99 protein-coding genes, 2 tRNA genes, 1 pseudogene and 1 riboswitch (1 of these 103 only partly in view) are annotated in these 110823 nt (G+C 69.0%); of the genes and pseudogenes, 49 read left to right on the top strand and 53 right to left on the bottom strand.

The genetic code is table 11. From position 1 onward, the window contains the following. Positions 1–245: 245 nt before the first annotated feature. The 6 genes from Pth03_RS19970 to Pth03_RS19945 all read right to left on the bottom strand — a co-directional run bounded on the left by Pth03_RS19970 (position 246) and on the right by Pth03_RS19945 (position 8499). On the bottom strand, positions 246–2825 hold the full coding sequence (locus Pth03_RS19970; RefSeq protein ID WP_203945833.1) for a valine--tRNA ligase: 2580 nt from the start codon (positions 2823–2825) through the stop codon (positions 246–248). An 82-nt stretch (positions 2826–2907) separates the two neighbouring features. After that, entirely contained in the window at positions 2908–4191 is a 1284-nt protein-coding gene (gene clpX / locus Pth03_RS19965; protein ID WP_203945832.1) for an ATP-dependent Clp protease ATP-binding subunit ClpX, read from the bottom strand. 195 nt (positions 4192–4386) lie between these two features. Next, entirely contained in the window at positions 4387–5049 is a 663-nt protein-coding gene (locus Pth03_RS19960) for an ATP-dependent Clp protease proteolytic subunit (RefSeq protein ID WP_203945831.1), read from the bottom strand. Beyond that, the gene (locus Pth03_RS19955) at positions 5046–5690 is read right to left on the bottom strand and encodes a ClpP family protease (protein ID WP_275413147.1); all 645 of its coding nucleotides are present in this window, start codon (positions 5688–5690) and stop codon (positions 5046–5048) included. Before Pth03_RS19955 ends, Pth03_RS19960 begins: the two co-directional genes overlap by 4 nt. A 373-nt stretch (positions 5691–6063) precedes the next feature. Next, the gene (gene tig / locus Pth03_RS19950) at positions 6064–7434 is read right to left on the bottom strand and encodes a trigger factor (protein ID WP_203945829.1); all 1371 of its coding nucleotides are present in this window, start codon (positions 7432–7434) and stop codon (positions 6064–6066) included. A gap of 198 nt (positions 7435–7632) precedes the next feature. Further along, positions 7633–8499 (bottom strand): Sco1979 family transcriptional regulator, encoded by an 867-nt coding sequence (locus Pth03_RS19945; protein WP_203945828.1) that lies wholly within the window; start codon positions 8497–8499, stop codon positions 7633–7635. Positions 8500–8771: 272 nt separating this feature from the next. On the opposite strand from Pth03_RS19945, the gene Pth03_RS19940 reads away from it, so the two are divergent. Further along, positions 8772–9257 carry an ATP-binding protein gene (locus Pth03_RS19940; RefSeq protein WP_203945827.1) on the top strand — a complete coding sequence of 162 codons (486 nt, stop codon included), beginning with the start codon at positions 8772–8774 and terminating at the stop codon, positions 9255–9257. A 4-nt stretch (positions 9258–9261) separates the two neighbouring features. Here the strand turns inward: Pth03_RS19940 and Pth03_RS19935 are convergent, their stop codons facing one another. Then, positions 9262–9417: a hypothetical protein gene (locus Pth03_RS19935; RefSeq protein ID WP_239119192.1), complete on the bottom strand. Its 156-nt coding sequence runs from the start codon at positions 9415–9417 to the stop codon at positions 9262–9264. Positions 9418–9518: 101 nt separating this feature from the next. Here Pth03_RS19935 and Pth03_RS19930 point away from each other — a divergent pair, with 101 nt between their 5' ends. Next, entirely contained in the window at positions 9519–9911 is a 393-nt protein-coding gene (locus Pth03_RS19930; protein ID WP_203945826.1) for a MerR family transcriptional regulator, read from the top strand. Positions 9912–9921: 10 nt separating this feature from the next. Here Pth03_RS19930 and Pth03_RS19925 read toward each other — a convergent pair whose 3' ends face one another. After that, positions 9922–10395: a hypothetical protein gene (locus Pth03_RS19925; protein ID WP_203945825.1), complete on the bottom strand. Its 474-nt coding sequence runs from the start codon at positions 10393–10395 to the stop codon at positions 9922–9924. A gap of 145 nt (positions 10396–10540) precedes the next feature. Between Pth03_RS19925 and Pth03_RS19920 the strand changes: the two genes are divergently transcribed. Further along, entirely contained in the window at positions 10541–12376 is a 1836-nt protein-coding gene (locus Pth03_RS19920; protein ID WP_203945824.1) for a multicopper oxidase family protein, read from the top strand. A gap of 15 nt (positions 12377–12391) precedes the next feature. Here the strand turns inward: Pth03_RS19920 and Pth03_RS19915 are convergent, their stop codons facing one another. The 3 genes from Pth03_RS19915 to Pth03_RS19905 all read right to left on the bottom strand — a co-directional run bounded on the left by Pth03_RS19915 (position 12392) and on the right by Pth03_RS19905 (position 14390). Next, positions 12392–12916, bottom strand: coding sequence for a flavoprotein (locus Pth03_RS19915; protein ID WP_203945823.1), 525 nt, complete (start codon positions 12914–12916; stop codon positions 12392–12394). Positions 12917–13030: 114 nt separating this feature from the next. Next, positions 13031–13591 (bottom strand): GNAT family N-acetyltransferase, encoded by a 561-nt coding sequence (locus tag Pth03_RS19910; RefSeq protein WP_203945822.1) that lies wholly within the window; start codon positions 13589–13591, stop codon positions 13031–13033. A gap of 79 nt (positions 13592–13670) precedes the next feature. After that, positions 13671–14390: an MBL fold metallo-hydrolase gene (locus Pth03_RS19905; protein ID WP_203945821.1), complete on the bottom strand. Its 720-nt coding sequence runs from the start codon at positions 14388–14390 to the stop codon at positions 13671–13673. Between the two features lie 220 nt (positions 14391–14610). Here Pth03_RS19905 and Pth03_RS19900 point away from each other — a divergent pair, with 220 nt between their 5' ends. The 3 genes from Pth03_RS19900 (at position 14611) to Pth03_RS19890 (ending at position 17834) form a co-directional block, all read left to right on the top strand. Beyond that, a complete protein-coding gene (locus Pth03_RS19900; protein WP_203945820.1) occupies positions 14611–15252 on the top strand; it encodes a hypothetical protein in 642 nt (213 codons plus the stop codon). Positions 15253–15755: 503 nt separating this feature from the next. Continuing rightward, entirely contained in the window at positions 15756–17042 is a 1287-nt protein-coding gene (gene aspS / locus Pth03_RS19895) for an aspartate--tRNA(Asn) ligase (protein WP_203945819.1), read from the top strand. A gap of 228 nt (positions 17043–17270) precedes the next feature. Next, positions 17271–17834, top strand: a complete 564-nt coding sequence (locus tag Pth03_RS19890; RefSeq protein ID WP_308442364.1) for an SMI1/KNR4 family protein — start codon at positions 17271–17273, stop codon at positions 17832–17834. A gap of 24 nt (positions 17835–17858) precedes the next feature. Here Pth03_RS19890 and Pth03_RS19885 read toward each other — a convergent pair whose 3' ends face one another. Beyond that, a complete protein-coding gene (locus Pth03_RS19885; protein ID WP_203945817.1) occupies positions 17859–18989 on the bottom strand; it encodes an FAD-dependent monooxygenase in 1131 nt (376 codons plus the stop codon). 92 nt (positions 18990–19081) lie between these two features. On the opposite strand from Pth03_RS19885, the gene Pth03_RS19880 reads away from it, so the two are divergent. Further along, positions 19082–19720, top strand: coding sequence for a TetR/AcrR family transcriptional regulator (locus tag Pth03_RS19880; protein WP_203945816.1), 639 nt, complete (start codon positions 19082–19084; stop codon positions 19718–19720). Between the two features lie 618 nt (positions 19721–20338). Here the strand turns inward: Pth03_RS19880 and Pth03_RS19875 are convergent. Next, positions 20339–20608, bottom strand: coding sequence for a hypothetical protein (locus tag Pth03_RS19875; protein ID WP_203945815.1), 270 nt, complete (start codon positions 20606–20608; stop codon positions 20339–20341). Positions 20609–21336: 728 nt separating this feature from the next. Between Pth03_RS19875 and Pth03_RS42540 the strand changes: the two genes are divergently transcribed. After that, positions 21337–21828, top strand: a complete 492-nt coding sequence (locus Pth03_RS42540; protein ID WP_373318565.1) for a tyrosine-type recombinase/integrase — start codon at positions 21337–21339, stop codon at positions 21826–21828. Positions 21829–21920: 92 nt separating this feature from the next. On the opposite strand, the gene Pth03_RS19870 is transcribed toward Pth03_RS42540, so the two are convergent. After that, positions 21921–21994 (bottom strand) — tRNA-Gly (locus Pth03_RS19870). An 89-nt stretch (positions 21995–22083) separates the two neighbouring features. Between Pth03_RS19870 and Pth03_RS19865 the strand changes: the two genes are divergently transcribed. Then, positions 22084–22157 (top strand) — tRNA-Pro (locus Pth03_RS19865). A gap of 66 nt (positions 22158–22223) precedes the next feature. On the opposite strand, the gene Pth03_RS19860 is transcribed toward Pth03_RS19865, so the two are convergent. From Pth03_RS19860 to Pth03_RS19840, 5 genes and pseudogenes are all read right to left on the bottom strand, one after another. After that, a complete protein-coding gene (locus tag Pth03_RS19860) occupies positions 22224–22436 on the bottom strand; it encodes a tyrosine-type recombinase/integrase (RefSeq protein WP_203945814.1) in 213 nt (70 codons plus the stop codon). Positions 22437–22476: 40 nt separating this feature from the next. Next, positions 22477–23667: pseudogene (locus Pth03_RS19855) on the bottom strand (IS3 family transposase). A gap of 426 nt (positions 23668–24093) precedes the next feature. Beyond that, entirely contained in the window at positions 24094–24513 is a 420-nt protein-coding gene (locus tag Pth03_RS19850) for a VOC family protein (protein WP_203945813.1), read from the bottom strand. Between the two features lie 416 nt (positions 24514–24929). Next, a complete protein-coding gene (locus tag Pth03_RS19845) occupies positions 24930–25910 on the bottom strand; it encodes an aldo/keto reductase (protein ID WP_203945812.1) in 981 nt (326 codons plus the stop codon). 61 nt (positions 25911–25971) lie between these two features. After that, positions 25972–26949 (bottom strand): aldo/keto reductase, encoded by a 978-nt coding sequence (locus Pth03_RS19840; RefSeq protein WP_203945811.1) that lies wholly within the window; start codon positions 26947–26949, stop codon positions 25972–25974. A 210-nt stretch (positions 26950–27159) separates the two neighbouring features. On the opposite strand from Pth03_RS19840, the gene Pth03_RS19835 reads away from it, so the two are divergent. Then, the gene (locus Pth03_RS19835) at positions 27160–28083 is read left to right on the top strand and encodes a helix-turn-helix transcriptional regulator (protein ID WP_203945810.1); all 924 of its coding nucleotides are present in this window, start codon (positions 27160–27162) and stop codon (positions 28081–28083) included. An 85-nt stretch (positions 28084–28168) separates the two neighbouring features. Here the strand turns inward: Pth03_RS19835 and Pth03_RS41600 are convergent, their stop codons facing one another. Further along, positions 28169–28447 carry a hypothetical protein gene (locus Pth03_RS41600; RefSeq protein WP_239119196.1) on the bottom strand — a complete coding sequence of 93 codons (279 nt, stop codon included), beginning with the start codon at positions 28445–28447 and terminating at the stop codon, positions 28169–28171. On the opposite strand from Pth03_RS41600, the gene Pth03_RS41595 reads away from it, so the two are divergent. Together Pth03_RS41595 and Pth03_RS19820 are read left to right on the top strand one after the other, a co-directional pair. Continuing rightward, positions 28364–29344, top strand: a complete 981-nt coding sequence (locus Pth03_RS41595) for an IS630 family transposase (protein WP_308442365.1) — start codon at positions 28364–28366, stop codon at positions 29342–29344. The two genes, Pth03_RS41600 and Pth03_RS41595, sit on opposite strands and share 84 nt — an antisense overlap. Positions 29345–29535: 191 nt before the next feature. Next, a complete protein-coding gene (locus Pth03_RS19820; RefSeq protein WP_203945809.1) occupies positions 29536–29730 on the top strand; it encodes a DUF1737 domain-containing protein in 195 nt (64 codons plus the stop codon). A 120-nt stretch (positions 29731–29850) separates the two neighbouring features. On the opposite strand, the gene Pth03_RS19815 is transcribed toward Pth03_RS19820, so the two are convergent. Then, positions 29851–30249 carry a VOC family protein gene (locus Pth03_RS19815; RefSeq protein WP_203945808.1) on the bottom strand — a complete coding sequence of 133 codons (399 nt, stop codon included), beginning with the start codon at positions 30247–30249 and terminating at the stop codon, positions 29851–29853. Between the two features lie 131 nt (positions 30250–30380). Here Pth03_RS19815 and Pth03_RS19810 point away from each other — a divergent pair, with 131 nt between their 5' ends. The 3 genes from Pth03_RS19810 (at position 30381) to Pth03_RS19800 (ending at position 33503) form a co-directional block, all read left to right on the top strand. Further along, positions 30381–30878 (top strand): DUF2087 domain-containing protein, encoded by a 498-nt coding sequence (locus Pth03_RS19810; RefSeq protein WP_203945807.1) that lies wholly within the window; start codon positions 30381–30383, stop codon positions 30876–30878. A gap of 232 nt (positions 30879–31110) precedes the next feature. Next, on the top strand, positions 31111–32850 hold the full coding sequence (locus Pth03_RS19805) for an ATP-binding SpoIIE family protein phosphatase (RefSeq protein ID WP_203945806.1): 1740 nt from the start codon (positions 31111–31113) through the stop codon (positions 32848–32850). A gap of 83 nt (positions 32851–32933) precedes the next feature. After that, positions 32934–33503 (top strand): TIGR03086 family metal-binding protein, encoded by a 570-nt coding sequence (locus Pth03_RS19800; RefSeq protein ID WP_203945805.1) that lies wholly within the window; start codon positions 32934–32936, stop codon positions 33501–33503. A 79-nt stretch (positions 33504–33582) separates the two neighbouring features. On the opposite strand, the gene Pth03_RS42535 is transcribed toward Pth03_RS19800, so the two are convergent. Beyond that, entirely contained in the window at positions 33583–33660 is a 78-nt protein-coding gene (locus tag Pth03_RS42535; RefSeq protein WP_370027834.1) for a 50S ribosomal protein bL37, read from the bottom strand. A gap of 146 nt (positions 33661–33806) precedes the next feature. Between Pth03_RS42535 and Pth03_RS19795 the strand changes: the two genes are divergently transcribed. The 3 genes from Pth03_RS19795 to Pth03_RS19785 all read left to right on the top strand — a co-directional run bounded on the left by Pth03_RS19795 (position 33807) and on the right by Pth03_RS19785 (position 36917). Then, positions 33807–34625: a DeoR/GlpR family DNA-binding transcription regulator gene (locus Pth03_RS19795; protein WP_203945804.1), complete on the top strand. Its 819-nt coding sequence runs from the start codon at positions 33807–33809 to the stop codon at positions 34623–34625. Between the two features lie 76 nt (positions 34626–34701). Next, positions 34702–35763, top strand: a complete 1062-nt coding sequence (gene galT / locus Pth03_RS19790) for a galactose-1-phosphate uridylyltransferase (RefSeq protein ID WP_203945843.1) — start codon at positions 34702–34704, stop codon at positions 35761–35763. A gap of 71 nt (positions 35764–35834) precedes the next feature. Then, positions 35835–35971: riboswitch (cyclic di-AMP (ydaO/yuaA leader) on the top strand. A gap of 34 nt (positions 35972–36005) precedes the next feature. Further along, positions 36006–36917 carry a coiled-coil domain-containing protein gene (locus Pth03_RS19785; RefSeq protein ID WP_203945803.1) on the top strand — a complete coding sequence of 304 codons (912 nt, stop codon included), beginning with the start codon at positions 36006–36008 and terminating at the stop codon, positions 36915–36917. 354 nt (positions 36918–37271) lie between these two features. Here the strand turns inward: Pth03_RS19785 and Pth03_RS19780 are convergent, their stop codons facing one another. After that, entirely contained in the window at positions 37272–37904 is a 633-nt protein-coding gene (locus Pth03_RS19780) for a hypothetical protein (RefSeq protein ID WP_203945802.1), read from the bottom strand. Further along, the gene (locus tag Pth03_RS19775) at positions 37901–38518 is read right to left on the bottom strand and encodes a SigE family RNA polymerase sigma factor (protein ID WP_203945801.1); all 618 of its coding nucleotides are present in this window, start codon (positions 38516–38518) and stop codon (positions 37901–37903) included. The genes Pth03_RS19780 and Pth03_RS19775 overlap by 4 nt, the downstream gene beginning before the upstream one ends. A 706-nt stretch (positions 38519–39224) precedes the next feature. Here Pth03_RS19775 and Pth03_RS19770 point away from each other — a divergent pair. Beyond that, entirely contained in the window at positions 39225–40163 is a 939-nt protein-coding gene (locus Pth03_RS19770) for a rhomboid family intramembrane serine protease (protein WP_203945800.1), read from the top strand. Between the two features lie 51 nt (positions 40164–40214). Continuing rightward, positions 40215–40724 (top strand): DinB family protein, encoded by a 510-nt coding sequence (locus Pth03_RS19765; protein WP_203945799.1) that lies wholly within the window; start codon positions 40215–40217, stop codon positions 40722–40724. Between the two features lie 20 nt (positions 40725–40744). Here the strand turns inward: Pth03_RS19765 and Pth03_RS19760 are convergent, their stop codons facing one another. Next, on the bottom strand, positions 40745–42049 hold the full coding sequence (locus Pth03_RS19760) for a M50 family metallopeptidase (RefSeq protein WP_203945798.1): 1305 nt from the start codon (positions 42047–42049) through the stop codon (positions 40745–40747). Between the two features lie 190 nt (positions 42050–42239). Between Pth03_RS19760 and Pth03_RS19755 the strand changes: the two genes are divergently transcribed. Next, positions 42240–42845 carry a response regulator transcription factor gene (locus Pth03_RS19755; RefSeq protein WP_203945797.1) on the top strand — a complete coding sequence of 202 codons (606 nt, stop codon included), beginning with the start codon at positions 42240–42242 and terminating at the stop codon, positions 42843–42845. A 23-nt stretch (positions 42846–42868) separates the two neighbouring features. Here the strand turns inward: Pth03_RS19755 and lanKC are convergent, their stop codons facing one another. Next, complete coding sequence (lanKC, locus tag Pth03_RS19750) at positions 42869–45433, bottom strand: class III lanthionine synthetase LanKC (RefSeq protein WP_203945796.1); 2565 nt, start codon at positions 45431–45433, stop codon at positions 42869–42871. Between the two features lie 143 nt (positions 45434–45576). After that, positions 45577–46689, bottom strand: coding sequence for a PP2C family protein-serine/threonine phosphatase (locus Pth03_RS19745; protein ID WP_203945795.1), 1113 nt, complete (start codon positions 46687–46689; stop codon positions 45577–45579). A gap of 118 nt (positions 46690–46807) precedes the next feature. Between Pth03_RS19745 and Pth03_RS19740 the strand changes: the two genes are divergently transcribed. Together Pth03_RS19740 and Pth03_RS19735 are read left to right on the top strand one after the other, a co-directional pair. Beyond that, positions 46808–48034, top strand: coding sequence for a GNAT family N-acetyltransferase (locus tag Pth03_RS19740; RefSeq protein ID WP_203945794.1), 1227 nt, complete (start codon positions 46808–46810; stop codon positions 48032–48034). A gap of 9 nt (positions 48035–48043) precedes the next feature. After that, entirely contained in the window at positions 48044–48226 is a 183-nt protein-coding gene (locus Pth03_RS19735; protein WP_203945793.1) for a hypothetical protein, read from the top strand. A 24-nt stretch (positions 48227–48250) separates the two neighbouring features. On the opposite strand, the gene Pth03_RS19730 is transcribed toward Pth03_RS19735, so the two are convergent. After that, positions 48251–48718 (bottom strand): ribose-5-phosphate isomerase, encoded by a 468-nt coding sequence (locus Pth03_RS19730; RefSeq protein WP_203945792.1) that lies wholly within the window; start codon positions 48716–48718, stop codon positions 48251–48253. Positions 48719–48850: 132 nt separating this feature from the next. Between Pth03_RS19730 and def the strand changes: the two genes are divergently transcribed. Continuing rightward, complete coding sequence (gene def / locus Pth03_RS19725; RefSeq protein ID WP_203945791.1) at positions 48851–49339, top strand: peptide deformylase; 489 nt, start codon at positions 48851–48853, stop codon at positions 49337–49339. A gap of 3 nt (positions 49340–49342) precedes the next feature. On the opposite strand, the gene Pth03_RS19720 is transcribed toward def, so the two are convergent. After that, a complete protein-coding gene (locus Pth03_RS19720) occupies positions 49343–50749 on the bottom strand; it encodes an aldehyde dehydrogenase family protein (RefSeq protein ID WP_203945790.1) in 1407 nt (468 codons plus the stop codon). A 288-nt stretch (positions 50750–51037) separates the two neighbouring features. Between Pth03_RS19720 and pepN the strand changes: the two genes are divergently transcribed. The 4 genes from pepN to Pth03_RS19700 all read left to right on the top strand — a co-directional run bounded on the left by pepN (position 51038) and on the right by Pth03_RS19700 (position 57263). Next, positions 51038–53605 carry an aminopeptidase N gene (gene pepN / locus Pth03_RS19715; protein ID WP_203945789.1) on the top strand — a complete coding sequence of 856 codons (2568 nt, stop codon included), beginning with the start codon at positions 51038–51040 and terminating at the stop codon, positions 53603–53605. 252 nt (positions 53606–53857) lie between these two features. Next, positions 53858–54409, top strand: a complete 552-nt coding sequence (locus Pth03_RS19710; protein WP_203945788.1) for a LemA family protein — start codon at positions 53858–53860, stop codon at positions 54407–54409. Positions 54410–54411: 2 nt separating this feature from the next. Beyond that, positions 54412–56283: a DUF2207 family protein gene (locus tag Pth03_RS19705; RefSeq protein ID WP_203945787.1), complete on the top strand. Its 1872-nt coding sequence runs from the start codon at positions 54412–54414 to the stop codon at positions 56281–56283. Then, on the top strand, positions 56280–57263 hold the full coding sequence (locus Pth03_RS19700; RefSeq protein WP_239119190.1) for a hypothetical protein: 984 nt from the start codon (positions 56280–56282) through the stop codon (positions 57261–57263). Before Pth03_RS19705 ends, Pth03_RS19700 begins: the two co-directional genes overlap by 4 nt. 6 nt (positions 57264–57269) lie before the next feature. Here Pth03_RS19700 and Pth03_RS19695 read toward each other — a convergent pair whose 3' ends face one another. After that, the gene (locus tag Pth03_RS19695) at positions 57270–58697 is read right to left on the bottom strand and encodes an amidase (protein ID WP_203945786.1); all 1428 of its coding nucleotides are present in this window, start codon (positions 58695–58697) and stop codon (positions 57270–57272) included. Positions 58698–58891: 194 nt separating this feature from the next. Between Pth03_RS19695 and Pth03_RS19690 the strand changes: the two genes are divergently transcribed. From Pth03_RS19690 to Pth03_RS19680, 3 genes are all read left to right on the top strand, one after another. Next, positions 58892–59659: a nuclease-related domain-containing protein gene (locus tag Pth03_RS19690; RefSeq protein ID WP_239119189.1), complete on the top strand. Its 768-nt coding sequence runs from the start codon at positions 58892–58894 to the stop codon at positions 59657–59659. A 75-nt stretch (positions 59660–59734) separates the two neighbouring features. Continuing rightward, positions 59735–61573, top strand: a complete 1839-nt coding sequence (gene ilvD / locus Pth03_RS19685) for a dihydroxy-acid dehydratase (protein WP_203945784.1) — start codon at positions 59735–59737, stop codon at positions 61571–61573. A gap of 56 nt (positions 61574–61629) precedes the next feature. Then, positions 61630–62112 carry a helix-turn-helix transcriptional regulator gene (locus Pth03_RS19680; RefSeq protein ID WP_203945783.1) on the top strand — a complete coding sequence of 161 codons (483 nt, stop codon included), beginning with the start codon at positions 61630–61632 and terminating at the stop codon, positions 62110–62112. A gap of 9 nt (positions 62113–62121) precedes the next feature. Here Pth03_RS19680 and Pth03_RS19675 read toward each other — a convergent pair whose 3' ends face one another. The 3 genes from Pth03_RS19675 to Pth03_RS19665 are packed head-to-tail and all read right to left on the bottom strand — an operon-like array spanning position 62122 to position 63686. After that, entirely contained in the window at positions 62122–62334 is a 213-nt protein-coding gene (locus tag Pth03_RS19675; RefSeq protein WP_203945782.1) for an FmdB family zinc ribbon protein, read from the bottom strand. Between the two features lie 16 nt (positions 62335–62350). Continuing rightward, entirely contained in the window at positions 62351–63166 is an 816-nt protein-coding gene (locus Pth03_RS19670; protein ID WP_203945781.1) for a GNAT family N-acetyltransferase, read from the bottom strand. Between the two features lie 10 nt (positions 63167–63176). Then, positions 63177–63686 (bottom strand): HNH endonuclease, encoded by a 510-nt coding sequence (locus Pth03_RS19665; protein WP_203945780.1) that lies wholly within the window; start codon positions 63684–63686, stop codon positions 63177–63179. Positions 63687–64064: 378 nt separating this feature from the next. Here Pth03_RS19665 and Pth03_RS19660 point away from each other — a divergent pair, with 378 nt between their 5' ends. Further along, positions 64065–66137 (top strand): prolyl oligopeptidase family serine peptidase, encoded by a 2073-nt coding sequence (locus tag Pth03_RS19660; protein WP_203945779.1) that lies wholly within the window; start codon positions 64065–64067, stop codon positions 66135–66137. Here Pth03_RS19660 and purU read toward each other — a convergent pair. From purU to Pth03_RS19640, 4 genes are all read right to left on the bottom strand, one after another. After that, positions 66121–66969: a formyltetrahydrofolate deformylase gene (gene purU, locus Pth03_RS19655; protein ID WP_203945778.1), complete on the bottom strand. Its 849-nt coding sequence runs from the start codon at positions 66967–66969 to the stop codon at positions 66121–66123. The genes Pth03_RS19660 and purU overlap by 17 nt on opposite strands. Before the next feature lie 83 nt (positions 66970–67052). Beyond that, positions 67053–68993 (bottom strand): tetratricopeptide repeat protein, encoded by a 1941-nt coding sequence (locus Pth03_RS19650; RefSeq protein ID WP_203945777.1) that lies wholly within the window; start codon positions 68991–68993, stop codon positions 67053–67055. 207 nt (positions 68994–69200) lie between these two features. Then, positions 69201–69704: a GNAT family N-acetyltransferase gene (locus tag Pth03_RS19645; RefSeq protein WP_203945776.1), complete on the bottom strand. Its 504-nt coding sequence runs from the start codon at positions 69702–69704 to the stop codon at positions 69201–69203. Positions 69705–69726: 22 nt separating this feature from the next. Continuing rightward, positions 69727–71322 carry an NsdA family TPR-like regulatory protein gene (locus Pth03_RS19640; protein ID WP_203945775.1) on the bottom strand — a complete coding sequence of 532 codons (1596 nt, stop codon included), beginning with the start codon at positions 71320–71322 and terminating at the stop codon, positions 69727–69729. Between the two features lie 336 nt (positions 71323–71658). Here Pth03_RS19640 and Pth03_RS19635 point away from each other — a divergent pair, with 336 nt between their 5' ends. The 4 genes from Pth03_RS19635 (at position 71659) to Pth03_RS19620 (ending at position 75424) form a co-directional block, all read left to right on the top strand. Beyond that, positions 71659–71919 carry a hypothetical protein gene (locus tag Pth03_RS19635; protein WP_203945774.1) on the top strand — a complete coding sequence of 87 codons (261 nt, stop codon included), beginning with the start codon at positions 71659–71661 and terminating at the stop codon, positions 71917–71919. Between the two features lie 558 nt (positions 71920–72477). Beyond that, the gene (locus Pth03_RS19630) at positions 72478–73422 is read left to right on the top strand and encodes a mechanosensitive ion channel family protein (protein WP_203945773.1); all 945 of its coding nucleotides are present in this window, start codon (positions 72478–72480) and stop codon (positions 73420–73422) included. Between the two features lie 34 nt (positions 73423–73456). Then, on the top strand, positions 73457–73840 hold the full coding sequence (locus Pth03_RS19625) for a globin (RefSeq protein WP_203945772.1): 384 nt from the start codon (positions 73457–73459) through the stop codon (positions 73838–73840). Positions 73841–73870: 30 nt separating this feature from the next. After that, positions 73871–75424 carry a glycoside hydrolase family 13 protein gene (locus tag Pth03_RS19620; RefSeq protein WP_203945771.1) on the top strand — a complete coding sequence of 518 codons (1554 nt, stop codon included), beginning with the start codon at positions 73871–73873 and terminating at the stop codon, positions 75422–75424. A 103-nt stretch (positions 75425–75527) separates the two neighbouring features. Here the strand turns inward: Pth03_RS19620 and ettA are convergent, their stop codons facing one another. From ettA to Pth03_RS19605, 3 genes are all read right to left on the bottom strand, one after another. Then, positions 75528–77192, bottom strand: coding sequence for an energy-dependent translational throttle protein EttA (gene ettA / locus Pth03_RS19615; protein WP_203945770.1), 1665 nt, complete (start codon positions 77190–77192; stop codon positions 75528–75530). 10 nt (positions 77193–77202) lie between these two features. Further along, a complete protein-coding gene (locus Pth03_RS19610; protein ID WP_203945769.1) occupies positions 77203–78504 on the bottom strand; it encodes a GGDEF domain-containing protein in 1302 nt (433 codons plus the stop codon). A gap of 388 nt (positions 78505–78892) precedes the next feature. After that, complete coding sequence (locus tag Pth03_RS19605) at positions 78893–79477, bottom strand: single-stranded DNA-binding protein (protein ID WP_203945768.1); 585 nt, start codon at positions 79475–79477, stop codon at positions 78893–78895. A gap of 205 nt (positions 79478–79682) precedes the next feature. On the opposite strand from Pth03_RS19605, the gene Pth03_RS19600 reads away from it, so the two are divergent. Together Pth03_RS19600 and Pth03_RS19595 are read left to right on the top strand one after the other, a co-directional pair. Beyond that, the gene (locus tag Pth03_RS19600) at positions 79683–80261 is read left to right on the top strand and encodes an RNA polymerase sigma factor (RefSeq protein ID WP_203945767.1); all 579 of its coding nucleotides are present in this window, start codon (positions 79683–79685) and stop codon (positions 80259–80261) included. 1 nt (position 80262) lies between these two features. Next, a complete protein-coding gene (locus tag Pth03_RS19595; protein WP_203945766.1) occupies positions 80263–81300 on the top strand; it encodes an LCP family protein in 1038 nt (345 codons plus the stop codon). Between the two features lie 301 nt (positions 81301–81601). Here Pth03_RS19595 and Pth03_RS42145 read toward each other — a convergent pair whose 3' ends face one another. The 6 genes from Pth03_RS42145 to Pth03_RS19565 form a co-directional block, all read right to left on the bottom strand. Then, positions 81602–83233: a P-loop NTPase family protein gene (locus Pth03_RS42145; protein WP_203945765.1), complete on the bottom strand. Its 1632-nt coding sequence runs from the start codon at positions 83231–83233 to the stop codon at positions 81602–81604. 49 nt (positions 83234–83282) lie between these two features. Beyond that, the gene (locus tag Pth03_RS19585) at positions 83283–85391 is read right to left on the bottom strand and encodes a dynamin family protein (protein ID WP_239119188.1); all 2109 of its coding nucleotides are present in this window, start codon (positions 85389–85391) and stop codon (positions 83283–83285) included. After that, positions 85388–86620, bottom strand: coding sequence for a uroporphyrinogen-III C-methyltransferase (gene cobA / locus Pth03_RS19580; protein ID WP_203945764.1), 1233 nt, complete (start codon positions 86618–86620; stop codon positions 85388–85390). Before cobA ends, Pth03_RS19585 begins: the two co-directional genes overlap by 4 nt. Positions 86621–86745: 125 nt before the next feature. Continuing rightward, entirely contained in the window at positions 86746–87831 is a 1086-nt protein-coding gene (gene cobT / locus Pth03_RS19575) for a nicotinate-nucleotide--dimethylbenzimidazole phosphoribosyltransferase (protein ID WP_203945763.1), read from the bottom strand. A 10-nt stretch (positions 87832–87841) separates the two neighbouring features. Continuing rightward, positions 87842–88912: a sirohydrochlorin chelatase gene (locus Pth03_RS19570; protein ID WP_203945762.1), complete on the bottom strand. Its 1071-nt coding sequence runs from the start codon at positions 88910–88912 to the stop codon at positions 87842–87844. Positions 88913–89037: 125 nt separating this feature from the next. Continuing rightward, a complete protein-coding gene (locus tag Pth03_RS19565) occupies positions 89038–90114 on the bottom strand; it encodes a GNAT family N-acetyltransferase (RefSeq protein ID WP_203945761.1) in 1077 nt (358 codons plus the stop codon). 135 nt (positions 90115–90249) lie between these two features. Here Pth03_RS19565 and Pth03_RS19560 point away from each other — a divergent pair, with 135 nt between their 5' ends. Further along, a complete protein-coding gene (locus tag Pth03_RS19560) occupies positions 90250–90666 on the top strand; it encodes a DUF2795 domain-containing protein (protein WP_203945760.1) in 417 nt (138 codons plus the stop codon). A 4-nt stretch (positions 90667–90670) separates the two neighbouring features. Here the strand turns inward: Pth03_RS19560 and Pth03_RS19555 are convergent, their stop codons facing one another. The 3 genes from Pth03_RS19555 to Pth03_RS19545 are packed head-to-tail and all read right to left on the bottom strand — an operon-like array spanning position 90671 to position 93473. Further along, positions 90671–91297: a LutC/YkgG family protein gene (locus Pth03_RS19555; protein WP_203945759.1), complete on the bottom strand. Its 627-nt coding sequence runs from the start codon at positions 91295–91297 to the stop codon at positions 90671–90673. Further along, a complete protein-coding gene (locus Pth03_RS19550; RefSeq protein WP_373318564.1) occupies positions 91294–92736 on the bottom strand; it encodes a lactate utilization protein B in 1443 nt (480 codons plus the stop codon). The genes Pth03_RS19555 and Pth03_RS19550 overlap by 4 nt, the downstream gene beginning before the upstream one ends. Then, the gene (locus Pth03_RS19545) at positions 92733–93473 is read right to left on the bottom strand and encodes a (Fe-S)-binding protein (RefSeq protein WP_203945758.1); all 741 of its coding nucleotides are present in this window, start codon (positions 93471–93473) and stop codon (positions 92733–92735) included. The genes Pth03_RS19550 and Pth03_RS19545 overlap by 4 nt, the downstream gene beginning before the upstream one ends. Positions 93474–93561: 88 nt before the next feature. Here Pth03_RS19545 and Pth03_RS19540 point away from each other — a divergent pair, with 88 nt between their 5' ends. Together Pth03_RS19540 and Pth03_RS19535 are read left to right on the top strand one after the other, a co-directional pair. Further along, complete coding sequence (locus Pth03_RS19540) at positions 93562–94263, top strand: FadR/GntR family transcriptional regulator (RefSeq protein ID WP_203945757.1); 702 nt, start codon at positions 93562–93564, stop codon at positions 94261–94263. Between the two features lie 19 nt (positions 94264–94282). Beyond that, positions 94283–95296 carry an LLM class F420-dependent oxidoreductase gene (locus Pth03_RS19535; protein WP_203945756.1) on the top strand — a complete coding sequence of 338 codons (1014 nt, stop codon included), beginning with the start codon at positions 94283–94285 and terminating at the stop codon, positions 95294–95296. A gap of 13 nt (positions 95297–95309) precedes the next feature. On the opposite strand, the gene Pth03_RS19530 is transcribed toward Pth03_RS19535, so the two are convergent. The 3 genes from Pth03_RS19530 to Pth03_RS19520 all read right to left on the bottom strand — a co-directional run bounded on the left by Pth03_RS19530 (position 95310) and on the right by Pth03_RS19520 (position 102269). Further along, positions 95310–97529 carry an acyltransferase family protein gene (locus Pth03_RS19530; RefSeq protein WP_203945755.1) on the bottom strand — a complete coding sequence of 740 codons (2220 nt, stop codon included), beginning with the start codon at positions 97527–97529 and terminating at the stop codon, positions 95310–95312. Between the two features lie 962 nt (positions 97530–98491). Next, positions 98492–101965 (bottom strand): DNA polymerase III subunit alpha, encoded by a 3474-nt coding sequence (locus Pth03_RS19525; protein WP_203945754.1) that lies wholly within the window; start codon positions 101963–101965, stop codon positions 98492–98494. Between the two features lie 37 nt (positions 101966–102002). Further along, positions 102003–102269 (bottom strand): DUF6504 family protein, encoded by a 267-nt coding sequence (locus tag Pth03_RS19520; protein ID WP_203945753.1) that lies wholly within the window; start codon positions 102267–102269, stop codon positions 102003–102005. A 487-nt stretch (positions 102270–102756) separates the two neighbouring features. Between Pth03_RS19520 and Pth03_RS19515 the strand changes: the two genes are divergently transcribed. The 4 genes from Pth03_RS19515 to Pth03_RS19500 all read left to right on the top strand — a co-directional run bounded on the left by Pth03_RS19515 (position 102757) and on the right by Pth03_RS19500 (position 106332). Next, complete coding sequence (locus Pth03_RS19515; protein ID WP_203945752.1) at positions 102757–103134, top strand: hypothetical protein; 378 nt, start codon at positions 102757–102759, stop codon at positions 103132–103134. Positions 103135–103383: 249 nt separating this feature from the next. Then, positions 103384–103593 carry a hypothetical protein gene (locus Pth03_RS19510; protein ID WP_203945751.1) on the top strand — a complete coding sequence of 70 codons (210 nt, stop codon included), beginning with the start codon at positions 103384–103386 and terminating at the stop codon, positions 103591–103593. Positions 103594–103624: 31 nt separating this feature from the next. Continuing rightward, complete coding sequence (locus tag Pth03_RS19505) at positions 103625–104587, top strand: ATP-grasp domain-containing protein (RefSeq protein ID WP_203945750.1); 963 nt, start codon at positions 103625–103627, stop codon at positions 104585–104587. After that, positions 104584–106332 carry an ABC transporter ATP-binding protein gene (locus Pth03_RS19500; RefSeq protein WP_203945749.1) on the top strand — a complete coding sequence of 583 codons (1749 nt, stop codon included), beginning with the start codon at positions 104584–104586 and terminating at the stop codon, positions 106330–106332. Before Pth03_RS19505 ends, Pth03_RS19500 begins: the two co-directional genes overlap by 4 nt. A 14-nt stretch (positions 106333–106346) precedes the next feature. On the opposite strand, the gene Pth03_RS19495 is transcribed toward Pth03_RS19500, so the two are convergent. Beyond that, complete coding sequence (locus tag Pth03_RS19495) at positions 106347–107084, bottom strand: GntR family transcriptional regulator (RefSeq protein ID WP_203945748.1); 738 nt, start codon at positions 107082–107084, stop codon at positions 106347–106349. A 135-nt stretch (positions 107085–107219) separates the two neighbouring features. Between Pth03_RS19495 and Pth03_RS19490 the strand changes: the two genes are divergently transcribed. The 4 genes in view from Pth03_RS19490 to Pth03_RS19475 are tightly spaced (each overlapping or abutting the next) and all read left to right on the top strand, a layout consistent with a single transcriptional unit that may run on beyond the window. Further along, complete coding sequence (locus tag Pth03_RS19490; RefSeq protein ID WP_203945747.1) at positions 107220–108344, top strand: ABC transporter substrate-binding protein; 1125 nt, start codon at positions 107220–107222, stop codon at positions 108342–108344. Then, positions 108344–109213, top strand: a complete 870-nt coding sequence (locus Pth03_RS19485; RefSeq protein WP_203945746.1) for an ABC transporter permease — start codon at positions 108344–108346, stop codon at positions 109211–109213. The genes Pth03_RS19490 and Pth03_RS19485 overlap by 1 nt, the downstream gene beginning before the upstream one ends. Next, positions 109201–110103, top strand: a complete 903-nt coding sequence (locus tag Pth03_RS19480) for an ABC transporter permease (protein WP_239119187.1) — start codon at positions 109201–109203, stop codon at positions 110101–110103. Before Pth03_RS19485 ends, Pth03_RS19480 begins: the two co-directional genes overlap by 13 nt. Next, positions 110100–110823, top strand: the 5' portion of a protein-coding gene (locus Pth03_RS19475) for an ABC transporter ATP-binding protein (RefSeq protein WP_203945745.1). It continues 368 nt past the right edge of the window; the window shows 724 of its 1092 coding nt (coding positions 1–724); its start codon is at positions 110100–110102; its stop codon lies beyond the right edge, outside the window. Before Pth03_RS19480 ends, Pth03_RS19475 begins: the two co-directional genes overlap by 4 nt.

Here is a 110823-nt window from a genome sequence, read left to right as displayed (position 1 = left end):
CTCCCCTACCTTACCCGACATTTGGACCACCACCGAACATTCGGCAGCGCATCCCAAAGAAGGATGAAGAGAGAGGGGTTAGCAGGAAGACTAGCGTGTGTTTCTCTCTGGAGAGATGAGACGCGCCGTGCTTTCTGCGTACATGAAGATTAGCACCCCTCGCGGGGTGCCGATGACACTTCCGCAACTTCCGAAGCCTTCCCTGCCAGCCGACCTCCCAAACCTCAATGGTTCGGACAAGTCGGCTACGCCGGCAGCGCGGCCAGGTGAGCCTCCAGACGCGCGATGTCCGCCTCCGCCTGCGCGGCACGTCCTCGCACCTTGGCCACGACGTCGTCAGGCGCCTTGGCCATGAACTGCTCGTTGCCGAGCTTGCCGGTGACCTGTGCGTGCTCCTTGCGCGCGGCCGCCAGGTCCTTCTCAAGCCGCTTCCGCTCGGCCACCACGTCGATGGCTCCCGCGGTGTCGATCTCGACCGTCGACGCACCCACCGTGAGGCGAGCCGTCGGGTTGAAAGTGTCCGAGGCCGGGTCGAGCCGCAGAAGCACGCGAATCGCGCCCTCGTGGGCGGCCAGAGCCGTACCGGACAGGCCGAGACTGGCGGCGACCCGCTGCCCCGGCTTGAGTCCCTGATCGTTCCGGAACCTCCGGACCTCCGTCACGAGCTCCTGGAGCGACTCCAGCTCTGCCTCGGCAGCGGGGTCGGCCAGCTCGGGTGACACGACGGGCCATGAGGCGACCGCAAGAGAGTCCTTGCCCGTCAACGCCCGCCACAGTTCCTCGGTGACGAACGGGGTGAGCGGGTGCAGCAGCCGCAGCACGGCGTCGAAGACGTGCCCGAGGACGCGCTTGGTGTTCTCCGCGACCTCGCCGCCCTGAGCGATCTGCACCTTGGCCAGCTCGACGTACCAGTCGCACACCTCATCCCAGGCGAAGTGGTACAGCTGGTCGGAGATCTTGGCGAACTCGAAGTCCTCGAAGGCCGCGTCGACCGACGAGATCACCTGCTGCAACCGCGACAGGATCCAGCGGTCAGCCGTGGTCAGCTCGGACGGCAGCCCGTCGGACCTCGCGCCGTTCATGAGTGCGAACCGCGTGGCGTTCCAGATCTTGTTGCAGAAGTTCCGCGAGCCGGCCGCCCAGTCCTCGCTGATGGCCACGTCCGAGCCGGGGTTGGCACCCCGGAGCAGGGTGAACCGGGTCGCGTCGGCGCCGTAGCGCTCGATCCAGTCCAATGGGTCGACGACGTTGCCGAACGACTTCGACATCTTCTTGCCGAACTGGTCACGCACCATGCCGTGCAGCGCCACCGTGCGGAACGGCGGTTCGCCGTCCATGGCGTACAGGCCGAACATCATCATCCTGGCGACCCAGAAGAAGAGGATGTCGTACCCCGTGACCAGAACACTCGTCGGGTAGAACCGCGCCAGGTCCGGCGTCGCCTCCGGCCAGCCGAGTGTCGAGAAGGGCCACAGGCCCGAGGAGAACCAGGTGTCCAGGACATCCGGGTCCTGTTCCCAGCCGGCGGGCGGCTCCTCGTCGGGTCCCACGCACACGATCTCGCCGTCCGGGCCGTACCAGACCGGGATCCGGTGGCCCCACCACAGCTGCCGGGAGATGCACCAGTCGTGCATGTCGTCGACCCAGTCGAAGTAACGCTTGGCCAGCTCCGGCGGGTGGATGCGCGTGCGGCCGTCACGCACCGCGTCACCGGCCGCCTTGGCGAGCGGTGAGACGTTGACGAACCACTGCAGCGACAACCGGGGTTCGACCACGGTCTTGCACCGGGAACAGTGGCCGACGGAGTGCGCGTAAGGGCGCTTCTCGGCGACGATCCGGCCCTGCTGCCGCAGCGCCGCCACGACGGCGGGGCGTGCCTCGAACCGGTCTAGTCCCTGGAAGGGGCCGTGCGCGGTGATGATCCCGCGCTCATCCATGATCACAAGGGACTCGAGGGAGTGCCGGCGCCCGATCTCGAAGTCGTTCGGGTCGTGGGCGGGTGTCACCTTCACCGCGCCGGTGCCGAAAGAGGGGTCGACATGCTCGTCGGCCACGATCGGGATCCGCCGGCCGGTGAGCGGCACCTCCACGAACTCGCCGATCAGATGGGCGTACCGCTCGTCGGACGGGTGGACCGCGACAGCGGTGTCACCCAGCATGGTCTCCGCCCGAGTGGTGGCCACGACGATCTGCACGTCGCCCTCGCCGTACCGGATCGAGACGAGCTCGCCGTCGTCTTCGCTGTGCTCCACCTCGATGTCCGACAGCGCGGTCAGGCACCGCGGGCACCAGTTGATGATCCGCTCGGCACGGTAGATGAGGCCGTCGTCGAAGAGCCGCTTGAAGATCGTCTGGACGGCCCGGGACAGTCCCTCGTCCATCGTGAAGCGCTCGCGTGACCAGTCGACGCTGTCGCCGAGCTTCTTCATCTGGCCGAGGATCCGGCCGCCGGACTCCTCTTTCCACTGCCACACGCGCTCGACGAAAGCCTCCCGGCCGAAGTCGTGCCGGGAAAGGCCCTCCTTGGCGATCTCACGCTCGACGACGTTCTGGGTCGCGATGCCGGCGTGGTCCATGCCGGGCAGCCACAGCGTCTCGAACCCGCGCATACGGGCCCGGCGGCTCAGCGCGTCCTGGATGGAGTGGTCCAGCGCGTGGCCGACGTGCAAAGACCCCGTCACGTTGGGCGGCGGGAGCACGAGGCTGTACGGCTCACGCCCGCTGCCCGGGTCGGGAGTGAAATACCCGTTCGATACCCAGCGCTCGTAATTGCGGGTCTCGACTTCGGTGGGCGCGTACTGGGTAGGCAGCTCAGGCGTCGTCATGATGGCCAATTCTAAGGACGTCGGCGTGCCTCACGTGCCGTCCGAACGTGTGAACCGCCCTAAGGCCCCGCCTGGGTTGGTGTCAGGCCGACTTCTCGCGCGGGGTGCGCTGCTGCTTGGCCTGAAGCTGGTCCCTCGGCACCAGCGTGGGGTTGACGTGCTCCAGCACGGCTTCGCGAGTGATCACTACTCGGGCGACGTCCTGGCGTGACGGCACTTCGTACATCACCGAGAGGAGGACCTCCTCCAGGATGGCCCGCAGGCCGCGGGCGCCGGTGCCGCGCAGAATCGCCTGGTCGGCGATCGCCTCCAGGGCGTCCTCGGAGAACTCCAGCTCGACGTTGTCCAGCTCGAAAAGCCGGCGGTACTGCTTCACGAGCGCGTTGCGCGGCTCGGTGAGGATCTGGATCAGTGCTTCCCTGTCGAGGTTGTGCACCGACGTGATCACCGGAAGCCGGCCGACGAACTCGGGGATCATGCCGAACTTCAGCAGGTCCTCCGGCATGACGTCGGAGAAGATGTCCGAGGTGTCGGCTTCTTCCTTGGAGTGGATGATGGCGTTGAAGCCGATCCCCTTCTTGCCGACCCTCGACTCGATGATCTTCTCGAGGCCGGCGAAGGCCCCGCCGCAGATGAACAGCACGTTGGTGGTGTCGATCTGGATGAACTCCTGGTGCGGATGCTTGCGCCCGCCCTGCGGCGGCACACTCGCCGTCGTCCCCTCCAGGATCTTCAGCAACGCCTGCTGCACACCCTCGCCCGAGACGTCCCGCGTGATCGACGGGTTCTCGCTCTTACGGGCGATCTTGTCGACCTCGTCGATGTAGATGATCCCCGTCTCAGCCTTCTTGACGTCGTAGTCGGCGGCCTGGATCAACTTCAGCAGGATGTTCTCGACATCCTCACCGACATAACCCGCCTCCGTCAGCGCGGTGGCATCGGCGATCGCAAAGGGCACATTCAGCATCTTGGCGAGCGTCTGCGCGAGGAGGGTCTTGCCGGAGCCCGTGGGGCCGAGCAGCAGGATGTTGGACTTGGCCAGCTCCAGGCCGTCGTCACGACCGTGCTCCCCGGACTGCACCCGCTTGTAGTGGTTGTACACCGCTACCGACAGGGCCTTCTTGGCCTTGTCCTGGCCGATGACGTAGGCGTCGAGGAATTCGTAGATCTCACGCGGCTTGGGGAGGTTGTCCCACTTGAGCTCGGAGGACTCGGAGAGCTCCTCCTCGATGATCTCGTTGCAGAGATCGATGCACTCATCGCAGATGTAGACGCCTGGTCCGGCGATGAGCTTCTTGACCTGCTTCTGGCTCTTGCCACAGAACGAGCACTTCAGCAGGTCTCCCCCGTCGCCGATGCGTGCCACCCCAGATACTCCTTTGCGTGGGACCGCCCTGCTGCCGCGGTCGCGTCCGTCCGCGTCCTGTTCTTGCTCCGGCGCGAAAACGTCATCCCGCTCAGGTTTCGACGTTACCGTCTTCTGAGCCCTCAGTGAGCCCCCAAGCGGTGAGTCGCACCGGAAGGTGCCAAATTGGGCACCATTCCGGTGCGGCAACCCCCCTCAGGAAGCGATCGCCGCCGCGCGCTTCTTCCGCGACGGGATGATGTCGTCCACCAGCCCGTACGCCTTCGCCTCGTCGGCGCTGAGAATCTTGTCGCGTTCGATGTCCCTGCGGACCTCCTCGGGCGACTTGCCCGAGTGCTTGGCCACGATCTCCTCGAGGAGGGACCGCATACGCAGGATCTCACGCGCCTGGATCTCGATGTCGCTGCCCTGGCCGCCGCCCTCGGTGGAGGGCTGGTGGATCAGGACACGCGCGTTGGGCAGCGCGAACCGCTTACCCGGCGTCCCTCCGGCCAGCAGGACCGCGGCAGCGGAGGCCGCCTGGCCCAGGCAGACCGTCTGGATCTCCGGACGGACGAACTGCATGGTGTCGTAGATCGCCGTCATGGCGGTGAACGACCCGCCGGGCGAGTTGATGTAGATGTTGATGTCGCGATCGGGGTCAAGGGACTCCAGCGTCAGCAGCTGGGCCATGACGTCGTTCGCGGACGCGTCGTCGATCTGCACGCCGAGGAAGATGATGCGGTCCTCGAACAGCTTGTTGTACGGGTTCATCTCCTTGACGCCGTACGAGGTGCGCTCGACGAACGAAGGGAGAACGTAGCGGCCGTTGATGTCTCCCGGCCGGATCAGCTCACTCACTTGGGAAGCTCCACTCATGAGACGGCGCCCTCAGAGGGCACCTGCCGGGCGCTGCGCACGACGTGATCGATGAAGCCGTAGTCCTTGGCCTCTTCGGCCGTGAACCAGCGGTCGCGGTCGGAGTCGCTCTCGATCTGCTCAAGCGGCTGACCCGTGTGGAACGCGATGCGCTCCGCAAGGGTCTTCTTCACGTAAAGCATCTGCTCGGCCTGGATGGCGATGTCGGCAGCGGTGCCACCGATGCCGCCGGACGGCTGGTGCATCATGATCCGCGCGTTCGGCAGCGCGTACCGCTTACCGGGCGCGCCGGCGCAGAGCAGGAACTGCCCCATGGACGCGGCCAGGCCCATCGCGACCGTGCAGACGTCGTTGGGGACGTACTCCATCATGTCGTAGATCGCCATGCCGGACGTCACGGAGCCGCCCGGGGAGTTGATGTACAGCCAGATGTCCCTGTTGGGGTCGTCGGCGGCCAGGAGCAGCAGCTCGGCACAGAGCCTGTTGGCCACCTCGTCGGAGACCTGGGTGCCGAGGACCACGATGCGCTCGCGCAGCAACCGCTGGTAGAGCTGGTCCTCAAGGCGGAACGAGCCGTCCTCACGGCCACGCGCCTCGAAGCCGGAGGTGGCGTGCGGGAAGAAGGTCGGCGGGCTGGTCACAGCGTCACCTTCCGATGCGTCGTAATCGATTGGCTTTGCTTGTGACCTTAACGCGCGCCGCAGACAGCTCATGCCTCCTCGCGCGACTGTTCGCTGACGGCGCATGCTCGCGGAACCGATCACCCGGATGCGGCATCCTCGGCCTGCCGCGGGCGATGGGCCGCATCCCCGCCCGAACATCCCTCTCGTACGGCTGAGCAGGCGAAAGCCGTACCTTGAGGAATTTGCATGGATTTTCCCCGCACTAGGCGGATTTCCGCGAAGAAAGAAGCCCCCGGCGCGTGCAAGACACGCCGGGGGCCGGTCGCATAGCCGTACGGCCGGCCGGGCGCGGGAAGCGCTCCGGCCGGCACGTGCGATCGCGGAGCCGTGATCAGCTCTCGGCGGACTCGTCCTCGAGCTCCTCGCCCTGCTGGGCGTTGTCGAGCTCGGCGTAGATGGCCTTGAGGTCGATCGTGTTGCCCGCCTCATCGGTCACCTTGGCGGCGTCGCCGACGATGGTCTTGGCCTTGTCCCGGACGATCTCCATCATGGCCAGCGTGAGCTGGTCGTTGTCGGCCAGGTGCTGCGCCAGCGTGTTCGGGGCGACCCCGAGCTGCATGGCCCGACGGACGACGAAGTCGGTGAGCTCCTGCTCGTTGACGTTGATGTCCTCGGCCTTGACGATCTTGTCGAGGACGAAACCGGTCTTGAGCGCCTTCGCGGAGATCTCCTCGAACTCCGCGAACTGCTCGTCTTCCGTGGTCTGGTAGAGCCGGAAGTACGCCTCGCGGCTGAGGCCGCTGTCGGCGATCTGGTGCTCGAGGTTGTGCTTGCGGGCGTCGATCTCGGACTTGAGCGCGCTCTCGGGGATCGGGATGTCGATCTTCTCCAGGAGCGCCTCGAGGGCCTTCTCGCGGCTCTGCACGACCTGCTCGATGAGCTTGTTGCGGCGGGCCTGCTCGCTGATGCTGGCCTTCAGTTCGTCCAGCGTGTCGAACTCGCTGGCCAGCTGGGCGAACTCGTCGTCGAGCTCGGGCAGGACCTTCTCCTTGACCGACTTGACGTTGATGATCACGTCGGCCTCCTCGCCGGCGTTCTCACCGCCGACCAGGGTGGTCCGGAAGGTCTTCTCCTCGTCGGCCGACATGCCCTCGAGGGCCTCGTCGAGGCCCTGGAGCACCGAGCCCGCGCCCACCTCGTAGGAGACGTCTGCGGCCTGCTGCTCCTCGAGGTTCTCACCGTCGATCTCGGCGCGCAGATCCATCGAGACGTAGTCGCCGTTGGCGGCGGGCCGCTCGACGCCGGTCAGCGTGGCGAAGCGCTGGCGCAGGGCGTCCAGCTGGGTGTCGACGTCCTCGTCGGTCACCTCGGCGACGTCGACGACGATCTCGGCGCCCTCGTAGTCGGGCACGTCGAACGACGGGCGCACGTCCACCTCGGCGGTGAACTCGACCTGCTCGCCGTCTTCGATCTTGGTGACCTCGATCTCAGGCTGGGCCACCGGGAAGACGTCGCTCTCGTCGACGGCCTGGCTGTACAGCTTGGGCAGGGCGTCGTTCAGGGTCTCCTCGAGAACCACCGCGCGGCCGAAGCGCTGCTCGATGATCCGGGCCGGCACCTTGCCGGGGCGGAAGCCGGGCACGCGGACCTGCTGCGCGACCTTCTTGTAGGCGGCCTGCAGGCTCGGCTCGAGCTCCTTGAACGGCACCTCGACGGTGAGCTTGACCCGAGTAGGGCTGAGCTCCTCGACAGCGGTCTTCACGGGGTGGTCTCCTTGATCCAGCATCTGGTGATCGCAGGCGCGTCGTGCACGGCAACCGCGGCACATTAACGCGCGCCGCGCCCACGTGAGCGGCGCAGAGACACCCCCGCCACCGCGTGCACCGTAGGCATGCTGCATTGTGGCGGCTGTCCAGCGCCAAGGGCAGTCTAGAACAGTCGAATGCCAACCAGCGACTGATCAGAGATCCGTCATGATCTGCCGGAGCAGGTCGACCGTCTCCGCGGGAGTCGTGCTGACCGCGCAGAGCCGCTCCATGACCTCGCTGTAGCGATCGACTTCTTCGCGTTTGTCGAGATAGAGGGCGCTCGCGAGCTGTTCCACGTACACGATGTCGGGGAGTTCGGGGTCGCCGAACCGCAGGATGCTGAAGGCGCCGCCCTCCGCCGCGTGTCCCCCGTAGCTGAAGGGCATGACCTGGATCGTGATGTTGGGCTGGTTCATGAGGTCGATGAGGTGCTGAATCTGCCCCCGCATGACCTCGACGCCGCCGATGGGCCGGCGCAGGGCCGCCTCGTCGATCACCGCCCAGAACCTCGGGCTGGCGTCGCCGTCCAGCACGCGCTGGCGCTCGAGCCTCAGGTCGACACGCCGGGCGATCTCCTCGGGCGCCGCGCCGACCGCGCCGGCCATGATGACCGCCCGCGCGTATTCCTTCGTCTGGAGCAGACCCGGGACGAACTGGACCTCATAGGTGCGGATGCGCTGGGCCGCCTCTTCCAGGCCGACGTACGCCTGGAACCAGGTAGGGAGCAGATCGTTGAACCTGTGCCACCAGCCGGGTTCGTTGGCGCGCTCGACGAGGTCCATCACGACCGTGCGCGTCTCCTCGTCCTCCACTCCGTAGAGGCTCATAAGGTCTGACACGTCACGCCCCTTGAAGCCGACCCGGCCGAGCTCCATCCGGCTGATCTTCGACTCGGAGCAGCGAATCGTCTGCCCCGCCTCTTCTCGCGTGATGCCCTTGTTCTCGCGGAGGCGCCGAAGTTGTGAGCCGAGGAGGATGCGGAGCGCCGTCGGTCCGGATCCAGGCTGGATCTGTATCACGGCGCCTCCCTCTCGACTTCGGCCTTTTCTCTAAAGGGAAGTCCCGCGCGACACCCCCAGCCCACACAGTGTCACCACTTCTGGCCACGATGACAAGGGCTGATCTCCGTGTCCCATTTACTCGCGGGTCAGGAAGGCGTGCACATGCACGCGCCAACTGCACGTGCATTTGGGTCTTGCAGGCAGGCTCATGAGTGATCCATGATGACTTGGTGCATAGTGGGCCAAACATGCACTATCCCCGAAACTGATCAGCTGGAGGTACGGGCAGCATGTCGGACAAGCCCGATTCCCCCGGCCAGTTGACTCACGAGATCGGGTTCGGACGGTTCTTCCAGTCGGGGAACGACTCCGAGACGACCACCTGCCTTCTCCGTCCCCAGGCCGACTCCGTGAAGACCGCACGGGACGTGACGAGGTCGACCCTCCGCGAGTGGGGCCTGCCGGAGCTCAGTGACGACGCCGCGCTGGTCGTGTCCGAACTGGTGACCAACGCCGTCCGTTACTCTCTGTGGCCGACACGCGATTCCAGCGACCGCGACCACCCGATAACCCTCCTGCTGGTACGGATCGCCCCGCACGTGCTGCTGGCGGTGTCCGACCCGAGCGACGAGGTGCCCGCCCCCAAGGAGCCCGACTTCATCTCGGAGAACGGCCGGGGCCTCTACATCGTCGAGACCTACAGCCAGGCGTGGGGCTGGGACGCGCTCGACCACGGCGGGAAGGCCGTCTGGGCCCTCTTCCGCGCCGAGGGCTGAAATCTCAGCCGCGCGGCGTCTCCGAGCGGTAGCTGTACCCGAGTTCCCGCCCGAGCCCGAAGTAGTGACGGAAGTTGTAGATCAAAGGGCTCCATTTCGCGGGGTCGATGTGCTGGGTGCCGGGCACGACGATCCGCGGGTCCGCGTGGACCTTCAGCACATGCGCCTGGCGAGGCGAGCCTCTCCACCTGCGGCCACTGTGCCGGATGCGGCAGGTCGTCTGTTTGCCTGGAGCGTGCTCCAGCTTCTAGCGTGATGCGCATGACCGAAACGCAGCCGCTGCTTGCGGAAACGCTCGCGATCTCGGAAGTGGCCACGTTGACGGGTTTGTCGCAGGACACCCTGCGCTACTACGAGAAGAGTGGCCTGATCAGCCCTGTCGGCCGGTCGGCGGGCGGGCAGCGCCGCTACTCCCGCGCCGACATCTCGTGGATCGAGCTGCTGCTCCGGTTGCGCGACACGGGCATGTCGGTGGCCGACATGCAACGCTTCGCGGAGATGCACCACCACGGAGACACGACGATCCCCGAACGGCTCGACCTGCTGCGCCGGCATCGTGATCGACTGGCCGAGCGCATCCGCGGGCTGCAACTCAACGGCCAGGCCCTGGACGCGAAGATCGCCTACTACGAGGACTTCCTGGAAGAGTCCTGAAACGACGTGATCACGTTCGCCGCTTCAGGCGCCTCCACCATGGGGGCCGGACCTCGCGAGCCGTCGTGCCGTACGGGGCCTCTCCGGTCGCGGCGAATTTGAAGAACGCCTCGAGGTCGTGCTCGCCTCCGAGGCGAATTCGCTTGGACACCTTGTGGAGCGGATAACCGCGGAGCCCTTGGGGGCTTGTGACGGCGGGGGCGTTCTGCAAAGGGCAGTAGACCCATTTCCACCCGCAGCTGCGAACGATCATTTCCCCGAGATAGGCGCCCGCCCCCATGATCACGCTGTCGACGATCTCTCCTGGAGGGCGGGCGGCGGCCAACTCGTTGCAGAAGTTGTCCAGGTGGTGGATGAGCGCCGGATTCCAGTCGAAGGAGTAGCCGTCCTCGCGGGTGTGCTCGACGAAGAGCTCGGCCAGGCGGCGCATGCGCTCGGCCGTCTCGGCATCGCTCGGCGGCTGTGGCCTGGTCCTGCTCGGCATCACGCGCTCCAGTGCTGATTTCGCCTGCCGTACGACCCGGAATCGCAGCAGATTTTACGGAATCAGATATCGGACATCGATATTGCCCGCAATATCCGGGCACGGTGGCCAGAACGGCGACCCCGGGATCTGTGGGAACGAACCGATGGAGCTGACCAGGCGGGAATTCTTACTCCTCGCGGCGGTGTCCGGTGCCGCCGCGTCCACCGTGAAGACGCCGGATCGGCCGCCGCCACCCGTACGGCTGGCGAAGTACGTCGACCCGATGCCGCGGCTGCCGGTGGCCGTGCCGCACACGGCGGCATACCCGGGCGCCGACTACTACGAGCTGACCATGCGGCAGAGCCCCTGGCGGTTTCACCGGGACCTGCCGGAGGCGCATGCCTGGGGCTTTTGGGCGTCCGGCCCGTCCGCCGCGGGCGGGCTGATCGGCCTCGGCTATCTGGGGCCGACGATCGTCGCGCACCGGGACCGGCCTGTGGTGGTCAAATACCGCAACGACCTGCCCACGACCCACCTGTTGCAGTCGGCGGTCGACGTGACGCTCTGGAAGAACGTCCCCGGCGTGCCGCCCGATCCGCCCGGCGGGCGAATGCCCCAGGACTTCCCCGCAGTGCCCGATGTCTGGACGGTCACCCACCTGCACGGCGGCTTCGACGCTCCCCAGTTCGACGGCGGCCCGGAGGCCTGGTTCACCCCCGGCGGCATCCACGGGCCGGGCTACGCGACCATGGGTGGCGCCGCGGCGAACGAGGCTCTGTACGGCTACACGAGCCGCCAGCCGGCGACCATGTTGTGGTACCACGACCATGCCATGGCGATCACCCGGCTGAACAACTACGCCGGGCTTTCGGGCGCCTACCTGATCCGAGACCGACTGGAGGAGAGCCTGGCGCTGCCGCGGGGCGACTTCGAGGTGCCGCTGATCCTGCAGGACCGGTCCTTCACGCCCGGCGGGGCCCTTTTCTACCCCGACAAGGGGCCGAGCCCCTACCACCCCAAGTGGAATCCCAACGTCTTCGGCGAGATCCCGGTGGTGAACGGCAAGGCGTACCCGTACCTCGCGGTCGAACCACGGCGCTACCGGCTGCGGGTTCTGAACGCCTCCAACCAACGCTTCTTCCACATGTGGTTCCAGGAGGGCGGCACCCTCCGGCCGTTCTGGGTGATCGGAACCGACGGCGGCTTCCGGGCCTCGCCGTTGCGGCTGACGAGCGTCCTGCTCCCGCCCGCCGCGCGGCTGGACCTGATCCTCGACCTCACCGGAACGCCGCCCGGCACGACGATCACGTTGAGGAACGACGCGCCCACGCCGTACCCCCAGGGCGGCAAGGGCACCCCGATGCCCGAGATCATGCGGTTCAATGTGACCCCCGGCCTGTCGAGTCCGGACCGTACGGCGACGCCCGACAGGCTCCGGCTGCCGTCGGTCCCGCCGCTGCGGCCCACACCCGGGCTGCCCAGCCGCGAGTTCGTCCTCATCGCGAACAAGGACGCCGCGGGAAAGTCGACACATCTGGCCATCAACCAGCGGTTCTTCACCGACCCCGTCGAGGAGTTCCCCCGGGCGGGCACCACGGAGGTGTGGGAGTACGTCAACGCCTCCGACGACGCCCATCCCATGCACGTTCATCTCGTGCAGTTCCAGATCCTCAACCGGCAGAGGTTCGACGCGAAGCCCTACCGGAGGGCCTTCGAGAAATGGATCGCCGCCGGGCGCGACCCTGCCGCCAAGCCGGTGCTGCGGCACTACCTCCGCGGCGAGGTGATCGGCCCCATGCCGGAGGAGATGGGCTGGAAGGACATCGCCGTCGCCTTTCCCGACATGGTGACCAGGATCGTTCTCCGATTTGACCTGCCTCCGGAGATCGCCGGCGTCCCGGGCACCCGGAGCGTTACCCCCGCCGAGTACGTCCAGCACTGCCACATGGTGGAACACGAGGACAACGAGATGATGCGGCCCTGGCAGGTGATCGTGTAGCGCCCGGGCCGTACATCACCGGTCTTCGAGCTCGGCCAGAGCGGAGCGCCAGGGAAACACGTCGGCTGCTCCGGTGTCGGCGATGTGTGGCTTGGCCTGACCGGTGAGCATGCACACGCCTTCGGCGCGGAGTTGCTCGACCGACCGTAGGAACGGGGCGCGGACAGCCAGGGCGTCGTTGACGTACGGAACCATGACGACGGGAATGCCGAGTCCGGGCGCCTCCGCGAGGAGGCCGAGGGCGTAGGTGTCGGCGATTCCGTGGGCGAACTTGTTGATGGTGTTGTACGTCGCGGGGGCCACGATGATCGCATCGGCCCGCGGCGGCTTGGGCTCGACGGGCTTGCGATACCGGCTGCGGACGGACCGGCCGGTCTGCACCTCCAACGCCTGCGCGTCGACGAAATCGAGCGCCGCCGGAGTGGCGACGACCTGGACGGCCCATCCGTCGTCCTGGGCCATGGCGACGAGGCGGCCGACATCACCGGCGGGTCCGGCGGCACAGACGATCACGTAGAGGAGACTGCCGGTCGCGGCCACGTGGGTCCTCCCAGGGATGGCTGGACGGCCGCGATCACGGCCTCACTTCCCTATGTTCGTCCACGCGACCCCATCGCGGCGGGACAGCGGACGACGGGATCGTGCCGCTGATGCCTATTGAGATCGCTGCCACTCGGCCCGGGTGAGTTCGTATTCGACCTCACCGTGCTCGGAGCCCGCGATCGCGTCCGGCCAGTCCTCGGTGAAGTTCCGTACGAATGACAGGCCCGACTTCTCCATGACACGACGAGACCCGATGTTGACGGCCATGGTGTTCGCGGTCACCCGCTCGACGCCGAGCTCCGTGAACCCCTTGCGTATCAGGGCAGAAGATCCCTCGGTGGCGTAGCCGCGCCCCCACGCCGCCTTGTTCAGCCGGTAGCCGAGCTCGACCACGGCAGGGTCATGGTCGTCCAACGGCCGGAATTCGAACCAGCCCAGGAAGGTGCCGGTGCTCTTCTCCTCCGCTGCCCAGTAGCCGCGCGTCCCGAAACAGGGGTGGTCGTGCAGAAGCCGCGGCAGGGTCTGCGCCTGGATCGCCTCACGGCTGGTCGGCCGGCCGCCGTTGATGAAGCGCATGACGTCGGGGTCGTTGTCCAAGGCGAGCAGGTGGTCGGCGTCGGCGACCGTGAACGCGCGCAGGACCAGCCGGTCGGTCTCCAGGAAGATGTCCATGCCGCGATCCTGGCCACGACCGGGCGGGCTCGCCACTGGATATCAGGCCGTGGCGATCTCCCGGCGAGGGGGAGGAGGTCTATATCCAGTCCTTTTCTGGTGTGGCCGCTCGCAGCAGGTCGCCCGCGCCTTCCGTGACCGGCTCGCCATGCGGCACGCACAGAATCTCCACCTCCAACGCCGCCAGCCGCCGGAAGGAGGCGATGGCCTGCTCCCTGGCGACGTTGAACGGGCCGAGTATCACGCGGCCTTCCGCAGTGGCGACGATGTCGCCGGAGAACAACACGCCGCCGGCCGGGAGATGGAGTGCGATGCTCCCCGGGGTGTGGCCTGGCACGTGCAGAACATGAACAGGCTCACCCCAGTCGTCGAGCGTGTCCCCGTCATGCAGGTCCGCGTCCACCTCCAGGCGCCGCAGGGGCGGGAGGTCCGCATCCGCGAACCTCGCCATGACCTGCTCATGGAGTGCGCGTTCCGAGGGGGTGTGCACCGGTTCGGGTTCAGGAGCCGCGCCACGTATGAACGGGGCGTCTACGGCTCCGGCCAGTACCCGGGCACCGGTGGCTGCGACGAGATCCGCGGCCGATCCCATGTGGTCGACATGCGAGTGGGTCAGCACGATCTGCCGGACGTCTGCGGGACGGCCACCCAACTGTGCCAGGGCGTCGAGGATCGCGGGGGCGGAACCAGGCATGCCGGTGTCGATCAGGGCGTACCCGTCCGGCAGGCGCACCACGTGAACGTGCCCGACCGGGAAGCGCAACTGCCAGACCGTGCGGGTGATCGGAATGGGTTCCATGCCGCGACGCTAAACGGCTGCCGCGCAGTGGACGCCTGCATTGTGCCGAGGGCGTATCGAAGGGGCCCGGCCCGTGTCCGGACTCAGCCCGCGAAGTTACGATCTTGATCTTCCCATGTGCGACGGGGCCGAGTATGAAAGAGACCGTCTACTCCCCCAGGATCCGAGTCTCGGCCTTCTGGGGTTCGACGAGGCGAGCGAAACCGGTGGACGGGGCGAGATGGGTGCTGACGATCGAATCGAGCAGGCCAGGCTGCTTTACGAACAGGCGGTCTTCGGGGGCGACACCGATGCTGTGACGGCGGCCGAGCGGGAACTGGACGCGGTGGAGGCGGACCTCGCCCTCTCCCGAGGCCGTGTCGTACACGCGTGGTTCCTGCAGAGCGGACACGAGAACCCTGAGGAATTGAGTCTGTTCGAGCGCGCAGCCGACCTCTACCGGAGACTCGGCAACGTGAGTGGCGAGGCCGAGGCGTTGTTCTGGATCGGAGCCTTCCACCAGGTCGTACGGAGCGACGACGCCGCAGCGATTCCGGTGCTCGAACAGTCCTGCCAGAAGGCGATGGGCATCGGCGACTCGTTGACCGCGTCCTACGCGCTCAGGCACCTGGGCATCGCCGACCAGAGGGCCGGCCACTTGAAGTCGGCACGGGAACGCCTGGAGGAATCGACACGGCTACGACGTGAGGTCGGATTCCTTCCCGGTGTCGCGGCGAACCTGGTCGGGCTGGCCTACGTGACCGCCGAGGAAGGCCGTCGCGACGAGGCGCTGGGACTTCTTGACGAGGCCCGCTCCATCGCCGAGGCGGCAGGCGCTTACGGCATCCTGCGCCACGTCCAGGAAGCACAGGCTCGGCTGTAAGCGGCTGTCTTTCCCGCGAGTCACTCAAAGGCCTGATCTCATAGCCGCGTCGCAGGTCCGACCGTGCCGTGGTCTGCCCGAAAGACTCACCTGTTACTCATCGTCCTGAAGGCACCTGCCGGCGTTCTTTCAGTAGACCGGCGATTCACGCTTCGGCACGTCGCTGAGCTGGCGATACAGCCCTCTTCCGCTCTGATAATGGAGCGCACGAGCTCGCTGATCATCCTAGGATGAGGCGCAACGCGATGACGGAGACAAGTAGTTCCGGGATCACGCGAGTCAGAGAGCCGCCGGAAGCTGCGAAGGCGGTCTCGCGTTCCCGAGACGAAGACCCTCCCGAGTGCGGGGAGGAACGGCGAAGTCGCCCAATGCCCCGCCGGTCGGCCCCCGTAATCGGGCCAGGATGAGGCCGCCGCTGAGGCGGCGGCGAAAGTGCGGTGGCACCGGGAGTTCCCTTCTCCCCCGCACTCCCAAGGGATCGCTCATATTCCTCAAGGATTGTGATGATCTCTCGTATCCTCGCTGCCGACCTGCCCACGCACGTCGGCAGCCACGTCCGTCTCGCCGGCTGGCTGCACCGCCGCCGCGAACTCAAGTCGGTGTCCTTCCTTGTGATGAGGGACCGCTCCGGACTGGCCCAGATCGTGCTGCGCGAACCGGTCCAGCTCGCAGAGGAGACCGTCGTCGAGGTCACCGGCACTGTCGCCGCCAACCCTCAGGCGCCCGGTGGGGCCGAGTTGGTCGACCCGGTGATCGAAGTACTCTCCTCGCCGGTCGAGTCGCCGCCGTTCGACCTGTACCGGCCCGTCGTCGCCGGCGCACTGCCCACAGTCCTCGACCATGCGCCCGTGGCGTTGCGGCACCCCCGGCTACGGGCACCGTTCGAAATCGCCGCCGCAGGGGTCGCTGGATTCCGAGCCGCCCTGGACGGCCTCGGCTTCGTCGAGACCTCCACGCCCAAGATCGTGGCCTCGGCGACGGAGTCGGGCGCCAACGTGTTCGGCATCGACTACTTCGGCAAGCCCGCCTTTCTCGCCCAGTCTCCTCAGTTCTTCAAGCAAGCCCTGGTCGGGGTGTTCGAGCGGGTGTACGAGGTCGGGCCGGTCTTCCGAGCCGAGCCACATGACACCGCAAGGCACCTGGCGCAGTACACCAGCCTCGACGCCGAACTGGGCTTCATCCACGACCACCGCGACATCATGGCGGTCCTCACCCACGCCCTCACCGGTATGCATGCCGCCGTCACCGAACGCGCCGGGACTGCGACCGCCCTCCTGGAAATAGATGTACCGAAGGTCCCGGAGGAGATCCCAGCGATTCACTTCACCGACGCGCAGGAACTTCTCGCCCGGCACACCAGCGAGGACCCGCGCGGCGAGCCCGACCTGGCTCCCGCACACGAACGCTGGCTCGGCGAGTGGGCACTGCGCGAACACGGCTCGGAGTTCCTGTTCGTCACGGGCTATCCGATGGCCAAGCGCCCCTTCTACACTCACCCCGACCCCGCCAGGCCGGAGTACTCGCGCAGCTTCGACTTGCTCTTCCGCGGGCTGGAGCTGGTGACGGGAGGCCAGCGGCTGCACCTTCACGCCGACTATGTGACGGCGCTCGCCGGCCGGGGCGAGGACCCAGAGGCGTACCGGGGTTATCTCAAGGCCTTCGCCCACGGCATGCCGCCACACGGCGGCTTCGCCATCGGCCTGGAACGCTGGACCTCCCGCCTGACGGGCGCCGCGAACATTCGCCAGACCACCCTCTTCCCTCGCGACCTGCACCGCCTCAGCCCGTGACAGCCCGTGCGGACCACACGCTATGCGCCAACCCCCCGCCTGCTCCCGTTAGGTCGTGAGGAGGCGATCGACTGAGCGCTGGGACACCCTCCCAGCAGGCGACTAACGTGCACGAGGAAGGCACAAAAGGCCGGGTCTCCTGTACGGGATGACCTGGCCTTTCGTGATTGGAGCGGACGACATCTGGCACGCGCCTGAACCGCCTGGGCGCTCGCCCTGCCTTCTGCCATGGTTCACTGTCGTCCGCCGGCGTCCACGGCAGTCCGTGTGTCGCCACGCGAGTTCGTCACACAAAGAGGTTGTACCGAAATGACTTCTCCATTCGAAGAAAGCCCCTCGCCATGGATTGGACCACCTCTGACCGAGGACATGGTTCGGCGGGCCGAGGAAACACTCGGAGTTCGGTTGCCGCGGAGTTACGTGGACCTCATGTATCGGCAGAACGGCGGTGTACTGAAGAACAGCTGCCATCCAACGAGCTTTCGGACGTCCTGGGCTGCTGACCACTTCCAGATAGACATCATCGTGGGCATCGGATATGAGCACGGCCTCGACGCCGAGTCCGCTTACCTGATCTCCGAGTGGGAGTACCCGGAGGTCGGGGTGGTGTTGGGCGTCACCCCTGCGGCAGGCCATGACACGGTCATGCTGGACTATTCCGAATCCGGACCGGACGGGGAGCCGGCGGTCGTTTACGTCGACGAAGACAGAATTCCCCGGCGCATCGCCGGCTCGTTCGGGGAGTTCATGAATGGCCTGGTCTCGTGCGAGGCCTATGAAGATGAGGATTAGCGACTGCGGCGAACCCGAGGCACATCATCCATTAGAACCGCGGCGGTTCAGCCAGACCCGCGCGGCGAGGTTTCGGGCGGCGATTCCCATCCGTGTCTTGGGGATGAGCAGCGCTGTGGCCCGGCCGATGTTGCGTTGCTTCGGGTCGACCAGGGTGCGGTGCTCGATCTCGTAGCGGCGGAAGGCGGCCGCGTGGTCGGCCGTTCGCGCGAGGGACTCGGCGAGGGTGTGGGCGCCGGCCATGGCGAGGCTGGAGCCGTCGCCGAACAGCGACACGCACGAGGCCGCGTCGCCGAGCAGTGCGATTCGGTCCTGCGCCCACGTGGGCAGACGCACCTGACTGACCGAGTCGAAATACAGGTCCTCCGTCTTCTGGAGCCGCTCGAGCAGTTCCGGCACTCGCCAGCCGGCGTCGGCGTAGGCCTCGGTGACGATCCGCTTGTGTTGCTCGGTGTCGCGGTAGTCGAAGCCGGTGATCGCCGGGCTGTGGAAGATGAAGGCGGCGAGGGCACGGCCCCGTGACGGGTGGATGGAGACCAGCCTGCCAGGGGTGTTGTACATGAGCACGTCGTGCGGGTGGTCGACAGGGCCGTCGAGGGGCATGGTCGCGACGTAGACACCCATGTGCCGCACGAAGTCGGCCTCCGGGCCGAAGGCCAGTCGCCGGACCGTGGAGTGGAGACCGTCGGCGCCGACGACAAGGTCGAAGCGACGTGGTGCGGCCTGATCGAAGGTGACGTCGACCCCGTGCTCGTCCTGCCGCATCGTGACGATCGTGTCGTCGAACAGGAACTCGGTGTCGTCGCGGGCGGCCTCGTAGAGGACGGCGGCCAGGTCGCCGCGCGGGAGTTCGACCTCCTGATTGCCGGCGGCGCTACGAATGGCGGGCATGGCCACGCGGGCTACCTGCCGTCCAGAGGCGTTGACGACGCGCATGTCGGTCACCTGGGTGGCGACCTCGCGCAGGCGGGGCATGATGCCCATTCCTTCGGCCACGGGCAGGGCAGGGCCGCGCACGTCGACGGGGTTGCCGCTGGAGCGCAGGCCCTGCGACCGCTCCACGACGGTGGGCTCGAACCCGTGACGGGCCAGCCAGTAGGACAGGGTGGGGCCGGCGACGCCGGCACCGGAGATGAGCACGCTGCGAGGGGACATGCCGACACGATAACCGCACTCGATGCAGGTTTGCAATGAGTGCCGATACGCGTTGGATGCGGGCCTGCGTCGAGTGCCATATGCTGGGTCGCGTGTCTCTTCGCGACCGCAAGCGGGCCCGCATCCGCCAAACCCTCGTCGACGCCGCGACGGAGCTGTTCGAGAGCAACGGCTACGACGAGACGACCATCGCCGACATCGCCGCCGAGGCCGACATCGGCACACGCACGTTCTTCAGCTACTTCGCCAGCAAGGAGGAGTTGCTGTTCCCGGAGAGTGACGCGCGGGTGCAGGCGGCGGTCGAGGCCATCGCGTCACGCGGCCCAGGCGAAGGGCCGGCCGAAGTGCTACTGCGGGCGCTGCACAAGGTCGGCGATGACAGCGACGAGATGACAAGCCGGCTCGCCGCGCTGAGGCTGCGGTTGGTGCGGAGCGTGCCGGTGGTACGCGGGCGCGCACTGCAGATCCAGCTCGACGCGCAGCGCGAAATCGCCAGACATCTGGCCGCGGCGTTCCCCGAGCGGCTCGATGAAGTAAGCGCGGCAGCGCTGACCGGGGCGTTCGTCGGCGCGGTCACGGGCGCGCTGCAGGTGCTGCTCGACGACCTCGACGGGCTCGGAGACCCGGCCGCGATACAGGAGGCCGTCCGGCGGGCGACTGACGTGGCGCTCACCCCATGGCTGCAGGCGTCGGCTTGGACGGCCGAACCGCCCAGGCACGGTACGGCTTGAGCCGTACACGAGCGTCTTGGCGATGCCCATTGACCGCCGTCGCGGTCTTCGAACTCTGAACCTACAGATTAAGAGTTGGTTCGGTGGATCCGTGTTCGTAGTGCATCCGGACACGGATCCACCGGACGGTTAGTTGACGCAGCCCGGGATGGTGTAGACAACACGGCTGACGGCCTCAGGGACGAACCGTCACCAACCGCCGCTTAGGTTCTCGTTCGTCCACCAGGGCAGGAGTTCCTCCCAGCATTCGGTCTCCTCGGCCACAGTGCAGGTTCGGCTCCAGGCCGTAGATCTCAGCGGCCGGCGGCCCGCGTCGAACTGGACGTGATGGCCTTTCAGCAGGCGATGAACGGGCACGACGAAACCGCATCGGGTACGGAAGATCCCTCAGCTCGTGTGGAAATCATGAAGGCCAGGCTTCCGGGTGGGGTGACCTGGCCTTTCATGATTGGAGCGGACGACGGGAATCGAACCCGCGTAGCCAGTTTGGAAGACTTCGGGCCATCCTCTGCTGACCCGCTGGTGTGCAGGCCAGTCGGCGTATTCCGTTGTCCGTGAGTCCCCGCAAGTCCCCCTCATTTACTGCCTCGTCTGGGACGTCTGTGGCACGGCCTTCGATCATGCGCGTTCCACGAATGAGCGCGCCTCTTCTTCACTGAAACCGGTTTCGCCTCGAACGAGGAACATGGCCTGTTCAAACCGTCCCTGAGCCTTCAGCCCGCGAACCTTCGTTGCGAGATCAAGGGAGCCGTTCGAGCCAGCCCCGCCGAACGGTCCGCGCGCTCTTACAACCCTCGCCCCCACGAAAATGATGAAGCCGACAAAACAGACGGCCAACACAAGGAGCAAACCAAGGACTATGAGCTCAATCGGACCTATAGACGCCACGCGGTGATCGTACTGGTAACCCCCGCCCCGTCCGCCCACCCCCCTACAAACCCTCACGTAAAGCGCGGCTCGTCACGCATTTGACCTCCACATGAGGGGTTTGACGAATCGTTGCGGTGGTGCTGGATCGACGGGGCAAGATCAGTTTGGGGTGCAATTACACTGGCCCGCCAATTCGGGAGGGGCACCGCCCCTGCCCGCGATTCTCCTCCCATGCCCCCCAAGCTGATCTTGGAGGGGCCCCCGTCGATTTGGCTCCGAAACGATTCGGTGAACCCCGACCCCCTTACTCCTCCCCCCTGCCCCTCTCCTCTTCTTCCCCTTCGCTCATCGGCGCCTGTCGGTTTCCGGGTCTCATCGACTCTGCGCGTGCCCATGGCTATGACCGTCCACCAATCGGGAGACCTTCATCCGCACAAGCCGTAATGCCGTCAATCTGATGCTCACGCCGCTTGTCGGCGTGGTGCGCGCCGCCGCTGGCGCAAGGAGCGCCTACGGGTTGTCGGCCAATCCACGGTCGCAAAGGCGTACACGCCGCTCAAAGTCATCCTGAACACGGCGGTTGAGGACGAGGAGATCAGGCGCAACCCTTGCCAGATCAAGGGCGCGAGCACGCCGGACACTCCGGAACGGGAATTGATCCCTCTTACGAAGGTTCTCGAGTTCCTCGACGTGGTGCCTGGGCGCTATCGCGCGCTCGTGCCCTTGGCGACCTTCACGACCTTGAGGTGGGGGGAGTTGGCGGGCCTTCGCCGTACCCACCTCGACCTAGAAGCCGGGGTGGTGCGGGTCGTCGGCGCGCTGGTCGAACTCGACGGTGGCACCCTTCTCGTCGACACGCCCAAGTCCCGCGCCAGCCGTCGGGGGTCGCAATTCCTCCGGAGCTCATCCCTCACCTTCGCGAGCACCTGGAGCTCTACTCCGAACAGGCGGCGGACGGCTGGGTGTTTGTCGGCCCAAAGGGTGCCCGCCTGCGGCGCTCCAGCTTCCGACGGATCTGGAACAAGGCTCGTACGGCTGTCGGCCTACCTGACGTTCGCTTCCACGATCTACGCCACGTGGGAAACACCCTGGCAGCAGCCAATGGCGCGAATGGGTCACTCGTCCCCTCGGGCAGCGCTGATCTACCTGCACGCCTCCCAGGACCGCGATCAGGCCATCGCCAAGGCACTCGGCCAGGCGTTCACGGACGCAACAAGCTCAAGATCAAAGAAACTTAATGTGGCACGTGTGTGGCACGGAAGATCCAAAACAGCAGACGAAGATCACAAAGGCCAGGTTCCCCGGGTGGGGTGACCTGGCCTTTCGTGCTTGGAGCGGACGACGGGAATCGAACCCGCGTAGCCAGTTTGGAAGACTGGGGCTCTACCATTGAGCTACGTCCGCGCGCGCCGGTCTTCATCTGGTTTAGACTTCATCCGGTCGTCAGGGCGTAAGCGTACCGGAGTCTCGGAGCGTGCGCGTACCTGACGAGACGGGGCGTGGCGCAGCTTGGTAGCGCGCTTGCTTTGGGAGCAAGAAGTCGCAGGTTCAAATCCTGTCGCCCCGACTCTCTAACCAGCAAGAAGGCCATCCCCAAGATCGGGGGTGGCCTTCTGCGTGACAAACTGAGTGACTACGGTTCCGGATCTTCCCTGAAGATGCGGTCCATGGCCACCGCTCCCCCTTGCAGCACTGGCCGGATCTGCTTCCGGTACACCGCTTCCGTAACGGCCGTACTGCTGTGCCCCACGAGGCGGGAGATCTCCTCCAGAGGGATGCCGCTGTCGGAGAGCAGAGAAACGAAGCTGTGCCGGAGCTCGCGGGGCGTCCACGCGGCGGAGTCCAATCCATCAACGTGAACCGCGCCCAGATTGTTGGAGGCCGGATTAGCTGGCTGCGGTGAGGATAGTCGGGTTGATCTTTGTGCGGTAGAGGGCTTCGAATTCTGCTGGTGGTAGGTCGTTGCAGGCGCTGTGGAGGCGCCGGTTGTTGTACCAGTCCACCCATTCCATGGTGGCGATCCCGACGTCGTCGAGGCCCTTCCACGGGCCGCGCCGATGAATGAGTTCGGTCTTGTACAGGCCGATGGTGCTCTCGGCCAGGGCGTTGTCGTAGGAATCACCACGTGAGCCCACCGAGCAGACTGCGCCGGCGTCGTGACAGGTATTGACATCCCCGATCGGAGTGATGAACCAGCCCGTCGACCTGGCCACCGCGCCGCCACAGCGCGATCTCCAGCGCGTCCAAAGGCAGGTCGGTGCGCAAGTGGTCAGTCAGTCGCCAGCCCACGATCATCCGCGAGTACACATCGATGACGAACGCGGCGTAGACGAACCCGGACCAGGTGTGGATGTAGGTCAGGTCGGCGACCCACAGCTGGTTGGGTGCGGTCGCACTGAAGTCGCGTTCGACCAGATCGGCAGGCCGCGCGGCCTGCGTCTCGGCGATGGTGGTCCGCATCTTGTGATCACCGCGAACCGCACCGGTCAGGCCGAGCTGCCTCATCAGCCGTCCGACGGTGCACCGGGCCACGGTGATGCCCTCACGGGCCAGCTCCTTCCACATTTTGCGCACGCCGTACACCTCGAAGTTGCTGTTCCAGATGCGGATGATGTCGGCCTTCAGTTGCTCGTCACGTACCGCTCGCGCCGAGGGCGGCCGGGTGGTGGCCGCGTAGAAGGTCGAGGGAGCGAACTCGATCACGTGGCAGATCGGCTCGACTCCGAACTGGTCTCGGTGGGCCTGGATGAAATCGACTACCTGGGCGGTCGAGGGTCGAGTTCCTTGGCGAAAAAAGTGGCCGCGGCCTTGAGGATGTCATTGGCGCGGCGCAGCTCACGGACCTCCCGTTCCAGCTCTGCGATCCGCTGGGCATCGGCGGTGGAGGTGCCAGGCCGCTGTTGGGCATCGATCTCGGCCTGGCGCACCCAGCCGCGTAACGCTTCGCAATGCACACCGAGCTGATCGGCGACGCGGGCGATCGTGCCGGTTGCCTGCCCGGTCTGCTGACGGACCTCAAAGACCATCCGCACCGCGCGCTCACGCAGTTCGTCGGGGTACTTCCTGGGGGCTGGCATCGTGCGTCATTCTCCCTTCCGCCAGCAAGATCATGCTGGCTTCAGGGCCTCCAGGGAACCCAGCGCGATTCAGGAACGGCCGTGCCGACTTCGGTCGTAGCTGGCTGAGCTGGAAGGGTGCGGGGTCCCCCGCCCCCGCTGCCCGAGTATTCGCGGCACCCGGAACCTGTCAACCGGCGCTGTGCAGGTAGGGCGACCAGCGCGCGTGGAAGGTCACCGGGAACATGGACACGCGAAGCACCAGTTGACAGAACCCGGGCGGCAGTCGCGAATCCGGCAGCTATCGGGGGCGGAGTGAGTCCAGCCGGGGCGATAGCCCCGTGCCCGCCAGTAGGTGGTCCCCTTGCCTACATCTCGCCTTCGCTGTTCTCGATCAATCCAGCGCGACAGCGCTCGACCTCTGTACCTCCACCAACCCGTGACCAGTCAGCCGTTCCGGATGTCGTGTTTCCTGAGCGGGGATCTGTCGCCGACAAGCCACAGATGGCCGAACGGGTCGATGAAGCCGCCCTGCCGGTGAACGCCCCATGGCGCCTCGTGGTCGCGAATCTCGTCAACACTGCCGTCCGCTCCGGCCGCAACGGCGCGCTCGATGAAGCTGTCGGGATCATCCACGAAGACCTCGACGCGTACCGTTCTGGAGCCGAGGACGGCAGGGGTGTCCCATTTGTTGTTCGTAGGTTCACCGAGAAAGAATGGGGCGCCCTCGACGGTCAGTCCCACCACGCCGCCAAGGTTCCACAACTCGTTGGCCCCAAGCGCCTGGGCATACCATCGCGCCGCGGCTGAGGCGTCAGGCACGGCGAGCATCAGCGAAATCACGGGAGGGTGGGCGTCGGCTGCCATCGGGTGTCCTGCCTTTTGTCTGTAAGGCGCCCTGATCACGCCAGTTGAGTCTGACACGGTTCGATCGACCCGTGCATAAGAATGCCGAGTCCGACGAGCTGGCGACCGCATGATATGACCCCGCACTCATTTTCGGGGGCGACGGGCGCTGCTTGCCCGTGCCCGTCGCGTGCCCGTCAGTGCGGTGACTCACGGCAAGCCACGGTAAGCCATGAGCGAGACGATTAGGCGCGTGACCTGCGTCGCAGCAGGCTAGACGATCGCGTACCGAAACCTTAAAACTGGCTGCCTGGTTGGGCATACATGTTCGATGTGGCTTCTACAGGCGGCCAGGGTGGACGGGGCAAGACGCGGGGCATTCGGCGTGCTGGTTTCCAGCCAGTACCGCGGCGGCCGGGCTCTGGCGGTGAAGCCCGTCAGAACCAGGTGGGCATGCGGGGCACGTAGGGCTCCTCCAGGGAGTGGGTCTCCTCGTCGGTGAGCTGGAGGTCGAGTGCGGCGGCGGCGTCGGCCAGGTGGTGGGGTTTGGTGGCGCCCACGATCGGTGCCGAGACGACAGGGTTCTTGAGGACCCAGGCCATCGCGACCTGCGCCATGGGCACGCCGCGGGCCTCCGCGATCCGCTGCACAGTGTCGACGATGGCCTGGTCGCTGTCGAGGAACAGAGGCCGCCCCTTGGGGTCGGTGACGGGATAGTTCTGCGAACGGCGCGTGGAGGACTCTCCCCATGGACGCGCGACCCACCCTGCCGCCAGGGGGCTCCAGGGGATGCTTCCGACGCCTTGGGCGGCGAGCAGGCCGAACATCTCGCGCTCCTCTTCGCGGTGGATCAGGCTGTACTGGTCCTGCATGGACACGAACCGGGTCCATCCGCCCGCCTGCGCGGTGTGCTGCATAGTGGCGAACTGCCAGGCCCACATCGATGAGGCCCCGATGTAGCGGGCTTTGCCGGCCTTGACCACGTCGTGCAGGGCCTCCATCGTCTCCTCGACCGGTGTCTCGGGGTCGAAGCGGTGGATCTGGTAGAGATCGATGTAGTCGGTGTCCAGGCGCTTAAGGGAGGCGTCGATCTGTTCCATGACTGCTTTGCGGGACAGGCCTGACCCGCCCGGGCCCTGGTGCATCGGCTGGAACAGCTTGGTGGCCAGCACGACGTCGTCGCGCTGGACGTACTTCTTGAGAGCACGCCCGACGATCTCCTCCGACGTGCCCAGGCCGTAGATGTTCGCAGTGTCCCAGAACGTGATGCCCAGGTCGACGGCCTGCCGGAAGATCGGGTCGGCCTCGTGGTCGTCGAGCACCCATGGCATTCGCTTGCCGGGGTCGCCAAAGCTCATGCACCCCAGGGCGATGCGGCTGACCTTCAGTCCCGACGTTCCAAGGCGGGTGTAGTCCACGGTGTGTCCTTTCTCAGCGTGCGGGCCCTTCGGGCCCGTCGTGCGGTGCTGCGGGTGCTGGTCAGCGTTCGAGGAGGCGCATGCCGGCCTCGTCGTGGGTGTCGCCGCATGCAGGGGTGAGATTGTTCAGCTGCTCGATCTGCTCGAGGGTCAGTTTCACGGCGTCGGCTGCGGTGTTCTCCTCGACGCGTGCGACGCGCTTGGTGCCGGGAATCGGGGCGATGTCCTCGCCCCGAGTGAGCAGCCAGGCCAAGGCGACCTGGGCGGGGGTGACGCCTGCTTCGATGGCGACGGCTTGGACCTCATCGGCGATGCGCAGGTTGCGCTGGAAGTTCTCGCCAGTGAAGCGGGGGTTGTTCTTGCGCCAGTCGGTGTCGTCGAAGTCGTCGGTGGACCTGATCTTCCCGGTGAGGAATCCATGACCCAACGGGGAGTACGGCACGAAGCCGATGTTCAGCTCCCGCAGCACAGGCAACACCCGTGCCTCCGGGTCCCTGGTCCACAGGGAGTATTCCGTCTGAACCGCGGCGACCGGGTGGACGGCATGGGCCCGGCGGATCGTCTCCGGGCTGGCCTCTGAAAGGCCGATGTGGCGGATCTTGCCCTCGGTTACGAGCTCGGCCAGGGTCCCGACCGTGTCCTCGATCGGCACCTGCGGGTCGACACGGTGCTGGTAGTACAAGTCGATGTAGTCGGTGCCCAGCCGCTTCAGAGAGCCCTCGACGGCGGTGCGGATGCTGGCCGGACTGCTGTCGAGCTGCCCGGACGGCCGGCCAGCGTGGGACAGAAAACCGAACTTCGTCGCCAGCACCACCTCCCCGCGGCGACCCTTCAATGCCTGACCGACCAGCTCCTCGTTGGTATACGGGCCGTAGACCTCCGCGGTGTCGAGGAACGTGACACCCAGCTCCAGGGCCCGGTGGATGGTGCGGATCGACTCAGCATCGTCCATGCCAGCTCCGGTATACCCGTGGGACATCCCCATCGTCCCTAGGCCGATACGAGAAACATAAAGGTCACCGAGCGTTACATGCTTCACAGCGCTACTCCATCTCCACTTCAGGTCACGATCGGTTCGGGCACTGAGCTGCTCGCTCCTTCGCCGCGAGCTAGGGGGACAGCTTCAAGGTTGCCGTGATCCCACCCTCGCCCCTATACGGCGCAGGTGGCAGGCCGGGCCGTTCGGGGGTAATGACAGGGCCCCCCAACGGTGCTGCCCGGCAGGTCAGCGGGATGTGACACTGGAACCATGTCAGCTCAGCGCACCCCCAGCAGCGGCGAAAGCGGGGGCACGGAGCTGGGACGATTCCTCCGCGCCCGCCGCACCCAGACGAGCCCGGAACAGGTCGGCCTCACCACCGGCCCCGGACTGCGCCGCACCCCGGGACTGCGACGGGAGGAGCTGGCCACCCTGGCCGGAATCAGCATCGACTACTACGTACGCCTAGAGCGCGGCAAGGAGACCCGCCCCAGCCCTTCCGTCCTGGACGCCCTCTCCCGAGCTCTGCACCTGAACGACCAGGAACATCACCATCTGCGGGAGCTGGCCGCCCGCGCCGCTCGCTACGCGCCCGAGCCACCGCCCGCACCCAGCCGAACTGTGCGCCCCCACCTGAAGCTGCTGCTGGACTCAGTACGCCCGAATCCGGCCTACATCATCAGCCGCAGCATGGACCTCCTCGCCTGGAACCCCGGCGGTCTCGCCCTGTACGCAGGACTGGACGACTGGCCCACCAGACAGCGCAACCTTGCCCGCTACCTCTTCCTCCACCCCACCGCCCACACGCTGTTCCCCGACTGGGACAACCAGGTCCGCGCCTGCGTCTCCCGGCTGCGCGCCGTCGCCGGCACCGCGCCCGACGCCCCCGACCTGACCAGCCTCGTCGGCGAACTCCTTCTCAAGAGCCCCGACTTCGCCAAGCTCTGGGAACGCTACGACGTCACAGGCCGCAAACCCGCACACAAGACCTTCCATCACCCCCACGTCGGCACGATCACTCTCTCCGCCCAGTCCATGCATCTGGAGGACACCCCAGGCCAGCGCCTCGGCGTGTACGTCGCCGAACCCGGCACCCCCGACCATGACGCGCTGCACCTGCTCGACCTGACCGCATCTCCACCGGCCTCACACGCACCGGCGACGAACCCAGAGCAGACACGCAAGCAGCTTTGAACCGCGGCTACGAGCACCAGACGGTCGCCGAGCCTCCGCCGAGTGAGTGTCAAACTGAGTGACTTCCGGGATGCCTAGTGGCCCGTCACTGAACGTTGGCCGGGTAATTGATCTCGTGCGGTGAACCCGTCAGGCTGGCTGCTTCCGCAACATGGAGGTGGTCGTGGCTCGCCGACCGGAAGTGTTCGTCCGGCCGTTGACGATGGAGGAAGGCCGCAAGCTGCAGCGGATCACGCGGACTGCGAAGGATCCGATCAAGCTGCGGCGGGCGATTGTGGTGATGATGTCCGGCCAGGGCCAAAGCGTCCGGGACATCACCTCGTTGATGCAGGTCAGTGACGATTACGTGCGTGATGTCATCCATGCTTTCAACGAGATGGGGTTCGAGGCGCTGGACCCAAAATGGAGCGGGGGCCGTCCACCGGCGATCAGTCCTGAGGTGCGTGAGCACATCTGCCTGATCGCCAAGACGGTCCCCGCCGAGTGGGGCATCACCGGGATGTCCACCTGGAGCCTGAAGACGCTGGCCGAGCACCTGATCGCCCGCGGCGTGGTCGCAGCGATCAGCCGCGAGCATCTACGCCGAATTCTCCGCAAGGGCGGGGTGAGCTGGCAGACCACCACAACGTGGAAGGCCTCCACCGACCCGAACTTCATCGCCAAGATGCAGCGCGTGCTGGAGTTATACGATCACCCGCCCGACGGCGGACGGGTGATCTGCGTCGATGAGTTCGGCCCGCTGAACCTGATGCCGCGCAAGGGCAAACGCTGGCGGCCGGTCGGGTCCCCGGCTCGGCTGCGGGCCACCTACAACCGCTACCACGGTGTCATGCACATGATCGCCGCCTTGGATCTGGCCACCGGCAAGCTGTACTACCGGATCCGCAGACGCAAGCGATGGCGCGAGTACCTGTCCTTCCTCAAAACGCTCCGCGCCCGCTGGCCCGGCCAGACGTTGTACGTGATCGCCGACAACTACTCTCCGCACAAACATCCCGAGGTCAGGGCCTGGGCCGCCGCCAACGACATCGAGTTGGTGTTCCTGCCGACCTACGGCTCCTGGCTGAACTGGATCGAATCGGAGTTCGCCGCGCTGCGCTACTACGCCCTCAACGGCACCGACCACCGCACCCACGACGAACAGAACGCCGCCATCGCCGGCTACGTCCGCTGGCGCAACGCCCGGACCGCCCCCAAGACCAACTTCGCCGCCAGCTCACCCATCCGAAGCTGGACCAGTTACCCGGCCAAGGTTGCGTGACGGGCCACTAGCCCAGCCTTCCACTGCACATCCATGCACTGAACATGTGCCTTCACCTGGATAAACGCCAGGTCCAAAGCGTCATGACCAGTGCTTTGGGAGCAAGAAGTCGCAGGTTCAAATCCTGTCGCCCCGACCACCATCGCAGCAGGTCAACGGCTGCCCGCTCCGCCCGACTCTAGGATCGCGGCATGACCTCCACCGAAGATCTCCCGAGATACCGCGTCCTCACCGGTCCCGACGACGCTGCTTTCTGCCGGAGAATCAGCGAAATGCTGGATCTCGGCTACGAGTTGCACGGGTCGCCTTCCCTGACGTTCAACGGTGAACGCGTGATCGTCGGTCAGGCGCTCATCCGGCCGGCAACCACGGTGATCCCTGATTGACGGGCGACCTGATCGCACCAGATCAACGGCCACCGCGATCATCGGACGGCGGCCTTCGCCGACGGCTGAGTGCAGCCGATCACAAGGCGATCATGTGAACGCGCCGGGCCACCATCGGAGTCAGCCCGTGCCGTCCATGACGTAGGTGTGGGTGAGGAACTCGATGGCGTGCCCATCGGGGTCGTCGACGTAGACCCCTCGCCCGTGATGGCGATGGTTGATCTGCTGGGAGCCCTTGTGGGCGGGTTCGGCCCAATAGGGCAGCCTCCGCTCGACGATCCGGGCGAAGATCTCGTCGAACTCCTCCTCAGACACGAGCAGAGCCAGGTGCTGCATCACGAGCCGGTCGGGCTTGACGATGGAATCGGCGTAGTCCACGGTCACACCGTTGGCGAGCGGGACCGCGGCGAACGGTCCGTACGCCTTGGGCTCGGGAGCGCCGATCAGGTCGGTCAGGAAGTGGGCCGAGGTGAATCTGTCGCTGCTGTGGACGATGGTGTGGTCGAGTTTCGCGGGCACGGGAACCTCCGGGGTCAGAACCGGCCGTACATTCCCGACGGTACAAAATCGCTGGTCACCGCCGCCTCCCAGGCCGCTCAACCGACGTAAAGGGAAGGCGTGGCACGACCCGTGGAAAGTACGGTGGAGCGATGATCGAAAGGGACATTCACCGCGTCCTCGGCCTCCTCGGGCAGGACGACACGTTGCAGGTCTTCGCCGGTCTCGTGCTGCGGCCAGGTGACCCGCCCGCCGAGGTCACCGGCTTGAAAGACGAGGCGGCCGAGCGGGCGCTGGAACGGCTGGCCCGGGCCGGCCTGGCCGTACGGGAGGGGGACGGCTGGCGGGCCGAGCCGGAGGCCTTCCGAAGCCTGCTCAGGGCGGCGCCCAAGGAGCGGACGACCATGCTCGACACCTTCCTCGTCGACGGGAGGCTGGCGTCGATCCCGACCAAGCGTGCCAAGCGGCTCGTGGTGCTGGACTACGTGGCGCAGGTCTTCGAGCCAGGCATCCGATATCCCGAAAAAGAAGTAAATGTCGCGCTTCGTGCTTTTCATGATGACTACGCGGCCCTGCGGCGCTATCTGGTGGAGGAGGAGTTCCTGAGCCGCGAGAACAACGTGTACTGGCGCTCCGGGGGCAGCTCCTGATTTCGGACCGGCCGGACAGGGGCCGCTCGGTGAGTCGTATGATCGTCCGTACGGCGCGGGGTCGGGGGATCTGCCGCCAAGAGTCTCGGCCGCCACGCCGAGCGATCTCGGGGTTGATTTCGGAAATTTCGTCATTTCTTGGCAATCTCGGACCGACTTCCGGGATCGCTGAACTGTGACCTGTCTCCTTCATACGATTCTGGGACACCGTCTGTTTCCGCCGGAGTAGCGATTGAACCGGAACTGCGTCGTCAAGGACCCCTCTCCTGACAACCGGGCCGAGTGGCGCCGGAGCAGCGCCGCGTCCGCGCACCAAAGGCTGGCGTTCCTCAACGAGGCCAGCCGCAGGATCGGCAGCACTCTCGACCTGGCGGAGACGAGCCGCGAGCTCATGGACGTGGCGGTCCCGCGTTTCGCCGACACCGCGGCGATCATGGTGCAGGAACGGCTGATGATCGACGGGGAGCTGCCGTCCCGGCCGATCGACACCGCTACGCTGTTCCGCCGGGTCGCGCTCGGACTGGCCGGGGAGAACCCGGACGCCTGGCTGCACGCCTTCCCGCTCGACGAGGTGACGGCCTACCCCGCGACCCTCCCCCACGCCCTGTGCATGGCGACCGGCAAGCCGCTGATGTACCCGGTGCTCGACAAGGAAAGCGCCCGGCTGATCGGCGCCGGCGACCAGCCCGGCCGGGAGGACGCGGTCGCCGATCTCCTCACCGAGTCCTCGTTCCTCGCCGTACCGCTGAAGGCCCGCGGACGGGTGCTGGGCTGCGCGGTGTTCAGCCGCAGGCCGGCCAGCCGGCCGTTCGACGAGCAGGACGTCGCGGTGGCCGAGGAGCTCGCCGCCCGAACCGCCGTGTGCATCGACAACGCCAGGCTGTACACCCGCGAACGGCGCACCGCGCTGACCTTGCAGAGCAGCCTGCTGCCCGCCGAGTTGCCGCAGCCGCTCGGCATGGAGGTCGCCTCCCGCTACCTGCCCGCCAGCGACCTGATGGGCGTCGGCGGCGACTGGTACGACGTGATCCCGCTGCCGGGCTGCCGATCCGCGCTGGTCGTGGGCGACGTCATGGGCCACGGCACCCGGGCCGCCGCCACCATGGGCCAGCTTCGTACGGCGGCGCGCACGCTGGCGAGCCTCGACCTGCCGCCCGACGAGGTGCTCTTCCGGCTCAACCTGATGAGCCAGGACCTCGACCCGACCCAGATCGCCACCTGCGTCTACGCGGTCTACGACCCGGTCACGCGCACGTGCGCCTTCGCCAGGGCGGGGCACGTCCCTCCGGTGCTGATCCATCCCGACCGCTCCACCGAGATCATCGAGCTGCCCTCGGGACTGCCGCTGGGCATCGGCAGCGATCCCCTGGAGACACGCGAACTCGTGCTGCCCGCGGGCAGCATCCTCGCCCTCTACACCGACGGCCTGGTCGAAAGCAGAGACCGCGACATCGACGCGGGAATCATGGCGCTGCGCCGGCTCCTGGCGGGACCCGTCGAGGACCTGGAGGACAAGTGCGACCTGACGATCAGCAGTCAGCGGCCCGGCCACGAGCGTGACGACATCGCGCTGCTGCTCGCCCGGGTGAGGGATCTCGACCCGGACGAGGTCGCGAGTTGCCCGCTGCCCGCCGATCCGAGGTTCGTGGCGCACGCCCGCCGATTCGTGCGGGCCACCTTGTCGTCCTGGGGTCTCGGCAGCCTCCTCGACAGCACCGAGCTCATCGTCAGCGAGCTGGTCACCAACGCGCTCAAGCACGGCTGGCCGCCGATCGAACTGCGCCTGCTGCGTGGCCGCACGCTCGTTTGCGAGGTCGCCGACGGGTCGCCCGCAACCCCCGCTCCCCGATCGGCCACGTCCGACGAGGACACCGGCCGCGGGCTGCAGCTCGTCAAGCGCTTCGCCTACCGCTGGGGCACCCGCCCAACCGTGTACGGAAAGATCGTCTGGGTCGAACAGCGCATTCATTGACCCGTTCGCCCCACAAAGACCGGTATGACCTGATCGTTCGGAAGAGTTACGGTCGAAGGACAGCTCCTGGGCGAGGAGGGGACATGATGATCGACATCCGTGATGCGTACCGCAGGGCGTTGGACGGTTTCGGCAGCCGACTCCACCTCGTGATGGACGACCAGTGGGAGCTCACGACCCCCTGCGTGGACTGGAGCGTGCGTGTGCTGGTCAATCACCTGGTGAACGAGAACCTCTGGGCGCCGGAGCTCCTCGCCGGCCGTACGGTCACCGAGGTGAGCGACACCTACGAGCGCGACGTCCTCGGCGACGACGCGATCAAGGCGTTCGAGGTGTCGTCCCAGGCCGCGGTCCAGGCGGTGTACGCCGAGGGCGCCCTGACCAGCGTGGCCCACCTGCCCTTCGGCGACGTGCTCGGCGAGGAGTACGTCACGGAGCTCTTCGCGGACGCCTTGATCCACACCTGGGACCTGGCCCGCGCGATCGGCGCCGTTGACAGGCTCGATCCCGAGCTGGTCGCCGCGTGCGCCGAATGGTTCGCCGCCGCGAAGGAGGGCTACCACCAGGCCGGCGTCATCGCCGACCACCGGAACGTCCCCGACGACGCGGACCAGCAGACCAGGTTGCTCGCGGCCTGGGGCAGGAGGGGCTGAGCACAGGGGGCTGAACCGGGCCGTGCAGGCACTCCACCTCACGGCCCGCCCCCAGGCCTCCCTCGCCGGCTGACGCGCCCTAACGGCCCGTCGGCCTCTTGCCGTGGTTGGCCTTCTTCTTCTTGCGTGCCTTGGACTTGCGCGCTCGCTTGCCCATCACGCATCGCCTCCCGGTTCGGTACGGGTACGGCCTTCCACTGTCTCCCGAGTTCGCCTGCCGTACAAGTGGCCGGTCCCGGCATATCACCAGGAACCAACATCCATATGTCATAATTTGGTGGAATCTGTTTGATAGGAGCGGTGATGCTGGCCCAGCAGCGGCAACAGGCCATCCTGGACAAGGTCCGCAGGACCGGTGGAGCCCGGGTCGCCGAGCTGGTGCGCGACCTCGGCGTCTCCGACATGACGATCCGCCGCGATCTGGAGGCCCTCGCCGAGCGGGGGCTCATCGAGAAGGTCCACGGCGGCGCGACCGCCACCGGCGCGGGCTCCACCGAGGAGCCGGGTTTTGCGGCCAAGTCCGCTCGCCAGCAGGCCGAGAAGGAGGCCATCGCCCGCCGGGCCGCCCAGCTCGTACGGCCAGGCAGCGCGGTGGCCCTGTCGGCGGGCACCACGACCTGGACGCTCGCCCATCACCTGATCGACGTGCCTGACCTGACCGTCATCACCAACTCGGTGCGGGTGGCCGACGTCTTCCACAGGGGGGGCCGCGGCGACCAGACGATCGTGCTGACGGGCGGGGTGCGCACGCCGTCCGACGCCCTGGTCGGGCCGGTCGCCGTGGCGGCCATCCGGTCGTTGCACGTGGACGTCCTCATGCTGGGCGTGCACGGGATGGACGCCAGAGCCGGGTTCACCACGCCTAACCTCCTGGAGGCCGAGACCGACCGCGAACTGGTCGCTGCCGCGCACCGGCTGGTCGTGCTGGCCGACCACACCAAGTGGGGCACGGTCGGCATCAGCACGATCGCACCACTGGCCCGGGCGCACACGGTGGTCAGCGACACGGGCCTGCCCGAGGACGCACGGGCGGAGCTGGCCCGGCACGCCGGTGAACTGGTCCTCGCACGGATTCACGGCGAGGCGGTTCACGACGGCCAGGCCGCGGCGGACGGTGCCTGATGGATCGGGTGGCCGGCGAGCACATCAATGAACGCATGACGAGTGGAAACATGGGGGGCATCACATGGCCGTCACGGTGAAGCGCACGATCGGCCATCTGGCCGACGGCCGGGAGCTGATCTATTTCGACCGGCGCGACGACGCCGACCACAGCGCCCTCGACCGGCGTGATCTCCCGCCTCGGCCGCTGGCGTCCGAACTGCGGTACGACCCGCTGCTGGACGAGTGGGTGGCCGTCGCGCGGCACCGGCAGACCCGGACGCATCTCCCCCCGGCCGACGAGTGCCCACTGTGCCCCGCCCGGCCGTGGTCGGAGATCCCCTCCCCCTACGACGTGGCGGTGTTCGAGAACCGCTTCCCGTCCTTCAGCTTCAACACCGGCGACTACGAGCAGGTGGGCGGCCTCAGCCAGGTACGGCCGGGCGTGGGGCGCTGCGAGGTGGTCTGCTTCACCTCCGACCACGACGCCTCGTTCAAGTCGCTGAGCGACGAGCAGGTCGAGCTCGTGATGGAGGCCTGGGCGGACCGCACGGCGGAGCTGTCCGCGCTTCCCGGCGTCGAGCAGGTCTTCTGCTTCGAGAACCGGGGGGCGGAGATCGGCATCACCCTGCCGCATCCCCACGGGCAGATCTACGCCTACCCGTACGTGACCCCCCGGACGCGGCGCATGCTCGACGTGGCCGCCCGGCACCAGGGCGGGAACCTGTTCGCCGACGTGCTGGCCGCCGAGCGCTCAGGCCCGCGGGTGGTCGAGGCCAACGAGCACTGGACGGCCTTCGTGCCCGCCGCCGCCCGCTACCCGTTCGAGGTGCACGTCTACCCGCACCGGCATGTGCCCGACATCCCCGCGCTGTCTGCGGAGGAGCGGGCGGCCTTCGGTCCGCTGTACACGCGGGTGCTGCGCCGCCTCGACGGCCTGTTCGGGGTGGCCATGCCGTACATCGCGGCCTGGCACCAGGCGCCCGTGTCCCAGGGGCGGGACCTCGCCTATCTGCACCTCCAGCTGTTCAGCATCCGGCGTGCGCCCAACAAGCTGAAGTACCTCGCGGGCTCGGAGTCGGCGATGGGCGGTTTCGTCAACGACATCCTTCCGGAAGAAGCAGCTCATATGCTCCGCGATGCGGACATAACGAGTTGATCACTGATTTATTTCGACTTTAACTGGCAAAGGGCCGTTCTTTACCACTACTATCCATCGCACCGGCTGACGCAGCCGGTACGCCTAATCCCGGGCGCCTCGCCCGGGAACCGGGGACCCAACTCGCACATGGGGTGAAGGCACGTCGTGCCCGGGCAGCTCCAGCCCGAACCCGTCAGCTAACCCGGTCGGCATGTGGAGAGGAGTGGGCTCTGCCCCGCCTACTGCCCCTGGTCGCCGGGGTGCTGGTGCCTGCCGTGCTCGTGTTCGGGACGACGACGGCGAGCCAGGCCGCCCCCAAGCCCACGGAAAGCCAGCTGAAGAAGCAGCTGGCCTCCCTGGGCAAGCAGGTCGACCGCCTGATCGCCGACTACAACGCCACCCGCGTCGAGCTCGCCAAGGCGAAGACGGCCGAAAAGGACGCCCGTGACCGGCTCGCCTCGACCGAAGGCGACTACGAGACCGCGCAGCGGGAGGTCGGCCATCTCGCCGCCGCGCAGTACCAGACCAGCAACGCCATTGTGATGCCGGACCCGTCGGGGTCGGCCGTGCTGGCTCAGCTCCAGGCCGAACAGGTCGCCCTCATCGAGCGGTTCTCCCAGATCCGGGAGGACCGCCGGAAGGCGGCCGACGCCGCCAAGGCGATGACGGCCCAGCTCACCGCCAAGTCGGCCAAGGTGGCCGAGCAGCGCGCGGATGCCCAGAAGCTCATCGGCCAGATCAAGAACAAGCTCGACGCGCTCATCCCCCTCGCCCCCGGCAGGCTCGCCAACGGCTCCTGGGCCCCTGAGCTGCCCGGCGGCGCCGACAACATCACTCCCCGCATGCGCCTGATGAAGAGCGAGGTCGAGAAGCACTTCTCCCTGCGCTACACCGTCGGGTGCTACCGCGCCGAAGACAGCGGCGAGCATCCGCTCGGGCGGGCCTGCGACTTCATGATGAGCTCCGGCGGAGCGATGCCGACCGCCGACATGAAGGCCATGGGCGACGACGTGGCCGCCTGGGCCATCAAGAACGGGCCTAAGCTCGGCGTCATGTACGTGATCTGGCGGCAGCGCATCTACAACCTCGGCAGTCCGGGCTGGCGGACCATGGAGGACCGCGGCGGGACGACCGCCAACCACTACGACCACGTGCACATCTCGATGTACTGAGCCATCTGTCCCACCCCCACGGTCATGCGGGTGTGCGAGTTTTTGCCCCCGCGACTCGCACACCCGCGTGACCAGCACATTCAGCGAGTGCGTCACTCCGGCGTGAGCGGCGCGCCCAGGGGTCATCGGGCGGCTCAGGGCACATCCAGGGCACTTGAGCCGCCCGCCGGCGTCTTGGACCACGCGCTCTCGATGGCCGCGCGCATACGGTCCGCGCTGGAAGGCATGAGGTGCGTGTACGTCCGCAGGGTGAACCCGTGGCCGCGGCCTGGACCGTGAGCCCGCTGGCATGGGGTTCACGGTTCAGGCCGTCGTGTGGTTGGCCGTCCTGGCTTGCGGCCAGTGGGATGGGAGCTACTTGGTGGCTGCTTTGGGCTTTCCGCAGTTCAGCGGAGACCCCTTCTTTTGCAGGCCGAACGCCGCAGCAGGCCCTTGCTGGGACCCGATCCGGAGGGTGCCGATCCCGATCACCAGTTCCGTTCCGGCTGGCATCGCCTTCGGGTTGATGGTGATCAAAAGGCCGCCGGGCCCGGGCAGCTTGCGGACCACGCGGGAGATCTGCAGCTGGTCGTCGGATGTGCACACGGGGCCGGACGTCAGCACCACGGGGACGCCGGCGTCGGCCAGGGCCTTGCTCAGCCCTGCTGGGTCCTTCAGCTCGCGGATCGTGACGTTCACCAGGCCGGCCGGCGACGTATTGACCGACCATGCGGCTAGGTTCACGTGGACCCCCTGGGCGTCACGTGCGCCGGACGCAGTCGGCGAGCCGCTGGGACCGGCAGGGTGACCGCCGGGCAAGAACAGCGCCAGGCCAAGCCCGAGCGCCAGTGCGCCCGCGCCCACTCCCGGCAGGCCACGGCGCAGCCGGCGGCCGCGGGCCCGCGCGATGATCGTTTCGGGCCGCTGGTCCATGTGCACGTGGGTGAGGGCATCTTTGGTGCTGGTGAGGGAGCTTCGCATTGCCGCCAGCATGTCGTCGTCGTTCATGAGGTGACCTCCTGGTCGCTGAAGGATTGTGTTTGCGTGCGGAGCGTGGCCAGCGCCCGGTGCAGGTGCGCGCCAACGGTCCCCGGTGAGATGCCGAGCAGCTTCGCCGTGGCATCGGTATCCAGGTCGAAGAAGACCCTTAGCGTGATCACTTCGCGCTGCCTGAGCGGAAGCAACCGGAGCGCCGCAACCAGCGCCTGGTCGAGGCTCAGGTCCGCCGAACCCGCCAACTGGCTGCCCTCCAGGCCTGCCAACGCTGTTGGATCATCCACTGTCAGCTCGCGCCGGCGGCGCCTCCACCAGGACACGTGGGCGTTCAGCGCTGTCCGCACCACCCAGGCGCGTGGGACAGGGTGATCACGCACCTTGCGCCAGGACATCCAGGCCCGGGTGAACGCCTCCGCCACCAGGTCCTCGGCGAGCTGCCTGTCGCCGACGTTGACCAGCACGATCCGCAGGCAGTCATCCTTGGAGGCGGTGTAGAACTTGGTGAATTCTTGTCCTCTTTGCTCCACGCCCCAATTACGCATGAAGGCCCGGATCCCTTTACCCGGGCGGCCACGGCGTCTCGGAAACACCGCACCCAAGCTGCGCGCCGCGACGGACGCGCTCATTGGCGACCAAGGATCTGCCATACCTCATGGCCTTCATGGTGACACCCACCGAAGTACCGGATCTCGGCCGAAGGTGGTTTCAGGGGTCCGGCGCGCCACCACACTGGGATGACCAGCGCGGCACGAAGCCCAGCCGCAGACCGACCGGCAGGGTCTGGAGGGTGGGTCTGGCCGCCGCCTCGGATCTGTGAGCCCCCGAGCAACGCCGCCGCACATCGCCATCCGTCACCGGCCCTCAGCTGCCATGCCGTGCCCGTTGCGTGCCCGTACGGTCGGTAACCAGTGGGGAATCACGGGGACTCACGGTCACTCGACCCACATACGCCCAGGTCACCGTTTCCCCAGCTCAGACCGCAGGGTGTTGAAAGACTTCCCAAGCTGATAGTCCGAGCGGGCCGGAGGGCACAGTGAGGGCACATGGCACTGTGATCATTCGCGAAATGCCGAGAACCACCGAGACGGCCAACGCCAGGTCATCCCGGTGGTTCGGAAGTTGTCCCAGGTCACGATCAAGGGCTGATCAGATCTCGATGTACTGACCCACCATCTGTCCCACCCCCACGGTCACGCGGGTGTGCGAGTCTGGCCCCCGCGACTCGCACACCCGCGTGATCACTTTCCGGAGTCTCGTGCCGCGGCCTTTCTCCGATAACCTCGCTGCGCCAGCCGCACCCCTCCCCGGCACCGCACGAGGTGAACTCCCCCCATGGAAGATCAGGTTTCCGCGCCTGAGCAGGCCCCGGCCCCCGTCTGCTACCGGCATCCCAAGACGGAGAGCCACGTCCGGTGCGTCAGATGTGACCGCTACATGTGCGGCGACTGCATGCGGCCCGCGTCGGTCGGCCACCAGTGCGTCGACTGCGTGAAGGAGGGCAACAAGTCCATACGGCAGGCCCGCACGGTCTTCGGCGGCAAGGTGTCGGTGGTGCCCGCCGTCACGTACGTCCTCATCGCGGTCAACGTGATCGCCTACCTGGGTGAGCTGACCTACCCGGATCTCGTCGACCGCTTCACGAACCTGGGCCTCGGCCTCATCGGCGCGGACGGCCAGCAGTACGTCTACCAGGACCCGGCGAGCCTGGTGGGCGCCGACGGCGGGCCGTTCACCCCCGTCGGCATCGCCACCGGCGAGTGGTACCGCCTCATCACCTCGGCCTTCCTCCACCTGCAGCCGACCGAGGGTCTGTTCGGCATCCTGCACATCCTGCTGAACATGTACTGGCTCTGGACCCTCGGCCGGGTGATCGAGCAGGTCCTGGGCAAACCTCGTTTCGCGGCGCTCTACCTGCTGTCCGCGCTGGGCGGCTCGGTCCTCGGCTACCTGATCGCCCCGGACGAGGCCGCGCTGGGCGCTTCCGGCGCGATCTTCGGCCTCGCCACCGCCTATTACATCTTCAGCAGGCGGCTCAACCACGACCCGGCCGGCGCGCGCCGGCTCATCGTGTCATTCCTGCTTTGGGGAGTCATCTCCGCCACGGTCACCTCCTGGGAAGGCCACCTGGGCGGCCTGCTCGCAGGCGGAGGGGTCGCCCTGTGCCTGGCGCACCTGCCCCGCAAGTGGCACCTGCCCGCGACCGCCGGTGTCCTCGCCGTACTCGTGGTGCTGGTCGTGCTGAAGACCTCCCGACTCACCGGCACCTTGTGACGCCGCGGAAATCGCATGACATCGATCACCGCTTCCCGGCAGGATCACAGCATGCCTGACAAACGAATCGCCCCTCCCGCCTCCGCGGGCGAGCACGAGATGCTGACCGCCTGGCTCGACTGGCACCGCGAGACCCTGGCGTTCAAGTGCGACGGCCTGAGCGAGGAGCAGTTGCGCCTGCGGCCGTCGACGCCGTCCACCCTGTCGCTGCTGGGCCTGGTGCGGCACATGGCCGGCGTCGAGCGCGCCTGGTTCCGTATGAGGCTGAACGGCGAGGACATCGATCACCTCTACTACAGCCTGGAGAACCCCGACGGCGAGTTCGACGACGTCGAAACCGCCTCCGTAGGGGAGGCGTTCTCGACGTGGCGGGCCGAGGTCGAGGCCGCGCGCGCCGTGTCGGCCGCGTACCCGGACCTCGACACGCCAGCCAAGCGGGAGGCGCGCGGCGTGACGTACTCCCACCGCTGGATCCTCGTGCACATGATCGAGGAATACGCGCGGCACAACGGCCACGCGGACCTCATACGCGAGCAGATCGACGGCGTCACCGGCGAGTAGCGGCCCGGCGCCCGGAAGACTCAGCCGGAGATGCGGACGGGGTTGACCAGGTCGGCGTAGATCAGCAGGCCGCCCATGACGAGCAGCAGCGCGGCCATGACGTAGGTCAGCGGCAGGGCCTTGGCGACGTCGACGTACCCGGGTGAGGGCCTGCGCCGCACGCGGGCGAGGAATCGCTTGAGGCCCTCCCAGAGCCCGCCGAGGATGTGCCCGCCGTCGAGCGGCAGCAGCGGGATGAGGTTGAACATGCCGACGGCCAGGTTGAGGCTCGCCAGAAGCTGGATATAAAAGACGATCTTGTTTTCCGCCGACAGGTCCGACGTGGCGATCTCCCCGCCGATGCGGCCGACGCCGACGACGCCGATGGGCCCGTTGGGGTCGCGCTTGCCGTCGGAGAAGGCCGCGTGCCAGACGCCCACCATCTTGCCGGGGATGTTGACCATCGCCGCGGCCGTCTTCTCGACGAAGCCCCACATCTGCCCCGCCACGTAGCCGGGGCCCACCCGCTCGGTCACGGTGACAGGCGTCACGCCGAGGAAGCCGACACCCTTGTCGATCTTGGAGGGGTCGTCCAGGGACGGCATGTCGTGCGCGACCAGGGTCACGTTCACCGTCATCGGCTTCCCTGCGCGCTCGATCCCGAGCGCCGCGGCGCCCGCCTTGTGCGTGCGGATCAGCCGGCTCGCCTGGTCCCACGACGTCACCCGCGTGCCGTCCACCGACGTGAGGCGGTCGCCGGGGCGCAGTCCGGCCAGGCTCGCGGGCGTCGGGGGGTCGCTGGGCCCGCACTGCCGGTTGTCCGCCTCGCTGATCGGCATCACGCACTTGGACACCGTCGAGACGACCGGCTTCTGCATCGCCACGCCGAACCCCATCATCACGACGGCGAACAGCACGAACGCGAGCACGAAGTTCATCGCGGGGCCGCCGGTCATGATGATGACCTTCTGCCACCACGGCTTGCGGTAGAACACCCGGTCCTCGTCACCGGGCCTGACCTCCTCCAACGCCACGGCCCGGGCGTTCTCGATCAGTCCCTGCCAGGGGCCCGTGGAGACGCTGCGCAGCTTGGTCGGGTCGTCGCTCGGCCGGGGAGGCAGCATGCCGATCATCCGGATGTAGCCGCCGAGCGGCACCCACTTGATGCCGTATTCGGTCTCCCCGCGCCTGCGCGACCACATGGTGGGACCGAACCCGACCATGTACTGCGTGACCCGCACCTTGAAAAGCTTGGCCGGAACGAGGTGCCCGATCTCGTGGAGGGCGATGGACACCAGCAGTCCCACGAAGACGATCGCGAAGCCGGCCAAGAAGAGCAGGATCATCAGCGCGTCACCCCGAGTCGGAGAAAGTGTCCTGCCAGTCGTCGCACCTTTCGAGGGTAGCCCACCCCGCTCGCGCCCCGGCTCAGCCGAATGAGGCTCAGGTTGCGGCCCGCCGACCAGAACGAGACACTTCGTTGACAGTACGCATCCATTCGATCACCCTGTGAAAGACCGCGCTGAGGGGAGCGTCTTGATTCGGATCCTGGTTGCCGAACACCTTCCACTGGTACGGCGAGGCCTCGTCGCCTCGCTCGACGGCGAAAGCGATCTCGAGGTGGTGGCGGACGTAGCCTCGGCCGAGGACATCGTCCCCGCGGCGCTCGACGTCCGGCCCGACGCGGCGGTCATCGACGTCGACCTGCCGGGGATGGACGGCCTCGGGGCGGCCGCCAGGCTGGGCGAGAAGGTGCCCCGGTGCCGGGTGATGGTCCTCGCCCCCCAGCCCAACCCCGGTCACATCAAGCGGGCCTTCGCGGCGGGCGTCCTCGGCTACATGAGCATCCAGGTCGGGCCGGAACAGCTCGCGGACGGCATCCGCCGCATCAGCTCCGGCCATCGCGTGGTCGACCCCGACCTCGCGGTCGCCGCGATCGAGGCGGCCGACAACCCGCTGACCCCCCGCGAGCTCGACGTCATGCGTCTGGCCGCGGGAGGCGCCCGGTCCAAGGAGATCGCCGACCAGCTCCGCCTGTCGGTCGGCACCGTCCGCAATCACCTGTCGCGGGTCATCTGCAAGACCGGGGCCCGGGGTCGCGTCGACGCGGTCAGGATCGCCCGCGACGCCGGATGGCTCTAGCCCACGACGGCTCGCCCCTTCGCTCACCCGTTATCGGCCTCGCGTGCCGCCGGTGCCGTACGGCTCACGCGCCCGAGGACGTTCGCCGGCATCGCCCCGCTCAGGAACGGCAACCCGACCGGCTCCCCGTGCAGCGCCGCCCCGGCGGCCAGCAGCACCCCCGTCGTCCCCGTGGCGAGGTCCATGGACAACCGCAGCAGCCGCTCTCCGGGGAAGGCCAGGTGTCCCTGGTAGGCGAGCGCGTGCCACGACAGCGCGGCGAGCTGGCGGGACGCCTCGGGGTCTTCGATCCCCCAGCCGCCCTCCCTGTCTCTGCACAGATAGGCGAGGATCCCCGCCCTGCCGGTGAACAGGCCCGACTGGATGTAGAAGTGCGACCTGGCGGCCCGATCGAGCCGATGGCGTGCCGCCGACAATTCCGGATCGGCCCGGTAGCGCAGCAGCTCACCGAGCACCCACGCGATGCCGACGCTGCCTCGGTCGAGGTACGGCATGGTCCGGCAGCCCTCGTTGACCTGCAACGATCCGTCCGCCTGCACGACGCATCTGGCGAGGTCGAGCCGCAGCGCCTCCTCCGCCCGGTCGAGCCATTGCACGTCGCCGGTCCTTTCGAACAGGCGGACGAACAGCAGGGCCGGGCCGGACGCCCCGTACATCAACCCGGCGTACGGCCCGGCCGCGCCGCTGACGCCGGGCACCTGCCGGGGTAGCCGGTCGGCCATCATTCCGGCGGTCTCGACGGCGTCGTCCAGCTCTCCGAGATAGATCTGGTTGAGGCCGATCCCGGCGAGCCCGCCGTACAGGTCCGTGCCCACCGCCCGTGAGGGGTCCCCGGCGGCGTCGAGCACCTCGAGGGCGGCCTCGTGGTGGCCGAGCACGGCCAGCGTGTGTGCGACGCCGTGCATGCCGTCGTAGAAGCCGGGCCTGCCGCCGGCCGCCCCGCGCAGGGCCCGGTCGAGCAACCACCGCTCATGTTCGGGGGCGCGGCCCGCGCCCGTCACGTACAGGGCGTACAGCACCCCGGCCGCGCCGTGCGCGAACCCGAGACCGCCCGCGTCGAACTGGGCGACGTCTCCGGGGAAGAGCCGGTCGTCACGCTCCGGGGTGGCGGAGGCGAGGATCGCCCCGGCCATCGACGCCCGCATCTCCTGCCAGGTGCCCATCGCGGGCGTGCTGCGGGCGGCTCCCCCGCCCACGATCCTGACCGCGGGCCGCAGGAAGCCCTCCTTGACGGGGAAACGGTCCGTGATGACCTCGGCCAGTTCGGCGGCCTTGCCCCGGTCGAGCAGGAACAGTTCGGTGAGTGGAAGGAAGAGCGCGAAGCGCAGGCAGGCCAGCGCGAACCTGTCGACGTCGAAACCGACGAAACCATCGGGCGCCCCGAATCCGGGGCTCGCCAGTCCTGTCCCGGTGGCCTCTGCCGCCGGCCTGACCGCGTCGAACCCGATCAGCGTCACCCCGCCGCCCGGCCGGAGGTAGATGGCCGACATGTCGAGGTCGCCGAGCACGAACCCGTTCATGTGGACCTTCATGACGGCGTCTTCCACCTCGGCGCAGATCTCCGTCGCCCACAGGGCGTAGCCGTCGAGGTCGCCCTCCTCCGCCCCGCCGAGGGGATAACGCGTGGGGAACACCTCGCTCAGCGGCTCTCCGGTCACCGGCTCCATCACCAGCCAGTGGTCCTCTCCCGCGACGAGGTGGTCCCTCAGCACCGGTACGACGCCGAGGTCCGCGAGCCGCTCCAGCACCTCGCGTTCGCGTTCGAGCCGGGTGACCGCGTCGGCGCCGTGCCTGTCGAGCCCGGCGTGCGGGCGGGCCTCCTTGAGGATGAGGCGCTCGCCGGTCGCCGGATCGCTCGCGACGTAGAGACCGCCCGCGTTCGTCCGGTGCAGCACGCGTTCGATCCTGTACGGCAGGGCCGCCCCCGGCGCGCCGCCCTGCGACTCCAGGTGCGGGCCGAGGAACGGCGGGGGCGTCACCCAGGGAGGCATCGTGAAGGCGGCCTCCCGCCGGTCGGGGACCAGGGTGCCGTCGGGCGCGACGACGGCCGGCTGCGACCACCCGTCCTCGACGACGCGGCGACGTTCGGCGATGCCGCCGTAGCGCACGTGGAGCACGCTGTCGCCGCATCTCAGGTCGCTCAGGATGCGCGGGCCGCGATGGCCGTCGAGCAGGCGGCCGAGCTCGGCGAGGGCGGTCTCCAGCACGGCCTCGGCGGCCGGATAGACGGTGATGAACTTCCCGCTCGCTCCGGGGGCGGTGTGCTCGGCGTTGTTGAGGTGGAGCACGGCGGGCGAGCGCAGGAACTTGAAGGCGAGTTCCCGCTCCAGGCAGTAGCCGGCGACCTTGTCCAGGATCTCGGCGGCCTCGTCCATGCGGGCCGAGACGTGGATCTTCCATCCCTGGCCGGGCAGCTCGCCCGCCACGGGCTGGTAGATCACCCAGTCGGCCCGGACCGTCCGCACCCAGCCTCCGGGCACGGCACGGTGGGCCGGCGCGTAGTCAAGGCCGGAGTCGTCGAGGCCCGTCAGGGGCGAGTCGTAGAAGGCCGGATCAGCACGGCAGTAAGGCTCGTACCGCTTCTCCATGATCCGCCCCTTTTCAGCTGCCGGCCGTACCGGGACCGGGGCCGCCGTGCGCGCGGCCGTTGACGTGGCACACGATACGCGCATGGGCGATTACATGGCGTGACGATTCCGGCCCTGTCGCGGATCCGTACGGCCGGGATGTGCTACTGGCGCCAGATGAGGACGAGGGCGCAGTCGTCGTTGTGGCCCGAGGTCATCGACTGGACGAGCTGGCGGGCGCGGTCGCGGAAGCCGGAGGGGAGCAGCCGCTCGGCCTCGCCCAGCAGCCGGTCGAGCCCCGCGTCGATGTCGCGGCCGGGCTGCTCGATGAGGCCGTCGGTGAACAGCATGAGCGCGTCGCCCTTGCGCAGCACGCCCCTGTCGGCCTCGCAGTGCAGGTCGGGAACCACGCCCAGCACGACGCCCTTGGCCGTGGAGACCCGCCAGGTCCCCGTGCCCGCGTCGAACTTCACGACCGGAGGGTGGCCCGCCGAGGTGATGGTGTAGGCCCCCGTCGACAGGTCGAGGGTCAGGTGCACGGCGGTGACGAAGCCCTCGTCTCCGAGTTGCCTGTGCAGGTAGGTGTTGCAGGCGGCCAGGAAGTCGTCCACGGACCCGAGCAGGCCGCCGAACGTGCCCGAGAGCATAAGCGCACGGGTTCCCGCGTCGACGCCCTTGCCGGAGACGTCCACGACGGCCATCTCGACGTTGTCGCCTTCACGCAGGGACACCACGAAGTCGCCGCCGAAGGAGGAGCCGCCGGCCTGCTTGAGCACCACCTTGCCGCCCCACTCCTTGGGGAACGGCGGCAGCTCGCTCTGCCGTTTGAGCCGGTCGCGCAGCTCCAGCAGCATCGCGTCGCCGCGCAGGCCCTGCACGCCGAGCTTGCCCCGGGTGCGGGCCATCAGCCAGGCGAGGACGGCCGTGAAGCACATGGTGATCAGGAAGCCCGGCCCGATGTTGCCGACCCGCCTGACCGCCTCCATGTAGCTCAGGGACAGGGCGACCGTGCAGAGCAGGACGACGAGGCTGCGCAGCCGCAGCTGCAGGCCGCCGATGAGCGTGACCAGGATCAGCAGCGACGGCGAGAACCAGTAGGCCGAGACCTCCGCGTCGAGCACGCCGATGAGCAGCGTGACGGCGACCAGCGCGATCAGCAGGTTGCGGTCCTTGGCCGAGAGCCTGCGCACGAACCGCACCAGCGGCACCAGCAGAGGCACCCGTCCCAGCAGCGCGCGCACCCGGGGAGGGATCAGCGGGGCGGGACGGGAACTCATGATGGGCTCGACTGTATCCGCCCAACCCACGTGAAGGCACCCACTTGACCAAGACCTTGATCATCGGTCACGCATATTGGGTGGCTGCCGATCACACGCTGCTCCTAGTGTGGGGTGGGTGACTGTCGAGGTTCGTCCCATCACCGAGTCTGAGTGGCCTGCCTTCGCGGCCGTCGACTACGAGACGTTCAACTCCTCCAATCCCCCGGTGGCCGCCGATCGCTGGCGGGAGCTCGTGGAGATCGACCGGTCGCTGGCCGCCTTCGACGGCGACGTCATGGTCGGCTGCACCAGCGTCTACACCTTCAGCATGACGGTCCCCGGCGGCCCGATCCCGGTCGCGGGCGTCACCGCCGTCGGCGTGCTGGCCTCCCACCGGCGCCGCGGCGTGCTGACATCCCTGATGACCCGCCAGCTCCACGACCTGCATGACGGCGGCGAGGCCGTCGCCGCGCTCTACGCCTCGGAGGCGGGCATCTACGGCCGGTTCGGGTACGGCAGGGCCGCCGACAACTTCTTCTTCCGCATCCCGAAGCACGGCTCGGCCTTCGTCCGGACAGCCCCCTCCGACCCCGCCCTGCGCCTGCGCGTGGCGAAGCCGGCCGAGGAGCTCGCCGCGTTCCGCACGGTCTTCGACGCGGTGCGCGTCTCCCGTCCCGGCATGTACGCCAGGTCGGACCCGCGCTGGCGGCACGAGGTGCTCGCCGACGACGACCACGACAGGCGGGGCCTGGGGCCGCTGCGCTGCGTGATCGCCGAGGACGACGACGGCCCGCGCGGCTACGCCCTGTTCCGGGTGAAGCCCGGGGCGACCGATCACGACGTTCCCGACGGCGAACTGCGCCTGTCCGAGCTGTTCGCGGTCGACCCCGCGGCGTACGCGATGGTCTGGCGCAGCGTGCTCGACCGTGACCTGTGCTCGCGGGTCTTCGCGTGGAACCGCCCCGTGGACGACCCGGTCATCCACCTGCTCGCCGAACCGCGTCATCTGAACGCCGGCTGGGTGGACGAGCTGTGGGTGCGGCTCGTTGACGTCGACCGTGCCCTGGCCTCACGCTCCTACACGGCCCCGGCCGACCTGGTGATCGAGGTCGAGGACCAGGTCTGCCCGTGGAACGCGGGCCGGTGGCGCCTCACCACCGACAAGGCGTCCTGCGAGCGCACCGACGACCCCGCCGACCTGACCCTGCCCGTGGAGGTCCTGGGCGCGGCCTACCTCGGCGGCAGGCCGCTGACCGCGCTCGCCGGAGCGGGGATCGTCCGGGAGCACCGCGAGGGAGCGTTGCGCGAGCTTTCCACCGCGATGTCCTGGGACCCGAGGCCCTGGGCGGGACTGGTCTTCTAGGCTTGCGGCATGGCACTGCAGAATTTGCAGATCACCGCGATGACGGCCATGCGGGCGCGTGACGTGTCGCGCCCCACGGCCGAGCAGCAGGAGGCGGCCGACCGCCGCCCTCTGCGCGACGAGACGCCCCGGCGGGAATCGCGCCGGGGCACCGACGGCAACGGCGAGAGGACGGCCCGCCCCGAGGACTAGCGCTGACCAGCGGCTGACCAGCGGCTACGGAAGCGGCGGCAGCTCGCCGGTCTCCTCGTATTCGGCCAGCTGGTCGATCCTGCGGGCGTGCCGCTCCTCGCCGGAGAACGGCGTGGCGAGGAAGATCTCCACAAACCGCACCGCGTCCTCGACGGAGTGCATCCGGGCGCCCACGCTGATCACGTTGGCGTCGTTGTGCTGACGACCGAGCTTGGCGGTCTCCTCGCTCCACGCGAGCGCTGCGCGGACGCCCCGCACCTTGTTGGCGGCGATCTGCTCGCCGTTGCCCGATCCGCCGATCACGATGCCCAGGCTGCCCGGGTCGGCCGCGACGCCGCTCGCGGCGCGGAGCACGAAGGGCGGGTAGTCGTCCTCGGAGTCGTAGACGGACGGCCCGCAGTCCTCGACCTCGTGGCCCTGGTCCTTGAGCCAGGCGACCAGGTGGTTCTTGAGCTCGTAGCCGGCATGGTCGGAACCGATGTAGACACGCACGGTTCAAGTTTCGCAGGTTCCTCCAGGAGACACGACGTGGGGGCTGCATTAGAGTAAGAGACGTGACCCTATCTGGGTCCTTACATTCCCCCTGCGGGCGAGTCGTGGCCCGCAAGAGCACGCGGGAGCGTCATGCGTGAGATCCGTTATGTCGGCGACCCGGTCCTGCGCACGCCCGCCGAACCGGTGACGGATTTCGACAAGGAGCTGCGGCGGCTGATCGACGACATGTTCTCGGTCATGTACGCCGCCGACGGCGTCGGCCTGGCCGGGCCCCAGATCGGCGTCGCGAGGCGGCTGTTCGTCTACGACATCAGCAACCGCAAGGGCCACGTGATCAACCCCGAGCTGGTCGTCGACGACCCCGAGGAGGTCGTCGAGGAGGAGGGCTGCCTGTCGGTGCCCGGGAAGCAGACCGGCAAGCCGTTGTACGCGCCGACCCCCCGGGCCGCCGGGGCCACGATCCGCGGCCTGGACAGGCTCGGCCGGCCGGTGGAGGTCAAGGCGCGCGGAATGCTCGCGCGCTGCTTCCAGCACGAGTTCGACCACCTGGAGGGCACCCTCTACGTCGACCGGCTGGCCAAGGACGAACGCAGGAAGATCCTCCTCCAGACGCCGTAGTCTTCACACGTGAATGGCCTTGACCTCGAGGTATTCCTCAAGGCCGTGTCGGCCGAGCTCCCTGCCGACGCCTGAGCGCTTGTAGCCGCCGAAGGGCGCCTGGGGGTTGAACCGGCCGCCGTTGACGTGCACCTGTCCCGTGCGCAGTCTGCGCGCCACGGCCAGCGCCTTGTCGTCCGTGCCCGCCCACACCGCCCCCGCCAGGCCGTACGGCGTGCCGTTGGCGATGGAGACGGCGTCGTCCTCCGAGGCGTACGGGACGACCGACAGTACGGGACCGAAGATCTCCTCCTGCTCGATGGCCATCCCGGGGGCGACGCCGGCGAAGATCGTGGGCTCGACGTAGAAACCCCGGCCGACGGGGTTGTCCGTGCCGCCGTATACGAGCCGGGCGCCCTCCTCATGGCCCCGGTTGATGTAGCGGACCACCCGCGCGCGCTGGGCGGCGGAGACCAGGGGCCCGAGGCGGGTCTCCTCGGCGAACGGGTCACCGGGGACATAGGCGCCGGCCGTCTGGACGGCGAGGGCGACGGCGTCGTCGTACTGGTCCCAGTGGACGAGCATGCGGCTCCACGCCGTGCAGGTCTGGCCCGAGTTCACGAAGGCGTTGGCGACGCCCGCCTTGACCGCGGTCTCGATGTCGGCGTCGGGAAGGATGATGTTGGCCGATTTTCCGCCGAGCTCCAGCGCGACCTTCTTGACCGTCTCGGCCGCCAGCGCCGCCACCCGCCTCCCGGCCGCCGTCGAGCCGGTGAACGACACCATGTCGACGCCGGGGTGGGTCGCGATCGCCTCGCCGACCACCGGGCCGTAACCGCTGACCATGTTGAAGACGCCGGGTGGCAGGCCGACCTCGTGGAAGATGTCCGCCAGCGCGTAGGCCGCGAGGGGGGCCACCTCGCTGGGCTTGAGCACCACCGTGCAGCCGGCCGCGAGCGCCGGAGCGACCTTGCAGATCACCTGGTGGAGCGGATAGTTCCACGGGGTGATCGCGCCGACGACACCAACGGGCTCCCTGACGACCAGCGAGTTGCCGACCTTGCCCTCGTCGAACTCGTAGGTTTCCGCGAGCTCCGCGTAGGACGCCAGCACTCCGGCGGGCATCAGGGTCTGAACCTTCAGCGCGAAACGGAGCGGGGAGCCCATGTCCGTGGCGATCGTCTCGGCCATCTGGCCGGCGCGTTCCTCCAGCAGCCGGGCGGCGTCCGCGAGGAGCTTGCCCCGCTCGGCGGGAGCCGTACCGGACCAGGAGGGGAAGGCCGCGCGCGCCGCCGTGACCGCGGCGTCGACGTCACCCGGCCATCCCGAGGGGACGCGGTCGACGACCTCCTCGGTGGCGGGATTGATCACGTCGATGCCCTCGCCGGAGGCCGAAGGGGTCCAGGCTCCATTCACGTAAAGGTGACGCATCAACCCTCATCCTCGCGCGGCGGCTGTCCTTGTCGTGAGCGTCTGCGGCCGCGCATGCCGGACAGGACGGGATACGCGGTTTCCCCTGTCAATACTGGCCTCTCAAGGTCCACTTCCGCCAGTAAGAAGGAACGGGTATCGCCGCCGCCGCGGGGGCGTCGGCGCCGTTAATCCCGGTAGGGGACGACTTGAATGCCGGGTTGTCGGCCTGGCATGGCAGGATTCAGGGAACCCTCTCGCGACGGGGCGTAGGGGGATCGGGGCGATGGTGCATCTTGAGGAGCAGGTGTGGCAGGCAATTTGACGCGTGACGAAGCCCGGGAGCGAGCCCGGCTGCTGACCGTCCAGTCGTACGGGGTCGAACTCGATCTGACGGAAGGGGAGGACCGGTTCGAGAGCATCACGACGGTCCACTTCACCTCCACCCGCCCGGGGGCCGACACCTTCATCGACCTGCATGGGGCGCACGTTCGCAAGATCGTGCTGAACGGCGCCGACCTCGACCCGGCGTCCTACGACGCGGAGAAGGGTCGCATCCCGCTGCCGGGGCTGGCCGAGCACAACGAGCTGCGCATCGACGCCGACGCGTCCTACATGCGCACGGGTGAGGGCCTCCACCGTTTCGTCGACCCCGTCGACCAGCAGGTCTACCTCCACAGCCAGTTCGAGACGGCCGACGCGCACCGCATGTACGCGTGCTTCGACCAGCCCGACCTCAAGGCGACCTTCGAGCTGACCGTCCTCGCCCCGGGGAGCTGGGAGGTCGTCTCCAACGCCGCCCCCGACTCCGTCGAGGCGCTCGACGAGCACCACGGGCGGCACGGCACACTCCAGGAGGCGCGGCGCTGGCACTTCCCGCCCACTCCCGTCATGTCGACCTACATCACCGCGCTCATCGCCGGGCCGTACGCCGTGGTCCGCGACGAGCACGACGGCATCCCGCTGGGCGTCTTCGTGCGCCGCTCCCTGGCCGAGCACCTGGACGCCGAGAACATCTTCGAGGTCACCAAGCAGGGCTTCGACTTCTTCCACCGCGTCTTCGGCCTGCGCTACCCGTTCGGCAAGTACGACCAGCTGTTCGTGCCGGAGTTCAACGCGGGCGCCATGGAGAACGCGGGCGCCGTCACCTTCCTGGAGGACTACGTCTTCCGGTCCCGCGTGACGGACGCGCTGGTCGAGCGCCGCGCGGAGACGATCCTGCACGAGATGGCGCACATGTGGTTCGGCGACCTCGTCACCATGCGCTGGTGGGACGACCTGTGGCTGAACGAGTCGTTCGCCACGTACATGTCCGTGCTGTGCCAGGCCGAGGCGACCCGCTGGGGCCAGGGCGCGTGGACCACGTTCGCCAACGTCGAGAAGGCGTGGGCGTACCGGCAGGACCAGCTGCCCTCCACCCACCCGATCGCGGCCGACATCCCGGACATGCAGGCGGTCGAGGTCAACTTCGACGGCATCACGTACGCCAAGGGCGCCTCGGTGCTCAAGCAGCTCGTCGCCTACGTCGGGCTGGAGAACTTCCTGGCCGGCGTGCGCGACTACTTCAACGAGCACGCCTGGGGCAACACGACCCTGCAGGACCTCCTGTCGGCCCTGGAGCGCACCTCGGGCCGCGACCTGTCGTCGTGGTCCAAGGAGTGGCTGGAGACCTCCTGGGTCAACACCCTGCGCCCGTCGTTCACCACCGACGACGAGGGCCGTTTCCTGACCTTCGACGTGCTGCAGGAGGCGCCGCAGGAGCATCCCACGCTGCGCTCGCACCGGGTCGCGGTCGGCCTGTACTCCCTGGTGGACGGCGTCCTCACCCGGACCCGCCGGGTCGAGCTCGACGTCGTCGGCTCCCGCACCCCCGTGGCCGAGCTCGTCGGCGAGGTCAGGCCCGACCTGGTGCTGATCAACGACGACGACCTGACGTACGCGAAGGTCCGGCTCGACTCGCGGTCGCTGGAGACGCTGGTGAACGGCGGCATCGCCGCATTCCAGGACTCTCTGCCGCGCGCGCTGTGCTGGTCGGCGGCCTGGGACATGACCCGCGACGGCGAGATGGCCACCCGCGACTACGTGGCTCTGGTCATCTCGGGCATCGACTCGGTCAAGGACATCACGGTCGTGCAGGCGGTGCTCCGCCAGGCCCGGCAGGCGATCCAGCAGTACGCCGACCCGGTCTGGCGCGACACCGGCCTGGCCCGGCTCGCCGCGGCGCTGCGCGCCCTGATCGGCACGGCCGAGCCCGGCTCGGACCACCAGTTGGCCTACGTCAACGCCTTCACCGCGGTCGCCACGTCACCCGACGACCTGGCGTTCGTGCGGGGCGTCCTCGACGGCACCGCCGTTCCCGAGGGCCTCGCGGTCGACACCGACCTGCGTTGGACGCTCACGCATGCGCTGGTCTCCGGCGGAGTCCTCGGCGCGGACGACATCGATGCCGAGCTGGCCCGTGACGCCACGGCCACGGGTGAGCGGTCCGCGGCGTTGAGCCGCGCCTCGATCCCCACGGCGGAGGCCAAGGCGCGGACGTGGAACACGATCGTGGGCGGCGGGCTGAGCGGCGCGCTGCTCCGCTCGACCATCCTCGGCTTCATGGACCCGCACCATGTCGACCTGCTCGAGCCGTACGGACAGAAGTACCTCGACGAGGTGGGCCGGATCTGGGCGGAGTGGACCTTCGACTCAGCGCAGAACTTCGTGGTCGGCTGCTACCCCGCCCTGCTGATCAGCCCGGAGACCGTGGCGAAGACCCAGGACCATATCTCGGCAACGCAGCCTCCGCACGCGCTGCGGCGGCTGTTGCTCGAGGGCGCCGACGGCATCGGCCGTGCGCTGCGGGCCAGGGCCAAGGACGTCTCGGCGGAGTGAGTCCAGCCCGGATCTGAGGATCGGAGGCCACGGTGCACACGCGCCGTGGCCTCCGGCGTTCTCTTCCCTGCCCGCGTCCGGCGGCCGCTCCCACCGGTCGCCGGGAGGCGGCGTCTCGCGCCTTTCACCAGTTGATCGGCGGTATGAAAGCCCCGCGCAAGCGCGATGCAAGCCACCAGCGGTGACATGATCGCGCGGGATCGTTTACAGCACGGAAGGTCCCGTTCTAACGTCCCTTCCAGGAGGCCCCCCGTGATTACTTTGATCGTCGTGATCGTCATCGTGGCCGTGCTGGCCCTGATGATCGTCTCTGTTTACAACCGCCTGGTCCGCAGCAGGAACGCGGTGGACAACGCCTGGGCGCAGATCGACGTGCAGCTCAAGCGCAGGTATGACCTGATCCCCAACCTCGTGGAGACGGTGAAGGGCTACGCGGCCCACGAGCGGCAGACCCTCGAGGCCGTGACCGCCGCGCGGTCGACGGCCATCAACGCGCAGGGCCCGGCCGACCGGGCAGCGGCCGAGAACGCGCTCACCGGAGCCCTGAAGAACCTGTTCGCCGTCGCTGAGTCCTACCCCGACCTCAAGGCCAGCCGCAACTTCGCCGAGCTCCAGGAGGAGCTCGCCACCACGGAGAACCGGATCGCCTACTCCCGGCAGTACTACAACGACGCGGTTCTCACCTACAACAACGCGATCCAGACGGTTCCCGCCAACATCGTCGCCGGCATGACCGGGTTCACCGCGCGGGTCTACTTCCAGGCCCCCGGCGAGGAGCGCGGCACGGTTCAGGTGCGGTTCTAGCCATGACGCTGTGGATCGGCGCAGCCGTCGCCGCCGGCGTCTGGCTGCTGCTCCTGTTCTCGATGGCCATGGCGACCAAGACCCCGGACGTCAAGCCAGGGCCTGCCACCGGCGCTCTGGGCGAGGAGTCCCCCGCCCTCGTCGACCTGATCACCGGCGGCTGGCGGCTGACCGGCGAGGCGGCCTCGGCCACGGTGCTCGACCTGGCCGCCAAGGGCGCCCTGGCGATCGAGGAGGTCGGCCCCGAGTTCTCACTCGTACGGCTCCGCCGCGAGCCCGGCGACCTGAAGCCCTACGAGAAGCTCGTCTACGACCATGTCCGCTCGCTCGCCGTCGACGGCGTCGTGGCGACCGGGGCCCTCGCCGAGGGTTCGCGTGACATCGGCCGCTGGCGGAAGAGCTTCCGCAAGAAGGTGATCGTCGAGGCCCGGGCGCTGGGGTTGTCCCGTATGCGCTGGAGCAAGGCCCAGGCCGCGCTCCTCTGGGTGACGGCGGCCGGTGTCGCGGTGATGGTCGGGATCGCGGCAGAAGCCTCCGGCTTCGCGGCGGACACCCCCGACTCGGAGGGCAGCCCCGGCGTCGCAGCCGGATTCTTCTGCTTGCTGCTGCTCGGCGGCCTGATGAGCAGGCTCAACGGAGAGCGCGGCACCAAGCTCGGCGCCGAGACGGCGGGCCGCTGGCTGGGGGTGCAGAAGCACCTGGCCGACACCGGGCGCTTCGGTGAGCAGCCCGCCGCGTCCGTCACGATCTGGGGCCGGCATCTGGCGTACGCCGCGGCGCTCGGCCTCGCACCCCGCGCCGTGACGAGCCTGCCGATCACCACGACGGCCGACGCCAACCGGGCGTGGTCCGACTACGGCGGCATGTGGCACCCCGTCCAGGTGCGCTACCGGTCCCGCAGGTTCTGGGGTCGCAAGCCGCTGACGTTGATCGGCCACGGTCTGCTCGCGGGCATGATGATCGGGGTCTGGGTCTTCATCGGCCTGGGTTTCGCCACGGCCTACGACTTGTGGCCGCAGGCGCTGCTCGTACCCACACCGTTGCTGATCGCCGGGACCATCGCGGCCATCCCGATCGCCTTCACGATCATCGACTACAGCGGCAACACCGTCATCGAGGGACAGATCGTCCGGCTGCGGGTGTTCGGCGAATCCAGTGGCGACAGCCCGTCGAACCCCTCCTACTACTGCGCCATCGACGAGGGCCGTTCCCGGGAGGTCGACGCCTTCGGCCTGTCCGCCGAGCACTATGGCCCCCTCAGCGAGGGCGACCGGGTGCGGGCGGTCGCCGGCCGGAAGCTGGGCTGGATCAGGAACATCGAGGTCCTCGAGCGTGCCCGCCCTCGCGGCACCACCTACGACGACACCGGGGAGCACAAGATCGACGCCCCGGAGCACCTCGGCGAGGTCAAGGTCATCCCGGGTCGCACCAGGAACGAGGACACGGAGGACGAGGGAGGTGTGCGCCCGGCAGACCTGGTCACCCCCGCCGACATCAAGCAGGCCCTGGGGCTCGACGTGGGTCCCGCTGAGGCGTACACGGACACGCCGGTGCTCCCCGCCGTGGTCCGCATCCGGTCGATCCGCTACCGGACGGCCACGGGCACCACAGTCGACGTGCACGCCGGAACGGGCAGGCGATCCCGCACGCTCATGGTCCTCCCCTCCGCCCTGTCACGGGCCCAGGGGCGGCAGATCAAGGGATTGGGGATCAACGCGATGCTCCACCCCGGAATCGTGAGCGTCGTGACGGACCAGGGCACGTTCATGATCCACGTGACGTCGGCCTCGGGGCCGCCGTCGTCGGACAAGATGATGGACCTGGCCCACACGGCCGCGGAGCGGATGAGCCGCCTGCCGCAAGGGCGCAGGTGACGGGCCTGCGGATCGACTCCGCCCGGGACCTGCTGGTCGCCCTGGCCGGCAGGTACTCCTTCGGCGACGTCGGGGCTCTCGCGCCGGCGGTGCTGAAGGACGGCGAGCGTGTGGAGCTGGTGGTCACGGCCTGCGAGTTCGGGCAGCGGCTGCTGACGCTCGACGCCGAGGACTTCGCCGCCGAGGTCAGCCCGCACGCCGTGCCCGCCGACCTGCGCAGGCGGGCCCGCGACTGCAACATGCCGCAGACGGCGAAATCGCAGCCCCGGGGCGCGCTGGAGTCGATGCGCCCCGCGTACGGCCTCTTCCTGGATGTGATCGAGGCCCGCTGGCGGCGGCGTGAGTTCAGCGCGATGATCGCCGCCGTCCACATCGCGAGCGAGTATCTTCCGCTCCTCGCGTTCGAGCCCGCGCTCGGGCACGGAGGCGACCCGGTCCGGTGGCCGGAGGGGCTGCGCGCCCCCGGCAGCAGGTTCGGCGTCATCGGCGACCGGGTGTGCGCACACACGCGGGCCGAGCAGTCGGCCGCCGAGCGCACGCTGCGGGTGGCGGTCGAGCCCTCCACCGGCTGGCGGGCCTACCTCGACCGGCAGCACAGCAAGGTCGCCGGAGCCCTCGCCACGTGCGTGGCGCGATGCCGCCACCCGTGCCCGGCGATGGACTGGGTGCCCGACCGCGAGGACCTCGCGCGGCGTGCCGAGGTGGCGCTGGCGTTCGCCAATTCCCCCCTCGTACGGCTCCGCCACGCCGCCCCGGTCGGACACGGCTTCGGCGTTCCCTCAGCCGAGGAGGTGCTGGACGCCTGGGAGCGCAGCCGCGCGCACCTGGCCAGGACCGCCGTGGGCCATGAGGCGGCAGCGGACGACGGTTTCCCGCTTCCCGGCCTGCCCACCCTGCTGTCGGCGGTGGCCGCCGCGCCCGTGGGTCCCGGCGGCCTGCTCGCCGACGTGAGCGCCCATCTGGTTCACCTGCTCGGCTGACCGGCTCTACCAGACGGGCGGGCGGCGCTCGCCCCAGAAGCCGCCCACGGACGCCTCGATCTGGGCCGACAACGAGATGAGGGTGCCCTCGTCGCCGAAGGCGCCGGCGAGCATCACGCCGACGGGCAGCCCGTCGGGCGTCCAGTAGAGCGGGAGGTTGACGGCCGGCTGGCCGCTCACGTTGTACATGGCGGCGAACGGCGCGAAGTGCTTCATCCGCTCGAACGTCTCCTCCGGGGAGTCCACGTCCTCGAACCAGCCGACCGGCACGGGCGGCTGCGTGACCGTGGGGGTCAGCACCGCGTCGAAGGCGTCGGTGACCAGCATGGCGAACCGGGTGGCGAGCTGCAGCGCCGACTGTGCCTGGAGGAAGGCCGGGGCGGGCACGGCCTGCCCGCGCTCTCTCAGCCAGGCGGTGAGCGGGCGCAGCTTCGACTCCATCTCCTTGGCGACCGGATGCATGCACGAGAAGCCGAACCACAACTTCTCGAACTCCGGCACCATGTCGCCGCCGAACGGAGGGGCGATCTCCACGACCTCGTGGCCGAGCGCCTCCAGCACCGCCGAGGCGCTCTCGTAGGCGGCCAGCACGTCGGGGTGGACCTCGGCTCCGGGAACGGCGGGGGTGGCGTAGCGGGCGATGCGCCTCCGGCCCGGATCCCTGCCCACGTAGGCGGAGAACGAGCCCAGGGCGGGCGGAGGCGCCCAGTAGAGGTCCCCCGGGTTGTTGTGCGTCATCACGTCGAGCAGCGCCGCGGCGTCGGCGACGTTCCTGGTGATCGGGCCGTTGGTCGACAGACCCGCGAGGTCCGGCACGATGGGCGCCCACGAGACCCGCCCTCTCGTCGGCTTGATGCCGTACAGGCCGCAGACGGAGGCGGGGATGCGGATCGATCCGGCGCCGTCGCTGCCCTGGGCGGCGGGAGCGAGGCCCGCGGCCACGGCGGCGGCGGCTCCCCCGCTCGACCCTCCGGCTGACCGGGTCAGATCCCACGGGGTGCGCGCGGGGTCGCCGACGTAGGTCTCGGTGTAGCACGGCAGCCCGAACTCGGGCGTGCTGGTCTTGCCGAGCATGATCGTGCCCGCGTCCCTGAGCTTCTCGACGACGCTGTCGTCCACCGGGGCGACGAACCCCTCGTACGTGGCCGACCCGAAGCGGATCGGCACGTCCTTCACGAGGTTGAGGTCTTTGATCGGGACCGGCACGCCCAGCAGCGGCGGGAGATCGGCCGCGTCCTCCCGTGTGACGAGCGCCTCCTGCTCGCGCGCCTGATCGAGGGCCCGTTCGGCGGTGAGGGTGACGAACGCGCCGACGGCGCCGCCGAGCCGTTCGGCGCGCTCCAGATAGTGCTCGGTGATCTCTACCGGGGACAGTTCCCGCGTTCGTACGGCGGCCGCCTGATCAAGGGCGGTAAGATCATGAATGTGCGCCACGCTACTGAACGGTAAGCCGAAGCGGGCGAGATATCTAGAGAAGATACCCAGCCCGCGGCACGGCGAATCAACTCAAGCAGGCCACAAAAGTATGAACCATCCAACACTAGGCACCCGCCGACCACTCAATTACGGTGAGTGATGTGGATACCGGTCTAGCGCCAGAAGACGGTCACGATACGTCACCCATCTGGGTGAGTGACCACCCGTCGGAACGCCCCCCGACACCGCCTGACGCTCCGGCGTCGACATACGCGCCGGTCGAGCGTGCGTCTGTCAAGAGTCTGCTTCAGCATCCCCGCTACCGCCATCTGCGGCTGCGCGCCCTGCTCGCGGTGAGCGTCGGCGCCGTGACGGGGGTGCTGCTGACCAGCTGGCGGCTGGGCGTCACCTTCGCGATCATCGCGGCGGTCGCCGACACCGTCTACCGGGCCAGGACCGTGTCGTCGGTGCCCGCCTGGCGGCGCGCCTCGGCGGCGGAGCGGCGGACGGAGGCGCAGCTGAAGAAGCTGGAGCGCAACGGCTACCGGACTCTCCATGCGCGTGCCATCCCCTCGAGCGAGGCCCAGATCGACCACCTGGTCGTCGGCCCGACCGGCGTCTACGCCGTGGACTCGGAGAAGTGGGACAAGCGCCTGCCGGTGCGGGTGCAGTCGCACCGCAAGCTGTTCCACGGGCCGTTCAACCGCAAGCCCCGGCTCGACGAGGCCCGGTGGGAGGCGACGCAGGCAGGCGATCTGATCAGCAAGGCGCTGGGACGCGAGGTCACGGTCGTACCGTCGCTGGCGATCTACGGCCCGCCGATCCCGTGGCGCATCCTCAACATCCGCGACGTCGACGTCTTCTCCGGCAGCCTCGTCCGCAAGTGGATCACCAAGCGGGAGAGGTCGCTCACGACCGCCGAGATCGAGTCGATCTACCGGGCCGCCGACCGGGTGCTTCCGCCGCGCTATCCCGAGTAGTGGACCACCGGTCTCAGCAGCCGGGCGAGAGCCGTACCATTTGAAGACTCATAGTCTTCTGATGGGAGTCAGGCCATGCCCGCCCTCAGGTCTCGTACGGTCACCCACGGCAGGAACATGGCCGGTGCCCGGGCGCTGCTCCGGGCGACGGGAGTAGCGGGCAGCGACTTCGGCAAACCGATCATCGCGGTCGCCAACAGCTTCACGCAGTTCGTGCCCGGCCATGTGCATCTCCGCGAGGTCGGCGACGTCGTGGCCGCGGCGGTCCGGGAGGCCGGAGCCATCCCGCGCGAGTTCAACACGATCGCGGTCGACGACGGCATCGCGATGGGCCACGGCGGCATGCTCTACTCGCTGCCGTCGCGCGAGCTGATCGCCGACGCGGTCGAATACATGGTCAACGCGCACTGCGCGGACGCGCTGATCTGCATCTCCAACTGCGACAAGATCACTCCGGGCATGCTGCTCGCCGCCTTCCGGCTGAACATCCCGACGGTCTTCGTCTCCGGCGGCCCCATGGAGGCCGGCAAGACCCCGGGCCGCAAGCTCGACCTGATCGACCCCATGATCGCCGCGGCCGACGACAGCGTCTCCGACGCCGATCTGCTGGCGATGGAGGAGAGCGCCTGCCCGACCTGCGGGTCCTGCAGCGGCATGTTCACCGCCAACTCGATGAACTGCCTCACCGAGGCGATCGGCCTGGCCCTGCCGGGCAACGGCACCACGCTGGCCACCCACACCGCACGCAAGGCGCTCTTCGAGGAGGCCGGGCGCACGGTGGTCGAGATCACCAAGCGCTACTACGAGCAGGACGACGAGTCGGTCCTGCCGAGGAGCATCGCGACCCGTGACGCGTTCGAGAACGCCATGGCCCTCGACGTCGCCATGGGCGGCTCGACCAACACGATCCTCCACCTGCTGGCGGCGGCCAGGGAGGCCGGAGTCGACTTCGGGCTGAAGGAGATCAACGAGGTCTCGCTGCGCGTGCCCTGCCTGTGCAAGGTCGCGCCCGCCACCGCGAAGTACCACGTCGAGGACGTGCACCGCGCGGGCGGCATCCCGGCCATTCTCGGCGAGCTCGACCGGGCTGGCCTGCTGCATCGGGACGTTCACAGCATCCACGGGGCCACGCTGGGCGACTACCTCGCGAAGTGGGATCCGAAGTCGCCGGAGGTCACCGACGAGGCGATCGAGCTGTGGCACGCGGCCCCGGGCAACGTCCGCACGGTCAAGGCCTACTCGCAGAACGCCCGGTGGGACTCGCTCGACCTCGACCGGGAGGCGGGCTGCATCCGCGACCTCGAGCACGCCTACACCCGTGACGGCGGCCTCGCCGTGCTGTACGGAAACATCGCGCCCGACGGCGCCATCGTGAAGACGGCCGGTGTCGACGAGTCGATCTGGACCTTCTCCGGCCCGGCCGTGGTCTTCGAGTCGCAGGAGGACGCCGTCGACGGCATCCTGGGCGGCAAGGTCAAGGAGGGCGACGTCGTCGTCATCCGGTACGAGGGCCCCAAGGGCGGGCCGGGCATGCAGGAGATGCTCTACCCGACGAGCTTCCTCAAGGGCAGGGGCCTCGGCAAGGCGTGCGCCCTGATCACCGACGGCCGTTTCTCCGGCGGGACCTCCGGCCTGTCGATCGGCCACGCCTCGCCCGAGGCGGCCGAGGGCGGCGTCATCGCCCTGGTCGAAGACGGGGACACCATCGCGATCGACATCCCGAACCGGTCGATCGAGCTGAAGGTGGCCGACGACGAGCTCGCCGTCCGCCGCGAGCGCATCCTGGCCGACCTCGGCGGCTTCCGCCCGCGTGACCGGCACCGGCCGGTCTCGGCGGCGCTGCAGGCGTACGCGGCGATGACGACCTCGGCCTCCACCGGCGCCTCTCGCGACCTGTCGCAGCTGTCCCGGTAGCCGGATTGCGATAATCCGTTCGGAAAAATGTCAGTGGTGCCGGTTATTGTCAAGGTATGGCAAACGTCACAAGGCACCCGGCACCTCTGACGACCGCTGAGCTCGCCGCACTGGCCCTGTCCCTGGCCCACCTGGGGGCGGGGCCCCAGTCCGTGACCGCCCGTCGTGGGCTGCGCCACGCGTTCGAGCACCTCGACCTGGACGACGACGTCATCGCCACCACCCTGTCCACCCTCACCACACCGCTGCCGGCGGACGTGGCCCGGCGCGCGCGGGCCGCGGCGGGCGCCATCACGGCACGGCTGGTGGTCCGCCTGCAGTACCACGACGCCTCCGGCAGGCTCACCGTGCGCGACGTGGAGCCGGTGACGTGCCTGGTCCACCGGGAGTTCTGGTACCTCGTGGGCTGGTGCCGGATGCGGCGCGGGATCAGAGCGTTCCGCTTCGACCGCATCGTCTCGGTCGAGCCCACCGACCTGCCAGCCCGGCCGCACCTGTCGGAGCGTTACCTGCCCTTCCAGCGCCGCGCAGCGGCCTGACGGGCGTTCCTATCCGCAGCAAGCGCCGCCACAGCAGCCGCCACCCGAGGAGCGGGGCGCGGAGGCCGTGGCGGCCTTGCCGGTGACGGCGACCGTGGACAGCAGCTTGACGGTGTCGTCATGCCCTGAGGGGCAGGCTGCGGGGGCGTTGGCCTCGGCCATCGGCCGGTTCAGCTCGAACGTCGATCCGCAGGCGCGGCAGCGGTAGTCATAGCGCGGCATGCCCAAAGAATACGACCTACCCGAAATGGATCGTGGCGTAGTCGGCCACCGGCCGGTAGCCGAGGCCCTGGTAGATCGAGTTCGATGTGGGATTGGCGAGATCGGTGAACAACAGCACCTCGGTGGCCCCCGCGTCCAGGGCCAGGCGGGTGACCGCGTGCGTCACCGCCGAGCCGTACCCGTGGCGGCGGTGGTCGGGAGGGGTGTAGACGGGCCCCACGCGCGACATCCCCGCCAGCGGACGGGACACGCAGGCCAGGGCGACCGGCCTGCCCCCGTCCTCCCACAGGAGCAGCTCCTCCCGGTTGATCCGGGCGGAGACCACGGGCGTGGGATCGGCCTCCACGTCGACGTCGGCCTCCCGCTGGAAGTCGACGAACCACCGGGTGGCCAGGTCGACGTCGGCGGCGACAGCCGTACGGGCCCTGCCGGGGGCGAACGGGGGGACGAGGGCGTCGAGCCGGTAGAGCCGCTCGCTTCTGCGGTCCTTCTCAGGCCGCCACCACTCCTGGGCGAACGCCTCGGCCACGTCGAGCGGGCCGCTGACCCCGGCGACCGAGCGCTCCCGCTCGAGCAGGCCGGCCGCGAGCGCCGGCAGCCCCCCGAGCGGGACGACACCGAGGAGCAGCGGGTACGGCGCCGTATGAACGAACGCGCCCCGGACGGCCCTTTCGTCGGTCAGCCAGCCCATGAGGGGGTCCTCCGAGAACTGGCCGCTCCGCAACCCGCGCAGCACGGTCAGGGGGACCGTGTTCCGCACCGGGTCGCGGAGCAGCCACGGCTCGGCGGCCGCCGCGTACTCCTCGGCATCCGTGGTGAACGTCCAATTCATGCCGGTGCGGTCACGCCGCGGACTTCTCGAGGTAGGGCGCCCACTGCGGGTCTCCATCGAGCTGCGCGCCGATGAGCCGCCAGTGGGCGCCTCGTGGCACCACCGGGGCGACGCGCAGCGTCCACCCCAGTTCCTCCAGCAGTCTGTCGGCCTTGCTGTGATTGCACGTCATGCAGGATGCGACGCAGTTCTCCCAGGTGTGGGGGCCTCCCTTGGAACGCGGGATGACATGGTCGATGGTCTCGGCCCGCTGGTCGCAGTAGGCGCAGCGGAAGTCGTCACGCCTCATCAGCGCGGCCCGCGTGAGCGGAATCCGGGACCGGTAGGGGATGCGGACGTAGCGTCGCAGCCTGATGACGGAGGGCACGTCGAGCGTCCGGGTGGCCGAGCGCAGGACCGCCCCCCGTCCGTCGCGGTGCACAACCTCCGCCTTGTCCCGCAGCACCAGGATCACGGCCCGGTGCAGGGAGAGCGTGGTCAGGGGTTCGTAGGTGGCGTTGAGTAGAAGAACTTGGCGCATCAGCCGGCCTCCACAGCTATCTCTGAAGTCGGCGTGAAACAGCCTGGCGTGACCGTCACACACGTCGGCACGAGATAGCCGGGGACTCGCGTCTCCGGCACGGCTGTGCGCCCTGGTTGTGGGCCCGTCGGTTGGGACCCGCATGCATCCGTCACAGGGACCTCCGCCGGACGGTCCAGCGGATGGACACCACGGCACCGCCCTTCACCAAAGTGTGGCCTTTGTGGCGGCCACTCCGCCACCCCATAACCAAGGCAGGGAGTTGACGACTGGGACGCCTGATGCTTGTTATGCCCAGGCGATCGTCCCTTTACTCCCTTCTTGGCCAGGTGAGGCCGCATGTACGCCTCGGACCTCCGACTGCTTTAAAGTGCGAGCATGACCCGACAGCCGTACCCGCCCGCCCGCCGTGACGACATCGTCGACGAGTTGCACGGGACCCCGGTCCCCGACCCGTACCGGTGGCTGGAGGACCCGGACGACCCGGCCGTCAAGGAATGGCTGGAGGCGCAGGACGAGGTTTTCCGCGGCACCGAACTGCCGGGCCGCGAGCGCCTCCGCGACCGCGTGGCCGAGCTGCTCAGGTCGGGATCGGTCGGAACTCCGGCGTGGCGCGGGGAGCGGCGCTTCTTCACCCGGCGCACCCCCGACCAGGAGCATCCGGTGCTTCATGTGGCCGACGAGGCGGGCGAGCGCGTTCTGCTCGACCCGATGACGCTCGACCCCTCCGGCCTCACCACGCTCGACTCCTACCAGCCGGACAAGGAAGGCCGGCTGCTGGCCTACCAGATCTCCGAGGGCGGCGACGAGGAGTCGAAGCTCTACGTGATCGACGTCGCCGACGGCTCAACCGTCGAGGGCCCGATCGACCGCTGCCGCTACTCCCCCGTCGCCTGGCTGCCCGGCGGCGAGGCGTTCTACTACGTCCGCAAGCTGGCCCCCTCCGAGGTGCCCGCCGGTGAGGAGCAGTTCCACCGGCGGGTCTACCTGCACCGCGTCCGCCAGTCCCCCGACGACGACGTGCTGATCTTCGGGGACGGCCTGGAGAAGACCAACTACTACGGCGTCTCGGTCTCCAGGGACGGCCGGTGGTTGTCGATCTCGGCCTCGCGCGGCACGGCTCCGCGCAACGACCTGTGGGTGGCCGACCTGTCCGCCTCTCCCGCCGAGAACCCCGAGCTGATCACCGTCCAGGAGGACGTGGACGCCCAGACGGGCCTGCTGTTCGGCCGCGACGGGCGGCTCTACGTCTTCACCGACCTCGACGCGCCGCGCGGCCGGATCTGCGTCACCTCGCCGGAGACCCCCACGCGCGAGCACTGGCGTGACCTGATCCCCGAGGACTCCGAGGCCGTGTTGTCCGACTTCGCGATCCTCGACGACCTTCCCGAGCCGGTCATGCTCGTCGGCTGGACCAGGCACGCGATCTCCGAGATCTCCGTCCACGCGTTGGAAAGCGGGCAGCGGACCGGCATGGTGCCGGTTCCCGGCCTCGGCACGATCGGCGGCATCGTCGAGCGGCCCGAGGGCGGCCACGAGGCCTGGTTCGCCTACACCGACAACGTCTCCCCCACCGCCGTCCACCGATTCGACGCGCTGACCGGCGAGACCACCCTGTGGGCGGCCCCGCCCGGCGCCGTCGAGGTGCCGGCGGTGCACGCCGAGCAGGTGGTCTACCGCTCCAAGGACGGCACCGAGGTCCACATGCTGATCGTCTCCCGTGAGGGGTCGGGCCCGCGGCCCACGATCCTGTACGGCTACGGCGGTTTCGGCATCTCCATGACCCCGGGCTATTCCGCCTCGACGCTGGCCTGGGTGGAGGCGGGCGGCGTCTACGCCGTCGCCCAGCTTCGCGGCGGCGGCGAGGAGGGTGAGCAGTGGCACCGCGCCGGCATGCTCGGCAACAAGCAGAACGTGTTCGACGATCTCCACGCCGCCGCGGAGCACCTGATCGCGACCGGGGTGACCACTCGGGAGCAACTCGCGATCTCGGGCGGCTCCAACGGCGGCCTGCTCGTCGGCGCGGCGCTCACCCAGCGTCCCGACCTGTACGCGGCGGTGGTGTGCTCGGCTCCGTTGCTCGACATGATCCGCTATGAGAAGTTCGGCCTCGGCGCCACCTGGAACGTCGAGTACGGCTCGGCCGACGTGCCCGAGGAGTTCGCCTGGTTGTGGAGCTACTCGCCCTACCACCACGCCCGTGAGGGCGTCTCCTACCCGGCGACGCTGTTCACCGTCTTCGGCTCCGACACCCGGGTGCATCCCCTGCACGCCTGGAAGACGGCGGCCGCTCTCCAGCACGCCCAGGCCGGGGACAGCCCGATCCTGCTGCGCAACGAGACGGAGGTCGGCCACGGCGCCCGCGCGGTGAGCAAGTCCGTGGAGCTCGCGGCCGACCAGCTCGCCTTCCTGGCCCGCCACACGGGCCTGGGGATCAACGCGGGAAGATGACCGTCTTGTGGCCGTCGAGCAGCACGCGGTGCTCCGCGTGCCAGCCGACGGCACGGGCCAGCGCCCGGCACTCGACGTCACGGCCCATCGCGACGAGGTCGTCCGGGGTGTGCGTGTGGTTCACCCGGGCGACCTCCTGCTCGATGATCGGCCCCTCGTCGAGGTCCGACGTCACGTAGTGGGCGGTCGCCCCGATCAGCTTGACGCCGCGGGAGTGGGCCTGGTGGTACGGCTTGGCGCCCTTGAACGACGGCAGGAACGAGTGGTGGATGTTGATCATCCGTCCGGCTAGCTTGGCGCACACGTCGTCCGACAGCACCTGCATGTAGCGCGCCAGCACGACCACGTCCGCCTGGTAGTGGTCGACCAGCGTGAGGACCTCCGCCTCCTGCTTGGCCCGGGTGTCGGCCGTGACCGGCAGGTGGTGGTAGTCGATGCCGTACGACTGGGTGAGGGGGCGCAGGTCGGGGTGGTTGGAGGCCACGCCCACGATGTCGATCGCCAGCGTGCCCGAGCGAACCCGGTAGAGGAGATCGTTGAGGCAGTGGTCGAACTTGCTGACCAGCAGCAACGCCTTGGTCTTGACCGCACGGTCGAAGATCTGCAAATCCATGCCGAACTCGGGGGCGAGCGCGGCGAAAGCCGTACGGAGCTCGTCGAGGCCGAGTTCGCTCACGAACTGGACGCGCATGAAGAACCTTTGCGCGATCGGGTCGCCGAACTGCTGGCTTTCGGTGATGTTGCCGCCCTGCCGGGCCAGCAACCCGGAGACGGCGGCGACCACTCCAGGACGGTCGGGACAGGACAGGGTCAGCACATACTCAGCGCTCATGCCTTGATCCTCAGCGAGGGGTGCGTTTTACCCGACCAAGCGTAGGGGCATCACCTTCGCCGGACGGATGCCCCCACGCCGGATCAGCCGGCCTCGTGCCGTTCGAGGGCCTCGCGGATGTCGGGATCGTCGGGTGCCAGATCATGGGCCCGGCGCAGGTCCCGCCCGGCCTCGTCATCCCGCCCAAGCGCCGACAGCGCCGTGGCCCGGTTGAAGTAGACCGCCGCGTCCTCCTCGATCGCGAGGGCACGGGTGAGGTCGTCGACCGCGCCCGCGGCGTCGCCGGTCTCGTACCGCAGGATCGCCCGGTTGGCCCAGGCCGACGCCAGCTTGGGATCGGCCCGCAAAGCGGCGTCGAACGCCGCATGCGCCTCGGAGAACCTTCCCTCCGCGGTCTCCAGCTGGCCGAGCACGCCGTGGAGGTGCGCGTTGCCCGGGTCGATGGAGATCCCGGCGGCCACGTCCCGCCGCGCCGCGTCGTGGTCGCCCAGCATCTCGAGGATCCCCGCCCGGTTCACGTACGCGTCGAGATAGCCGGGATCGAGCTCGATCACATGATCGAGGTCGGCCCTGGCGCGCTCCAGGTCCCCGGACGCGAGGCGGAGCTCGGCCCGGTTGTAGTACGCCTCGGGCATCGGCGGGCTCACCGCCATCGCGGTCTCGTAGTCAGCCAGTGCGTCGTCCACGCGGCCCAGCTCGAGGAGCAGGTTGCCCCGGTCGAGGTAGTGGTCGGGGAAGACGGGGTCGATGGCGATGGCCCGGTCGAAGTCGCGCAGCGCGTCTTTCGCTCTGCCGGTCCTGGCCAGCAGCTGGGCCCTGTTGGCCAACAGGACCATCCGATGCACCGGGTGCGCGTCCGCAGGCAGGTCGCGCTCCGCGAGGTCGATCGCCGACTCCACCAGGTCGAGCGCCGAGGTGACCCGGCCCTGCCGCAGCTCGATCAGGGCGCGGCCGTTCTGGTCGAACCCGAGCTTGAAGGCCCGCTCCCGCCGGTCCGGCAGCAGCGTCGAGATCGCCACCGCCTCGTTGATCCATCCGGTTGCCCGGCCCAGATCTCGCTGCTCGGGGTCCGGGTGCCGGGCGTCCAGCATGGCCGTGCCGTACGCGCATGCCGCGTGCACAACCGGGTCCATGCTCTCGCGGCGAGCCCGGTCGTAGAGCTCGCGGGCGCGGTCGCGGCGCCCGAGCCCGCCCAGGGCGGTGGCCGTACGCTGCGTGAAGCGCCACCACAGGTCGGACCCGGGTTCGGCCAGACGCAGGCCGCGCGGGCCCAGCTCGGCGACGGCGTGCAGGAAGCCCTCGGTGACGCATCGGTCCACCGCCGCCCACAGGGCCTGGAGGGCGGCCTCGGGATCGCTGCCGTGCTCCAGGTGGTACAGCCTGGCGCCCAGGGCGAACTCCTCGCCGAGCTCCGCGGCCCGCAGGTCGTGCAGCCGCTGCCGCTCGGCCGCGGGCAGTTCGAGGTAGGCCTGATGGGCGGAGTCGTCATCGCCCGTGCCGTCCGCGGCGACGTAGTCGGCGGCCGAACCGGAATCGTGGTCTCCGGCGGCGTCCACGACGGTCATCGGGATGTCGAGGGGACGCTGCGGCGATCCCAGGGCGAGGGCCAGATCACCCACCCGGCGTGCCAGTACGGCCAGCAACTCGCGGTCGGTGGGGTCCGCCTGGTGGACGTTGTCCACGATGAGGGCGTGCGGCCCGGACAGGCAGTCGCGGATGAACTCCGCGAGCCCGTTGGCGATGCGGAGCGTGCGCCGGGGGGCAGGCACGAGGATCCGCTCGTTCTCGGGCAGGCGCGCCTCGATGGTGTCACGCCGTAAGGGCACGAGGGGACGCAGGTCTGGCGCGGCGGCCCGGATCTCGATGTCGTGCCGTGCCACCAGGTCGGGGGAACGCTCCAACGCGACCGGAACGAGCTCGCGCAAGATGGCGCTGCCGACCGTGTAGGGACCACGCAGCCGCCGGTGCCCGTTGACGACCGGCGCCACAAGGGGAGGCGACTCCAGTGCACGGAGCGCTGCCACGCGATCGCGAGAGCTGTCCCCCCGGACCCAGATGTGGCGAGAGCGGCCTCTCACCCCTTGTGGATGACGCTCGACGTACCCGTGAGCTTCGTCGTGCCCGGCTTACGAACCATGATCTTCTTCATTGTGCCTCTTTCCCCGTCCTAACGGATAAGGCACAAGTATTGGTACAAACCAGCGATCCGCCAAGGGCCCAAATATATTTCTCTATCTAGTGAAAACCTGCGAAACACCGGCATTCAGCATCTTCTCGCCATAGAGGACGACGGCGTTGCCTCTGACCTCCCGCCGTAGCTCGCGCCACCCTGCTTTGCGGTAGAGCTCAAGCGCGGCGACCTGCTGGAGCGTGGTGTCGCCACGGAGCACCGAGTAGCCGAGCGCACCGGCCCGCTCCTCCAGCGCCGCCATGATCAAACCGCCGTAGCCCCGGCGCTGATGCTCCGGATGCACCCGCAGCCGGCACATCTCCGCCGTCTGGTCATCGATCCGGCGCAACCCGCCCATGGCCACGATGCCCGATCCCGTCACCTCTCCGACGAGGAAATCCCCTCGATCGGACAGATAGACCTCACTGATCCGCGGAAAGTCGTCGTCGTAATAGACGCCGTCGCCGGGGAGCAGGCCCACCTGGGCCAGGCCGATCTGGTGAAGAGCCCACACCGCGTCGAGATCCGACCAGCGGTACTGCCGGATCCTCAGTGTCGCGACCATGTCACGCCTTTCCCGAGCCTCGTCACAGGACGTCCTCGACGGGCATGTAGGTCGTCCGCGACTCGGGGGCGAGGCACTCGCGGTAGTCCTTCAGCGCGGGGTGTTCGCCGTACTTGGACTGGACGGACTTGAGCAGGTCGTGGGCGGGGCGCATGATCAGCTCGGTGCGGTGAGCACCGTCGACCATCTCGATGGCCTGGCGTCCCATCCGCAACGCCTCGTCCACGTCCCCTTCGATGAATCGGCACATCGCCCGGTCGAACCGGATGAGCGTCTGGTCGAGGAGGTCTTCGCCCGAATACTTCCCCAGGGCCTGTTCGAGCACGACGTCGGCTTCCAGGGTCTGCCCCAGCTTCACCAGCACGTCGCCTTGGTAGAAGTACAACTGCCGCTCGGTATAGCCGAAGGCGGCGTCTTCCTGGTCGTTCACGCTCATCTGCGCGAACGCCTGACGGGCCCGGTGGAGCGCGCGTTTCGCCTGCTCGACGACGTCCTGCCGTGATCCGTTGGCACCGGCCAGCATGGCCAGCGCCCTGGCCTCGACGACGGGGGCCATCGTCCTGGCGGCGCACGGAGTGTGCCCCGCCATGTCGCGGCTCTTCTTCGCCAGGGTCAGCGCTTCGCGCGGGTCGCCGTAGTAGAGCGGCACCAGGGCCTCACGCGCCGTGACCCAGGCCCGCAGCGCCCTGTCGCCCGTCTCGTCGGCCGCCGTGCGCCCGGTGCGGAAGAACGAACGGGCCAGACGGTGGTCGCCCAGGTCGATCATGATCATTCCGGACAGTCCCGCGAGTTGTGCCGCCATCCGGCTGAGCCGCTCCTGGACGTCGACGGGCTGGCGTCGCTCCATGGCCTTGCGCACGGACGAGAACTCGAGCATGACGTCGCAGAGGAGCCGCAGGGGCGGCGTATTCATGTATTGCCGGCCGAAGCCGTTCGTGGACTGCTCCCACTGGTCGAGCATCGCAGGGGAGACACTGGCCGACACCATGGTGTCGTCCATTCTTCTCCTGATGTTCTCGACCGCGCCGAGCAACTGACTGTCCATGCCGACGCCCGCGGTGGCAGCACCCCCGCCGGCGAGTAGCTTCAACAACGTCCTCCGTAGCACGTTCTCGTCCTCCTCGCCCCCATCCGCCGAGAACCGGCCGCCGTCTTGTGGCACCGGCAGGTCACGCGGCCTGAGGGAAGTGTCGGGTCGTTCTTCTTGCAGCTCCACGACACCGGCGTCGCCGGACACCGGCTGACCGTGACCGTTGCCGCAGATGCAGGGACCATCGAATCCCAGCGAGGGCGGCTCGACACGGTAGACCGCGCACAGATAGTGGAGGTATTCCGGGCCCGGCCGCTTCATGCCCGACTCGTAGGCGGACAGAAGTGTCTCACCGATGCCGGGAGCGGGTTTGCCGTCCCGTTCGAACAGAGCTCTGACCTGTTCGATCACATCGGCGAGCGCGATGCCGTTCGAGAGACGATGGGACTTGATCCTCGTGGTGCCGAACTGCGCGCCACACACCTCGTGGATCTCCTCGGCGATCGTCGCCAGGCTGTGCCCGACCGCCAGGCCACGAGCTCGGACCCGGCGCGCGATCTCCGTCTCCCTGTGCTGCCTGCCGGACATTCCGGCCCCTCTCTTCGCGACCGGCTTCACTCGCCGTTCACGTGGTCCCGACCGGTCCTCATCTGTAAACGGAGAGTAACACCACTGTCGCGCTCCGCCTACCGATAATGATGGCGCAAGCTTTACCCGACGTTGCAACAAGCCCGCGCGTGCTGACTAAGGATCGTCCTCCGATAGGGGTTTTCTTTCAACCCACTTGGGTTTTCCTTCACCACAGGGCCCTCTTCCCCTCGTTGACCCATTGAGTTCGGTGAGTCATGGTGGGCGCACCAGGCCGAAGATGCAGGATCGCAAAGTGTCGATTCCGGCCGAAACGAAATGAAGGAGGGACGCACCGTGGGCGAGGACGATGTGCGGCGACTGGAGCACCTGGTCTCCGAGCTCGATGCCCGAGGGCTGGTCGCACGCGTCGTGCACGCGCCGTCGGGTCGCGCCTACGTGCGCGTCATCAATCCGAACGCGACGAGCCTCACGGAGAACGTCGTCTGCCAGGCCGCCGACTACTGGTGGTCGTGGGGCGAGCGCATGCATCAGGCCGACGATCCTGCCGGCGCGGCCACCAAGGTCGCCCGCGTACTCGCCGCGGTGAGCGAGTAGGAGAGGCGATGGGCCGGAGGAAGCTCAGCCACGCCGGCCCGCCGCCCCCACCGCGGCTCCGCGGAGCCGGTGGGACGCCCGGTGCGGAGCGTTCCCCCGGAACGCTGTGGCATTCCACCGGCTCCGCGACACCCGCCCACGACTTCCGTACGGCAGGCGCCACCCGAACCCGACGGGCCCGCCGTACGCACTGGACCGCCGTCCGGCACGACCGAAGAGGTAGAGCCGGAGGGCTATCGGGGGGATCCCCCTCTCGGAGAACGGCCAGGGACATGCTTCCGGGTGCGTGTCCCAGCCCTGCCGCAGATCACTGGAGCGTTCCCGGCCCGCCCTCCGCGGCCCCGGGCCACAGAGCGCTTCCGTCTTCCCCGGCGATGTGACTGTGGCCGGTTCGGTCGGCTGCATCGGCTAGGTTTACGCCTGTCGGCTGCCCACCGAACCGATCCGAGGGGGATCCACCTCGTGCTCCTGCTGTCGTCCGCATTGCTTCCGCTGTCGCCCGCGACACCGTCGCCCAAACCGGTTGAGATTGCGAACCCCAGTGCCGCATGGACCAGCATGGTGGAGAACTGCAAGAACGGCGACGGCTTCGTCTGCTCGCTCATCCAGGCGATTGTGCCCGACAAGGGCCTTCCCTCGTGGGTGCCCTTCGTGGCCGGCGCCACCGATGTGATCCTCGCCCTCGCCCTGATCCTCGCCATCGCGCTCGTCGTGCGCAGCGTGGCGCACCGGCTGATCACCCGGGTCACGCTCCGGGCGAGCGAGGGCGTGCTCCCCGAGCGGCTGCGCGGCAAGAACCCCCTCGGCGCCGACACCACGGCCGCGATCCTCACGGAGCGGCGCAGGCAGCGCGCCGAGACGATGGGGTCGGTGCTGCGCAGCCTCGCCTCGGTCGTCATCCTCGGCACCGCCACCCTGATGATCATGGCCAGGCTCGGGGTCGAGCTGGCGCCGCTGCTGACCAGCGTCGGAATCATCGGCGTGGCCGTCGGCTTCGGCGCACAGGAGTTGGTCAAGGACTTCATCGCCGGCATGTTCATGCTGCTCGAAGACCAGTACGGCGTGGGGGACGTGATCGACACCGGGGTCGCGACGGGCACCGTGGAGGCGGTCACCCTGCGCATCACCCGCATCCGCGACGCCGACGGCACGGTGTGGTACGTGCGCAACGGCACGATCACCCGCGTCGGCAACGAGTCGCAGGGCTGGTCCCGGGCCCTCGTCGACGTCCCCGTCCCCTACGACGCCGACGTCGCGGCGATCCGCGAACTGCTCAAGGACATCGCCGCCGAGATGTACGCCGACCCCGAATACCGCGACGCCGTCATCGTCGAGGAGCCCCAGGTGTTCGGGCTGGAGGACATCTCCGACACCGCGGTCATCTTCCGGGTCAGCGTCAAGACCGTGCCGTCCAGCCGGCTGGCGGTCGCCCGCGAGTTGCGGCTGCGGATCAAGAACGCGTTCGACCGGCAGGGCCTGGTGTTCGCGACCCCCGCCGCCTGACGTAGCTGTCTGCGGTCTGGCCTAGGCTGAAGCGGTGACAAGCGAGCAGACCGCCTCCTTCTACGACCTCGTCGGTGGCGAGGAGACCTTCCAGCGACTGGTCCACAGGTTCTACGAAGGCGTCGTCGAAGATCCGCTCCTGCGTCCCCTCTACCCCGACGACGACCTCGACGGGGCCGAAGAGCGGCTGCGCATGTTCCTCATCCAGTACTGGGGAGGACCCAACGACTACAGCCTGCGCCGCGGCCACCCCCGGCTGCGGATGCGGCACGCGCCGTTCGTGATCGGCGAAGCCCAGCGGGACGCGTGGCTCACCCACATGGGCGACGCCGTACGGTCGCTGGGCCTGGAGCCCGAGCGGGAGAAGCAGCTGTGGGACTACCTCGTGTACGCGGCCCACAGTCTCATCAACGCATAAATAGCGAAAACGACGGGCAACGACAGCTCCATGGAAACTACCCCCTGGTGGCGCGATGCCGTCGTTTACGAGATCTATGTCCGGAGTTTCGCCGACGCCTCCGGTGACGGGGTGGGCGATCTTGCAGGCGTCAGGAGCCGCCTGCCGTACCTGGCGGCCCTTGGCGTGGACGCGATCTGGCTGACCCCGTTCTACCCCTCCCCCATGGCCGACGGCGGTTATGACGTCGCCGACTACCGCGACGTCGATCCGCTGTTCGGGTCGCTCGGCGACTTCGACGGACTGGTGGCCGACGCCCACGCCCACGGCCTGCGGCTGATGGTCGACATCGTGCCCAATCACAGCTCCTCGGCCCATCCCTGGTTCCAGAAGGCCCTGGCGGCCCCCAGGGGGTCGGAGGAGCGCGAGCGGTACATGTTCCGCGACGCGGCCTCCCCGGGCGGCCAGGACGGCCGCCGGGAGCCGAACAACTGGGTCTCCGTCTTCGGCGGCCCCGCGTGGACCCAGGTGCCCGACGGGCAGTGGTACCTCCACCTGTTCGCGCCTCAGCAGCCCGACTTCAACTGGCGCAACCCGGAGGTCCGCCAGGAGTTCGCCGACATCCTGCGGTTCTGGCTGGACCGCGGGATCGACGGGTTCCGGATCGACGTCGCCATGGGGCTCATCAAGGCAGAAGGCCTTCCGGACACCCAGCCGGGCTTCGGCGCGACGTCGCCGATCTGGAGCCGGCCGGAGGTGCACGACATCTACCGCGAATGGCGGCGGGTGCTCGATTCCTATCCGGGTGAACGGGCCGCCGTCGGCGAGGTCTGGACCGACTCGGCCGACGACCTCGCCCTTTACGTCCGGCACGACGAGCTGCATCAGAGCTTCAACTTCGCCTGGCTGGAGGCGCCGTGGTCCGCCACCGCCTTCCGCGAGGTCATCGACGAGACGCTGCGCGCCGTCCCGGCCCCCACCTGGGTGCTGTCCAACCATGACGTCGTCCGCCACATCACCCGTTACGGCGAAGGATCGCCCGACCCGGCCGCCGGTCTCGCCCGTGGGCGGGCCACCCTGCTGGCGATGTTGGCCCTCCCCGGGTCGGCATATCTCTACCAAGGGGAGGAACTCGGCCTCCCCGAGGTGAAGAACCTTCCCCCGGAGGCGCGGCAGGACCCGATCTTCTTCCGCTCGCAGGGAGAGGTGCTCGGCCGGGACGGCTGCCGCGTCCCCCTCCCCTGGTCCGGTACGGCAGCGCCGTACGGCTTCGGGACGGGCGGCTCCTGGCTGCCCCAACCGCCGGAGTGGGCCGAGCTGACCGCCGAGCGGCAGGCCGCCGACCCGTCCTCCACGCTGGCGTTCTACCGGAAGGCCCTGGCGGCCCGCCGTGAGCTCCGGGGGACCCTGCCCGAGGCGCTGGACTGGCGCACCGCTCCCGGCGACGCGTTGTTCTTCTCCCGCGGCACCCTGCTCTGCGCGATCAACTGCGGCATCGGCCCCGTACGGCTCCCGCCGCACGAGCAGGTCCTGATCGCCAGCGGGCCGCTGGACGGTGACGAACTCCCGCCGGACACCGCCGCCTGGCTCCGGCTGCCGGCCTGACCTCGGTCCAACGGATCTGAGCGGACGGCCTCGGTGGAAGGGGCGGCGAAGACGCGAATGGCCGGTGCACGGGCACCGGCCATTCGAGCGTCTCAGGGTGGATCTACTCGCGGGTGAGCTTGCGGTAGGTGACGCGGTGCGGGCGTGCCGCGTCGGCGCCCAGCCGGTCGATCTTGTTCTTCTCGTAGTCGGCGAAGTTGCCCTCGAACCAGAACCAGTTCGAGCCCTCTTCCCACGCCAGGATGTGGGTGGCGATGCGGTCGAGGAACCACCGGTCGTGCGAGGTGATCACCGCACAGCCGGGGAACTCGAGCAGCGCGTTCTCCAGGCTGGACAACGTCTCAGTGTCGAGGTCGTTGGTCGGCTCGTCGAGCAGCAGCACGTTGCCGCCCTGCTTGAGGGTCAGCGCCAGGTTCAGCCGGTTGCGCTCGCCACCCGACAGGATGCCCGAGGGCTTCTGCTGGTCGGGGCCCTTGAAGCCGAAGGCGGCGACGTAGGCGCGTGAAGGCATCTCGACGTTGCCGACCTTGATGTGGTCGAGCCCGTCGGAGACGACCTCCCAGACGTTCTTCTTGGGGTCGATGCCCGCGCGGCTCTGGTCCGCATAGGAGATCTTCACGGTCTCGCCCACGACGATCGACCCGCTGTCCGGGGTCTCCGACCCAGTGATCATCCGGAAGAGCGTGGTCTTGCCGACGCCGTTGGGGCCGATGACGCCGACGATGCCGTTACGCGGCAGGTCGAAGGAGAGCTCGTCCATGAGCACCCGGTCGTCGAAGCCCTTGGTGAGCTTCTCGGCCCGGATGACCGTCGTGCCCAGCCGGGGGCCCGGCGGGATCTGGATCTCCTCGAAGTCGAGCTTGCGGTACTTGTCGGCCTCGGCCGCCATCTCCTCGTACCGCTGGAGACGGGCGCGGCTCTTGGTCTGGCGGGCGCGGGCGTTGGAGCGGACCCACTCCAGCTCGTCTTCCAGGCGCCTCTTGCGCTTGGCGTCCTTCTGGCCCTCGATCTTCAGACGGGCCGCCTTGGCCTCGAGGTAGGTGGAGTAGTTGCCCTCGTACGGGTAGCACCGGCCGCGGTCGAGCTCGAGGATCCAGTTGGCGACGTTGTCCAGGAAGTAGCGGTCGTGGGTGACGGCCAGCACGGTCCCGGGATACTTCTCCAGGTGCTGCTCCAGCCACTGCACGCTCTCAGCGTCGAGGTGGTTGGTGGGCTCGTCGAGCAGCAGCAGGTCGGGCTGCTCCAGCAGCAGCTTGCACAGGGCGACCCGGCGGCGCTCACCACCCGACAACGACGTGACGTCGGCGTCCGGGGGCGGGCAGCGCAGCGCGTCCATCGCCTGCTCGAGCTGGCTCTCCAGGTCCCACGCGTTGCGGTGGTCGAGCGCGTCCTGCAGCTTGCCCATCTCGTCCAGCAGCTCGTCGCTGTAGTCGGTGGCCATCTGCTCGGCGATCTCGTTGAACCTGTCGAGCATCGCCTTCGTCTCGGCGACGCCCTCCTCGACGTTGCCGAGGACGGTCTTCGCCTCGTTCAGCGGCGGCTCCTGCTGCAACATGCCCACCGTGAAGCCGGGCATCAGCCGCGCGTCGCCGTTGGACGGCTGCTCGATGCCCGCCATCATCTTCAGCAGCGTGGACTTGCCCGTGCCGTTCGGGCCCAAGACGCCGATCTTGGCCCCCGGCAGGAAGGACAACGTGACGTCGTCGAGGACCACCTTGTCGCCGTGCGCCTTGCGCACGCGCTGCAACGTGTAGATGTACTCCGGCATGCCCATAAGACTAGGGGATGGCGCCGGCAGCGCCGTCCGCTCCTCGTTGACGGGGAGGCACCGAAGTGGCCGGGAGGCAGATGCGGTCGCGGCCCAGCGCCTTGGCCCGGTAGAGGGCCAGGTCGGCGGCGGCCAGCAGCTCGATCAGATCCTCGCCGTGAGTATTCATGATCGCGACTCCGGCGGAGACGGTCACCGACACCATCGCGTGTTCGGCCGCCACCGCCGTCCGGCCGACCCGTGTGCGCAGCCGCTCGGCGATCCTGCGGGCCTCGGTGAGATCGGCGCGGGGCAGCAGCACGACGAACTCCTCGCCGCCGAACCGGCCGACCACGTCGTATTCACGAAGCTGGCTGCGGAGCGTGGCCGCGACCTGGACCAGCACCTGATCGCCGATCAGGTGCCCGTGGGTGTCGTTGACCCTCTTGAAGTGGTCGATGTCGATGATCACCACGGCGAGCGTCTCACCGGTGCGCTGGGCCCGGACGATCTCCGTGTCGGCCTCTCGCTGCCAGGCCGCCGCGTTCAGCAGGCCGGTCTTCGGATCCGTACGGGCCGCCGCCTGGAGTTGGGCATGGAGCAGGCTTCGCTGGAGGAGCACGACGGGCGGGAGCACGAGAAGCAGCAGGGCGAGGTTGAGGCCGCAGACGATGGCGACGAGCACTCCCAGGCAGAGCTCGACCGCGTCGAGCATCAGCCGCTCGCGGTCCCACAGCACGGCGGCCCACCGGCCATCTGGATCGGCGGCGTGCGCCGCGAGCGCGATCAGCGCCGTGTTCAACACCGTGAACAGCACCGCACAGGCGATGGCCACCGCGATCGGCCCCGCTCCGCCGCCCGCCAGAAGGGCGGGATCGCCGATCCACGCGTGGAAGACCGCCGAAGCCGCGCAGGCCGCCAGCCCGATCGCGGCAGCGCTGAACACCCTCCGGTACAGCAGCGTCGCCCTGACCCGGGCCTGGAGCAGCAACTGCAGGGGAATCGGGGCGAGCAACGCATAGAGCGGCGGCAGCAGCAGCGCCGCGGGCAGCCACCAGGCCGACAGGAGGTCACGGGAGACGCCTGCGGGCATCCCCAGCCGCCGTGTCGCCTCGATGCAGACCGCACCGCAGATCGTCAGCGCGGAGAACGTGAGGAGGTCGGCGGCCCTCAGATCGGTGCGGGTCGCCATGACCCCGATGGCGACGAGATCGAGTGCGACGATTCCGCAGAGATAGGCCTTGAGGGCTCGCGGCAGGGACAGCAAGGGCCAGCGGCCCCGCGAGTGGATCGCTTCTCGCGGCCTGGCCGAGATGTGACTGCGCCCCGTCATCCCGCCCCCCATCGCACCAAAACGGTGTCTCACGATGTGTAACACAATAGTTGCGGAGTGTGCGATGCGCGACGGAAACCGCTACCTTGACACGGTGGTCATCTGCATCTGATGGCCTAAGGGTGGATCTGCGGCGATTTGGCCGGGGACCCATCGTGGTGGGAACCCGCTCTTCCCGAGCGGACTTCGGGAAAGGAGCAGTCATGGTGCGGGGTGTCACCTGGACCTGAGTTAGTGCTCTTGCTGTGACGCGGAAGTCGCCATCGGCCGATCCCCCGGAAAATCCCCAGCGGTGGAGCACCGGCCGCGCACGGCCGATGCCCCTCCCCGCTATCTGACGATCACCGCGTCCCCCTGTCCGGCTACGGCCGATGCCGGCTCATCGGCGTCACGCCGCCCGCGTTCCGGTGAGCCAGGAATCATCGCGCTCTGCATCCTCGCGATCCTCACCGGCCTCACCGTCCGCAGGGCGTTCCAGATCTTCTCCTCCGCCCTCGATCGCTCTCAGGGCGTCGGCGACTCGGGCGCCGGCGGCGGCCGCCATCTCCCACTCCCGGGTGGTGTCCTCCATCGCCCGCCTGTCGTCGTCGGTGGCCACGACACCGGAATACGCGCGTGCGGGCTTTTCGAAGGTCGCGATGCCCCACTTCAGGTCATGGCCGACGGAGATGGCCTCCACCTCCGCCCAGAACCGGTTCTCGCCGTCCCGCTCGAACTGCTTGATCCGGAGCCTGCCGTACACGACGACCGGCTGACCCTTGGTGATCGACTGGTGGACGTTGTCGGCCAGGCCCCGGTAGCAACGGACCGTGTAGAACGTGGTGTCCCTGGTCTGCCAGGTGTTGGCCTGCTGGTCGAGGACCCTCCTGTTGACGGCCATCCGCATCGAGGTGACGCGCGAGCCGTCCTTGAACTGGTACTGCCGGGGGTCGTCGGTGACGTTCCCGCTCAGCGTGACGTAGATGTCGCTCATGAGGCGCCTTCCCGGTGGCCGGGCATTCGCCGGCCTCCGGTCACACAGTCGCCCGGCGGCAGCGGGCCCGAGCCTCCCGAATCCGGTTCTGGGGATTACCGGGAGGCTGTGGAAAAAGGCGTGAACTCAAATCGCCGGAAACGGCAAGACATCGATGTCCCTCCGTTTCCTCCGAAAGGTCCGACTCCATGCAACGGTGCCTGCGATGACCGTTCACACCGCTCTGCCCCGCGACTGCGACCTGATCGCCGACTCACGGACCGACGCCGAGTCTTTCGCGGCCCTTTTCGACCGCTATGCCGACATGCTCTACCGGTACGTATCGCGCCGCCTGGGGCCAGAGCTCTCCGAAGACCTCGTCGGCGAGACGTTCCTGGTGGCCTTCGCCGGCAGGCACACCTACAACCTGTCCCACGCCGACGCCCGCCCGTGGCTGTTCGGCATCGCCACCCACCTCATCTCCCGGCACCGCAGGACCGAGGCCGCCCGCTACAGGGCCCTGCAGCGCAGCCCCATGGACGACGTCGTCGAAAGCTCCGCCGACCGGATCACCGCCGGCGTCACCGCGCAGGCGTCCCGCCCCCTGCTCGCCCGCGCCCTGGCCGGGCTCTCCGCCAAGGACCGCAACGTCCTGCTGCTGATCGCCTGGGGCGACCTGTCGTACGAGGAGGCCGCGCAGGCCCTCGACGTGCCGGTCGGCACCGTGCGGTCCCGGCTCCACCGCGCGAGGAAGAAGCTCCGGGCGGCACTCGGCGACACCAACCCGTTGGACGAGGAGAACTGACATGGACGATCTCACGACACTCCGCGACCTCGGGCGAACCCTGGAGCACGAGCCTCCGGCGTCCCTCGTCCGGCAACGGGCGCGACTGCTCGACGGCTCCCGGCCGCGCCGCCGGATGCCCCGCCTGATGTACGGCGGTGCGCTGCTCGGCGCCATCGCCGCCGTCACGGCGGCCGCCATCGTGGTGCCGTCGATGTTCCTGCACTCCAACACGGCGAAGGTGGGCCAGGGCGGCCCCGCCGACGTGAAGATGAGCGGCGAAATGAACCTCCTGGTGCTGGGCGTCGACCGGCGCGCGGGATCGACCGAACCCCGGAAATCCGCCCGGACGGACACGGTCATGCTGGTGCATCTCCCCGCCGACCGTAAGAAGATCACCGTGGTCTCCCTCCCCCGTGACCTCATGGTCCGCACCCCCTCCTGCACGTCCTCCGGAGGACGAGGCGCTCACCTCGGCAGGCTCGCGGAGGCGTTCGCCGACGGAGGGGCCGCCTGCGCGGAGAAGACCGTCGAGGCGACGACCGGAATGCGGATCGACCATGTGGTGGAGCTGAACTACGCCGGGTTCAAGGACGTCGTGGACGCCCTGGGCGGGGTCGAGATCACACTGCCGGAGGCGGTGGACGACAAAAGCTCGGGGCTTCGGCTCAGCCCGGGCAGGCACCTGGTCAAGGGCGAGGGGGCGCTGGCCTATGTGCGAGTCCGCCACAATATCGGCGACGGGTCTGACCTGGAGCGCATCGAACGGCAACAGCAGTTCATGAAGTCGCTCCTCACGAAGGCCAAGGCGTCCCTGACCGACCCGGCCCGGCTTGAGGCCCTCGTCCGCGCGTCCAGCAAATGGATCAAGACGGATCCCGAGATGGGCCCGAAGGAGATGCTCGGCATCGCCCGCAACGTGGCGGAGAGCACGTCAACAGGCGTCCGTTTCGTCACTGTTCCCTGGCGCGTCTATCCGCCCGATCCCAACTTCATCGAGCTGCGCCAACCCGCTGCCGGCAAGCTCTTCGCCGATCTCGGCGGAACTTCCAAGGACTGAGCTCACTCGCCCCTCTCGGCGTGACCGTACGGCGCAGGTGTCCTGGCGTGGCTTTCACACGTCGGCTCCCGCCGCGCCGTACGGCTCTCGCGGCCGGCCCGCCGTACGGCGGTGCATGATCACGCATGACATCGGCGCAGCTCAGGAAGCAAATCACCGAACTTCTGCATGATCACGATCAGGATCGCCGCAGGTCAGCACGCCCTCCACCGAACTTCTGCATGATCACCACCAAAGCTGGGGGTTCACCACCAAGGGTTGGGGCCCACCATCAAGGGTGGGGGCTCCCCCCAGAGGCGGGTTAGCGTTTGGCGTCGTTCAGGGCCGCGTAGAACTCGTTGTAACGCTGGAGCTCCCGCTCGACGGGCTGGATGACCGTCTCCTGGGCCACGGTGGACACGCGCCTGCGCATGTCCCGCTCCAGGCGGTCGCGCTCCTTGCTCGCTCCCAAGAGGACGAAATTGCGGCTGGCCACGCCCGACAGGTAGCCCAAACCGAGCACGCTGACCAGCATCAGCCCCACCCACGGCAGGACGTCGACGTTCCCGAGCACCTCGACCGGCGGCTCGCCCGCCTTGAACACGCCGTAAGCGAGGATCGTGCCGACCACGGCCAGGCCCACCACGAACAGCACCACGAGCAGGTACTGCCAGATCTTCAGCAGCCACCACCAGCCGGGCACCCGGTCCAGCGGCGGCGCCACCTCCGACAGCTCCGCCGACAGCGCCTGAGGGAGTTGTCCCGAGCGTCCCCGTGCCGCCTCCCGCACGCCTGCCTGCCAGACGTCCGGCATGCCGGCGGTCAGACCGTCGGCGAGGGCCTGCACCGCGGTCTCCACCTCGGCGGGCTGGGCGCTGACCGCGCTGCCCACCAGGGTGTGGATGTCGTCCTTCACGGCCCCGAGACGCAGGCTGCTGAGCGGGTCGCGGCGGAGTTTGCCCGCCCACCGCGCGTACGGCCAGCCGACCCAGTCGATCGAGCGCACGCCGTAGACGTTCTCCATCGCCTCGCCGAGGGCCGCGACGCCGACCGCGTCGCACAGGGCGTCGGTGAGCCCCGCCCGGCGGGCGCCGTCCACGGTGGCCTCGACGTGCACCAGATCGGGCACGTCCTTGTTCAGGCGCAGCATGAGCCGGTCGAGATCGGCCTCCAGGCGCTGATATGACGCACGGCGCGCGGCGACCGATTCGGCGAGCACCGCCTTGAGCGCGTCGATGCCCTTGCCGGTCAGCGCCGACGTGGCGACGACCCGTGGCTGGGTCACCCCTTCCCGCTTGAGCAGGTCTTCGAGGTCGGCCACGCACTCGGCCTGCTCTTCCAGGCTCAGCCGGTCGGACTGGTTGAGCACGAAGACCGTCACGGCGTCGTGCCCGGCGAGGTCGGTCACGTACCGCCGGTGCACGGAGGCGTCGGCGTACTTCTGCGGGTCGAGCACCCAGACGACCAGGTCGGAGACCTGGATGAGCCGGTTGGCCTCGGGATCGGTGAGCGCCCGGATGGAGTCATGGTCGGGCAGGTCGAGCAGGATCAGCCCGTGAAGCTGGCTCTCTCCCTTGTCGAGCGCGCTGGCCCGGGCGAACCGGTGCCGCCACTGGATCTGCAGCCAGTCGAGCAGCGGTCCGGCGCCGTCGAGGCCCCAGACGCAGGCGTGCGTGCGCGCGGTCGTCGGCCGACGGACGCCGATCGGCGACAGCTCCAGCCCCGAGACGGCGTTGAAGAGGGAGGACTTGCCGCTGCCGGTGCCGCCGGCGAGCGCGACCACCGTGTGATCGGGCGACAACTTCAGCCGGTCGCCGGCGCGCAGCATGAGCTGGGCGGCCTCGGTGACCAGCCCGGGGTCGATCCTGCCCTGACCGAGCTCGACGATGCGCCCGAGGGCCGCTAGCCGGGCGCCTAGCCCCTGCCGCGTCGCAGCGGTGCTGATTGTGCTCATCGATCTCCCACCGTCGTGCCGGGAAACGTCGCGGAAGCCGCCACGGGAGTCATCGCGCGACCTCGAGGTTGTACGTCGCCTGGTAGAGCCGTGTGGCCGCGGCCTCGTCCGGGATGCCCGCGCTGTCGAGCTCGTCGACGTAGCGCAGGGTCTCGTCGTCGAAGAGCAGCCCGATCCGGGCCCTCAGGTCGCTGCGCGCCTTGGCGCTGATGCTGCGCAGCGACTCCGCGCCCAGCAGCCCGCGCAGCAGCCTCTGAGGCAGCGCGCCGTTGCCGGAACCCGCCGAGACGTCGGCGGCGCCGTAGCCGAGAAGGCCGACGGTGAAGATCAGGGCGAGCGACTCGGCATCGAAGGAGACCAGCCGCGCCACCGACCGCTTGGTCACGCCCTCGGTCTTGATCAGCTCGGTGACGTGGTCCTGCCAGGCGGAGATGGTCCGCGCCGTCTTGCGCACGACCTCTTCGGACGGCCGGCCGAGCCCCGGCGTCGCGGCGAGCCTGTCGCCCGCCCCCGCCCGCTGCCGCCAGCGCGTCACGACGTCCTCGGCCGCCCGCTGGGCCGCCGAGACGATCACCGATTCGAGGGCGGTGCGCAACGCCGACTTCAGCGCGCGCAGGCGTTCCGGGCCCTTGTGCTGGGCCTTTCCGCCGCGCCGCAACTGGAGGGTGCGCATGAGGTCGCCGGACCCCGCGAAGTCCTGCCAGCGGGCGAGCACCTCGCCCCGCAGGAGGGAGCCGTTCCTGGTCGCCTCGTCGATCTGCGCAAGCGCGCCCATGAAGGCCGTGTCGACGTCCGAGCGCAGGTCGGCTCGCAACGCGACCTGGGTTTCCAGGTGCCTCGCCAGGGCGGGCAACCGCGTCCTGAAGCTGTCGAGCACGCCGTTCAACGTGGCCTGTACGGCAAGCGCCCGGCGCTCGTCGTCGACCGACAGCTCGGCCAGCCACAGGCGCAGCTCGGTGACCTCCTCGTCGGCCAGCCGTCCCTCGCGCACGGCCGTCTCGTTGACGACGAACCGCTCCACGTCGACCAGGCCGTATTCGTCGAGCATGCGGCCGAAGTGCTTGACGATGACGTCGCGCGACTTCAGCGGCACCCGGGACAACACGATCACCAGGCGCGCTCCGCGCTCCTTGGCCCGGCGCAGCAGCCCCCAGGAGGGCGCGTCGGCGTAGCGGGAGGCGGTGGTGACGAACACCCACAGGTCGGCCGCGTCCAGCATGCGGTGGGCGATGTCCTGGTGGTCCTCGACGACGGAGTCGATGTCCGGGGTGTCGAGCAGCGCGACGCCCTGGGGAAGCCGGGGGGTGCGGACCAGCACGACCGAGCCGGGCCGCGGGTCGGCGCCCGGCTCGGTGACACGGGTGAGCCCGCCCAGCAGGTCTCCTTTGGAGAACCATTCGTAGTCGTCGGGATGGCAGGCGAGCACGGGGGTCGAGGTGGTCGGGCGGCGCACGCCCGTCGCGGTGACGTTCTGGGCGGCGAGCGTGTTGACCAGGGTGGATTTGCCCGCACCGGTGGAACCGGCCACGACGATCAATGCGGGGGCCGTGTTCATGTGAACGCGTGGGACGACGTAGTCGTCGATCTGGTCGAGCACGGCGGCCTGCGTCTTGCGCGCCTCGTCGGCGCCGGGCACGTCCAGGCCGAAGTGCAGGCCCTTCACGGCGACACGGAGCTGGGAGAGGGCGGCGGTGAGGGCTTCCGACACCGGGTCGGGAAGCGGGATCGTCCGCGCACCGGAGCCTGCGCTCTCCGCGGTGTCTCCGGACCCGGCGGCGCGCCCGGGACCACCCGGCTCCTCACCGTCCGCGTCGTTCTGAGAATCGTTCTGGGGGTCGTCCCGGGCGTCTCCGCCGCCTGTCGTCGTCGGCGCGGTGTCCTCGCCGTCACCCCCGCCGGAGGCGGGCGCCGTATCGGGCTCGGCCGTACCAGGCGGGCCCGAGTTCCGGGGGGCGGATCCGCCGTCGGCGGCGGCCTCCCGGCCCGGGCTCCCCGCGACCGGGACGGTGCCGGGACCGTCGTCGCGGATCGCATGGAACGTGATCGTCTGCTCGCCCGGCGCCTCGGGCGGCGCGCCGGAGCCCCGCTCTTCGGTCACGGCGTCACCGTCCGGCCCGGCGGGCTTGGGGTCGGGCGTGTTCCTGGCAGCCGATTTCACGGGACCCGCTCCGCTCGCACCATCTCGATCTCCTGGCCGACTCTGACGACATCGCCGACGATCACGATCGCAGGCGGCCGAATCCCAGCCGCGGTCACTCGTTCCGCCACCGTGGAGAGCGTGGCGGTGACAGCTCGCTGGGTCGGAAGAGTACCGTCCTGTACCACCATTACGGGAGTTTCCGGCGAACGTCCGTCTCGAATCAGGGTCTGGGCGAGTCTCTCGATTCGCTCGACTCCCATCAGAAGCACGAGCGTCCCCCGCGATCTCGCCAGCGCCTCCCAGTCGACCGTGGATCTCGGGTCGTCAGGAGCCACATGGACCGAGATCACGTGAAACTCCTGGCTGACGCCGCGATGGGTGACCGGCACCCCGGCCGACGCGGGAACGGCGACCGCGCTCGTGAGGCCCGGGACCACCGTCACCGGGATGCCCGCCTTCGCGCACGCGATCATCTCCTCGCCACCACGGCCGAAGACGAAGGAGTCGCCCCCCTTCAGCCTGACCACGAACTTGCCCTGGCGGGCGTGCTCGATGAGCAGCTCGTTGATCTTATCTTGGGCGAGCGCCCGGCCGTAAGGGATCTTCGCGGCGTCGATGAGCTCGACGTCGGGGGGCAGTTCGTCGAGCAGGGCGCGCGGCGCGAGCCTGTCGGCGACGACCACGTCCGCCTGCGCGAGCAGTTGGCGGCCGCGGACGGTGATCAGTCCGGGATCGCCGGGGCCGCCGCCGACCAGCGCGACGCCGACGGGCTTGGTGCGGTGGCGGCGCGCGTCGACGGTGCCGTCGCGCAGGGCCTCCACGACGGCGTCGCGGATCCCGGCCGCCCGCCGGGGGTCGCCTCCCGCAGTGACGGCGACGCCGATCTCGTCCACGCGGCCGCTTGCGGGCGTCCAGGCCGCCGAGGCGTCCTTGTCGTCGGCGCGCACGCACCAGATCCGCTTGGCCTCGGCCTCCGCGGCGATCGCCGTGTTCGCCTCGCGGCTGCTGGTGCACGCGTGCACCAGCCAGGCGCCGTCGCAGTCGCCCACCTGGTACGGCCGGCGCTCCCACGTCACCCTGCCGTCGGCGATGAGATCGTCGAGCGCCGGAGTGGTGCTGGGCGAGACCAGGGTCACCGACGCCCCGGCCTCGAGCAGCGCGGGGATCCGCCGCTGGGCGACGCGTCCGCCGCCGACGACGAGGACCCGTCGCCCGTCAAGGCGAAGGCCGAGCAGGTAGGGCGCCATGACCCCAGTCTCCCTAATGCGTCAAGCGTGGTCTGTTAGGAGGCAAACCTACCTGTTGACCTGTGACGGCACTCACTGGATGTGACTTATCGGTAGGCCGATGGGTTGACGGGCGATTCCAGGAGTCAACGCTCCTTGTCGGCCACCCCTGCCGCGTCGAACGTCGCGACCTCATGCATGACCCGCACCGCGGCGCTGACCAGGGGATGCGCGAGGAGGCCTCCCGTACCCTCGCCGAGGCGCAGTTCCAGGTCGACGAGGGGACGCAGCCCCAGGTGGGCGAGCGCGACGGCGTGACCGGGCTCGGCCGAGCGGTGCCCGGCGACGCAGTAGCCCGCCGCCTCGGGGGCCAGCGCGGCGGCGGCCAGCGCCGCCGCGCCCGCGATCACACCGTCGAGGATGACCGGCACCCGCGCCGCCGCCGCGCCGAGGATGAACCCGGCGATGGCCGCGTGCTCCAGCCCGCCGAGGGCCGCGAGCGCGCGAAGCGCCGCGTCCGGCCCCTCCGGTACGGCCACCGCCTCCTCATAACCGTTGGCCTCGATCGCCCGCCGCACGACATCGATCTTGTGCTGATACATGGCGTCGTCGACGCCGGTGCCGCGCCCCGTGGCCGACGCCGGTTCACGACCCGTGAAGACGCAGATCAGGGCGGCCGAGGCGGTCGTGTTGGCGATGCCCATGTCTCCGGTGACCAGGCAGCGGTTGCCCGCGGCGACGAGGCTGCCGGCGATCTCGATGCCCGCCGACAGCGCGTCCACGGCCTGGTCGAGCGTCATCGCGGGGCCCTCGGAAAGGTCGGCCGTGCCGTACGCGATCTTGCGGGAGATCACTCCCGGGCCGGCGGGAACGTCGGCCGCGACACCCACGTCGACCACCGTGATGGAAGCGCCGACCTGGGCGGCGAAGGCGTTGGCGACGGCGCCGCCCGCGGCGAAGTTGGCCACCATCTGGGCGGTGACCTCCTGCGGCCAGGGGCTGACACCCTGAGCGTGCACACCGTGGTCGGCGGCGAAGATCGCCAGCGCGGCGGGCTCGGGCATCGGAGGGGGGCAGGCGGCGGCGATCCCCGCCAGCCGTACGGCGACGTCTTCGAGGACGCCGAGGGAGCCGCGCGGTTTGGTGAGCCGGTCCTGATGGGTGCGGGCCTCGGCCATGGCGACCGGGTCCACCGGCCAGATGGCCGCGATCGTCCCGTCGAGCAACGTCATGCTCACTCCTTCAGACGGCGCTGGGGATCTCCGTCCCCGCGTCGGCCTCGACCTCCGACTCGGGTTCGCTCTCCTCATCAAGCACGACGTCGGGCACGAAGTCGACATCTGTGCCTGCGTCCTCGTCGAGCACGGCTCCGGCATGGGGCTCGACGAGTCCGAGTTCCGTGACGACGGCCGCGTGGCGCACGCCGGTCTCGGCAGCCGGGGATGGCCGGAAATCAGCGCGTGCGGGTGATTCGAGCGTAAGCATGTCATGGTAGCGGCGCCGCGCCGGCCATTCATCCACGCCCGCGAGCGCCTCCTCGTAGCGGTCGATGACGACGTCGGCGAGCCCTTCGCAGTCGCCGATGACCTCCGCGCAGCGGATGTCCATGCCCTCGTGGTTGGCGCCGTAGGCCAGGGCCTGGGCCCAGATGCGCTCCAGGACCGCCCCGGCGAACAGGATGTACGGCAGGACGATCACGCGCTTGGCCCCCAGCCTGCGGCAGCGCTCCAGGCCGCCGGGGACGCCGGGACGGCTGTGCGAGACGTAGGCCGTCTCCACCGTCAGCAGGTCGGCGGCGTGCGTCTCCCAGAACAGGCGCGACACCCGATGGACCTCGGCGTTCACCTCGGGATCGGCGGAGCCGTGGCCGACCAGGACCACGGCGGTCTCGGCGGGCGAGATCGACTCCGGCACCTCGTCGGTCACCAGTCTCGGCATTTCGGCACGCGCGTCGGCCAGGCGCTCGGCGAGCAGGTCGAGCACACGGCGGTCGGGGCCGAGCGGCCGGCCGAGGTCGTATTCGAGCGTCGGGTGCTTCTCCTGCTCCAGGGCCATCGTCCCGGGCACGTCGCCGAGCGCGTACCGATCGCCGGTGAGGCTCAGCGGCACCGCGATCATGTGATGGTGGCCGCGTGCCACGAGAGAGGCGACGGATTCGCTCAGCGGGGGGCGGGCGTTGGTGATGAACCCGCCGCTCACCTCCGCGGGCAGCGCGTCGAGACGGCAGCGGAGGCGGTGCACGAATCTGCCGAATTCGGCTACGCCGGTCTCATCGTGGGTGCCATGTCCGATGAGCAGCAGCGGCGGTTTCATGTACTGATCTCCCATGCCTTGACCTGCGGAGACGTGATCCGGCTCGTGAGGATAACCCTCGGGGCCCAATCATGGGCGCCCCTTGACCGATCAGCCCAGGTGGCCGGGGGAATTTTTACCTTTTATCACCAAAATTCACCTTTGAGCACACTGAACAGTACGGCATCGGCACGCCCGCCGCTCACCCGGAGGGCTTTGCGCAAGATGCCCTCCTCGATGAATCCCGCCCTTCTGGCGACCGCCTGACTGGCGTGATTTCCCGTCGCGACCAGCAGATGCACCCGCTCGAATCCCGCGTCGAAAAGGAAACCGGTGACGGTCTTGGTGGCCTCCACGGCATAGCCCTGACGGCGGGCCCAGGGCGAGATCCAGTAGCCGATCTCGACGTCGCCGCGTTCGTGGTCCTCGCGCTGCACGCCGACGGCCCCGGCCAGACGCCCGCCCTCGCGGGGCTCGATCGCGTAATTTCCTCCCACGGCGGCGCCGCCCACATGGGCCACCCGGGTGCACCAGTCGAGCGCCTGCTCCAGGGTGAACCCCGCGGCCCACGGCATCCAGCGGCCGATCTCGGGATCGTCCTTGACCGCGGCCAGCAGGTCGAAGGCGTCCCGTTTGACGAACGGGCGCAGCAGGAGCCGGTCGCTCTCCAGCCTGCGCTCCACCTGGGAGTCGCCCCGGAGCATGCCGAAGATCACCAGGTCGTGGGGGCCGTCGTCTTCGAACCCGCCGCCGCGCAGCAGCCCCTCACGGGTGAACCCGGCCTTCTCCGCCACCCGGATGGAGGCGACGTTGTCGGCGTTGGCCCGCAGTTCGATGCGGCGCAGCGCGCCAGGGCGCAGCAGGGAGGACGTCAGGCCCCTCACCGCCTCGGTCGCGTACCCGCGGCCGCGGTGGGCGGGGTGGACGCCGTAGCCGACCTCGGAGGTGCCCGCACCCCACTGCGTCTTGAACAGGCTGATCGCGCCGACGATCGTCCTGTGGGCCTCCATGGCCAGGTGGATGCCCTGGCCGGAGCGCCACAGCTCGTGCACACCCTGGGCGAGCCACTGCGGTATGCCCACCACGTGGCCGGGGGCGCCCGGCGGCAGCGCGGTGGAATGCGCGCCCTCGTCGATGACCGACCGCACCATCACGGCGTCCGAGGGCGCGAACGGCCGCAACACCAGCCGCTCGGTTCTGATCGTCAGCTGCTCGTCGAACACAGCGTCACTCCAGGGGAAGATGCCGATCCTTCGTCCGTCAAGGGCCGCGTACGGCCCGCGACAGGCCGATACCCAGGTTTGGGGCGGGCGGGCCGGGTACGAGGCACCTCATGACCCTATTCGGGAGGTGCGGTCATGAGTATGCAACGGGGCAGCGCCAAGCACGGCCCGCGGCTTGACGAGGAGCAGAAGCACGAGACGCAAGGCCTCGTGCGCGGCTCGGGAACGACCAGGGCCCAGGAGTGGACCGAGCGCGAGCCGTCCCGGGACCCCGACGACGACATGCCGCCCCGCAAGCGGCCTCCCGGACACGAGCCCGGCACCGCCCTCGGGATCACGCCGGCCGACGTCGAACGCCGCAGCAACCTCGCTAAATGGCTGAGCGACGCGCACTACCCCGCCGACTCCCGTGACCTCCTCGCACACGCCGAGGCCAAGAACGCCCCCGACGCGGTGGTGCGGGCCGTACGGGACCTGCCCGACCTGAGGTATCAGAACGTCGGGCAGGTCGCCGAAGCGCTCGGGCTGGGGGTGGAGCGCCGCCGGCCGTGAGGCGTCAGCGCACGAGCACCACGACGAGCGTTCGGGGGCCGTGCACCCCCTCGACGCGGTTGAGCTCGATGTCGCTGGTCGCCGACGGCCCGCTGATCCACGTCAGCGGCCTGGCGGGGTCGAGCCGGGCGACGGCGTCCGGCACCCCCGCCACCACCTGCTCGGGCCGTACGACGCACAGGTGGAAGTCGGGCACGAGCGTCAGCGCCCTGCGGCCCTGGCCCGGCCCGGCGTCCAGCACGATCGTGCCGGTCTCCGCGACGGCGACTGCGCACGTCGTCACGATGCCGTCGACCGCGTCGAGGTCGGACGCGGTCAGCTCAGGCTCGTCGCCGACCCATTCGAAGCCCTCCGGCGGCAGCCATTCCCGGGGGAAGCCCTCGGGCACGACGAACCGCCCCGCACCGCGCCCGGCCAGCGCCTCGGCGACGACGGCCGCGACCCCCGCCTCGTCCACGACGTGCACGTCGGCCTTGTAGTGGCGGATGCGGTCGGCGACCAGCTCCGCGAGCTCGGGCGACGCCGTCTGGGACGCGGGAGCCGGTCCGCGGTAGTCGCGGGGGATCTCCACGGGCGGCGCGCCCTCGGTGGCCGCGCGCACGCGGGCCAGGATCACGTCGCGGGCGTTCATCGGTTGCCTCCGTCCGTGCGGGTCCACCAGTCGCGGAACGACTCCTTCGGGATGGCGGGGACGTCGCGGGTGTCGGTCCATCCGCCGAGCGGCCCGGGCAGGCGTTTGGGGACGAGTCTGCGCATCCGGCCGCCCATCCTCTGCGCACGGGCCAGCCGTCCCGACCGTTTGAAGACCCAGCCGGCGGCGGCCATGCCGGCCCGCTCCGCGACCCCGTGGCGGGCGCGGGCGCGCAGCTCGACCAGGACGGTGGGGATGTCGATCGCCACCGGGCAGACCTCGTAGCACGCGCCGCACAGCGAGCTCGCGAACGGCAGCGAACGGTCCAGCTCGGTGCCCATCCCGCGCAGCTGCGGGGTCAGGATCGCGCCGATCGGCCCCGGATAGACCGAGCCGTACGCGTGGCCGCCCGCCCGCTCGTAGACCGGGCAGACGTTGAGGCAGGCCGAGCAGCGGATGCAGCGCAGCGCCTGGCGTCCCACCTTGTCGGCGAGTACGTCGGTGCGCCCGTTGTCGAGGAGGACGAGATGGAACTCCTGGCCCTCCGTCGCCCCGGTCCACATGGACGTGTAGGGGTTCATGCGCTCGCCGGTCGAGCTCCTCGGCAGCAGCTGGAGGAACACCTCCAGGTCACGCCAGGTCGGCAGCAGCTTCTCGATGCCCACCACGCTGATCAGGGTTTCGGGGAGCGTCAGGCACATCCGGCCGTTGCCCTCCGACTCCAGCACGACGAGCGTCCCGGTCTCCGCGATCATGAAGTTGGCGCCCGAGATCGCCACCTTGGTGGACAGGAAGCGTTCGCGCAGGTGGAGCCGTGCGGCCTCGGCCAGCGCGGCCGGGTCGTCGGTCAGGGTCTCCGGCGCGGGGCGGCCCCACTCGGCCATGTGGCGCACGAAGATCTCGCGGATCTCCGAGCGGTTCCTGTGGATGGCGGGGACGAGGATGTGCGACGGCCAGTCGTCGCCGAGTTGCACGATCAGCTCGGCGAGGTCGGTCTCGTACGCGGTGATGCCCGCGTCGTGCAGGGCCTCGTTGAGCCCGATCTCCTGGGTGGCCATCGACTTGACCTTGACGACCTGCGTCTCCCCCGTCGCCTTCACCAGGCCGGTGACGATGCGGTTGGCCTCCGCGGCGTCGCGGGCCCAGTGCACGTGCCCGCCGGCCTCGGTGACGGCCTCCTCGAGCTGGACGAGGTAGGCGTCGAGGTCGCGCAGGGTGTGGTCCTTGATCGCCTTGCCCGCCTGCCGCAGCCCCTGCCAGTCGGGCAGTTCCGCCACGACGCTCGCCCGCCGCTCCCGGATCGTGCCGGTCGCCTTGCGCAGGTTGAACCTCAGCTGGGAGTTCCGTACGGCTTTCGCGGCGTTGTCGGGGAAACCCTCCTTGCCGGAGTAGCCCATCATCGAGACGGTCCCCGGCATGCCGAGGAAGGTGCTGGTCATCGCGACTCCCCGTGTTCGGGCTCGGTGGAGGCCAGGATCTCGGCGAGATGCATGACCCTCACCCCGGCCTTCTGGCGGCTCAGCGTGCCGCCGATGTGCATGAGGCAGGAGTTGTCCGCGGCGCAGAGGACCTCGGCGCCGGTGTCCAGGATGTTGCGCACCTTGTCGCCACACATGGCAGCCGAGATATCCGGATTTTTCACGGCAAAGGTGCCGCCGAAACCGCAACATTGCTCCGCGGCCGGCAGTGGGACGAGCTCCAGGCCCTTGACCTCCTGGAGCAGCCGCGCCGGCCGGTCACCCAGGTGAAGGCCGCGCAGCGAGTGACAGGTCGGGTGATAGGTGACCTTGTGCGGGAAGTGGGCCCCCACGTCGGTCACGCCGAGCACGTCGATCAGGAACTCCGACAGGTCGTAGACCTTGGGCACCGTCTCGGCCACCGCCGCCGCGAACCCGCCTTCCTCGGCCAGCCGGGGGTAGTGCTCGCGCACCATCGCGCCGCACGAGCCCGAGGGCACCACGACGGCGTCGTAGCCGGCGAAGACGTCCACGAACCGGCGGGCCAGCCGTACGCCCTCGTCGCGGTAGCCGGTGTTGAGGTGCATCTGCCCGCAACAGGTCTGCGCCTCGGGGAAGTCGACGTCGACGCCGAGCCTGCGCAGCAACGTCACGACCGCCTTGCCCGTGCCCGGGAAGAGTGTGTCGTTGACACAGGTGATGAACAGGGCGACCCGCACGTGTCCTCCTGCGTGTATGGTCGTACCAAATATGGTCAGACCATACCGAGATTATCCCGATGGCACCACGACAGACGAGGGAGGCCCGATGGCTGACGCCGGAAGCGGACGGGCGGGCCGCGTGCGCGCCTTCGAAGGAGTGCTGGCCCGCATCGAGGAGCGCATCGCGGCCGACGGCCTGACCGTGGGCGACCGGCTGCCGGGCGAACGCCAGCTCGCCGAGCAACTCCAGGTCAGCCGCTCGTCGGTGCGGGAGGCCATACGCGTGCTGGAGAGCCTGGGCGTCGTGTCGTCCCAGGTGGGCCGGGGCCCGGACGCGGGAGCCGTACTGACCTCGCGGCCCGCCGACGCGCTCGGCGGGCTGCTGCGCCTGCACCTCGGGATCGCCACGTTGTCGATGCGGGAGGTGGTCGACGCCCGGCTCATGATCGAACAGTGGTCGGCGCAGCGTGCGGCCCGTTCAGGCATGGCGCTCGACACCATGGAGCGCGCCCTGGCGGCGATGGACACGGCGGCCGGGCCCGAGGAGTTCGTCGAGCACGACGTCGTCTTCCACTCCGCCATCGTGGAGGCGTCCGGCAACCGGCTCACCTCGGCGTTCACGCAGGCGTTGCGCGACGCCGTACGGCACTTCGCCGTCGCCGCCGTCGCGCGGGCGGGCGACACCGGGGACCTCCAGGCCGACCACCGGCGGATCCATCGGGCGATCGCGGACGGCGACGCCGACGCGGCAGTGGCCGCGATCGCCGTCCACCTGGCTCGCGCGTACCCGCCTGGCACCGAAAGCTAGAACGTGTTCTACTTGGAGGGTGGCTGACGACCTCCGGCTGGGACTGAACCTCGGATACTGGCAGCGCGGCGCCGACGACGCGACCGAGCTGGTGCAGGCGGCGGAACGGCTCGGGTACGACTCGGTGTGGACGGCCGAGGCGTACGGAAGCGACGCCTTCACCCCGCTCGCCTGGTACGGCGCACGCACCAGCAGGATCAAACTCGGAACCAGCGTCGCCCAGCTGTCCGCGCGCCCCCCGGTCACCACCGCGATGACCGCCATGACGCTCGACCACCTCACGGGCGGCCGCCTGCTTCTCGGCGTCGGCGCGTCCGGCCCCCAGGTGGTCGAAGGGTGGTACGGCCAGCCGTTCGCACGGCCCCTGGCCAGAACCCGCGAATACGTCGAGATCATGCGGAAGGTGTGGCGCAGGGAGGAGCCGGTGACCGCCCCCGGCCCGCACTACCCGCTTCCCCTGCCCGGCGGGCTCGGCAAGCCGCTCAAGCTCATCACACATCCACTCAGGGACGACATTCCCGTCTACCTCGGCGCGGAAGGCCCGAAGAACGTCGCGCTCGCCGCCGAGGTCGCGCAGGGCTGGCTCCCGCTGTTCGTCTTCCCCGAGAAGATCGAGACGATGTACGGCCAGGCGCTGGCCGGGGCGGGGCCCGACTTCGACGTCGCCGCCATGGTGACCGTGATCGTCACCGACGACGTACGGGCGGCGCTGAACGGCGTCAAGATGATGCTCACGCTCTACATCGGCGGCATGGGGGCCAGAGCCCGCAACTTCCACGCCGACATCGTCGGCCGCATGGGCTATGCGGAGGCGGCTGAGCGCATCCAGGCGCTTTACCTCGCCGGGCGCAGGGACGAGGCCTTCGACGCGATCCCCGACGAGCTCGCCGACGGCATCTCCCTCGTCGGGCCGATCGGCCGCATCCGCGAAAGGCTCGAGCTGTGGCGCAAGAGCCCCGTCACCAGCCTCCTCGTCATGGGCCCCCGCGACGAACCCACGTTGAAGGCCGTCCGCGACCTGGTCCTCGGGTAGGGAGCCCGTTCCGTCAGTTCGCCCCGCCGGCGTATTTGGCGGGAAGGCGCGCCTTGGACAGGCCGGAGGCGAGCCGCGGAGTCAGCGATTTGGCGTACGTCGCCGTGATGTGCGAGCCCTGGCGGTAGACGAGCACATTGCCGATCACGGGTGCGCACCGGTCCGCGGGGCAGATCGCGTCGAAGAGATCGACGATCCGCACGTTCGCCTGGCCCTTGACCGCCGCGTGCTGGGCGGGCGCCGCGCCGGCGGCGTAGTGCCCGCGGTCGAACGAGCAGGCCGACAACTTCTCCGGGTTCTTCTCGACGCACTCGTAGACGTTCATGCCGGGGGGCGCGTTGTCGGCCACCACCACGATCTTCGTCTTCAGTGACGTGAGCTCGGACCAGACGGCCCGCAGGCCGATGGCCATGGCCTTCGTCGTCACACCCCCTCCGGCGTCACGTCCCTTGCCCTGCCCCTGCGAGGTGATCATGAAGTCCGGCGGGTCCGCTTTCAGCCGGCGGAGCACCTCGCCGTTCCACTGCCGGCACGACTCGTACGGCTCGCCGTTGTAAATGGTCGTCGCCAGGGAGAAGGCGCAGGCGGCCTTGAAGTAGGTGACCACCCGCCAGCCGTTCTGCTCGGCCAGCGGCTGCAGCGCCGGCATCCACTGGACCATCTTGGAGTCGCCGACGACCGCGACGGTGACCTTCCCGTTCTTGTCGCCGTATTGGCAGGTGACGACCTCGGCCTTCTCCGTGCCTTGCTGGCACCCGGCGGCGTACGCCTCTGGGACGTCGGCCGTCGCCTGGGCGGGAGTGGGGGTCATCCACGCGACGTGATCGACCACGGCGCCGGCCGCATCGTTGCGGGGCTCGTCACCCAGAACCGCCGCACCGAGCGCGACACCGTGTTGCGTGGAACCGGCGGGGCCCTGCGTGCTCGCGACCCCGAGCACCAGGACGAGGCCTGCCGCCACGCCCAGGAGCGTGAAGTTGGCCCCGACGCTGAGCGCGAGCCGCGCCGAGCGCGAGACGGCCGCGGAATGCCGGAGGGGGTTCTCCACGAAACGGGCGCTCAGCCAGGCGGGGACGACCGAGACGGCGGCCACGATCAGGCCGCGCGCCACCGACAACCCGCCCAGGTAGGCGGTCGCCACCACAAGGAGCGGCCAGTGCCACAGGTAGAGCGAGTACGACAGGCCGCCGACCCATCGAAACGGCCGCAGGCCGAGGATCGACGCCGGCCCTCCCCCGGTCACCGCGAATCCGGCCGCGATGACCGCCGCGGCGCCGATCGCCGGCAGGGCGGCGGCATAGCCGGGCCACGGGGTGTCCGCGGTGACCAGCAGCCCGGCCGCGGCGATGGCGGCCAGGCCGCCCCAGCCGACGCCGATGGCCAGGGCGCGTGGCAGCCGGGTGAACGCGCCGGCGGCCAGGGCCACCGCCGCGCCGATTCCCAGCTCCCACATGCGCGTAGTCGTCTCGAAGAACGCACGGGCCGGCACGTTCACCGTCTCGCTCAGCGACCACGCGAAGGACGGGATGATCACCAGAGCCAGGCAGGCCCAGAGCGTCGGCTTCGGCAGCGAGCGGATCAGCTTGGCCACGACGACGCCGGCAAGGATCAACAGCGGCCACACCAGGTAGAACTGCTCCTCGACCGCCAGCGACCAGAAGTGCTGGACCGGCGAAGGCTGGGAGTCCTCGGCCAGATAATCGACCGCTCGGTCGGCGAAACGCCAGTTCACCGCATAAAGAGCCGAACCGGCGATGTCCCCGCCGATCTCTTTCCATCGCGTCGACGGGATGAGCAGGCGCGTGAGCACGGCGGTCACGAGAAGGACGACGCCCGCGGCCGGCAGGAGACGCTTGGCTCGCCTGGCGTAGAAACGCACCAGCGAGATCGTTCCCGCCCGGTCCACCTCGGACACGAGCTGGGTGGTGATCAGAAATCCCGAGATGACGAAGAACACGTCGACGCCGGCGAATCCGCCGGGAAGGAAGGGGATACCCGCGTGATACAGGACCACCAGCCCGACGGCCACCGCGCGGAGCCCTTCGATGTCACCACGGAAGAGGCTCGAGCGTCTCGCCCCGTCGGCTGTGGACGACCCGTCCGCCTGATCAGCCGCGCCGGGAACCACGGCGTCACGTGAGGACTCACCGAGCCGCCCATGCCCGTACGGACCGGACGTCGCGAACTCATCGGTAGGGCTCGGCGACGTCTCCCGGATGCTCAGTGCGATCACCTGTCCACAGTGAAATTGCCGGTTCTGTCGCGGTATCGGCCAGCTTTTACGGATACGTCGGCGCTTGTGAGTAGGCGGCAGCATAGTGGCCCTCGTCTGCGGCACGGAGAATCTTCGCGTCGCCTGGGCTGGACGACTTCGCCTGATTAAGAGGATCACGGACGGGATAGGAGTGAGGCGAAGTCAGAAAGTACGGCGAAGCAGAAGTGCGGCGACGTCCTCAAGCGCGGCGGAGAGTTCCGCGGATGCCAGGGGGAGAATCACATGCGGTCGACCTCGTCACCGGCGGGCCGGGCGGCCACCGCCCTGTACGCCTGGTTCACCGTCCAGGTCATCGCGATGGCCGCGCTCATGGTCTTCGAGGAGTCCCGGGGGCACCGGCTCGCCCTGCAGATCGCGGCCCTCGGCGGCGATCCCGACGCCCCGGGAGCCGACCAGGTGGTGGGCGCGGTGACGACGTTCGCGGTCCTGGTGATGGCGCTGGTCGTCGCGACCTGCGCGGCGGCGATGAGCTACCTGGTGTGGCTGCGGCGCGTCCTTCCCGACGTCTCCCGGCTCAGGATCGTCTTGGCGTGGATCGTCCCCGTGGTCAACCTGGTGGCGCCGCTCGCCCTGGCCGACCGCGCCTGGCGCCAGGCGGGAACGAGCCCGGCCCCCGCCCGGAGGGGCGGGTTCTGGAACGGCCCCGCCGACGAACCCGCTCAGGAGGGCCGCGGGCGCTGGCTCGTGCTGGCCTACTGCTGGTGGGCGAGCTGGCTGGCGGCTCTCTTCCTCGTGTTCGTACGGCCGGGCCATGACGGGCTGACGGGCATCGGCCTGCCCCAGCTGGGCGCCACGATCGTGGCGGCCGTCCTGTGCGCCGCCGCCATCCGGGAGGTCACCTCCCTCGGCGAGGTGCGGCGGACTCCGGAGATCCGCCCCTCCCGGCAGCCCGCCCACCACTCCGGCTACTTCCGTGAGCGTCACCGCGCCGGCGGCGGCCCCGAACTGCCGGAGCTGGCGTGCCAGAGCCGCCGCTGGGGCTCGCCGGGCCGGCCGAAGATGCGGCCCTCCCGCACCCCGGGGGTGGGCCCGATATCGGAGTAGGGCGACAACCGGAAGCCGTTGCCGTACTCGATGGCACGGCCGCCCACCCCGGCGCCCTCCGGCGGCGGCGCGTCCAGCACGGCGCGCACCGCCCCGATGCCCTCGGCCCGCCACAGCCGGTCGAGGTCGGCCAGGTTCCAGCAGCGCAGGGCGCGCAGCGAGACGGCCCTCGCTCCGGTCCGCCTGACCACTCCCCTGGCGACCAGCAGCCACGACCCGAACACCGTGGCCGCCGTGTGGGCCTGCACCGACTCGAAGAACGTCAGGTCGACGGGGCCGGTCGAGTCGTCGAGCGTGGTGAAGATGACCCGCTGGCCCGAGCGCACGGCGGGCGTCTGGGTCGCCACCTTGACCCCGGCGACCAGGATCTCGGCGCCGTTCCTGTTTTTCAGCAGGTCCTTGGACCTGGTCACGCCGATGGCGTCGAGCAGTTCCTCGTGGAAGGCGATCACATGGCGGCTGACGTCCATGCCGAGGACCGACAGCTCGGCCTCGACCGCCTCCGCCTCGGTCATCTCGGGCAGCTCCCCCGGCGTGACCCGCTCGGTGAATCCCATGGGCAGCTGCCCGGGCACCGCCGAGGAGGCCCGGTCGAGCGTGCCCACCTGGGCCACCAGGTCGCGTCTGGTCACCTCGCCGGGCCGCCATCGGGGCTCGCCGGGGCGCAGGCCGTACAACGCGTCGAACCCGCCGACCTCGACGATCCGCTCGGCGATCGGGCGTGACGGGCGGGCCCGCTCCCAGAAGTCGGCCATCGAGGTGTACGGCCGGCCGGCGACCATCCGGTCCACCTCCGCCGCGCTCACCCCTTTGACGGCGGAGAACGGCACGCGCAGGCCGTACCCGCGGCCGATCTCCTCGATCCTGAGCTCGCCGGGCGGGGCCGGCGCGGCGGCGCGCGTGCGTTCCACCAGCCAGTCCCTGCCCGAGTGGTTGACGTCCAGGGGCAGGATGTCGACGCCGCACTGGCGGGCCTCGTCGAGGATCACCCGGTTGGGGTACATGCCGGGTTCGTGGGTGAGCACGCCCGCGAAGAACGCTGCGGCGTGGTGCCGCTTGAGCCAGGCCGACTGGTAGGTGGGCAGCGCGAAGGCCGCCGCGTGCGCCTTGCAGAAGCCGAACCCGCCGAACGCGTCGAGCACCTTCCACGCCTTGTCGATCGTGGCGTCGCCGAAGCCGTTCTCCTGGGCGAGCGGGACGAACCACGACCGAACGATCTCCCGGCCCGCGGGGGTGCCGAGGGTGCGGCGCATCTTCTCGGCGAACGACAGGCCCTGACCCGTCATCACGTCGATGATCTTCAGGACCTGCTCGTGGAAGACGACCACGCCGTGGGTCTCCCTGAGCGCGTCCTTCAGCCTGTCGTGCGGATAGAACGGCTCGCGGTACCCGTGCCTGGCCTCCAGGTAGGGGGTGACCATGTCGGAGTTGACGGGACCCGGGCGGAACAGCGAGATGTCCACGATCAGGTCGTGCATGGTCCGGGGTTCAAGCTTGGCCACCAGCTCGCGCTGCCCGGGCGACTCGATCTGGAAGCAGCCGAGCGTGCGGCCGGTACGGATCATGTCGTAGGTGGCCTGGTCGTCGTGGGGGACGGCGTCCAGCTCGATCTTCCGGCCGTCGACCCGTTCGATCTCCTTGAGCGAGTAGGCCATCGCCGACTGCATGCGCACGCCGAGCACGTCGAGTTTGAGCATGCCCGCCTCCTCGACGTCGTCCTTGTCGAACTGCGACATCGGGAAGTCGAGCAGGCTGCGCTCGACCGGCGTGCGGTCGCGGAGCGCGGAGTTGCCGATCAGCACCCCGCACGGGTGGAGCGCGATGTGCCGGGGCAGTCCGTCGAGCTTCTCCGCCAGCCGGAACACGGTCTGCAGCGACCTGTCGTTCAGCCCGCTGTCGCGCAGCTCTGGCAGGTCGGACACGGCGGCCCGGATCTGCTTGGCCCTGACATGCGGGAACGCCTTGGCGATGGCGTCGATCTCGTGCGGCGGCAGGCCCATGGCCGCGCCCACGTCGCGCAGCGCGCTGCGCGCCCGGTAGGTCTCCATCATGGAGACGCAGGCCACGCGGGCCTCGCCGTACCGGTCGAGGATCGCTCGGTAGCAGTCGAGCCGGCGCGCCGACTCCACGTCGACGTCGATGTCGGGCAGGCCGCGGCGCCCTTCGGACAGGAAGCGCTCCATCAGCAGGCCGTGGTCGAGGGGGTTCACCTCGCCGATGCCGATGAGGTGGTTGACCAGGCTGCCCGCTCCCGAGCCCCGGATCGCGCAGCGTATGCCCATCGAACGGATCATGTCCGTGATGCCGGCGACGGAGATGAAATATCCGGACAGGCGCTTCTTCTCGATGATCTCCAGTTCGGCGGCGAGCCGCTCCCTGGCCTCTCGGGAGCGGGCCAGGCCGCGGTCGATCAGCCCGTCCGCGCACCGGTGCCGCAGCAGCGGAACCGGGTCCTCCCCGATCTCCGGCAGGTGCAGCCGGGGGTCGTGCTCGTCCAGGAGCGGGACGATCTCGACGGGGTCCAGCACGCACGCGTCCGCGACGCGCCGGTTTTCCGCCAGCAGCCGGCCGGCCAGGTCGCGGTCTCCCCCGCAGATCCGTACGGCCAGGCGGGTCATCTCCTGGCCGTCCTTGAGGTAGGCGTGGGCGGTGGGGCTGTCGACGTGCCGGGAGTGGAGCGGCACGAGCTTGCGCGCCGCGTCGAGCACGTTGCCCACCTGGTGGTCGGCGGAGTCGAGGTAGCGGACCGCGTTGGTCAGCACGGCCGGCACGTCCGCCGAGCGGGCCAGCCCGAGCATGCGGGTGGCGATGTTCGTGTCGCGGTAGCCGTACAGGTCGGTCAGCTCGACCACCAGGTCGGGCACCACGGAGCGCCAGGCCAGCAGCAGGGACCTGGCCTGGTCGTCGCGCCCCTCGGCCATCGCGCGGCCGACGCCGGAGTGCGGCCCGAGCATCACCACCAGCCGGGCCTCTCCTCCGGGGCCGGTCGCGTGCTCGGCCACCATCCCCGGCGTCACGTACGGCTCGCCGCGCTCGCCCGCGTGGTGGGCGGCCGTGACGAGACGGCACAGGGCGGCCCAGCCGCCGGAGCGCGCGAGCACGACGATCCGCGCCGGGTCGTCCTCGCCGGACGGCGGCCCGAGCGCGAGGTCGACGCCGACGATCGGGGCGACGCCGTTGGCGTGACACGCCTGGACGTGCTTGATCGCGCCGTAGAGGCCGTCGCGGTCGGTCAGCGCGAGCGCGTCCATCCCGTGTTCGGCGGCCCGCTGGGCGAGGGCGCCGGGGAAGGCCGTGCCGTACCGCAGGGAGTAGGCCGAGGCCACGTGCAGGTGAGTGAAGGGAGTCATCAGCGCCTCCCCGGTGACAGGATCGGGAACGTTCCCATCAGTCCCACGCCCTCAACAGGAGCCAGCCGCCGCTCGCGGTGTCGAAGCGCAGCTCGTAGGTGCCGACGTCCCGGCCGGCGGCGGCCTCGACCCGCCAGAACCGCCGCTCGCCGGGATCGGCGTCGGAGGTCTTCCACCATTCGCGGGCGACCACCCAGTGGTCCTGCACCTGGCGCACGGTATAGAGCCGGTCCCGCCAGACGAACTGAGCAGGCTGACCGTCCCGGGCCCATACCTCGATCGGATCGCCGTAGAGTCTGCTCAAGACGTCTTCTCCCTGTGGCTGTGCGGCCACCCGGGGGAAGACGGGCGGATCAATCGGGCAGAACGCCCGCTAGTTCGAACATACGTTCCCAGAAGATCGAACGCAAGTCGACACCCTCACTTCCCGGCGCGACGGCGAGCCAAGGGAACGACCCGCCGGACGATTCGCAGCGGTGTCCAGGTGCCGGCCGGATTTCGACGCCCGCCGCGGGGACGCGGGGAACGATGCCGCATCGGCGAAGAAGGAGCCCGTCGCCGCGTGGCCTCCCCTATCCCCAGAACCATTCCTACCTGCAATTACCGGAATTAAATCACACCGCACCATATAAGCCGACGCATTCCATTACATCGAGTATTCAGATCGGTCAAGTTAACTTTTTTTAACCCATATTCAGATTTTTCGGCATGCAATCATCTCGACGTACCGCGCCCATTTTCGTAACAATGACACCGATTTGGCACGCCAGACATCGGAGTAGGGAGCGCCCATGTCCATCCTGTCGCGAGCCGCGCTGGCCACGACGGCCATCGCCGCCGGAATCGTCACCCTGACGGCCGTTGCCACACCGGCGTTCGCATACGTCGACCACCTCTATCACGGAAACAGCTGGGCGTCGTTCGACAGCTCCACAGGCAGATTCACCGTCTGCGACAACGACAACGACGGCCGCCGGGTATACGTCTTCGCCAAGAAGCTCCACGGCTCGGAAACGTCGCACATGTACGACCCCGACAGCTATGGCGGCGGCTGCGGTGGCGGAACGATCGGACACGCCACTTCTTCCGACCCCTGGAACATCTGGGAATTCTGCGTGGACATCCCGTTGTGGTCGGACGACTGCGCCGCCAGTGGCCTCACCTATTGATAATCCGTACAACTGAGCCTTTTCCATCGTGATCATGCTGGTCACGGCGGATGAGACGAGGCTCCCGGTGACGGCGGTCGGTCACGATCCGATGCCCCGGCCGGGAGCCTCGCCCGCGTTCGAGAACGGCACCCTGCAGCCGATTACCAGCGATCGACAAGATCGGCCCAACCGATCTGCAAGAGCGGGCCTCCACGCTTCAAAGGACGGCGGACGAACTCGCGTCCGCCGCGTCCAAGGAGGAACACGATGACGGTTGACACGCCCGTCCGCCCTGCGATCTTCGTGGGTCAGGAGCAGATGACCCTCGCCCCGGCGCCCGCGCTGGCCCAGTGGGAGCGGGACCTGATCGCCCGCCTCGAGATCGAGCGCGCCCTGCACCAGATCGAGTCGATGCACCCGAACGAGACCATCAGCGGTTCGGGCGACGGCTGGGACGACTGCGACTACGCGCGCTGATCTGGTAGCGAAGTAGAGAGGGGTTGCGCTCATGCGTGTCCACGAAAAGTCCGTGCGGATCGCCGTCGTCACGCATGAGCGCGACCTGCACGCCCACGCCGTCAAAGCGGAGATGGAGCGGCGCCTGCCGGCGAGCGTGCACATCTTCGAGACCGACCACTTCGGCGACGGACCAGGGCTCAGCTGGTCGCCGCAGGGGCTCACCGAGCCGGTGTTCCCTGACGCCGAGGGAACGCGGGTCGACCTGCGGGAGCTCGACGCCGTCTGGTTCCGCCGGCTCGGCAACACTCGCACCTCGGCCAATCCCGAGGTGACCGATCCCGCACACCGCGAGCTCATCGACACCGACACCAGGGCCGCCGCGCTCGGCATGCTGCTGACCGACTTCCGCGGCCGGTGGATCGACCGCCCGTCGTCGATCTGGGACGCGCAGAACAAGGTCGCCCAGCTCCGCCTGGCCCACGAGCTGGGCGTGCGGATCCCTGAGACGCTGGTCAGCCAGTCGCCCGAGCGGATCCGCGAATTCTGCGGCGCGCGCCCGAACGCGATCGTGAAGGCGGTCCAGGGGGTGATGCAGGCGCCGGCCGGCACCATCACGGTCGGACAGGAACTGCTGGCCGACGACGCGGCGATGCGCCTGTGCCCGGCCATCTATCAGGAGTTCGTGCCCGGCAGGCGGCACGTCAGGGTGCAGGTCTTCGGCGACCGGGTGCTGGCCGCGCTTCTGGAGTCCGACGATCTCGACTGGCGCCCCAACCTGAACATTCCCGCGGCCGAGCACACGCTGCCCGACGCGATCGAGGGGGCCCTCCGCGCGATTCTGCGGCGGCTCGGGCTGACCATGGGCGTCTTCGACCTCAAGCTGACCGACGAGGGCGAATACGTCTGGCTGGAGCTCAACCCGCAGGGCCAGTGGCTGTTCGTCGAAGGCATGACCGGACTGCCGCTGATCGACGCGTTCACCGGCTTCCTGTACGGCGAAGCGACCCGATGACCCGGCGGGTGCTGGCGCTGTTCCGGCCGTACGTCACGCGGGTGCTCCTCATCACCGGCCTCATCGTGGCGTCGGCCGGGCTCGGCGCGGTGCTCCCGTTCCTGAGCCGGGACATGGTGGACGAGGGCCTGTTCGGGCCCGGCGGGCCGCGGATCGGGCTGCTCACCGGCCTTCTCGGCGTCATGCTCGTGGTCACGGCGCTGGGCGGCGGGCTGGGCGTGCTCCAGTCCCACCTGTCGAGCCGCATGGGCCAGGACGTGATGGAGAAGCTGCGCACCGGCCTGTACACGCACCTTCAGCGGCTGCCGCTGACCTTCTTCACCGGCACCAGGACGGGGGAGATCCAGTCGCGGGTCATCGGCGACGTCGCCGAAGTGCAGAGCACCGTCAGCACGACGGTGCCCACCATCCTGGCCAACGCCGTGACCTGCGTGACCACAGTCGTGTGCATGTTCGCGCTCTCCTGGAGGCTCACGCTGGTCTCGATCTGCCTGCTGCCCGTCGCGGCCTGGCTGACGGCCAAAGTGGCCGTGCACCAGCGCCGCGTCATCGCGGGCGTCCAGCACTCGCGCGCGGAGATGACCGTCATCGCCGAGGAGACCCTGTCGGTCTCGGGTGTCCTGCTCGCCCGCGTCTTCGGCCGGCAGGACCACGGAGTGCGCAGGTTCGGAGGCGAGAGCCGGCGCCTGGCCGCGCTGCAGGTGCGGGCCTCCGTCTCGGCGCAGGCGCTCGGCGCGACGCTGCAGGCGTTCTTCCTGGTGATGCCCGCCGTCGTCTACGCCGCCGCCGGGTTCGCCGGGACGTCGACACCGGGGACGCTACTGGCCTTCACCTCGCTACAGGCCCGGCTCTTCCTCCCGGCGGGCCAGCTCATGCAGGTCGCCGTCCAGTTCCGCGCCGCCACTGCCGTGTTCGAGCGGATCTTCGAGTATCTCGACCTGACGCCGGACGTCGCCGACCGCCCCGGGGCGGTGGCGGTGCGCGCGGAGACGACCCGGGGTGAGATCAGGCTGGAGGGTGTGACGTTCCGGCACGACGGCCACGACGGCCGGCCCGCGCTGCAGGACGTGTCGCTCACCGTCCGCACCGGCCAGTTCGCCGCGATCGTCGGACCGAGCGGGTCGGGCAAGACCACGCTGGCGCACCTCATCATGCGCCTGCACGACCCCGACCGGGGCCGGGTCACCGTCGACGGGGTGGACGTCCGCGACCTGACGCGGGAATCCCTCGCCGGGCTGTTCGGCGTGGTGACCCAGGAACCGGTCCTGTTCCACGCGACGATCGCCGACAACCTGAGGTACGCGAAGCCGTCCGCGACGACGGCCGAACTGGAGGCGGCCTGCGCGTCTGCGCGCGTCCACGACCGCATCATGCGGCTCCCGGACGGCTACGACTCCATGGTGGGCGAGCGCGGCTCCCGCCTCTCGGGCGGGGAGAGGCAGCGGCTCGCCATCGCCCGCGCGATCCTGAACGACCCGCGCGTCCTCGTGCTCGACGAGGCCACCTCGGCTCTCGACGCCGAGAGCGAGCGGCAGGTCCACCAGGCGCTGGCGCCTCTCCTCGCCGGCCGTACGACCATCGGCGTCACCCATCGTCTCGCCATGGCCCGTTCGGCGGACGTCGTCTTCGTGCTCCACGAGGGGCGCCTGGTCGAGCAGGGCACCCACGACGAGCTCATCGAGCGCGGCGGACGATACGCGGAGCTCTTCCGCCGTTCACCGGACGCGGCGGCCCTCCCCCTCTAGCCGGCCGCGCGGCGTCAGTCGCCGGCCCTGCGGACCAGGGAGTTGGCCGAGTGAGAATTGCGGATGCTGAAGGTGACGCTGCCCGCCCGGTAACGGTCGTCGGAGCACTCGACCGGACGGCCTTCCTGGGTGGTCGTGGTACGCCGCTGACGCAACAAGGGGCTGCCCCGGCGCACGCCGAGCATCCGCGCGTCCTCGGCGCCCGCGGAGACCGCGTCGATCAGGTGCTCGCCATAGGCGAAGACCAGGCCGACCGTCTCGTAGAGCTCCTGAGTGACCGACTCGCAGGCCGGGTCGAGCCGCTCCACCGCGGGGGCGATCCAGCTCGCGTAAACGGTCCGCTCCACCAGCACCGGTTCTCCGTCGAGCCGCCGGAGCCTGAGCACCGCGAGCACCTCCTCCCCCGGCTCGATCCCCAGCCGCGCGGCCTCACCGGAGGTTGCGGAACGGCGGCGGGAACCGATCACCTGACCGCCGGCCTGATGGCCGACTGAGCGCGCCCACTGCGCAAAGCTGTGCAACTCCGCGAAGCTCTGGCTGCGCTCGCTGCCGAGCACGATGCGCCGCGCGCCCTGCCGGGAGCCGACCAGGCCCTCCGAGACCAGCATGGCGACGGCCTGGCGGACGGTGCCGCGGGACGCAGAGAAACGCGAGGCCAGGGCGGCCTCTGAGGGTAACTGGGCGCCGATCGGGTAGTCGCCTCGGACGATCGCGTCCCGCAGTTCCCCTGCGATGTGTTCATAACGCGCCATCGTCCCTGTCCCTCTCCGTTCACTCGACTGACATCGATATGCGACTTACTGGTCTCGCTTGTTTGTACAAGTTGCCCTAGGTTCGATCCACATATCTCAGTGGGAGGAACGTTGTCCACTCGTATCGTCGGCGCAATGGCCGCGCTTACCCTAGCCACCCTGACCGCCGCCGCGTGCGGTTCGGCCCCCAAGTCGGACACCACGTCCGCCTCGGGAGGCGTTAACGCCGCCACGGCGACCTCCGTCCAGGACTTCGGTGGTCTCGACAAGCTCGTCGAGGCGGCCAAGAAGGAAGGCCAGCTCAACGTCATCACGCTCCCGCCGGACTGGGCGAACTACGGCGAGATCATCCAGACCTTCTCGACCAAGTACGGCATCAAGGTCAACAGCGACAACCCCGACGGCTCCAGCCAGGACGAGATCAACGCGGTCAAGACCCTGAAGGGCCAGGACCGCGCCCCCGACGTCCTCGACCTCGGCGCCGCCTTCGCCCTCAGCGGCGCGCAGGAGGGCCTGTTCGCCAACTACAAGGTCCAGAGCTGGGACAAGATCCCTGACGGCCAGAAGGACGCGAACGGCGCCTGGTTCTACGACTACGGCGGCTACATCTCCATCGGCTGCGACGCCAAGAAGGTCACCAACTGCCCGACGACCTTTGCCGACCTGCTGAAGCCCGAGTACAAGGGCAAGGTCGCCATGAACGGCGACCCGACCAAGTCCGGCTCGGCGTTCGCCGGCGTCTACGCCGCCGCGCTGGCCAACCAGGGCTCCTTCGACGACATCCAGCCCGGCCTCGACTTCTTCAAGAAGCTGAAGCAGTCCGGCAACTACAACCCCGTCGAGTCCACCCCGGCCACGGTCGAAAAGGGCGAGACCCCGATCAGCATCGACTGGGACTACCTCAACGCGAGCTACTCCAAGGAGTTCGCCAGCAAGGGCGTCGACTGGAAGATCGCCATCCCGACCGACGGCAAGTACGCCAGCTACTACTCCCAGGCGATCAACAAGACGGCTCCCCACCCGGCGGCCGCCCGCCTCTGGGAGGAGTTCCTCTACAGCGCCGAGGGCCAGAACCTGTGGCTGAAGGGCTACGCCCGCCCGGTGCTGCTGCCCGCGATGCAGGCCGACGGCAGCGCCGACGCCTCGCTGGTTTCCGCGCTTCCCCAGGTCGACGGCACCCCGACCTTCCCCACGCCTGAGCAGGTCGACAAGGCGAAGGCGACCCTGGCGAGCGGCTGGGGCGCGGCGGTCGCGGGCTGATGTCGGCACCGTCCGAAGTTCGTACGGCCGCCCCCCGCGGCGGCCGTACGAGGTCCAAGAGCTGGCTTGCGACCGTACCGCTGCTGGCCTTCGTCGTCCTCATCTTCGGCGTGCCCCTCGTGATCATTCTCGGCGGCACGTTCAAGCGTGAGGGCGCGTTCAGCGCCGCGAACATCACCGAGTCGGTGCAGGGCGCCTACCTCACCGCCATGATCGGGAGCGTGAAGCTCTCCGCGCTCGTCGCGGTCGTGGGGGCGCTGCTGGGGACGTTCCTCGCCCAGGCCGTGGTCACCTCGCGGTTCCGCATGCTGCGTGAGGCGGTGCTCACGGCGTCCGGCGTGTTGTCCAACTTCGGCGGCATTCCCCTGGCCTTCGCCTGGATCGCCACCCTGGGGAACTCCGGCGTGATCACCTCGGCCCTCGGCCTCGACTCGGTCGGGTGGAGCCTGTACAACTTCTGGGGCCTCGCCCTGGTCTACCTGTACTTCTCCGTCCCGCTGATGGTCGTCGTGGTCGTGCCTGCTCTGGACGGCCTGCGCCCGCAGTGGCGTGAGGCGGCCCAGAACAACGGCGCGAACACCTGGCAGTACTGGCGGCACGTCGGGATCCCGGTGCTGACGCCGACCCTGCTGGGCGGAGTCGTGCTGCTGTTCGGCGGCGCCTTCGCGGCGTACGCGACGGCGGCGGCGATGGTCGGAGGGACCGTCCCCCTGGTCACCCTGCAGATCGCCAACGCGCTGTCGGGCAACGTCCTGATCGGCCACGAGAACGTCGCGCTCGCCCTCAGCCTCGACATGATCATCGTTGCGGGCCTCGTCATGGCGGTCTACCTCCCGCTGCAGCGAAGGAGCGCCCGATGGCTGCGCTGACTCCCGAGGGCCCGATGGCTCCGCTGACTCCCCCGGCCATGACCGTCGCGGACGGGCCCACCGCTCCCACCGGGCAGGGAAGGCGGCGCCGGATCCGGGTGTGGCGCGGCGTGATCCTGGCGATCGCCGCGGTCTACTTCCTGGTTCCGCTGCTCGCCTCGTTCATGTTCACGGTCAAGGCGCCCGAGCAGGACTTCTCCCTGGACGCCTACGGCCAGATCTTCACCACCGAGGGCTTCGGCCAGTCCCTGCTGCTGTCGATCGGTCTCGGTGTCGCCACCATCGTGGTGGTCCTGCTCCTGACGCTGCCCGCGATGCTGGCCGTACGGCTCAGCATGCCCAAGCTGAAGCCGGTGCTGGAGGTCGTCTGCACCCTCCCCCTCGTGGTGCCGCCGATCACCTTCGTCGCCGGCATCAACACGGTGCTGCAGTTCGGGCCCGACTACCTGGCGAGCACGCCGTTCTACCAGACGATCTTCGCGATCCAGGACGAGAACTTCCCTGTGGTGCTGGTGCTGGCGTACGTCATCCTGGCGCTGCCGTTCGTCTACCGGGCCCTGGACGCGGGCCTGGGCGCGATCGACGTGCGCACGCTCGTGGAGGCGGCCAGGAACCTCGGCGCGTCGTGGCCGCACCTGATCTTCCGGGTGATCGTGCCGAACCTGAGGTCGTCCCTGGCCAGTGCGTCTTTCCTCACGCTGGCACTCGTGCTCGGAGAGTTCACGATCGCGAGTCTGCTGCACTTCCAGACCTTCCCCGTCTGGATCTACACGATCTCCGGCTCGCAGGCGCAGGTCTCTGTGGCCGTCTCGGTGTTCAGCCTCCTGATCACCTGGCTGCTGCTGCTCGCCCTGTCGTCGGCCGGCGCTAGGCAAAGGAGTGGCTCATGAACGGGGCCAAGGTGGAGCTGCGCGGGCTCCGCCGGAATTTCGCCGGCACACTCGCGCTTGACGGGCTGGATCTCACCATCGAGCCCGGCGAGCTGATCGCCTTCCTCGGCCCCTCGGGCTGCGGGAAGACGACCGCCCTGCGGTGCGTCGCCGGCTTCGAGCAGCCGGATGAGGGCGCCGTGCTGGTCGACGACAAGGACATCACCCGGGTGCCGGCCAACAAGCGTGACGCCGGCATGGTCTTCCAGTCCTACAGCCTGTTCCCCAACCTCAGCATCAAGGACAACGTGGCCTTCGGGCTGCGGGTCCGCAAGGTGGCCGCCGCCAAGCGGCACGCCCGCGCTCAGGAGCTGCTGGAGCTGATCGGCCTGCCGCACATCGGCGAGCGGTTCCCGCACCAGCTGTCCGGCGGTCAGCAGCAGCGTGTGGCGCTCGCCCGCGCGCTCGCGCTGGAGCCGCGCGTGCTGCTGCTCGACGAGCCGCTGTCCGCGCTCGACGCCAAGGTGCGGATCAGTCTGCGTGACGAGATCCGGCGGCTGCAGCTCTCGCTCGGCATCACGACGATCTTCGTGACGCACGACCAGGAGGAGGCCCTGTCGATGGCCGACCGGGTCGCCGTGCTGCGGGCGGGCCGCCTGGAGCAGGTCGCCGACCCGGCCACGCTGTACGACCGGCCCGCCACGCCGTTCGTCGCGGAGTTCGTCGGCACGATGAACCGCA

It is taken from the genome of Planotetraspora thailandica (assembly GCF_016863335.1).
Classification (GTDB): Bacteria; Actinomycetota; Actinomycetes; order Streptosporangiales; family Streptosporangiaceae; genus Planotetraspora; species Planotetraspora thailandica.
This window is presented reverse-complemented; position numbering and strand designations above follow the sequence as displayed.

Bases quoted from the DNA above. Each gene is read 5' to 3' on its own strand.
- Pth03_RS19970 (WP_203945833.1), bottom strand. From the start codon at position 2,825: ATGACGACGCCTGAGCTGCCTACCCAGTACGCGCCCACCGAAGTCGAG.
- Pth03_RS19960 (WP_203945831.1), bottom strand. From the start codon at position 5,049: ATGAGTGGAGCTTCCCAAGTGAGTGAGCTGATCCGGCCGGGAGACATC.
- Pth03_RS19940 (WP_203945827.1), top strand. From the start codon at position 8,772: ATGTCGGACAAGCCCGATTCCCCCGGCCAGTTGACTCACGAGATCGGG.
- Pth03_RS19930 (WP_203945826.1), top strand. From the start codon at position 9,519: ATGACCGAAACGCAGCCGCTGCTTGCGGAAACGCTCGCGATCTCGGAA.
- Pth03_RS19925 (WP_203945825.1), bottom strand. From the start codon at position 10,395: ATGCCGAGCAGGACCAGGCCACAGCCGCCGAGCGATGCCGAGACGGCC.
- Pth03_RS19920 (WP_203945824.1), top strand. From the start codon at position 10,541: ATGGAGCTGACCAGGCGGGAATTCTTACTCCTCGCGGCGGTGTCCGGT.
- Pth03_RS19910 (WP_203945822.1), bottom strand. From the start codon at position 13,591: ATGGACATCTTCCTGGAGACCGACCGGCTGGTCCTGCGCGCGTTCACG.
- Pth03_RS19905 (WP_203945821.1), bottom strand. From the start codon at position 14,390: ATGGAACCCATTCCGATCACCCGCACGGTCTGGCAGTTGCGCTTCCCG.
- Pth03_RS19900 (WP_203945820.1), top strand. From the start codon at position 14,611: ATGGGTGCTGACGATCGAATCGAGCAGGCCAGGCTGCTTTACGAACAG.
- aspS (WP_203945819.1), top strand. From the start codon at position 15,756: ATGATCTCTCGTATCCTCGCTGCCGACCTGCCCACGCACGTCGGCAGC.
- Pth03_RS19890 (WP_308442364.1), top strand. From the start codon at position 17,271: ATGGTTCACTGTCGTCCGCCGGCGTCCACGGCAGTCCGTGTGTCGCCA.
- Pth03_RS19885 (WP_203945817.1), bottom strand. From the start codon at position 18,989: ATGTCCCCTCGCAGCGTGCTCATCTCCGGTGCCGGCGTCGCCGGCCCC.
- Pth03_RS19850 (WP_203945813.1), bottom strand. From the start codon at position 24,513: ATGGCAGCCGACGCCCACCCTCCCGTGATTTCGCTGATGCTCGCCGTG.
- Pth03_RS19835 (WP_203945810.1), top strand. From the start codon at position 27,160: ATGTCAGCTCAGCGCACCCCCAGCAGCGGCGAAAGCGGGGGCACGGAG.
- Pth03_RS41595 (WP_308442365.1), top strand. From the start codon at position 28,364: ATGATGTCCGGCCAGGGCCAAAGCGTCCGGGACATCACCTCGTTGATG.
- Pth03_RS41600 (WP_239119196.1), bottom strand. From the start codon at position 28,447: ATGGATGACATCACGCACGTAATCGTCACTGACCTGCATCAACGAGGT.
- Pth03_RS19820 (WP_203945809.1), top strand. From the start codon at position 29,536: ATGACCTCCACCGAAGATCTCCCGAGATACCGCGTCCTCACCGGTCCC.
- Pth03_RS19810 (WP_203945807.1), top strand. From the start codon at position 30,381: ATGATCGAAAGGGACATTCACCGCGTCCTCGGCCTCCTCGGGCAGGAC.
- Pth03_RS19800 (WP_203945805.1), top strand. From the start codon at position 32,934: ATGATGATCGACATCCGTGATGCGTACCGCAGGGCGTTGGACGGTTTC.
- Pth03_RS42535 (WP_370027834.1), bottom strand. From the start codon at position 33,660: ATGGGCAAGCGAGCGCGCAAGTCCAAGGCACGCAAGAAGAAGAAGGCC.
- Pth03_RS19795 (WP_203945804.1), top strand. From the start codon at position 33,807: ATGCTGGCCCAGCAGCGGCAACAGGCCATCCTGGACAAGGTCCGCAGG.
- Pth03_RS19780 (WP_203945802.1), bottom strand. From the start codon at position 37,904: ATGAACGACGACGACATGCTGGCGGCAATGCGAAGCTCCCTCACCAGC.
- Pth03_RS19775 (WP_203945801.1), bottom strand. From the start codon at position 38,518: ATGAGCGCGTCCGTCGCGGCGCGCAGCTTGGGTGCGGTGTTTCCGAGA.
- Pth03_RS19770 (WP_203945800.1), top strand. From the start codon at position 39,225: ATGGAAGATCAGGTTTCCGCGCCTGAGCAGGCCCCGGCCCCCGTCTGC.
- Pth03_RS19765 (WP_203945799.1), top strand. From the start codon at position 40,215: ATGCCTGACAAACGAATCGCCCCTCCCGCCTCCGCGGGCGAGCACGAG.
- Pth03_RS19760 (WP_203945798.1), bottom strand. From the start codon at position 42,049: ATGATCCTGCTCTTCTTGGCCGGCTTCGCGATCGTCTTCGTGGGACTG.
- lanKC (WP_203945796.1), bottom strand. From the start codon at position 45,433: ATGGAGAAGCGGTACGAGCCTTACTGCCGTGCTGATCCGGCCTTCTAC.
- Pth03_RS19745 (WP_203945795.1), bottom strand. From the start codon at position 46,689: ATGAGTTCCCGTCCCGCCCCGCTGATCCCTCCCCGGGTGCGCGCGCTG.
- Pth03_RS19735 (WP_203945793.1), top strand. From the start codon at position 48,044: ATGGCACTGCAGAATTTGCAGATCACCGCGATGACGGCCATGCGGGCG.
- def (WP_203945791.1), top strand. From the start codon at position 48,851: ATGCGTGAGATCCGTTATGTCGGCGACCCGGTCCTGCGCACGCCCGCC.
- Pth03_RS19720 (WP_203945790.1), bottom strand. From the start codon at position 50,749: ATGCGTCACCTTTACGTGAATGGAGCCTGGACCCCTTCGGCCTCCGGC.
- Pth03_RS19705 (WP_203945787.1), top strand. From the start codon at position 54,412: ATGACGCTGTGGATCGGCGCAGCCGTCGCCGCCGGCGTCTGGCTGCTG.
- ilvD (WP_203945784.1), top strand. From the start codon at position 59,735: ATGCCCGCCCTCAGGTCTCGTACGGTCACCCACGGCAGGAACATGGCC.
- Pth03_RS19680 (WP_203945783.1), top strand. From the start codon at position 61,630: ATGGCAAACGTCACAAGGCACCCGGCACCTCTGACGACCGCTGAGCTC.
- Pth03_RS19675 (WP_203945782.1), bottom strand. From the start codon at position 62,334: ATGCCGCGCTATGACTACCGCTGCCGCGCCTGCGGATCGACGTTCGAG.
- Pth03_RS19670 (WP_203945781.1), bottom strand. From the start codon at position 63,166: ATGAATTGGACGTTCACCACGGATGCCGAGGAGTACGCGGCGGCCGCC.
- Pth03_RS19665 (WP_203945780.1), bottom strand. From the start codon at position 63,686: ATGCGCCAAGTTCTTCTACTCAACGCCACCTACGAACCCCTGACCACG.
- Pth03_RS19660 (WP_203945779.1), top strand. From the start codon at position 64,065: ATGACCCGACAGCCGTACCCGCCCGCCCGCCGTGACGACATCGTCGAC.
- purU (WP_203945778.1), bottom strand. From the start codon at position 66,969: ATGAGCGCTGAGTATGTGCTGACCCTGTCCTGTCCCGACCGTCCTGGA.
- Pth03_RS19645 (WP_203945776.1), bottom strand. From the start codon at position 69,704: ATGGTCGCGACACTGAGGATCCGGCAGTACCGCTGGTCGGATCTCGAC.
- Pth03_RS19640 (WP_203945775.1), bottom strand. From the start codon at position 71,322: ATGTCCGGCAGGCAGCACAGGGAGACGGAGATCGCGCGCCGGGTCCGA.
- Pth03_RS19630 (WP_203945773.1), top strand. From the start codon at position 72,478: ATGGTGGAGAACTGCAAGAACGGCGACGGCTTCGTCTGCTCGCTCATC.
- Pth03_RS19620 (WP_203945771.1), top strand. From the start codon at position 73,871: ATGGAAACTACCCCCTGGTGGCGCGATGCCGTCGTTTACGAGATCTAT.
- ettA (WP_203945770.1), bottom strand. From the start codon at position 77,192: ATGCCGGAGTACATCTACACGTTGCAGCGCGTGCGCAAGGCGCACGGC.
- Pth03_RS19610 (WP_203945769.1), bottom strand. From the start codon at position 78,504: ATGACGGGGCGCAGTCACATCTCGGCCAGGCCGCGAGAAGCGATCCAC.
- Pth03_RS19605 (WP_203945768.1), bottom strand. From the start codon at position 79,477: ATGAGCGACATCTACGTCACGCTGAGCGGGAACGTCACCGACGACCCC.
- Pth03_RS19600 (WP_203945767.1), top strand. From the start codon at position 79,683: ATGACCGTTCACACCGCTCTGCCCCGCGACTGCGACCTGATCGCCGAC.
- Pth03_RS19595 (WP_203945766.1), top strand. From the start codon at position 80,263: ATGGACGATCTCACGACACTCCGCGACCTCGGGCGAACCCTGGAGCAC.
- Pth03_RS42145 (WP_203945765.1), bottom strand. From the start codon at position 83,233: ATGAGCACAATCAGCACCGCTGCGACGCGGCAGGGGCTAGGCGCCCGG.
- cobA (WP_203945764.1), bottom strand. From the start codon at position 86,620: ATGGCGCCCTACCTGCTCGGCCTTCGCCTTGACGGGCGACGGGTCCTC.
- cobT (WP_203945763.1), bottom strand. From the start codon at position 87,831: ATGACGTTGCTCGACGGGACGATCGCGGCCATCTGGCCGGTGGACCCG.
- Pth03_RS19570 (WP_203945762.1), bottom strand. From the start codon at position 88,912: ATGAAACCGCCGCTGCTGCTCATCGGACATGGCACCCACGATGAGACC.
- Pth03_RS19560 (WP_203945760.1), top strand. From the start codon at position 90,250: ATGAGTATGCAACGGGGCAGCGCCAAGCACGGCCCGCGGCTTGACGAG.
- Pth03_RS19555 (WP_203945759.1), bottom strand. From the start codon at position 91,297: ATGAACGCCCGCGACGTGATCCTGGCCCGCGTGCGCGCGGCCACCGAG.
- Pth03_RS19550 (WP_373318564.1), bottom strand. From the start codon at position 92,736: ATGACCAGCACCTTCCTCGGCATGCCGGGGACCGTCTCGATGATGGGC.
- Pth03_RS19540 (WP_203945757.1), top strand. From the start codon at position 93,562: ATGGCTGACGCCGGAAGCGGACGGGCGGGCCGCGTGCGCGCCTTCGAA.
- Pth03_RS19525 (WP_203945754.1), bottom strand. From the start codon at position 101,965: ATGACTCCCTTCACTCACCTGCACGTGGCCTCGGCCTACTCCCTGCGG.
- Pth03_RS19515 (WP_203945752.1), top strand. From the start codon at position 102,757: ATGTCCATCCTGTCGCGAGCCGCGCTGGCCACGACGGCCATCGCCGCC.
- Pth03_RS19510 (WP_203945751.1), top strand. From the start codon at position 103,384: ATGACGGTTGACACGCCCGTCCGCCCTGCGATCTTCGTGGGTCAGGAG.
- Pth03_RS19505 (WP_203945750.1), top strand. From the start codon at position 103,625: ATGCGTGTCCACGAAAAGTCCGTGCGGATCGCCGTCGTCACGCATGAG.
- Pth03_RS19500 (WP_203945749.1), top strand. From the start codon at position 104,584: ATGACCCGGCGGGTGCTGGCGCTGTTCCGGCCGTACGTCACGCGGGTG.
- Pth03_RS19495 (WP_203945748.1), bottom strand. From the start codon at position 107,084: ATGGCGCGTTATGAACACATCGCAGGGGAACTGCGGGACGCGATCGTC.
- Pth03_RS19490 (WP_203945747.1), top strand. From the start codon at position 107,220: ATGGCCGCGCTTACCCTAGCCACCCTGACCGCCGCCGCGTGCGGTTCG.
- Pth03_RS19485 (WP_203945746.1), top strand. From the start codon at position 108,344: ATGTCGGCACCGTCCGAAGTTCGTACGGCCGCCCCCCGCGGCGGCCGT.
- Pth03_RS19480 (WP_239119187.1), top strand. From the start codon at position 109,201: ATGGCTGCGCTGACTCCCGAGGGCCCGATGGCTCCGCTGACTCCCCCG.